The following is a 110,254-nucleotide window of genomic DNA, read 5'->3' as shown; positions in this document are numbered from 1 at the left end:
AGTTTCCGAAACCGCCGTTTCCGAAACGGTGGTTTCGGAAATGTATATTCAATTAAATTTATGTACAAATCTACATTACTTTCAAAAATATGCAGTAACTTTGTACATCTAAAAATATGGCAAATATATTCCTAAAAACCTTAAAAACGAACTCGCTGACCTCAACGACCAAGGTCGTGAACTGATGGATAGCATTATGTCGAACCTCAAAAAAACTTGGAATATGACACCCGAACGTACCCCACATGACCTCCTTTCGGAAATACGTGCGTCACTATCCGAAGCTCGCACATCAATAGCCCGCACTGTCAATACTACTTTGGTCAATACATATTGGCAGGTAGGTAAATATATAGTCGAATATGAACAGCGTGGCGAAGCTCGCGCCGAATATGCAAAAGGCTTGATTGACTTTCTCGCCAAGCACCTCACCAAAGAGTTCGGTGGTGGCTTTACTGCCACTAACCTCAAATATATGCGTTTGTTTTACAAGCGTTTCCTAATTCGTCACTCACTGCGTGACGAATTGACATGGACACACTACCGCACCCTGCTCAAAGTGCAGAACGACGATGCGCTCGCTTACTACATAAGCGAATGTGCCTCCGAGAATTGGAGTGTGCGACAGCTTTAACGCCAAATCCACACGCTTCATTATGAACGCCTTCTCGCAAGCCGCGACAAAGCTGCGGTGAAACAAGAAGCCAATACTCCTAAGGAGGGTGAGATGTTCAACCCACGCGAAATCATCCGCGACCCATATATTCTGGAATTTCTTGGTATAGCGCAGGGCGAACATTTCCTCGAAAGCAATTTGGAGCAACAGCTTATTTCCAAATTGCAGAAGTTTCTTTTAGAACTTGGTCGCGGTTTTACTTTCGTGGCGCGACAAAAGCGAATCACCGTTGACGATGAGCACTATTATATTGATTTGGTGTTTTATAACATCCTCTCGCGCTGCTATGTGCTTATTGACCTCAAAACCGGGCGGCTCACCCACCAAGACCTCGGACAGATGCAGATGTATGTCAACTATTATACACGCACTCAGATGAACCCCGGAGACAATCCTCCTGTTGGCATAGTTTTGTGCGCCGAGAAATCCGACATGCTCGTTCGTTTCACATTGCCGGAGGGCGAAAATCAAATCTTCGCAGCAAAATATATGACATATATGCCCACCTCTGATGAACTTAAACAACTATTGCTATGAAATTAACAAATACAACATTTGGAGATGTGGCTTTGGTTATACAGACAGGTACCTTTCTGCTTTCAACTCCATTAATATGCGAACCTATCGCGAATACAAAATGAAACATTCTCTGTAGAAGGGTTTGTTATTCGCCATCCGAAACCAGACCGTCTCAAAGCGAAACACCCGACTAAAAGAACAGCTTAACTTCAGCAACTAACAAAAAATAGTTTCCGAAACCGCCGTTTCCGAAACGGTGGTTTCGGAAATGTATATTCAATTAAATTTATGTACAAATCTACATTACTTTCAAAAATATGCAGTAACTTTGTACATCTAAAAATATGGCAAATATACTTCTAATAATCTGAATAGCAATTACATTAAATGACTATATGGATGTAATATCTTTAAGAGAATCATCTCCTGAGTATCCAGAATCTGCGATAACCTATTTTCAAGAGAAGTGGGCAACGGAAGAATCAAAAAACTAATGGAATTTAAGAATTTAGTAAACACAGATTTTGATACGCTCTTTCAATGCTTTGAAAAGGCGTTTGCCGATTATGACATCCATTTTGAGAAAGAAGAGGTGCGCTCCATGCTCAAACGACGTGGATACAATCCACACCTATCCTTTACCGCTTTCGATAACAATGAAATGGTAGCATTCACGTTGAATGGAATCGGGACCTTCAACGGGATTCCCTCCGCATACGATACAGGCACCGGGACTGTAAAAGAATATCGAGGACAACGTATCGTCGGAAAAATTTTTACAGAATCAATCCAATTTCTTAAAGAAGCCGGCATCCATCAATATTTGTTGGAAGTGCTGCAAAACAACCATAAAGCGATCTCTGCATATCGGCGGATGAATTTTGAAGTAACCCGCGAACTTAACTGTTTCAGACAAAAGATTGAACATATTGACAACGCAATAGTAAACAATGACTGCATCATAAGGCAAGTCAATACAGATTCCATCAGAAATGCCCGGCACTACTGCGACTTTAATCCCTCATGGCAAAACAGCATAGAGTCCATTGAAAGAGGAATATCTGAGTTGACGTGTCTTGGCACCTTCCTTGACGGCAATATGGTCGGCTATTGTGTGTTTGATACTCATACCGGAGATCTGAGTCAAATAGCGGTGCAAAGCGAATACAGACGGAAAGGCATAGCCTCACGATTATTGCAGGAAACTATTGCAAATATGAAAACCGATTTCATCAAAGTTTTAAACATCATCTCCACCGACACAACCATGCCAGCCTTCCTCAAAAGCAAGAACATCACTATGGCAAACAATCAATTTGAAATGACATTGACACTCTGACCATAACAAGGGCCGCGTCGTTTGACACAGCCCTTGTAATAAAACTTATCTCTCCATGCCGAAATTTCTCCTTGCTATGCAAGGTTTTCCTGTTGCTCGGCTTTCTTTTTCTCAAGGAACTCGTTAATGCCGCAAAGGTGTTCTCGTACACGTCCACCACCAAATTCGTAGACCTTAGACACAAGACCGTCAAGAAAGTCTCGGTCATGGCTGACTACTATGAGCGTGCCGTCGAAATCCCGGAGTGCCTGTTTAAGGATATCCTTAGTCTTGAGGTCAAGATGGTTAGTGGGCTCGTCAAGTATCAGCAGGTTGATTGGCTCCAGCAAAAGTTTTATCATACACAAGCGCACACGCTCACCACCGGATAGCACCTTAACTTTCTTCTGATTCTCCTCGCCACCGAACATGAATGCACCAAGCAGGTCGCGAATCTTGAGTCGCACATCGCCTACTGCAATATCATCGATGGTTTGGAAAACAGTGAGGTTTTCGTCAAGCAACGAAGCACTGTTTTGTGCAAAATAGCCGATTTTAACGTTATGTCCGAGGGTGAGATTGCCATGGTGGGTTATCTCTTTCATAATAGCCTTGACCATCGTTGACTTACCCTCTCCGTTGCGACCGGCAAAAGCCACCTTGTCACCACGCTCAATAGTAAAAGAGGCGTTGGAAAACACTGTCTCACCATCGTAGCTCTTGCCTACTCCATCAGCAATTACAGGATAATTGCCACTACGGGGACAGGGTGGGAATTTTAGTCTTAGAGCAGATGTATCCTCCTCATCAACCTCGACAATCTCAAGTTTTTCAAGCCACTTTACCTTGCTCTGCACCTGGAAGGTCTTTGAGTAAGTGCCTTTGAAACGTTCGATAAATTCACGAGCCTCGGCTATCTGTTTTTGCTGGTCGTCATACTGCTTCTGCTGTTGCTGGCGGCGTTCCTTACGAAGCTCAAGATAATGACTGTAAGTGGCCTTGTAATCATAAATCCGTCCAAGCGTCACCTCGATGGTGCGCGTCGTGATATTGTCAATAAAACGGCGGTCATGACTGATTACCACCACCGCCATGGGGCTATTGATGATAAAATTCTCAAGCCAGCCGATTGATTCGATATCGAGGTGATTGGTAGGCTCATCAAGCAGCAGGACATCCGGCTTACGGAGCAGCAATTTTGAAAGTTCGATACGCATACGCCAACCGCTGGAAAAATCCGAAGTAGGACGGTTGAAATCAGATCGCTCAAAGCCAAGACCAAGCAGCGCTTTTTCCACATCCTCCTCAAAGTGGGTCATGTCGATGGAGTAGAATTTTTCGCTCATGGTCGCAACCTTCTCAATCAAAGCCATATATTCATCGCTCTCATAGTCGGTACGAGTTGCCAGTTCATTATTCAAAGCATTTATCTCTGACTCCATCTCAGAGAGATGAGAAAAGGCTTGAGATGCCTCCTCGAAGACCGTGCGACCATCCTCAGTCATCATGTGCTGAGGCAGATAACAGATGGTACAATCCTTTGGCACCGACACCGATCCACGGGTAGCACCCTGCACCCCTGCAAGAATTTTAAGCAGAGTACTCTTGCCGGCACCATTCTTCCCCATAAGAGCAATGCGGTCCTTGGGATTAATAACAAAAGAAACGTCTTTAAAGAGAGTCGTTCCTCCAAATTCAACAGTCAATCCATCAACTGACACCATATTATTTCGTAATTTTTGATGTAAAGTTACAAATAAAAAATGAAATCCAGAAACGAATAATGCCAAGCCTCAAAGTCATTCACTTTTCAAGGAAGGTCAGTGTGTCTTGGGGCGCATATCTGTTCACTCGGATTTATTTGTTGGACGCTTCGAGAGAGAGTTTTCTGAAACGCTTTAATAGCGGTTCCATATCGAGCGAAGTGATGGAGGCATACGAGACGTGGCACCAGAATCGCGGCAATGCCCCCATGTACCCTGATGGAATATGAAGCACAAGCCGAAGAAACTTAAGCCTACTACAAAGTACAAGAAGGATTACAAACGGTTCAGGAACAATCCAAAGAAAGTTGAGAAACTGTTTGAGATTCTGAAGATAGGTGTCCGTATTTATCGTTAATTTGGCTCGCAGAGTGAATCCAAATATACGAACCGTCTAAGAACAGCTTAGGCTGTAACTGTTGTTTTGCAACAAGTTACAGCCTAAGTATATTATGTAGTCAGACTATCGCTTAGTCCTCTATTGCAGCCTGGGCGGCGGCTACGCGGGCGATGGGCACGCGGAAGGGTGAGCAGCTGACGTAGTTCATGCCGAGTTTGGCGCAGAACTTCACGCTTGAGGGCTCGCCACCGTGCTCGCCGCAGATACCTACCTTGAGGTCGGGATTTGTGGAGCGGCCTTTCTCTACACCCATCTTCACGAGCTGACCTACACCCTCCTGGTCAAGCACCTCGAACGGATCGACTTTCACGATGCCATTCTCTTTGTAGAACTTGAGGAATTTGGGTGCGTCGTCACGTGAGTAACCGAAGGTCATCTGAGTGAGGTCGTTTGTACCGAATGAGAAGAAATCGGCTACCTCGGCGATCTTGTTGGCGGTGAGGGCTGCACGCGGAACCTCGATCATTGTGCCTACCTTGTAGTGGATCGATTCACCTCTCTCTTCAAATACCTTTGCAGCTGTAGTGTTGATCACGTCTGCCTGGTTCTGAAGCTCTTTGAGAACGCCTACAAGCGGAACCATGATTTCCGGCTCTACCTTGATGCCACGTGCCTTGCAGTTGAGGGCTGCCTCAAGGATAGCACGGGTCTGCATCTCGGTGATCTCGGGATAAGTGATGCCAAGACGGCAGCCACGGTGACCGAGCATCGGGTTGAACTCCTCAAGAGCATCAACTTTTGCCTTCACCTCCTCAAGGGAGATGCCCATCTCGTTGGCAAGTTCCTTCTGAGTTGCAGTCTGATGAGGTACGAACTCATGCAACGGGGGATCGAGAAGACGGATGGTCACTCCGTAGCCGTCCATTGCCTCGAAGATACCCTCGAAGTCGCCACGCTGCATCGGGAGAAGTTTTGCAAGAGCTGCACGACGTCCTTCAACGTCGGAAGCAAGGATCATCTCGCGTACTGCCTTGATACGGTCGCCTTCGAAGAACATGTGCTCTGTGCGGCAGAGACCGATACCCTGAGCACCGAAGTGACGTGCCTGTTTTGCATCACGCGGAGAATCGGCGTTGGTACGAACGAGAGTCTTTGTATATTTTGCTGCAAGGTTCATGATTGCGCCGAAATCGCCGTCAAGTTCGGGATCGCGGGTCGGCACCTGACCATCGTAAACCTCACCTGTAGAGCCGTTGAGAGAGATCCAGTCGCCTTCATTGTAGACTTTGCCATTCATCTCTACGGTCTTAGCCTTGTAGTCAACTTTGATTTCACCTGCACCGGATACGCAGCATTTACCCATACCACGGGCTACCACAGCAGCGTGGCTGGTCATACCGCCGCGCATTGTGAGGATGCCCTGAGCCACTGCCATACCACGAAGGTCTTCGGGAGATGTCTCGATACGGACAAGCACCACTTTCTTCTTCTTCTCAGCCCATGCCTCAGCATCATCTGCCTGGAATACAATCTGTCCGGCAGCTGCACCCGGAGATGCGGGAAGACCCTTAGCCATTACTTTGGCCTTCTTGATGTCTGACTTGTCGAATACGGGGTGAAGCAGCTCGTCGAGTTTCTGGGGCTCCATACGGAGAAGAGCCTCTTTCTCGTCGATCATGCCCTCGCGGAGAAGCTCCATTGCGATACGTACCATAGCAGCACCTGTGCGCTTGCCGTTACGGGTCTGGAGCATCCAGAGCTTGCCATCCTGGATAGTGAACTCCATATCCTGCATATCCTTGTAGTAGCCTTCGAGCTTGTTGGCGATTGCGATAAGCTCGGCAGCACATACAGGCATTGACTCTTCGAGAGAGGGATATTTTGAAGCACGTTCCTCTTCGCTGATCCCCTGGAGAGCAGCCCAACGACGAGAACCCTCGACTGTGATCTGCTGCGGAGTGCGCACGCCGGCAACCACGTCCTCGCCCTGAGCGTTGATGAGGTACTCACCGTTGAAGATGTTCTCACCGGTAGCGGCATCACGGCTGAAAGCAACGCCTGTAGCGGAGTTGTCGCCCATGTTGCCATATACCATCGCCTGAACGTTAACAGCTGTGCCCCACTCCTCCGGAATCTGGTTCATACGGCGGTAAAGGATAGCACGCTCGTTCATCCAGCTGTCAAACACGGCGCAGATACCTCCCCAGAGCTGTTCCCAAGCTGATTCGGGGAAATCCTTGCCTGTATAATCTTTTACGGCAGCCTTGAAACGAACTACGAGTTCCTTAAGGTCTTCCACCTCGAGCTCGTTGTCGAATTTCACGCCCTTCTCCTCTTTCACCTTATCCATGATAGCCTCGAAAGGATCGATGTCAGTCTTGCTCTTCGGTTTCATGCCGAGCACCACGTCGCCATACATCTGCACGAAACGACGGTAGCTATCCCAAGCGAAACGCGGGTTGCCGCTCTTCTCAGCCATAGTGGCAACAGTTGCGTCGTTCATACCGAGGTTGAGGACAGTGTCCATCATACCGGGCATGGAAGCACGCGCACCTGAACGTACAGATACGAGCAGCGGATTGGAAGAATCATCAAATTTCTTACCGGTAAGAGTCTCCACGTGAGCGATAGCCTCCTCCACTTCGTTCTTGATGTCGGCTACAACTTTATCGCGGCCATATTGAGTGTACTCAGTGCAGACGTCGGTCGTGATGGTGAATCCCGGAGGTACGGGCATTCCCAAAAGGTTCATTTCCGCAAGGTTTGCGCCCTTGCCGCCAAGGAGATTTCTCATCCCGGCATTACCTTCGGCCTTACCATCGCCGAACGTATAAATAGCTTTTGCCATAATTATTATATATTAATACAGATATTTTATTTATTAAACTTCAGCGGGTTAACGGCTCGTAAACCCTATCGTCTAAAGTGTCTGTTTTTGGGTTTTTCTACTTAGATTTTCAAAGTATATCATTTTCGATGTGCAAATTTATAAAATCTTTGGGAAATTCACTAATTTTGCATCATTAAATAGTGTCAAAAATGGCAAGAAAAAGAAAAGAACTACCCGAATTGCATGGAGTGGAGGTTTCCGGCGTGGCTGCCGAGGGCAAGGCGATAGCCCGCGTGAAGCTCCGTGAGACGGATGAGACGCCCATCGTAGTGTTTATCCCATACGCCGCTCCGGGCGATATCGTGGATCTGAAGATCGACAAGAAGAAACACAGTTATGCAGAGGCTCACATCACCCGCATTGTGGAGCCATCCCCTATCCGCATGGCTCCACGTTGCCCTTCGTTCGGCACGTGCGGAGGATGCAAATGGCAGCATATCCCTTATCAGGAGCAGCTCAGGCATAAGCATCGCATTGTGGCGGATGCCCTTGAGAGGATTGCAAAAGTGGATCTGCCGGAGATCCGCCCTACCCTCGGCTCTGACAACATCTGGGGCTACCGGAATAAGATGGAATACACATTCTCCAACAAAAAATGGCGTTCATGGGAGGATATAAGATCCGGGAAGGAGTTCGCCGACAGCAGCAACGCCCTTGGATTCCATATCCCCGGAGCCTTCGACAAGGTGCTGCATATCGACAACTGCCATCTACAGGATACCAAGGGGGATGAGATACGCAATTTCATATATGACTTCGCCGAGAGCCACGGCTACTCCTTTTATAATATAAAGGAGAACCACGGACTCCTCCGCACGCTCATGCTCCGTATCGCCTCCACCGGGGAGATAATGGTGTGCCTGACGTTCGGAGAGGACGACCGCGAACGTATCGCCGAGATTCTGACCGCTATAAAGGAGAGATTCCCGGAGATCACGTCACTGCTCTACGTGGTCAACAGGAAACTCAATGATTCGATAGCTGATCAGGAGGTGATAGCATTCAGCGGTCCGGAATATATAGAGGAGGAGATGGAGGGACTCAGATTCCGTATAAATGCGAAATCCTTCTATCAGACCAATTCGCTCCAGGCCTACGAGCTTTATAAAGTGGCGAGGGAGTTCGCCGGACTTGACCCGAAGGGGAATAATGACGGGAAGAAACCCTTGGTCTACGACCTTTATACCGGCACCGGCACAATCGCCAATTTCGTGGCGCGCCAGGCAAGCCGGGTCATCGGTATTGAATACGTGGAGGAGGCGATCGAGGATGCCAAATTGAATGCCTCGGTCAATGGTCTTGACAATACCCTCTTCTATGCAGGCGACATGAAGGATATACTCACGGATGAGTTTGTACGCCGTCATGGGGTTCCTGACGTCATGATTGTAGACCCACCGCGTGCAGGTATGCATGAGGATGTGGTGAAGGTTATCCTCAACGCCTCCACTGCCGTCATAGTCTACGTGAGCTGTAATCCCGCCACGCAGGCACGCGATCTTGCGTTACTTGATGCGAGATATAAGGTCACGGCAGTGCAGCCTGTCGATATGTTCCCCCACACTCATCATGTGGAGAATGTGGTGCGTCTCGAACTTAGGCAACCGGAGGAATCATCCTCTGCCGATAATGACTCAGCTGATATAAATAACTGTATAAACAACGAATGATGACCCCATTACAGACCTTACAGTCACGCCACTCCGTGAGGGCCTTCCGAGAGGAGGCTCTCTCGGATACTCACGTCAAGAAGCTGAAGGCGTGCATTACGATGATCAACACCCATCAACAGGGGCTGAAATTCCAGTTGATCACCAATGATCCCGACCCATTGGCAGGCTTCAGCAAGAGTTATGGAGTCTTCACCAACCCCCGAAACTACATGGCAGCTGTAGTAGATACCGCCACTCCCGACGTGCTCGAAAGGGCGGGCTATTATGCGGAACAGGTGGTGATAAAGTCCTGTGAGCTGGGCGTGGGGAGCTGTTTCGTCGGTGGCACCTATAATGAAAGCAAGGTGAAGGTACAGCTACGCGCCGGAGAGAAGGTGCTGTTTCTTGTGCTTCTCGGTTATCCGGCAGAGAAGACAAAATTCATGGCGAAGATAATGGCGAAGATGGTTCATCTGAAGAGAATGGACGCGGAGCAATTCTTCGAGCCCTCCGGAGATCTTACTGAGGCGATTGGCAAATTCCCGTTTCTGACCGTCGGGCTTGAGGCAGTGGCATGTGCCCCCTCCGCACTCAACAAGCGACCCACCCGCATATTCCTGCGCCATGACAGCGCCGGCGACGCGCTCTGCGCCCGCGTGGACGATTCCAACCCCAAGAACCTCATCGACCTCGGCATCGCCAAATACAATTTCAACTATGCCACCTCCACTGAATGTGAATGGGGCAACGGCGCGCCGCTCACAGGAGGCTACACGCTACTCTGACCGCTACCCCCTTATTCATTTAGAATCCGGCATCTCCAAAAATAAATTCACCACTCTATTAAAACTAAAAATATGAATAAGACCATATACCTTGCAGGAGGATGCTTCTGGGGAACCGCCCACCTGTTTTCTTTAGTGCCGGGCGTAGTCTCTGCTACCGCCGGTTACGCCAACTCCATTGTGGAGAATCCGTCATATAAACTTGTATGCACAGGCATCACCAATGCTGCTGAGACCGTCATGGTGGTATACAATGATCAAAAAGTGTCGCTCTCCTCTTTACTGTCGCTATATTTCAGAAGTATTGATCCTCTGAGCATCAACAGACAGGGAGGGGATATAGGCACGCAATACCGCACCGGAATATACTATACCGACTCAGCAGACTCTGCGGTAATAGAATCCCAAATAGCCGCCCTACAGACCCATTATGACAAACCGATTGCTGTGGAACATTCACCACTTATCAATTTCTATCCTGCCGAAGAGTATCATCAGGACTATCTGTATAAGAATCCTGACGGATATTGCCATGTCGATCCCATTCTATTCCGCGAAGCCAGGGAAATTGGGAAACCATAGGATTATCCCAACCCCACCCTCACGACCGGCTTCAAAAAAACGGTTGTGAATTTTGTGATTTTAGATTTTAGTTGTAACTTTGCGCCACGTTCTGGTGCGCACAATGCGTGAAAAGGGAATCCGGTGAAAATCCGGAACAGACCCGCTACTGTAATTCCTACCACAACTCCCGGCATAATGCCACTGTCGCTGTCAACGATGGGAAGGCGCCGGGAAGTCAGGATAAGTCAGGAGACCTGCCAGGACAACATATAGTTTTGTAGTTTTCGGGTTATATCACCACAAAACGTCAATGCGCTTTTACTTTTTCCATGTCATCCCCGGCATAGAGGAGTGCTTTTACGGTCTGCTGCGTGATAATGCCTACAAATCTTTCAGTCAATGAGCAAGCAGACTACCGGAATGAAATCTCTTTTATTCCTATCCACAATTCTCGTCAGCCAACTGCCGGCACTGGCGCAATCCACTGTCCATGGCAATGACTCCATTAAAGATCGACAATCTGTTGATCTCAATGAGGTGAAAGTCTTTGGAAAATCTGCTGCCCGAAAACTTGAAGAGGGGGTGTTTGCAGTAAATGCCCTGGAAATAGCCCCCGACATAAACAGGATGGTCACCATCAACGATCTTGTCAATCGCACAGCCGGAGTGAAAGTGCGCCGTGAAGGGGGAGTCGGCTCTGACTTTGACCTGACCATAAACGGCATGTCGGGCAATTCCATACGCTATTTTATTGACGGAGTGCCCCTGGAGTCAAAAGGTTCCGGGGTATCGCTGGAAAATATCCCCCTGAATATAGTCGAACGTGTGGAGCTTTATAAAGGCGTGGTCCCCTCTCACCTTGGTGCCGACGCATTGGGTGGAGCCGTCAACATCATAACCAAGAAAAAACGTCAGAATTTCCTGGATGCATCCTATGGCATCGGATCTTTTCATACGCATACCGCCGATCTGACAGGACAATGGTTCATACCCCGCACTGCAATTGCACTACGCCCCACAGTAGGGGTCAACTACTCCAAAAACGACTACAAGATGAAAGGGGTGGAGATATGGGACGAGGATGAAGAACGGTACATACTCACTGACCGCCGGCGTTTCCACGACGACTATCTCTCCATATTCGGACAACTTGAAGCGGGCGTAAATAATGTCGGATGGGCCGACATGTTCTTCTTAGGGGTATCCTACAACGCTGTCGACAAAGAGATCCAGACAGGAGCCATGCAGAACAAAGTGTATGGTAAGGCGGAACGTCATTCCCACTCACTGGCTTTCTCTGCCATATACTCAAAACGATGGGGTGATATCGCCTCCCGAATCAACATATCCCACACCCTTGATCATAGCGAGACTGTCGACACGGCATACCGCAAATATTCCTGGGACGGTTCATGGCTCCCATCGTCAGGCAACGAGATGACAAACCATGCGCGGACAATAAGGGTATATAATCGCCCCTTGACCATGATCAATGCCGGAATTGACTATGAACTCAATGAGCATAACTCCTTTGCATTCAACTATATGTTCAACAGAAGGGGAAATGATAGGCATGACAAGGTTGACAAGTTGTTTGAACCCACAAATGATGTTGTGACAAAACACATATTGTCGCTCACATATTCACAGTCCTTCTTTGACCAAAAGTGGCAGACATCCTACTTTGTGAAAGACTATATCAACACGCTCCACATAAGACAGACCAATGATTTCACAATCACAGGTTCGGATAAGATAGACACCAACGCAACCAAGAACTATATGGGAGCCGGCATCGGGAGCCGATATGCCTTGTGCGAACCCTTTGCTGTGAAGGCTTCATACGAACATAGTGTCAGGCTCCCTCTCTCCAGGGAACTTCTTGGAAACGGAACCACTGTCTACGCCAACCTCGCGCTGAAACCAGAACAAAGCAACAACTATAATGCAGGCATCTTCGGGTCATGTTTTTTTGGAGATGCCAATCATCTTACCTACGAGGCGAATGGCTTCATACGTCACGTACAGAACTTCATACGTGCCACTGTCTCCGAGCGTGAAGGGATGATGCAATACGTCAACGAGCCTGCAATACATATCAAAGGATTCGATTTCGACGTGTCATATTTCTGGGAAGACCGTCTGAAGATTTCCATAAACGGGAGCTGGAACGATGCCCGCGACCTTAAGAAATATAAGACCGACGGCAATCCTTCCGCCACCTACAAGAACCGCGTTCCCAACCGCCCCTGGATGTTTGGGAATATGGAAACCACCTACTCATTCCACAACATTATATCCAAAACTGACCAACTGAATGTCGGAGTCGCTCACCAATACATCCATTGGTACTTCCTGAATTGGGAAGCATTCGGAGCCATCTCCACTAAAGCCCGTATCCCAACACAGAATATCACCGACCTCTCATTATCTTACTCCTGGCAAGCAGACCGATTCAACATCTCGCTGGAATGTAATAATCTGTTTGACCGCCTTGCGTATGACAACTATATGCTTCCGAAACCGGGACGCAGTTTTGCTGCAAAATTCCGTATTTTCCTAAAATGAACTTCAATCTCTCCTCAGCCTCTTCTCCAAATGTTACCGAAGTGGGAGCAGAAAGTACATTGATTATTCACCAACCAATAAATATCAATCACTTATGAAGAAATTCAAATTCAGTATCCTTCAGCTGTTTGCACTTTTCATGTGCATCCTGCCGACAGCATGTTCAGACGATGACAAACCCGAAATCCCAGATGACCCAACAATCATCCAGGACTATCACTTCGATCTCTGGGTTGCTCTTGACCGTCATGGGGGAATGGGAAGGGATGTACAGACTCTAGTGCGCAGCCTCAACTCGCTTGATGCCGACCAACCGGAAATCACTTTCAAGGGTGTGGGCACAGAGGTCAATTCAATCCTCTCCTTGGAAACTATCCTGAAGGGTGGGTATTACTATCAGGTGCCCGTTTCCGGCGACCGTTTCGCAAAATACACCATCACCGACAATAAGATTGAGGTGGTAAAGGAGCGTCGATTTAAGGACAACACCTACGATACACGCAAATACACCCATGCATGGATCTCTGACAACACTCTCATCATCATGGCAGCCAACGGCGACGCAAACAAGATTATCTGGACAAAACTGAATTCCGACGATATGTCAATCATCTCGGAAGGCACTCTCGATGTGAAAATGCCGGAAGGTGGCGAAATCTACACCACTTCCGGAATACTCACCTACCGTCAGTCAGACAATAAGCTATTCTATTTCTATTATGCTAAGACGGGTGGGAAACGCGGAAAACGTGTCACGCCTATGATGACTGCCGTCATAGACCCGGCTACAATGGCAGTCGAAAGCGACACACCTTGCTTCCTTGACTGCGAGATGGTGGGCACTGCCTACGGCGAACTCCTTCAGACCACCACCTTCATTGACGGCAACAACAATCTATATATCGCATGCGTGACCGATGATGCCGACGGCAATGAGATAAGCCACCTCCTCAAGATTCCGGCAGGCTCAACCTCATTTGATAAGAATTATGATGGGTTCACAGCAGGTGGGAAACTTGTCTCCATTCTTTATATTGGAGACAATAAGGCACTTGCATACGCACGCGACGACAAAGCGGGAACCGGCATAGATTCGTTCAGCCATTACTATACAGTCATCGACGTAGTGACGAAAACGAGCACCCCAATCACATACAACGGTGCCGCCCTACCCTACAGCAGCGGACGATTCTCCTCGCGTATGGCATACGTCAACCACAAGGCATATATCGGAGTAGATGCAGAGAATCAGAAACCTCAAATCTATATCTATGATGTCAAGACAAACTCGACATCGCTCGGAGCAACAATGGCGTCAGGTTATTATTTCGAGCAGATCCGTGTAGTGGAAAACGTGAAATAATACAGAATACCTACATTTTATTTAATCCAGACCGGTCGTCGGTAACAGATGAACACGACGACCGGTCCTAAAAACCGACGACATGAGACGAACAATTACTTTTCTTCTGATATTCGTAGCCTTCATTGTTATGAAGGCACAGGATTTAAAAGATATGCCCAAAGATAAGACAGCTATACTTATGGTGCATTTCGGCACTACATTCGACGATACGCGTGCTGCCACTATTGATGCCATAAATACAATGGTAAAGGACACGTTTCCGGGAGTGAAAGTTACAGAAGCCTACACCTCACGCATAATAATAAAGAGGCTCTCCAAACGAGGCATGCACAAATCAACACCGACGGAAGCCCTCTTACGTCTGGCAGCCGACGGATACACTCACGTCGTGGTGCAACCGACAAACATTATTTGTGGCATAGAGGTGGAGACTCTCCGTAAGGAGGCATCTCTCATGACCCCATTCTTCTCCGATATTCGGGTAGGGAATCCTTTACTATACTCTGTTGATGACTGTGAGAATGTGGTCAAGATTCTCTCTGCACGCTACGCCAAATATATCGGCAAGAACAACGCTGTCGTGCTGATCGGACATGGCACTTCAACTCCCGCCACTTCCATATACTCTCAGATGGACTATATGTTTACGTCAGGTGGGGCACCATCCTTCCATGTCGCGACAGTAGAGGGTTATCCGACGTATATGACGACTCTCCAACGTCTGAAGAACGGACGCGTGAAAAATGTCACACTCATCCCTTTCATGTTTGTCGCCGGAGACCATGCACGTAATGATATCGATGGAGAATGGAAAGAGATGCTCGGTAAGGATGGATTCAACGTCTCTTCCGTAATTGAAGGTCTCGGAGAGATTCCTGAAATACAAAACATATACATTGACCATATCCGTCAGGCAATCGAGACTCCCGTCACCGATATCTCTGCACAAAAAGCATCCTATCTGAAAGAGAATTTATAACCAACAAGAAAACTATGTCACGTATCAAGAAGACTGTATTGACATGCATCGGAATTGCTATGGCACTCATAGCGATCCTTATGGTCTGGCATTCCCTACTGAGACCCACCAAAATATTGGTGGTCAATCCTCTTCCTGCTCAAAAGGCGGAGATTATACTGAACAACGACAGCCGTCTGATTTCCGTGACATGCACGACAATGGAAGAAGCCCGCGATTTCAGCAAATATGATGCCGTCCTCATGTACGGTCGCGGGCTTTATCTTGACTCCATACAGATGGCTGACCTTGAGAAGGCGGCACACAATGGAGTGCCTGTATTCACCAACTCACTACGTAACTTCAATTTTGTCGTAAACCACAATCTCGATTCCATACAGTCTGCCACATTGCAGACTTATTTCGCAAACCCATGCCGACCCAACTACCGCAATCTTCTCCGATACGTGCGTCATCTTTCAACTCCACGCCGACTCGGAGACCAAGACTATGATCTTCCCGTAAATATACCATCCGAATTATTCTATCATCTCGAGCCGGGGAAATATTTCAAGGATGCTCACGCCCTGACGCAATATCTCAAGGACAAAGGTCTATATCACCAAGATGGGCGCGACGTGGCTTTCATCTCAGGAGTGAGCTTTCCGGTGGAAAGCAACCGTGCCCACGTCGATACAATCGTCACGCGCCTCACACAATCCGGATATAATGTCTATCCCATCACAGCTACCGGAGAGAAACGCAGCGCAATGATAAAGGAGGTTAACCCTGATGCCATTGTCTATTTCCCGATGGGGCGCCTCGGCAATGACTCTCTTTTGAATTGGGTCTATGCCCACAAGATACCTCTTTTCATGCCTTTCCCTCTTACCCAGACACAGTCGGAATGGCTAGATATCAGAAAACCGTTGGAAGGGGGTACTCTCAATGCCAGAATCGTCGTGCCTGAAATCGACGGAGGGATGTCGCCTTTATGCATTGCGACACAAGATCCGGATCCAGAAGGATACATCCTCTTCACTCCTCAGCGGGAACGTGTGGATGCTTTCATGGATCAGTTCAACAGATTCATGCGACTACAAGTGATTCCAGACAAAGAGAAAAGGATTGCCATAGTCTATTTCAAGTCGCCAGGGAAAGATGCACTCCTTGCCTCGGGTATGGAGGTAGTGCCTTCTCTCTATAATTTTCTGTCGCGTCTGTCAGCAGAGGGATATGACGTCAGCGGACTACCCTCCTCAATGGAAGAATTCGGGAAGATGCTGAATGAACAGGGGAGCGTGATGGGATCCTATGCTCCTGCCGCTCAGAAACGATTCATTGAAGAATGTAACCCCATCCGTATAGATAAAAGACTCTATGAAAAATGGGCAGAGACAACACTAAGTCCTGAAAAATACGCCGAGGTAGAAATGCGTTATGGCAAGGCTCCGGGAAATCTTCTCGCGAGTGGCGACACTATATGCATGGCAGCCCTCCGATTCGGCAACATACTCCTCTTCCCTCAGCCCCGTCCCGCACTCGGCGATGATGATTTCAAACTCGTGCATGGTGCTGACGTAGCACCTCCTCATTCCTACATAGCTCCCTACCTCTATATGCAGAATGAATTCGATGCCGATGCCATAATCCATTTCGGTACTCACGGCAACCTGGAATTCACACCCGGTAAAAACGCTGCCCTCTCAAAATCCGACTGGGCAGACGTCTTGATCGGCGGCCGACCGCATTTCTATTTCTATACCACTGGAAACATAGGAGAGGCTATCATTGCCAAAAGAAGATCCCATGCCGTGATTGTTACCCATCTTACACCACCCTTCACAAAAAGCGGGCTACGGCAAAAATATGCATCCCTTCTGATGAAAATACATGAGGCTATCTCGAATTCCTCCGCCAATTCCCAAGACTTAAAGAGGGAAATCATCGCGCAAGGGTTCCACAAGGATCTCGGACTTGATTCCATCCCGGAAGGGAGATATACCACCCTTGAATTGCAAAAAATCGATGCCTTCCTGGAGGAACTTGCAAATGAAAAAATCACAGGGGCATACTACGTAATGGGAGTACCCTACTCCGGTGACGATATGACGGAAAGTATTCTCGCAATAACCGCCGACAAACTCGCATATTCCCGTGCCAAGAATGATTTCCACGCCGGGAAAATATCTCAAAAATCGCTTCAGGACTTCGCATTAATCGCCCACAATTATCATCCAGGAGCATCCCGTGACATCAAATCGGCATTATCAGGCAACCCGGCTCCTGCCGATGCTGCAGAAGCCTTGCGTATACGCCAACTTCTCACAGAATCGGCAGGAGCCGAGATCGACGCAATGGTAGGGGCCCTGAACGGCATTCCGCTGTGCCCGGCACCAGGCGGAGATCCTGTAATAAACACCAACGTGCTCCCTATGGGACGCAACATGTTCAGCATTAATGCAGAAGTCACTCCCGGAGAAAAAGCATGGAACGACGGTGTGGTTCTCGCAGAACACACTCTCGATAGTTATCTCAAAAAACATGGTGAATATCCTCGGAAAATAAGTTTTACATTCTGGGCGGGAGAATTCATCTCCTCGCAGGGTGCGACCGTAGCACAGGCATTAAGAATGCTCGGTGTGGAGCCCGTGCGCGACGGGCAAGGGCGCGTGATAGACCTGAAGCTCACCTCTTCCGAAGAATTGGGCCGCCCGAGAATCAACATTCTTGTGCAGGTGTCGGGACAGCTGCGCGACATAGCGTCATCGCGCCTGAAAATGCTCACCGATGCAGTCACTCTTGCCGCCTCGGCAAAGGATGACAAATATCCAAACTTCGTGGCAGAAGGCACTATCGAGCAGGAAAAAGCCCTTTTGGATAAGGGGGAGTCGCCAAAAAGAGCACGTGAGCTTTCAACAATGAGAGTGTTCGGTCCGGTCAACTCCGGATATAGCACCGGGATGCTTCATTTTACTGAAAATTCCGGAGAATGGGATGACCGCGAGCAACTGGTAGATGGTTTTCTCAACAACATGTGCGCCATATATGGCGACGACAGCAATTGGGGCACAATGAATAAAGACCTGTTTAAGTCTGCCGTTGCCGGCACAGACGTCATCGTACAGCCACGCCAGAGCAACACGTGGGGTCCCATATCTCTCGACCATGTTTATGAATTCACCGGAGCATTGTCGCTGGCGGCAAAATCTTTGGGGGGCAAAGAGCCGGACGCTGTCATGGCAGACTATCGCAATCCTTGGGTACCTCGTATGCAAGACACAAAAGAGGCAGTCGCCGTCGAGACACGCGCCACTATCCTAAACCCCGAATATATCAAGAACCGTATGAAAGGAGGGGCGACTACGGCACAGATGTTTGGAGAGATATTTCGAAACATCTTCGGATGGAGTGCCACGCGTCCTTCTGTGCTTGCCGATGATATCTATGACCGTCTTTACGATATATACGTGGCAGACAAGGATGGGATCGGGATTGAGGAATATTTCAACCGTGTGAATCCGGCTGCCCTGCAGGAAATGACAGCCACGATGCTTGAAAGCGCACGTAAAGGATTCTGGAAAGCCGACGACAAACGCATCTCTGCCGTCGCCGAAATGCATGCCCGTATTACCCGGCGGCACGGCGCACCATGCACGGAATTCGTCTGTGCAAACAGGAAACTTCAGGAGTATACCGCCTCACACCTCTCTGCCAAGGACGCTGACAAATTCCTCGGAGAGATCGGGAAAGCCACAGCAGCCCAATCAGGATCCCAAATTCTGAAAAAAGATGAGAGGAACCTCATGCAGAAAATCTCACCTGACAAAACAGGTCTCTATGTGATAATTGCCTTAGCACTGTGTATTTGTGCATACGGGTGCGTCGTAATATTCCGGAGAAGAGCCAATCATAAAACCGGTGGCAGAAAGGAGAACCGATGACAGTGATATTGATGATATTTTGCATAGCGTCTATTGCGGGATGCATAGTGAATATTTCACTCATGCCCGTGAAAATGCGTGTGGCATTATGTCTGCTATGGGGAATAGGCGCCGGCATCATCGCAATGATAATGTTCGGACTCCCCCGTCAGGAGATATGGACAGCGAAATGGATTGTATATGCCGTTATCTTGGCATCGGTAGACGTGATTTTCTTTCTCCGCCACATCTTTTCTGACAGACATCTTCCCCGGATTGCAGGTCTATACCCCGGCTTCTCAATCCTATATCCCATGATAGTCTTGGATTGCATCTGCACACGCTCTTTTCCGGGAGCCGACTTCGCGACTATCTCAATACTTACCGGGATTGCTGTCGTTCTGCTCCTTGCCGGCAGTGTTGCCATCTGTCGCCATCTCAATGCCGGATTCGGCACACTATACGGCATCACTATCGTTCTGACAATCACAAGTATAATTTTATATGGTATGACATGAAACCTATCTCAGATATACTGTTTATAATTTCCAACGGATTACTGATTCCGGTAATCCTTTCCCTATTGTTTCTGCTGTCGCTCTCATTGATCAGAGCGATCGGATTCTATCATCTCTTTCGTGAGCATCGTCGCATTTCCGACGCATTGAAGACAGTGGTGGGCAACTACTCACTTGACAGTTTGAAAGAGACGCTGGATAGTCTCAACGATCTCGAAGATTCGCCGGAAATCAGATGTCTGCGCTTGTTAGTCAGTCATAGTGCGGATGCTGATTATTGCGAACATGCTTTGGGAGACTATCAGATAGAGATAGAGCGGAAACTCTCGAAAAGCCGACTCTTAGTGAAATTCGGACCAATGCTCGGACTCATGGGGACCCTCATACCGATGGGACCCGCTCTCGTAGGACTCTCTGCCGGCGACATATCATCAATGGCATACAACATGCAAGTGGCATTTGCCACGACCGTCATCGGCATGCTCATTGCAGCTATCGGTCTCCTGCAGCTTCAGTCAGACAAACGCTTCTTTGCCCGCTCTTTCAACGACATTGGGTTCATTCTTCGTAAAATTATCGGAATATGAAACAGAATCCAATTCTTCACAACTCCAACGATGAGGATGATAATCCCCTCGGAATGCTTACGAATCTATTCGATATAGCGATGGTCTTTGCCGTGGCTCTTATGGTGGCGCTCACCACGCATTTCAGCATGAGTGAGATTTTCTCTGATGATGACTTCACCATTGTCAAGAACCCCGGGACTGACAACATGGAAATCATAACCAGAGAGGGGGAGAAAATAAATCGTTACACCCCTTCCGACACAGAGTCGCCCACATCAGGCAACCGAGGGAAACGTGTCGGGACAGCTTATCAACTTGAGAACGGAGAAATAATATACATACCTGAATAACAGACACCCATATAAATATGAAAAAAGCCATCCATATCCTCTGCCTCGCAGCTGCCGTGATGCTGACAGCATGCGGAGCTCGCAATGCCGCCGGAGCCAATGATGCGGAAGCATCATCGGCAACTGACTCAATCGCAACCGTTATTCCTAAATATGCACAGGGTTTCCACGTGAAAAATAGCGGGGATATCACTCTCCTCGACATCAATGACCCTGAGAACCGAGAGGCGGAAAAATTCCATTTCGCGCTCACCGATAAGGATTTCATCGGAGAGATACCGCAAGGATATAAGCGCATCAATATCCCGATAGAGTCAGCTATATGCATGACATCTCTCCAACTGTCAAATTTCCTGAAACTTGATATTCCGGAAAAGGTCGTAGGTATTACAAGCACGCGCCATCTGCATAATGAGAAAATGAACCGTCAGATAAAGGAGGGCACTACCCACAAGATAGGGATCGAGGGAAATTTCGACAATGAGGTCATAATCGCCATAGATCCTGACGTCATTTTCGTCTCCCCTTTCAAACGTGGCGGATATGATGCCATACGCAACGTCGATATCCCGCTCCTCCCCCATCTCGGCTACAAGGAGCTGTCGCCACTCGGACAAGCGGAATGGATAAAGGTGGTGGGACTCCTTACGGGAAACACGGCAAAAGCAAATGAGATATTTTCGGATATCGAGCGCCGCTATCTCGCGCTGAAAGCAATGGTTGACACTGTCGGGGTGCGCCCCACTGTGTTCAGCGGGGAGATGCGCGGTGGCAACTGGTATGCCGTCGGTGGGAAAAGTTTCCTCGCCCAGCTATTCCGTGATGCCGGCGGCGACTATTTTCTGAAAGACAATACCGAATCCGGCGGTATCACCCTTGACTACGAGACGGTGTATGCAAATGCTTCCGAGGCAGACTATTGGAGAATTGTCAACAGTTTTGATGGAGATTTCTCCTACGATGCACTAAAAAAGATCGACAACCGTTATACTGATTTCAAGGCATGGAAAAATAAAGGGGTCATTTACTGCAACATGAATGAGGTGCCATTCTACGAGCGGATGCCCGTAGAGCCGGAAGTTGTGCTCGCTGACTTCATCCATGTGTTTCATCCTGACATCCTGCCTGACCATCAACCTGCATATTATCATCTGCTTAAGAAATGAACCACACTCGCACAGGACTCATAATGACCCTCCTGGGGGTATCTATTCTGCTTTTCTTTTTCCTTAACCTTCTCCTCGGTTCGGTGAAGATTCCAGCAGATGCCATCTACAATATCCTGACAGGAAGTGAAGATGAGTCTCCGATATGGACCAACATAATAATGAAGTCAAGGCTCCCGCAATCGTTCACCGCTGCCATGGCGGGTGCAGGTCTGGGAGTAAGCGGACTACTGATGCAGACTGTATTCCGGAATCCACTTGCCGGTCCCTCTGTGCTCGGAATAAGCTCCGGAGCAAGTCTCGGTGTGGCTTTTGTAGTGCTCCTTTCCGGCAGCATAGGGGGTGTGACATTAAGCAAGCTCGGAGTAATAGGAGAGGTCACCATCACCCTTTCCGCCATATTTGGAGCCCTACTTATAATGGCACTCATCGCCTTCGTTGCCGGAAAAGTAAGGGGGAATGTGACCCTTCTGATAATGGGCGTCATGATCGGATACGTCGCAAACGCAATAATTGGCGTGCTGAAGTTTTTCAGTGCCGAGGAAGACATAAGGGCTTACGTGATTTGGGGGCTCGGAAGTTTCTCGCGTGTTTCAGGTGGGCAGACAAATGTATTCATCTTTCTGATGAGTGTGCTTCTCCCTATCTCCTTCCTACTTATCAAGACCCTCAACCTTCTCCTGCTCGGCGACTCTTATGCCCGCAATCTCGGGCTCGATATTAAGAGAGCACGTATGCTCGTCATAGCAAGTTCCGGAATATTGGTGGCTGTCGTGACTGCATATTGCGGACCAGTTATATTTCTGGGACTCGCTGTCCCTCACATCTGTCGAGGTCTATTCCATAGATCTAACCACGCAGTGATTCTGCCGGCATCCATGCTGGCGGGGGCATCTCTGGCTCTCCTCTGCAACCTCATCGCCAGATTACCCGGATTTGAGGGTGCGCTTCCGGTAAACTCCGTGACAGTTCTTATCGGCGCGCCTGTCGTCATGTGGGTGCTTTTCAACAAAAGAAGAAATGAAGTATGAAAAAAAACAATGAGACAATAAAAATTTCAGGACTTGAGACCGGATACATCTCTAAAAAGGGCAACACCGTCATCACACGTGATATCGACGCATCCCTTGAATCGGGTGAGCTGACGTGTCTTCTGGGTCCTAACGGTGCAGGCAAATCAACTCTCCTGAAGACATTGACAGCTTTCATCCCCCCTATTCAAGGGGATATCTTCATAGAGGGGAAATCCCTAAAGGATTATTCCGCTCCGGAATTGGCAAAAGTGATCGGGGTTGTACTCACTGAGAAACTGAGCATCAGCAATATGACTGTGGAAGAACTGATATCTATGGGCAGAAGTCCCTACACGGGTTTCTGGGGAAAGATGTCAGAATATGATAAAATGGCGGTTGAGGAATCAATCAACCTTGTCAATATCAATAATCTGCGAGGCAGGATGGTGCAGACACTGAGCGACGGCGAACGCCAGAAGGTGATGATCGCCAAAGCATTGGCACAAGAGACTCCTGTCATTTTCCTTGATGAGCCAACAGCCTTTCTTGACTATCCGAGCAAAGTGGAGATCCTGCAGCTCCTAAAGAGGCTTGCCATCGAGAAAGACAAGACAGTCTTTCTATCAACCCACGATATGGAGCTTGCCCTGCAGATAGCCGACAAAGTATGGCTCATCGACAAGCCGCATGGTGTCACTATCGGCACCCCGGAAGACCTTGCCCTGAACGGGGAAATGAACCGCTATTTCCATAGCGACGGTGTGGTGTTCGACATTGACAACGGACTTTTCAAAATATCTCAAGAAATGCACGGATCAGTCAGCCTGACAGGAGAAGGACAGCATCTCAACATGGTAAGGAAAGCCCTTACCCGACGGGGCATATCCACCGCCGAAAAGGATTCCTCGGTCTTTGTTGAGGCTACCCCTCGATGTCTGTCTGTCAACGGAAGAGACGTGAAGTCAATCGCCGAGCTACTTGATGAGATAGATTCAATAATAGACAACGACAACAATTCATAAACTCAGAGGAATGAGATAATGAGACCAAAGATCACAATCATCGGGATAGGACCCGGAAACGTTGGCGATATGACGGGACGCGCCATGACTGCCCTCCGTGAGGCAGAAATCATTGTGGGCTACAAATACTACATCCCTTTCATTTCCGGAATCGTCTGCGAAAAGGCAGAGATTATTCAGAACGGCATGCGTCAGGAAGAGGCGCGGATTGAGAAGGCGTTTGAGATTGCTGCAGAAGGGCGTGATGTATGCGTCATAAGCTCAGGCGACTGCGGAATATATGGTATGGCTCCCCTTGTATTTGAAATGATACGCCGAGAAGATGCCGACATTGAGGTGGAAGTGATTCCGGGAATAAGCGCATTCCAGAAAGCCGCCTCTCTCCTCGGTGCTCCGATGGGTCACGATTTTTGCGTCATCTCACTCAGCGATCTGATGACTCCTTGGCAAGTCATCGAGCAACGAATAAAAGCTGCTGCCGATGCTGATTTTGTCACCGCTGTCTATAATCCCAAAAGCAACGGCCGCTACTGGGAACTGCACAGGCTCAAAGAACTGTTTCTGAGCGTCAGGCATCCTGCCACTCCCGTTGGTTATGTGCGTCAGGCAGGTCGTGCCGGAGAAACTGTGAAAGTGACCAATCTTGCGGAGTTTGATCCTGAGGATGTGGATATGTTCACCGTGGTCATCATCGGGAACTCAAATTCATTTGAATGGAACCGACATATCGTCACCCCACGGGGATACTACACCGGCAAGACCGGTGAAAAAGAGAAACTCGGACAATCCATCATGATAGAGAGCTTCCGCACCATTGAAAAGGAGCTTTCCAATCCGGATATCCCACTCAACTTGAAATGGCCATTGCTCCATGCCATCCACACGACCGCCGATTTCGATATGGAGAATATAATAAAAGTGGATGAGGATGCCGTGGAAAGGATCTACAAGAGGTTGACTGAAGGGGGAGTGAAGACAATCGTAACCGACGTGACTATGGCTGCTTCCGGAATCAGGAAGGGTGCTCTCGCTCGTCTCGGTCTTAACGTGAAATGTTATCTCAACGAGCCGCAAGTAGCGGAGCTGGCGACATCTAAAGGCTTGACGCGCACTCAGGCAGCCATACGCCTCGCCGTGAAAGAGGATCCTGATGCCCTCTATGTATTCGGTAATGCACCCACTGCCCTCATGGAACTTTGTTCCCTGATAAGACGTGGTGAGGCACATCCGGCAGGAATCATAGCTGCCCCTGTAGGATTCGTCCATGTCTGTGAAAGCAAACACATGGTAAAGCCTTTCACCGACATACCTAAGATTATCGTGGAGGGGAGAAAAGGGGGAAGCAACCTTGCCGCCACTCTTGTCAATTCCATCCTGTGCTGGCCCGATGCCGGGATGCTAAAACCCGGAAGAGATGTCTGAGACGCGTTTTATAATCATCGGTATATCCGATAGCCGTATGCAGACATTCTCTCCGGAAATAATGCAGGCTATCAAGGCTGCGAAAGTATTTTCCGGAGGGAAACGTCATCATGATATTGTCGCGCCCATGCTCCCCCCCGGCTCGTTATGGATTGATGTGACAGTGCCGCTTGCTTCCGTTTTCGATAAATATACCGACCATGATGAGATAGTGGTGTTTGCATCAGGTGACCCTCTATTCTTTGGATTTGCCGCTACACTGCAGCGTGCATTTCCCGACACCGAGATAACAGTCTATCCTTCATTCAATTCATTGCAGACACTCTCCCACCGGCTCCTCCTCCCTTACGCGGAGATGAAAAATGTGTCGCTGACGGGGCGTCCGTGGAAGAATCTTGATGTTGCCCTTATCACTGGCTACCCTCTGATTGGGATACTTACCGATCGGTCCAAGACTCCTGCCGAGATTGCCCGGCATCTTCTCCGATATGGCTATGACAACTATTCGATCAGCGTAGGGGAATGTCTCGGGAATGACACTGAACGGATACGCATCATGTCTCTTGAAGAGACGGCGCAAGAGGGTTTTGCATTCCCCAACTGCGTAATCCTGAAGATGACTCATCCTCGCAAACGCTATTTCGGGCTACCGGAAAATCTATTCCGGCATCTTGAGGGTAGAAATAACATGATCACAAAAATGCCGGTCAGGCTATTATCCCTCTCTATGCTTGATCTTTCCGAGAGGAGAGTGATGTGGGACGTAGGGTTCTGCACCGGTTCCGTATCTATTGAAGCGAAACTAAGATTTCCGCAATTAGATATCATTTCATTTGAACGTCGCGCAGAATCCAAAGCAATTTTTGAAGAGAATTGCAGGATCTTCGGCACTCCCGGAATCGAGGCAGTCATAGCCGACTTCCTTGACTGCGAACTATCCACATTCCCCGCTCCGGATGCCGTCTTCATCGGCGGCCACGGAGGAAGGCTCCCTGAAATGATGAGACGTATTTTCGGGAATCTCACGGCGGATGGCATCGTGGTGTTCAACTCTGTTAGTGACGAAAGTCGGTGTGACTTCCTATCCTCTGTCGAAAGCTGCGGAGGTAAGATTCAGGAAGAGCATCTCCTTTGCTACGATGCCCATAATCCGGTAAAGATAATCAAAGCCTCCAAATGATTTAAAACATCTCCTTGAAATATCTATGAAAAGAATTATATATCTGAATGACAGCGGACGCACTGTGGCAGACCGTATTCTCTCCGTTTCATCCGATTTTGAGGCGGTCTCCTACAAGGATTTTGATATGGCGCGCTTTCAAGAATGCGAATCGATTGTCTTCATCGGAGCTCTGGGGGTATGTGTGCGGTCGATAGCACCATATATCTCCGACAAATATTCCGATCCTGCGGTAGTCTGTATCGATAGCCTGGGGCACAACGTGATTTCCGTATTGTCAGGACATGTCGGCGGCGCCAACGCTTTATGCCTGCAACTTGCCCGTGCGCTCGGAGCAAACCCTGTAGTCACCACCCAGAGCGACATGGCGCGGATATGGCAACTCGACACTCTCGCCCCCCGTTTCGGGTGGATAGCAGACGCGAGCCATGAGGAGATGAACAGGGCGATTGCCACTCTCGTGAATGGCAGACCTGTGGGTCTTCTGTTAGACGTCAGAGATGAAGGCACCCGATGGCTTGAATCTACTCTCCCTCCCAACGTCAGGATCATTTGCGATTGCAATGAGATGCCGGAGGCGGAATTGATTATCTCCGTCTCCCCTTTCATTCACAACTGCCACACACCGCTCCTATCATTCCGCCCCAAGGTGCTGAATCTCGGCTTCGGGTGCCGACGCGACTGCAATCCCGACGGGATCTACAACCACATCGCCGAATCTATGATCAGATTTGGTGTCAGCCCGTTGTCAGTGAAATCTGTAGCAACAATCCCACTGAAGAAAGACGAGAGGGCTGTTGCTCACCTCGTCAACGCTTTCGGATTAAATGAATGTGATGTATACACCGCCGACGACCTTAAAGGAATCGATGTGCCGAATCCTTCTGAAAAAGTATCAGAGGTCACAGGCATCCCCGGAGTTGCCGAAAGCTGCGCTTTAAAAAGTGCTGACGGGGGGCGACTGATCATTGAGAAACAGAAATGCAAACTCAATGATGGCTCCGACTTCACTTTCGCAGTGGCAATAGATGCCGATGCCGAACGGGAAGGTCATATTGAGATTGTGGGTGCCGGTCCGGGAGATCCGGAGCTGATATCGGTGCGGGGGAAACGTTTCCTTCAGCAAGCCGACCTCATACTGTATGCCGGAAGCCTTGTGCCTGTGGAGCTGACCCACTATGCAAAACCGGGATGCACAGTGAGGAGTTCTGCGCCTATGAATCTTGCAGAGCAATTTGCCCTCATGAAAGAGTTCTACGACCGAGGTGCGCTCGTGGTGCGCCTGCATACCGGCGACCCGTGCATCTATGGAGCGATACAGGAACAGATGGCATTCTTCGACCGCCACGGCATGTCATACCACATAACGCCCGGAATATCATCTTTTCAGGCGGCGGCCGCCGCGCTCCGCTCTCAATTCACCATACCGGAGAAAGTGCAGACAATAATCCTGACTCGAGGAGAGGGACACACGCCGATGCCAGAGCGAGAACAGCTTCACAAACTCGCACAGTCACGGAGCACAATGTGCATCTATCTCAGCGCGGCTATTGTAGACGACGTGCAGAGGGAACTCCTTATGGCATATCCTCCGGAGACCCCTGTCGCAGCATGCTATAAACTCACGTGGAAAGAGGAGCGCATATATCGTGGCGTGCTTGCTGATCTCGCACGCATCGTCCATGATAACCGGCTCTCACTCACCACTCTTCTCGTCGTTGGCGATGCAATAGACAACAGAAAGGGTCTTTCTCGTCTTTATGACCACAATTTCAAACATCTTTTCAGAAAATGATTCTTGTATTCGGAGGCACCACGGAAGGACGTATAGCTGTCAGCACCCTCGATGAAGGGGAAGGGGGATATTTCTACTCCACATTATCCGACGCGCAGGAAATAGAATGTGCCCACGGGACCCGGATCTCAGGATCCATGTCGGCTGACTCCATGCTCTCTTTCTGCAAGCAACATGGCATACGGATTATTGTGGATGCCGCCCACCCTTTCGCGACACGTCTGCATGACACGGTAGCCGTGACAGCTGACCGTCTCGCCATTCCTGTGATCAGGCTGGAACGTCTGCCTGCCGATTGCGAATCAGATCATATTATCCCCTGCTCCGATTTCAATGATGCTATCGGGAAGATGCGTCATGACGGCGTGACCCGTCTGTTAGCTCTCACCGGGGTAAACACTATCTCCCCCCTGAAGCCTTTCTGGGAAAAGAGAGAGACGTTTTTCCGAATCCTTGATCGCGAGGATTCCGTGAAAAAGGCACTCGACGCAGGATTTCCCACATCCCGCCTCATATATTACAGACCTGACGACACGCCACGCCTTATATCCGAGCTACATCCCAATGCCATAATCACGAAGGAGAGCGGCGCATCAGGAGGATTCGCCGAGAAAGTTCAGGCAGCCATTCAGCACAACATACTGATCTACGTGGTCCGACGTCCCCCCCTCCCGAAATCATTCATAACAGTTGAGGGTACTCACGGACTGCGGCGTGCCATAGAAAGACTGTTGCCTCAATTCTATCCTCTCCACACCGGGTTCACTACCGGCAGCTGCGCCACTGCTGCTGCAAAGGCAGCTCTCATCGCTCTGCTGACGGGAGAAAAGAGAACGGAGATCACCTTCAGGATTCCGGAGGGTGAAAGGATGGCGATGTCGGTGAAGTCTGTAGAGACCCGAGATGAGGATGCGACGGCAACTGTCATCAAAGACGCGGGAGATGATCCCGACGTCACCGACAAAAGTGAAATATCGGCACGCGTGGCTTTTGCCCGGCATGAAGGAATCCGGTTCTCTGGGGGTGAAGGGATCGGCATCGTGACGTTGCCCGGACTTGGGTTGGAAGTGGGAGAGGCTGCCATAAATCCGGTGCCCCGACGCATGATAACAGAGGAACTCACCGCACTCTATGCCGGAGGATTAGACGTGACCATCTCCCTGAAAGGGGGTGCGGAACTTGCCGCCCGCACGTTCAATCCCCGTGTCGGGATATCCGGAGGGGTCTCCATCATCGGCACAAGCGGCATTGTGCGTCCCTTTTCTCACGAGGCATTCGTGGAATCGTTATGCCGCGAGATGAATGTGGCTATTGCTATGGGATGCCGACCGATCGTGGTCAATTCCGGTGCAAAGAGCGAGAAGTTTTTGAAAAAACTATTTCCGGCGCTCCCTCCGCAAGGATTCATACATTATGGGAATGCCATCGGAGAGATCATGACCATATCCCGCGATCTTGGGGTGGAGTCGCTCGTCATCGGAATCCTGATAGGGAAAGCTGTAAAACTTGCAGAAGGTCATATTGACACCCACAGCCACAAAACGACCTTCAACCGTGATTTCCTTCTCAATGTCGCAAGGGAATGCGGTTGCTCGCAAGAGGCATCAGTTGCTATATCGGGGATGAATATCGCCAGAGAACTGTGGTCTATCCTGTCGCCAAGCGATGCCGAAATGTTTTTTCAAGAGATTCTTCGGAGATGCCATGAGCAATGTGCGCGTATTTATCCGGGAAATCTTGAATCCATTCTTCTCTCCGATGACGGAAGCATATTTTATTCCTCTCGCTCATATTTATCTCGAGAATCAAATAAATCTACAAAATGAAACCATCATTTCTGATAGCCTCCGCCTCGTCCGGCAGTGGAAAAACCACATTCTCACTCGGAATCATGCGTGCGCTGCGCAGGAGAGGATTAAGCGTGCAACCTTTCAAATGCGGACCGGATTATATTGACACCCAATTCCAGACTCTCGCCGCCTCACGTGAGTCGGTCAACCTTGATCTATTCATGTCATCTCCGGAGCACGCAGGCGGTCTCTTCAGCCATTTTTCCGACAATGCGGGTGCCAATGTCATCGAAGGAGCGATGGGGATGTTTGATGGCTTCAACGGATGGGAAGGAAGCGCAGCCAGAATTGCCATAACAATCGGTCTGCCTGTCATTCTCGTTGTCGATGCCTCGTCAACAGCATATTCTGTGGCTGCTACAATCTACGGATTCACTCATTTCAAGAAGGATATTAAAGTGGTGGGAGTGGTATTCAACCGGGTTGCTTCAGAAAGCCACTTCTCTTTCTTGAAAAAGGCATGTGCCGATGTCAACGTCTCATGTTTCGGATACATGAAAAAGAGCTCCGATCTGATCATACCATCCCGTCATCTTGGATTGACACTGACATCGCAGGATGAAATGGAACGTTTCATTGATATGGCGGCGGATGAAGTAGAACGCCACGTGGATATTGATGCAATACTTCACGCCACCTCCACACAGCCGAAGAGATGCAGTCTTGACATCCCACGTCTGACCGCCACCAAGGTGGCGGTGGCAGCAGATGAGGCGTTTAATTTCATCTATAAGGCAAATATTATCGCCTTAGGAGGTGACGTGAGATATTTCTCACCCATCAACGACATCCGATTGCCAGACGCTGATCTTCTCTATCTTCCGGGTGGATACCCGGAGCTTTATGCGGATAAACTTGCTGCCAACACCTCAATGAGAGCTTCAGTAAGGGATTTTGTCGAATCGGGAAGGAAGGTGATCGCAGAATGCGGAGGATTCATTTATCTCACGGAAGAGATCGACGGAAACCCTATGTGCGGAGTATTCCCTCTGAAAACCACCATGAGGGAGTCGCGTCTGAAACTCGGATACCGTGAAGTTGATTTCGGGAATATGGTTCTACGTGGGCATGAGTTTCATTACTCCCGGGTCGAACCATCCGGCAGCAGACCCGTGACAACCACCGCTTTCCCTCAGAAAAATGCTAAAGGGATACCAGTGGAATCCCTTACATACCGATACAAGAATGCAATAGCCGGATATACCCATCTTTATTGGGCAGAACACGGCATTAGTGATATTTTTAAGTCATAAATTAAGAGATGCATTATGAGAATATATACTCGAACCGGCGACAATGGATTCACCTCCATACACGGCAGAATAAGGGTGCCTAAGACCGATATACGCATAGAGGCTAATGGCACTCTTGATGAGCTTAACGTAGTTGTGGGGACTATCCGCACATATCTGTCTGAGACGCATCCGTTTCAGTCGCTGCTGTATGGCATACAGGTCAATCTTATGTCGGTAATGAGCCTTGTCGCCACCAAAAGCGAGATGCGCGGTGACAATCCCAATCAACTTGACGATATTGTCACTCCTATCGAGAGGGCAATCGATTCGATAAGCGCCGAATGCACCCCATCCGACTCCTTCATTCTCCCCGGAGGCACACCAATGGCTTGCATGATGCATCAGGCAAGGGTGCTTGCCCGCAAGGCTGAACGAAGACTTTGGAGGCTGAATGAATGCGATGCAGTGGACCACACGATCCTGCAATACGTCAACCGTCTCTCCGACCTTTTCTTCCTAATGGCACGTCATGAACTACAATTCGGCAACGTGAAGGAGGAGGTGTGGCGAAGATTCGGGTACAAGACCAAACTAAAATCCAAATAAATAAATAAATCCATGTAGACAAAATTGATATGACCACGAATACGGTGATCTCTCGGAAGAGAGAGGGAACCCGGTGAGATTCCGGGACAGTACCCGCTACTGTAACGCTTACACAAAACGCGAGGGAAATATGCCACTGTGCCCATGCATGGGAAGGCCCCCCGACGGAGCCAAGTCAGGAGACCGACCGTATTCTGCATTAATATTATTTCCGGGATAGTCTTATCCCATTCTTAAGAAAGGATAAAAGACTTATTGAAGTTTATATTAATAAAATCATGATTACCTATTTTATTAGAACGACAGTCGCCATCACAGTGATGAGTGCTGTCTCGGCAATCGGTTCTGCAGCGTATGCAGACAACTTCGTCAAGGTTGAACCTGACGACAACGACAGCATCGTGACCCTGCTTGATTTCCACGTGGTAGGGCACAAGATCAAACAGACCAAGATGCTCCCCTTTGATGTTGATGAGAAGCATCTGCCAATCAACATGGCAAAAGTGGACAGAAAAATGCTTGAGAACCGCGACATAAACGATATCTCAAGCGCGACCCGTTTTCTGCCATCAGTAAAAAACCGCACGACGTATGGCGGCTTTCAGGAATTCTACATCCGAGGATTCTCAAGCCAGCTCGTCGCTACAGACGGTATCGCCGATCAGAGATCGTTCATCACGTCAATGCCTATGCATGACCTCTCCAATGTGGAAAGAATAGAGCTGCTGAGAGGTCCAGCCTCTGCGCTCTACGGGCAATCTATTGTCGGAGGCGTAATCAACATCTCTCGCATGCAACCTACTCATGAGACTCATTTCAGAACAAAACTAAGCGTAGACTCATGGCATTCCTACTCAGCTTTCGCCGGGATGTCGGGTAAACTCATTGGTCCGTTCAATTACTATGCATCTGTCAACGTAGGCAACAGCGATGGTTGGCGCGACAATTTCGAACGCCGCTTCACGGCATACGCCACAATATCCGGATGGTTCACCGACAAAGACTATCTTCAGCTCATATACGATTTCTCTAACGACAAATACGGCACTGACACCGGTCTGCCACCGTTGATGAGTCATGATATTCTCAACGCGTCCGACGGCTCTCTGTATCTGCCGGCGTTCTCCAGCCTTCCCGACCTTCCCCGTAAAGCAAGATACAACAACAATTCCGACTATCTTCGCAACAGAACCCAGGATGTAGAACTCCGCTATGAGCATATCTTCAATGAAGCTTTCAAACTCAGAGACATCGCGATGTTCCGTTTTGACAACATCGATTATCTCTCAACCGAAGAGCTGTCTTACGTGACGAGTGAGGAGCCTGTCTATCCGTATTACTACGAAAACAAGGGTAAGAAGGTGTATATCAATCTTGATGAACTGACCAACAGTTATCCTCTTGCTTTCAACCATAAGGCTTATTCATATCACAACCAGCTTGAGCTCTCCGGTAAATTCAACATTGGAAAAGTGAAAAACAACTATGTGGCAGGATGGTCAGTCAACTATCTTCACCGTCCCTCTTTCGGAGGATCGAAATTCTTTGGACCGGGAAAATCATACACGTTCCCTACCTACGATCCCTATTCCGGCGGATCATACTGGGCGCAGAGCGGACGCGTAAGCATATCCGATCGTATGTCGCAAGGTGTGTACATATCAGACGTAGTTGATGTTTGCCGTCAATTCAAGTTCATGCTTGCCGGAAGATACGACTACTACAAATATCGTTCCACAACCGTACAGCTGAAAGATGGAGATCGTAATTATGAAAAACCAGCTTCGGATGCCTATAAATCAATTGTCAACAATGCCCTCTCCTACAGGGTTGGTGCCGTCTATGAGCCAACTGAGGCTCTATCTCTGTTTGCTTCAATGGGATCCTTTTTCAAACCCAACAACACCGTCTACACAGACAATTACATCTATCTTGACAAAAACGGTCAACGCTATCATCCCGAAGATGGTGGCGAGGTGTTTGCCCCTGAAAAGGGATGGCAATTTGAAATCGGGATAAAATACGATTGGAAAGGTCTGACGCTCAACGGATCATACTTCTATATCCATAAGGATAATGTGGTTACATCACTCGGGAATGTTGAGGAAGACGGTGTGACGAAGCAGGTGCGCGGACAGGTCGGCAGAATGCACTCCCAAGGCTTCGACATTGATCTTTCGTATGCCATAGGCGATTTCCTCTTAGGAGCCGGATATGCATATACCGACCCTCGCGTAGGGAAGATTGCCAAGAACTCATACGTAGAGGTCAATGCCGACAGAGGAAACAGATACACTTATATTCCCAAAAACCAGTTCTTCGTTACCGGAGACTATGAAACTTCCTCTGGAGCGTTAAAACGTTTTGGAGCCTCTGTATCGCTCACTTATCAAGACCGTGTCTACACCAACCTGACAAACAATATATCTCTTGATCCATATCTCTTGTGCGACTTGTCGCTAAGATATAAACTCAAGAATGGAGTGGGATTCATGGCAACTGTCAATAACTTGTTCAACCGTCATTACAACGTATCCAATCTGGGCACACAGATGATACCCGGACAGGATATCAATTACAAACTCAGCGTGACTTATTCGTTCTGACAAACAGAGGGGATGCCTTAAAAAGCATCCCCTCTACTACATAATCTTATCACTGATTTTTCCTATGAAGAAAGTTTTCTCATTCATGTATAAATGCCATAAATGGTTTGGATTACCATTGGCATTGATGTTCTTGATGTGGTATTGCTCAGGCATAGTCATGATGTATCATTCTTTTCCTCGGATCTCTCCTTCTGAAATCCCTGTTGAAAAGACTGACAGCGCAATTCTCTCAACTCTTTGGTTTAATCTCCCCGACACGCTGCGCTCCTGCCGGATAACACATTCCGCCAGACACATGCTCATCCACGCCAACGGAGAGACTTACGGGGCATTCTCCCCTACCCGCATGGATCTTGACCGGATAGCTGCATCATTCGGAACAAAAATTGAAAAAATCGACACTCTCCACGATGTGGACAAATGGACTCCTTTCAATCAACTAATGACAAAGCTGCCATTCTACAGGATAATCGGCGACGACAGTTCCTACATCTACGTCTCATCAAAAACGGGAGAGATAGTTCAACAATGCACCCTCTCTGAAAGACGATGGGCATGGGTCGGGGCTCTTCCTCACTACGTCTACATCACTCCTATACGTAGAGATGCAAAACTATGGAGAACCATCGTAATCTGGATGTCGGGGCTTTCAACTGTTTCTGTGATCTTTGGCATCATAATTGCCATACGCTTCCTCTTAAAAAAGCATAAATGGCATCTTTTCAAAAAGAGATCATGGCAGTGGCATTATTCTTGGGGACTTGTTTTCGGATTATTTATGCTTGCCTTCATATTCAGCGGCATGATGTCGCTCGCACAGATTCCGGATTGGATCATGAAGTCAAAGGAACTTGCCAATTCTCCTGTGATGTCTGTCGCCAAATCCCGGATAGACCTCTCGACGATTCCACAATCATTCGGAAGCGCGTCATTGATGACAGACCCCCAATTGATGTGGAGCGTCACATCAGGAAAGAAAACCTCCACCATCGCAGCGTCAGCAAGTCCAATTGATTTTTCACCCGCATTCATGACCCCCATCATTGAGCATCAGACAGGAGAGAAAGTAATATCCGTCAGAAAGATTGAGGAAGATTTCTTCTATCATCGGGGAGGGATCCCAGGATGGCGTGCCCGGACAGATCATTTCTCCGTATATTGGAACGAGAAAGGCTATTTCCGAATCCTTGACAGAAAGGCTAAGGCTCACTACGTATGCTATCGCTTCCTGCACACTATGAAAATACCCGGTCTTTATCAGATAAAATGGCTACACAGCATCTACATGTGGGTTATTCTCTTGGGAGGGCTAATGATTGTGGGAACAGGGACCTGGCTCTCTTTGAAAGCATTGAAGAATCTTTAGAGGTCTAAATTACAACGAAAGCGACATCAGACAACCCCATACCTGAAGTTTCACCATCCTATAGGATTATCGTGAAGCGGGTGTGGGGCTTTGTCGTGAGGGTCAGAGTGCCGTCGAGGCGCGTGATGATGCGTCGGGAGAGGCTTAGGCCTATACCGCTACCCGTGGGTTTGGTCGTGAAGAAGGGGGTGAAGATCTGGGAGGCTATGTGTTCGGGCACGGGGGTGCCGTCGTTGGTGAGCTTTATCTCAATGGATTCATCTTCCCTGATCTCTGCCTCTACTGTCACTATCCCTGCGCCTGCCTCTATTGCATTCTTCAGTATATTGAGAATCACCTGTCCGAGCAAGTCGCTGTCGGTATATGCCATGGCATCCGGTGGGAAGATGGTCAGTCTCACGTCTACTTCGCCGACATTCGGCAACCCCCTTACCAGAGACACTATCCTTTCCAAGAATGGCTTGACATAGAATACCCTCATCTGCGGTTCGGGGAGTATAGTGAATTGACGGAAGTTCTTCACAAACGACATCAGCGAACGGCTACTTGAGCATATCACCTCCATCTGGTGGCTTATCTCCTCTCTGTCAGACTCTTCGGTAAGCCTTTCATCCGAAATTCCGGCACTCAGCGATTCCGCTATCGAGCATACGGGGGTGAGTGAGTTCATTATCTCATGCGTGAGCACACGGATCAGTTTTTCAAGCGACTCCACCTCCGCCAATTGCAGGTCTCTCCGCATGTCGCTCAACGTAAGCACCTCAATATCATCATTGCCGAGACGGGCGTTTGATCTCTTCATGACAATATCGGGCAATTCTGCCGGCAACTGACGTATATCCTTCAGCACCGGCACGGAGAGCATCTTCAAGGCGGCGTTGTTGACATACATCACATGCCCGTCGCTGTTAGCCACTATGATCCCTACCTCAACCCTATTGATCACGTTATTAAGGAATCGCTCCCTCTGACGTGCCTCCTCGCTCAATTTCTCGATATGGCTGACAAGACTGTTGAGCATGACGTTGATATTGCGCTGATATTCCGGCACCCCTCTCAACGGGAATTTATAGGAGAAATCCCCGTTCATGGCTGCCGAGATAAGGTATTCCACATTCCTCCGCATACGATATATGCCGCTGACCACCCTCTCCCCACAGAACAATGCGCACAGAAAGCATCCGATCCCCCACCACGTCTCCGAGGAGGAATACAATATGCACGCCGCGACAGTCGACAATATAGACAGACCCGACCACAACAAGGGGGAATGCCATGTGTCATGCAATATATCGGTTATCTTCTTCCGCGCCATCTCCTCATAGGGCTTACAGACCGTATTTCTTTATCTTATTGTATAGCGTCTGGCGCGTGATTCCAAGTTGTCGCGCCACCTCCGCAAGATTACCGTTGTGCTGATGTATCGATGCCACTATCGTGCGTCGCTCGATATCCTCGAGGGTGCCGCCCGCTGCAGCTAATGCCGACGCAGGCTCATCAAACAACTCAAAATCCTCGGCTCTTAGCATGTCGCCGTCGCACATGATCAGAGCCTTCTCCACAACGTGCTCAAGCTGGCGTATGTTGCCCGGCCATTGGCGCGATTTCAACCTACGCATGGCATCGTCGGAGACCATCGGCACATCCTTACCGTAGACCTTGGCATATTTATGCAGAAAGAGATCCACAAATTCCGGGATATCATCGCTTCGGTCTCGCAATGAGGGGAGTTCGATGTGGATGGTATTTATGCGATAATACAGATCCTGACGGAACTTCCCCTCCGCCACCATCTGCGGAAGATCGCGGTTTGTGGCGCATATCAGTCGGATGTCGATCGGACGCGGCGTGTTGCTACCCACCCTGACCACCATACGCTGCTGCAACGCGGTCAGTAGTTTCGCCTGAAGATGATATGGTATATTCCCTATCTCATCGAGAAACAGGGTGCCGCCATGGGCTGTCTCAAACTTGCCTGCGCGGTCGGCACGCGCATCCGTGAAGGCACCCTTCACGTGCCCATACAGTTCGCTCTCAAACAGCGACTCCACCACCGCCCCCATGTCGACCGTCTCAATCGGACCCCGGCAACGGAGGGATAATCTGTGAATCTCCCTTGCCAGGAGATCCTTACCGGTACCGTTCTCCCCGGTTATCAGTATATTGGCGTCAGTAGCCGCCACCCTATCCACAATCTTACGGAGCGAAACCATAGACTCCGATGATCCCCATAGCATGTGGGAAGCAGCCTTACTTCCCGGCATACCCTTATCACCGAATGCCCTTTTCAGCACCTCCATCAGCACGCTGTTCTCAAATGGCTTGACCACGAAATCCACCGCCCCGAGTTTCATCCCCTCCACAGCCAATTTCACATCGGCGTATGCCGTGAACAGCACCACAGAGGTCTGGGGGCTTAGCCTCCGTATCTCCTGAAGCCAGAACAGGCCCTCATTGCCTGTATTTACCACAGCACGGAAGTTCATATCGAGAAGCACCACCTGCGGCTTATGCTTCCTCAGTAGCATGGGGATAGAATCGGGCGTGGACGAGGTGACAACCTCATCCACGCTTTTTCTCATCAGAAGCCTTACCGCCTCCAATATATCCTGATTGTCGTCTACTACAAGTAGTGTCTTCATTTCCATCGCTTTTTAAGTAACCGATCATATTAAAACGATACTAAGTTACTTTTGCAAAGTTATAACTTTTCCAAGCAATATGCAACACCACTCCAATCAGAGATCCATATTATCCACGATCTTACCGTCGAAGAGATTGATGACACGGTTTGTATATGCCGCATCGTGGCGAGAGTGAGTCACCATCACTATCGTGGTGCCCTCGCGGTTAAGTTCCGTCAGCAGATCCATCACTTCCTGACCGTTCTTTGAATCGAGATTACCCGTAGGCTCGTCGGCAAGTATCAGTTCGGGACGCGCTATGACGGCACGTGCTATGGCGGCACGCTGCTGCTGACCGCCCGACAACTGCTGTGGGAAATGCTTCGCACGGTGGGAGATACCCATGCGCTCAAGCACCTCTTTCACCCTTGTCTTCCTCTCCGAAGCACTCACATTGAGATAGCGCAGCGGTAATTCCACGTTCTCCTCCACCGTGAGTTCATCTATAAGATTGAAATTCTGGAAGACAAAACCGATCTTACCCTTACGCAGTCCGGTGCGCTGCTTCTCTTTAAGGGAGCTTACGTCGGTTCCGTCAAGGATATATTTCCCATCCGACGGATTATCGAGCAATCCGAGGATATTGAGCAACGTGGATTTGCCACATCCCGAAGGACCCATGATGGCAACGAACTCACCTTTGTTAACATCGAGCGACACCCCTCTGAGTGCGAATGTCTCCACCTCTTCCGTGCGGAATGACTTACTTACATTCTCTATCTTTATCATAATTGTTTTTGGTTTTTATTGATTAATTCTGATATAATGCCTTTATCGGATTCTCTGATGCTGCCTTGCGGCTCTGGAAATAGACGCTTATGACGCTTATGACCATGCACGCCAAGCCCGACACAAGGTATATCCACCAGTAGACCGATATCCGGTAGCTGAAACCGGAGAGCCAGTCGTTCATTATCAGATATATGATGGGTATGGCTATCACGAAGGCAATCACCACATACATCAGAAACGACAGCACCAGTTTGCGAAGCATCTCACTCGTCTCGCATCCGAACACCTTCTTCACCGCAATCTCCCGACGTCGTTGCTGCACGAAGTAGGTGCTCATCGCCACGAGTCCGAGGAGGGAGATGATCACTGCGATTCCGGCAAATATCGCCACAATCTTGGCAAGATTGCTCTGAGAGCGGAAACGCTCCTCTATCTGCTGGGTGAGATACGGCATGGTGTCTTCATTATCCCATTCATATATCTCCTTGAAAATCTTATTGACCTCTTCGTATGTGGTCATCTGATCCCCCTTCACTTTTATCAGGAATCCCCACGGATAGAAATTATCCACATCCGTGATACTTATCCGGAGGGGATGCTGGTCGTCAAGAATCGTGCGGATATGGAAATCCTTGATTATACCGGCTATCGGCTCCACATTCTCATAATATTGGTATGACTCCGCATCCTCCTTAAGCCCGAGTTCATTTATCGCCTGACGGTTGAGATACGTCTTCACAGGATCTGTAGTCTTATTGTCGCGCTCAAGACCAAGCCCGAATATTTTCATGAAATTCTCATCCGCTATAAACGACTGGAAGGAGATCGTGCGGTCATTCCACGACATGGTGTTGTTGTTGCCACCCTGAAGAGGATGACCGCATGACGCGCTCACCATCTCGACTCCGGGAAGCTGCTCCACTCTCTGCATGAATACCTTCGTCTTATCCTTTATCCCTCCATTCTCAATATACATTATACCCTCTGTATTATATCCCAACGGAGCATTGATAAGATGGTTTATCTGAAGATACATCGTAACAGCCACAGCTATCATTGTGATGGTCACCATGTTCTGCACCACGATAAACACCTTGCTGAAGACCATCTTCGTCTGGCGCCGGAACGTGCCGCGAACCACGTCGATCGGCTTTGACGAGGATATGAGCAACGACGGCACTATACCTGCCAACACTCCCATCAGCAGGATTATACAGATGAGAATTGCCATCGTCACAGGCGTCACACAATAGTGGATATCAATCTTACGGTCAAGCAGGTTTTCGGCATACGGCCATGCCAGCCATGCCAGAGCCGCCCCTATCAGGAACGATACGAAGCAAAGCAGGGTGCTCTCCCCCATCAGCTTCATCATGATTCCGGCGCGACTGTCGCCCAACAGACGGCGCGTTGCCATCTCCTTAGCCCGGTAGCCCGAAAGAGCCACCGTGAGATTGATATAATTCATCAGCGCGAAAAGGAGGATCGCAAGACCTGTGGCAAACAGAATCTTGACAAGCTTCACATCGCCGCGTCCCAATGCTCCCGTACTGCTTGCATATCCGGAGAAATAATGATCCTTAAAAGGGATGAGCTTCATACGACATTCCACGCCAGGCATCTTGAGTATCCAATAGAATTCCTTCGCAAAATCATTATATCGCTGCTCATTCTCGGAAAGGTCAGTGCCATCCTTGGCAAGAAGCACTATTTCCGCACCCGTGGCATTGTTCATCTCGTCGGCATACACTGAGTAGTTCCAATACTTAGTCATCTCAAACGGTATCAGCGCATCGACCGGCTTATCATCCGGAGAGAAGATTGAGGTGTTCTCCATCGGTGCCATTATACCCGACACGATCAGAGGATCCTCTTGACTGTTATATATGATAGTCTTCCCTATCGGATCCTCATCTTTCCATATACGGCGGGCATAATCCTCCGTGACGACGATGGAATTAGGATTTGCCAGCACTTTCTTTCTGTCGCCGCGGATAAGCTGGAAATCAAACATATCGTAGAAGGTGGAATCAACGAATACCACGTTGGTCGGCACATTCTCGCCATCCACGGTCTTAAGCCAACGGTGATTGGTAGCTAATGCCGTGCCGTTCTCTATCTCCGGGAACTGATCCATCAATTTGCGGATCATTCGCCAATGCGAACCGGTAGTGGTAGAACCTTCCATGTCTAATCCGATGACGTACATCCTGTCGATCTTGCTGTGCTGACTGTCAAGATGCGTCTCCTGCCAGGTATAGGCTCCTATCAATATGATGAACATGACACTGAGTGCCAGTCCCAGCACATCGATGAGCGTATATGCCTTGTTTTTTCTTAGAAATTTGAAATAAGATCTCATTGTATATAGTTGATAGTTGATAGTTGATGGTTGATGGTTGATGTGATTTTGGCGGACAGTCCCCTCGCCCATGGGCTCGGGCACTCAACTCCAGCCAACACATTTTTTGCTCCCCCTTTAGGGAGCTGGGGGGCTGAGCTGAATCGGATCCTCAATTTATTTTTAGCTTCTTGGAGTCGCCGTACGCCTCATAGCCATTGACTATTACTCTCTCTCCCGGCTCAAGACCCTCGAGCACTTCGTAATACTGCGGATTCTGACGCCCAAGACGGATGTTGCGGCGATAGGCATTCTTGCCGTCCTTGTCTACCACGAATATCCATTTCCCTCCCGTGGTGGAATAGAACGTACCTTTCGGAATGAGCACGGCATCTGTCGATTGTCCCAACTGTAGATTCATGTAGTAGGTCTGTCCGCTGCGTATATTGTCGGGATGGGCATCAGTGAATAGGAACTCCACCCGGAATTTACCTTCGCGCACCTCCGGATATACCTTTCTTACGCGCATGTCGTAGCGTTGTCCGCCACGTTCGAAGGTGGCGTCAAGTCCGGCACGCACCCTGTCGATGTAATGCTCATCTATCTGCGCCTCCACCTTATAATCGCTGAGGTCATTGATCTGACCGATCTTCTGACCTGCCGTGATATTCTGACCAAGCTCAACGTCAAGCAGACCCAACTCACCGTCAATATCGCTCACTATGTTGAGATGCTCCTTGCGTTCGCGTATAAGCACCACGTTGCGCTGCATGTTGGCAAGATTCTCCTCCATCTGATCCACCTGCGACAGACGGAAAATGCTGTCCTTGTCAAGACGCTGGTTGACGAGCGACTGACGGCGCACGGCAAGCTCATAATCCTCCTTGCTCTGAAGATAATCCTCGCGTGGAGTCAGCTTCTCATCATAGAGACGCTTCTGCTGCTCATGGGCACGACGCTTGCGCGTCACCTCCAGATCAAGCTGCGCCTGCTCATTGCGGTTGTTAAGGCGATCCTGCTCCATACTTATCTGCGTGTTGCGCAGAATGTTCTGTTTCTCCGCAAGCTCTGCCTCAGCATTTAGGATCTGAAGGTCGAGATTGCTGTTGCTGAGACGCACGATAACGTCACCCTTCTTTACTCTCGTGCCCTCCTCTGCCACTATCTCACGGACGATGCCACCCTCCTCCGGACTTATCTGCACCGTGCGTATCGGAAGCACCCTGCCATCCACGCGCACAAAATCGTCAAACTGCCCTTTCTTGACATCGGCTATGTTGAGACCTACCTTATCCACCTTATAGGTAGACGCCATATCGCTCGTGGCTATCCACACGAAGGCTCCCAACACTGCAGCAGCAATACTGCCGTAGACCCAATATCTCGGTTTTATTCCACGCAATCCCTTCTTTTTCTCTATCTTTACATCCATAGACAGTTTCCCTTATAATAATCTACCAATTTATTTTTCAATATATAAAGCATCTGCTTCTGCAGTAGCGACAGACGCGAGGAGAAGTAGGTGTTGGCGGAGAGCTGACGGTCGATTAGCGTGATCAACCCCTCCTCATATTTCCGGCTGTTCAGCTCGTATGCCTCGCGATCTGCCTCCACCTTAGTATTAAGCGACATAACCTCCATTGCATATCCGTCGCGATCAGTCACGGCAGAGATCACATCGTCGTGCAGTTTGCGAAGCTGCTCGTCGCGACGCGACACAGCCTTATTCTTCGCATATCGCGCACGTCTGACCGACGAGATTCTTCCCAAATTTGAGAATAGCGGTATTGAGATTGTAGCCGACACGTATTCACCCCTGTTGTTGCGGAACTGCTCCCCGAAGTTTGGGGCGGCGGAACCGCCGGTGATTGTCTTGTAATATGAGGTTGAGATGCCTGCGTTGATTCCGATAGTCGGGAATAGCAAACCCTTCGACGCCTTATATGCATACTCGCTCGCCTTCACGCCCAACTCTGCCTCACGTGCCACAGGATTCGACATCAACGACATCGTGTAGACCACCTCCGCATCATCACCACCTGCCAAGGCATTGATATCGGATATTGCCACACTATCAAGCTCAAGCTGCTCCTCATACGGGAGATTCATGTGGGAACGCAGTTTGAGCATAGCCTGCGTATAGAGATTCTGCTGATTCACTAAGTTGTATTCATCTCCGGCAACCGTGGCCTTAGCCTCCGCCACATCGGGGAGACCCTTTATCCCCAACTCCTCCTGGCGTTGGGTCAGCGTCAGCACCCCCTTGCTCTGAGCAAGTTTATCCTCGGCTATTTTCACCGACCCTCTGTAATAAACCGCATCCACGTATGCCATCATCGTGGCTATCGCACGGTCATCACGCTGCATATCCACAGAACTTGAACTGCGCTTACGCTCCACCCTCGCCTGTTTATAGCGGTTGAAGGTCTGTCCGCCGTCAAACAGGGTCAGCGAGGCATACACGCCATAACCATTGTTGAAGGTGGTCACGTTGTTATAGGTATTGGTTTCCGGATCAATATTTCGACCCCAGTTGAACTGTCCGCCCACTTGTGCCGACACTGACGGGAAAAAAGCTGCCAACGCCTCATCCTTATCCGCCGAGGCAGATGCCAGATCCCAGCGCGCCTGTTCAACATCGGCAGAATGCTCAGCGGCATACGCCATACACTCCTCCATTGTCCATGGATTCCGACCTGACGCCGAAGCAGCTGCCAATGCGATTGATAATGCTATTACAAATTTTTTCATAATTTTTAATCATTCTACACCTAACAATATCCAAACCGCGTGCCAAAAACATAAACATAACCATATCAATAGATTACAAACCTCACCTCGCATACTATGTCAAAAAATCATACACACACAGGTAAAAATAATTTACAGGATAGTCCCCGGAATCGACCCATCGCCGGATAAGCCACTATCACCCTAAGAGGAAGATCTTAATTCCCCGGATTTGCGCATTAATCTATATTTTATTATATTTGCACATATTTTAACACTGACCAATAAATTTTCACTAAGCCATTTAAACTTAATCGAATTTTTATTGACTGAAGTTTCGCAAGCTGCACTTCAGTGGTTTATAGTTTATAGTTTAAGGTTTAAGATTCACGAAAATCCACGAATCTTTTCATTATACAAAATTTAATGATCATAAACCATAAACATTAAACCATTTAAGTGAAGCAAGTTGGAAAACTTGCGAAAATTAAATTATTGATTTATATCTTAATTAATTCAGAACATTTATCTAAAACACTGACCTTATGAGACATTTATTTTTGACTCTATGCTTGTGCATACTCTCACTGGCAGACATAGCTGCCCAGGAGATTGTCAGCGGCACCATCGTCGACAATAAGAACGAGCCATTGCCTGGTGCCCGTATTGAGATAGTAGGGCGTTCCGAGACAGCCTACTCCGATATCGACGGCACATTCCGTATTGAAGTGCCCGAGAAGATAAAGAAAATCAGGGTGATATATGTAGGATATAAGCCTATTGAGCGGAAATACAAGCCCGGTATGATCGTGAAACTTGGAAACGGATGGGCAGGAAATCCAAGCGGATTCAGAGGCTTCTTCGAACTGAACGGTGGTTTCGGATTCGGCGGCAACGTCAACATACATGCCGGAAATATGAGTGTAGAAGATCTACGCACCTTCCTTAATGCTGGTATTTTATTCTCGTTCGGATACCAGATAAACCGGAATTTTTATACCGGTCTCGGTTTAGGATTTATGGCTCAGATGGCAAAATACAAGGAAAGAGTCTATAATCCCTCTTCCAATAGCAATTACTCAAACTATGTACAAACATATTCTGATTACCTATACGAATCGCTCCCCCTCTTTCTTGATTTAAGATATGACCTTGACATTGCAGCCAAGACCACTCCATACATCGGTCTGAAAATAGGATATCAATTTCTATTTGGAGGTTGTGAGGGAGAAGATTACTTCATGTCAGTATACGATTCAAATAACGAATTGGAACTATACACAGACGATGTAGGTGCGTTTCTCTTCCAGCCATCAATAGGATTCCGTACATCATTAGGGAAAAAAGCCGGTATTAACTTCGGCTTATCATACAATATAAGACAACCAAAAAAATTATATGGGATATATCATTACAATCAGTTAGGTCAGGACGGATCCATAATTAACAATGATGAACGCATGGATTTCGGTAAGTCTTATTCCGGCGTGCTGATGTTTAATATCTCATTTGATTATTAATTATTGAAATTCTATAATTATGAAATTATCTTATATCAACATATTATTCCTCTCAATCTTTATTCTGTCAGGATGCTCTGAAGATAAGACATTCATATTTCCGGGCCACAGAACCGATAACGTAAATTTCACGGTCTCCAATAAAAATATCGAGAATGGCGAGGCAATATCTGTCTTTACCAATCTTGTATATGAAAAGGTATTTAATAACAACTCTAAGACTGTTGAATTTGAATATTATCACCCTGATTATGATTCATCTTACGAATCTATTGAAACTTTCAGCCAACCCCAATATTACACCAACGCCATATTGGCTGGAGGAAATAATACCCTCACTTTCACGTTCTATCCTAATTCTCCAGAGGAAGAGAGTGCGGAATTCATAATGCCTGACGGCAAGATATACACCGCCACTCGACAGAATCCTTCTTTCGAATGGACACTTAATTTGAATGTGATGCAGAATCTCATTGATAATGGACATCAAAGCAACGATGAATTATTAGTAACTGCAAAAAGTTCATACACAAAGAATGGGGAGCTTTTCGAGAATATCGGTTATATATTCATTGATGTGCTATCTGATTTTATTTATTATCCATCCCTTGATAAATGGTATCTGCATAGCTGGACTTCCGGTATGCCCATGCAGCTACAGCCAACAGTCAATTTCGAAGTGGTGAATACATCCGTAGGCGATATTGATAATGCCTCGTCTGCAAACCTCAATGAGATAATATATAGGGATCCCATGGTGACAATACCTATAACGTATTATCTGATGCCATCTACAGGTGATAATTCTCCCTATCGCAAGGATATAGATCTCAGATACCAATTTGCCTTGTGGACAGGCGGTGATAACAGCATCAAAGTGACATATCATCCGGCTTGCGACGAGGAGAAAGATAACGTCGTGTTCATACTCCCCACCGGTGAAAGATTCACCCCAACAAGCAATGATCTCTCTTTCACCATCAATATCAATAAAGAACTTATCAGCAATATTGATATGGAAGCCACCGACATGCTCATGGTTAAGGCTGAGAGCAACTATATTAAAGATGGTATCCAATTTAATGCCACTGGATATATCCTCTTAGATATTGACACGGAGTTATGGTTGAACAATAACGACGGCAAGTGGTATTTCTCCGACTGGACAAAATAAAATCAATCGTCCGGAATTTATTCATATTAAAATTGCCAACTTAATTTTATGCAAATATGACAATGAACAAGATATTAATTACAATACTGCTGGCGGTATCCTCATTCTCTCTGAAAGCCCAGGATTTCATGGACGGATTCCATACTTTTATCGACCTGTACGCCGGATTTCCATCGGGCAGTTTTTCAGGCGAGTATTCTGATGATTCTGGTTATTATGCCAAGAATATAAAACCGACGTTCAGTTTCGGCATGAACATCACCGAAGGTTATCAGGTGCTTCCAAACTTATTCGCCGGCATAGGATTCGGAGCCTACGCACCCGTCATTTATCACAAAGATGGTTATAACGGTCCGGATTATCAATATGCATATACTGAGCATAATATAAATTCCATCTATTTCCCATTCTATGCTGACGTGAGATGGACCCTAAAACCGGAGGCTACCATAACCCCGTATGCCGACATCAAGATAGGATATCAGGCGGGCATAGATTTTGAAGATTCTGAATTATTGTGGGAAGGCACGAAAAATTATGAGAAAGCACATATCAACGGTGTCTACTTCGTGCCGTCGATAGGCGTCAGATTCGGACGTGCAGCAGGTTTCAACCTGGGCATTGCCTACAACACTTCCATGCGAGCCAAGATTATAGAGACTTACTCCAACGGACAAGAACCCAAGACTATAGAAAAGAAGAATTTTGGAGTATTCATGCTGACCATCGGTGCTGATTTCTAAGACTCCATCACACCCCCTATAAGAAACCGACCTCGCTACAATGCCTTTACAGCATTGCCGCGAGGTCGGTTCTTTTTGCGATTATTACCTTCGGCTTAATCCCGATGGCACATTCGTCAGACTGCCACGACGGGTGCCGGCTCCTCCAGTGTCTCTCCTCTGCCGACAAAACTCTTGGTCTGCCATTTGCGGCGGTGCCAACGGCGTATCAGGATGACGCCACGAAGATTCTCGTCCATACAGAAGGCAAGCCATATTCCTATGATGCCGAAGCCTAAATGAATACCAAGGACATACGCCATACCTACGGCTACCGACCACTGTACGATCACTCCGACTATGACGGGGAACACGGCATCTCCCGCCGCACGCAACGTGCCGCACGCAAAGATATTAGTGACCCTCCCGAACTCAAGGAAACAGTCGATTATGAATATCCACATGCCGGCACGCACTATCTCCTGATTGTCGGTAAGCGCACCTAATATCAGGGTGCTGCAAGATGCCAACACCACGGCAAGTGAGAGGGTTATACGCATCGACCACTTGTAGAAATAATTGCCTAAGGCATACGCCACCCTATGTTTCCCGGCTCCGACAAGATGCCCCACAAGTATGTCGCCACCCTGCGTCACGGAGCAGCAGAACAGTATCGCAAACATGAGGATGTTCCAGCAATATGTGCGCGTGGCAAGGGCTTCGGTGCCGAGCTGGTTTATGAACAGCGTGATCACAATCTGCGACATACAGTAAGACAATTCCTCACTCATGGCAGGGATGCCTATATGCACAAGATTCTTAAGCTCCCGCCAAGGAAACGGACGGAAATATTCCAATGGGAAACGTGGGATATGCTTGTTGAAATGGAAATATGTGAGGGCAAGCAAACCGACTGTGCGGCATATCGCAGTGCTTATGGCTGCACCCTCCACACCAAGTGCCGGACATCCGAACCGTCCGAAAATCAGCACGTAGTTGCCAAAGATGTTAAGCACGTTGACCAAAGCCGTGACTATCATCGGATACATCACCTTATCGACGCTTCTTAGAGAGGCGGAGAAGGTGAATGCCAATGCCTGCACGAATGACAGCGAACCCGTGATCTGAAGATATATCAATGCATCTGCCATAAGATCCTCGTTGAGATCCATCGCCGTAAGTATCGACGGAGCATAGAAATAGAGCAACGAGCTGACTGCCGCACCCATCACGAAATTCAGCATCAATGCGATACCAACTACCTGCACGAGCCGTTTACGCAAACCCGCTCCGAAATATTGCGAGCATAGTATACCTGCCCCCATCGACATAAACTGGTAGACAAGAAACACAAGGGAGATGATCTGATTGTCGAATCCCACAGCCGCAACCGCATTATCGGAATGACGGCTAAGCATGATAGTGTCGGTGGCTCCGAGCATCATCACCAACGCAAGTTCCACAAAGATAGGTATAACCAACCTGCGCAACTGCTTTTTCAAATTCATCATATCTAAAAACCGCTTCTTTGCCCGGACCATTTCCGGACAGTATTACTAAATTATCTTGAAAACGAGCGCAAAATTACATAAAATCGCAATTCCGGCAAAATTTTTGCGCAGATTACGAAAGCCACAAAAAATAAATCAGCTATTTTTTATATTTTATTAATTTTTTTATTCTTTTGCTTGCAAATTACAAAACATTTCAATAAATTTGCAATCATCACTAAAATAGGTTCATAATTATTGATATCGGCATCTTCCGTTGCCATCCCTTTAGTTTACACACCTGTTTTTTTGCGCTTGAGATGATCCGGCAGAACTATCTGACCGATCCGTATAGTATTAACCCTAATATCAAAATTATGACAAGTCCATGTAAAATCTCATTCTTGTCGGTCATGTCGATCATAGGATTGGCAGCTTGTTCTAATGAGAAATTATCCGACATTCCCAATGAACCTAATGAAACCCAATCTTCTGAAATCCGGTTTCATCTTAACACCAACGACTTCACACGAGCCGACAATCACGATTCCGATATAAAGACTCTGCATCTCGCCTTCTATAAATCCGGAGCGACGACTCCCTCCCTTATTACCGTAAAGAAAGCGACTCTTTCGGGTGAACCCGGCAATTACACCGTCAAGGCAGAGTTCTCCCCCATCGATATGCCGGATATGGTGGTGGCGTATGCAAATATTGATGATCTTACTCTTATTGAAACGGGTCTCTTCACTACCACTACCGACAAAGTCATTCTTGACGACGGCTATCCTATCATGTCGTCTGCAACATACTTCACCAATACGGAATCTAACGAAATTGCCTACTTCTCCAAACTCACGCCAGACAACATTTCCGGCAAAGACCCTGTAAATATATATCTTGATCGCCTGGCTGCAAAAGTGCAGGTCAAAAAGGCTTCCGAAATCGGACTGACCGATGTTAAAGCCATTGACAAAGATAACAACAACATCACCCTTTCCATTAATGCCGACGATATGAAGTGGGGAATACTCGCCACTGACAAATCAACATATCTCCTTAAAAAAGTGGAGAATAAATCGTATGAAGACTATGCCAAGCTACTTTCCCTATGGAAAACCCCCGACAAGTGGAATGATACGGAGAAACATACTTTCCATTGGGCAAATTCCGTGAATCACGGCACTTCATTCAATTCTGAGAATATATCCTCTTTGGCAGTCAAGGATATAACGACAGGATTAGGGGTAGATCCAATATATACACATGAGACTACCCGTTCGGGAGAGGAGACGGCAAAGGTGAACGCACGACCATCAATTGTGATTTCCGCTCAATATTACAAATCCGACAATACTCCGGCTAATACTTTCTTCCGCTACCGAAGCGGCGGTAAGGACCGTATCTATACTGATGCCGCTGACTTCATCGCAGAAGTGGAGAAAGCGCAACGTTGCATCTATACTAAGGAAGAAGGCTCCGAGAATCCTACGCTCGCCAATCCGGGATCGCTGACATCCATGCTGACACTCTCGCATCCATCTGCTGACATAACATCCACAGATGGCACGGAATTTCCTGCACAATATCTTTCACCTCAGATAAATACTGAATCCTTCTCCAACTATTGTGATGCGTCAGGCAAGTCGTATGAGAATGCCGCCGATATCAACAAGGCTCTCTTCGCCCAATTCAATGTTATTGAAGAATATAACGCCGGCAAATGCGTGTTCATAATACCGATTGAGCACATCAACGGTGAGAATCCGCTTTACGGACTCGTGCGTAACCATTCTTATACACTGACTCTAAAGTCGATTGCCGGATTCGGACGTGGTGTCGCCAAGGAAGACTCACCGATTTCCGATATGGTGGTGCCCGGATTATCCGACTCTTACACTATCAATGCCTCCCTTCAAGTAAACGATTGGACAGAAATAACGCAAGAGATCGACATTTCTAACCAATAACTCATCCACTATACTTACAATGTCGCGGGCTTCGGTATTCTTGTGCCGGAGCCCATTTTATTGTATATTATATTTTTTGTAACTTTGCAGTCGGATAAAAAATATGTATATGTCATCAACAACCCTATCTTTGCCGACGAAAGAGCGTGTAATCTCTTTCATCTGGCAACATCTCTTATTGCTTATCTCTCTTAATTTCATGACTCTTGGAGTCGCATTGTGTATCAAATCTGATCTCGGAAGCAGCGTAATCTCCTCGTTGCCCTTATCCTGCTCGATGGCAGGACAACAAGGTATGGCTCCGGCTCTGACTGTAGGAGGCTATACCATCATCATGAATTTTATCCTTGTGTTTCTACAGATTCTCGTGCTCCGACGCCGCTTCAATCCGCTTCAGCTATTCCAACTTGTAATCGGCTTTGTATTCGGCTGGCTCATCGACATGAATATGATGCTTACCTCCGGCATACAATGCGACACACTGCTTGAAAAAGCCATTACCCAATTCGCAGGATGCGCAGTTATGGGTGCAGGCATTGCATTTGAGGTGAAATGCGGCTCTGTCACTATGCCGGGAGAAGGATTCCCCGTCGCACTCAGCAGAATCACCGGAATACCTTTCCCAAAGATGAAGATTGTGGTCGACACATCCCTTGTGATTCTCGCCGTGGCAAGCAGCTTCCTATTCTTCAGCAAATGGGAATGGAACATCATAGGACCCGGCACGCTCTTCGCCATGTTCTTTGTCGGCTGGGAAATCAAACTTATCAATCCCCACATTCAATGGTTTGACCGCCTGCTCCACTACCGACCCGGATTCCGACGCTACATCGTAGGTCTCGCCCGCTTCATCTACAAAAAGTAAATACAACCTCTACTTTGAAATAGGGTCTTAGACAACTTCAATGGTTTGAGGATATATCAGAAATAGGAGGAAAATATGACAAGGAGCTTGACCGAACAGTTCAACATAATAAAGAAGTTTATAAAGTGCCATGCTGGCGAGGGCGACCATGTCCAGGCACGTCAAGCGGCAGAAACGATAACACCGGCGGCAGAGCAAGGCGATGGAACGGCTCAATTTCTTCTCGGACGATATTTTTCATGGGGCTATCATAGCGACTGCGACAACCGGAAAGCGATTTATTGGTATGAGAAAGCCGCGAATGACGGCAATCCCGAAGCGGCTGAACAAATAATGAATATCTATCGCAACGATTGTCCCGATGAAACGGATACCGATGAGCGAAAGACATTGATACTGAAATGGCACAAGCGTTGGTTTGACATTTTTGCAGCAAAAGCAGATAACGGTTCGGCAAATGCGGCAAAAGCATTGATGAATCTGTATGTTGAAGACTGTTTGGAGGATATAAATCCCCAAGAGGGTGTCAAAACAGCCCGCAAGTGGTATGACCGTTGGATTGAACTTTTGAGCGCAAAAGCCAGTAAAGGCGATGTTGCAGACAAGATGCTTTTGGCGGATATTCTGCTGTATGGCGACGATGTGCCTGAGGAACTTTTGGATTGCTTTACAAATGAGGACGACGAGCATGGTTTATTAAAAGCCATACAGCTTTACAAGGAGATTGCAGACGGGGCGAATAACGAAGCTCTCAAAGCAGAAGCTTGTTACAAGATGGGGCGTGCATATCATGATTTAGGCGAAGAGAAAAAGGCTCTCGCCTGTTTCAAAAAAGCCGTGAAACTGAATTATCACGAAGCGTATGCCAAAGTCGGCGATGCTTATCTTTATGGCAACGGCGTGGAACAAGACGATGTGCAAGCCCGCAAATGGTATCGGAAAGGGGCGGAGCTGGGTGAAATAACGGCAATGCTTGGATTGGCTGATTGCTACAAGAATGGCATCGGCGGCAAGCAAGATTATGACAAAGCCATGATTGAATATCTGCATCTTGCCGAACGCACCGGCAACCGATGGAAACATCAGGCAGTCGGAATCGGAACAGCCTTGTACGAACTCGGCAATATGTATCTCAATGGGCTTGGCGTTGAAGTTGATTTACGAAAGGCATACGACTACTTCAAACGAGCTGTATCCCATTATAACCGTGCCGCAGAAAACGCTCTAAACAACAAAAAGTTCCGCGATTTCAAATAACCGACTGAAGCAACAGCGTGACGAGATACTGCAAAGGCTGCGCAACTGCGGATTCAAAAAGAAGATACTGCTTGTATTGCACCGCAGATTTTCCGAGTTTTATGAAAATTACGGATTTTCGGCATCCATATCTTCCAATCCATTCAAGAATGTAAATATTGAATACTATGAACGCCTTCCTGACAATATTCAAAAAGACCAAATATAAGCCGGAGGATTTCAAGCCGGAGGATATTCTTGGCTTCAAGGAATTCATCATGAACGAATACAAGTATGTTGACAAGTATGTTGACAAGTATGTTGACAAGTATCCTCACATCTACAAAAATCTTGATAGACGTAGGGTTGACAAGGAGCTGAATGTGGTGGAAAACGAGGTCAACGTAACAGAGAAATAAACTTTTTCATGTAAAATCACGTTGATATTTTGTAGAGTACGGAAATTTCTGTATCTTTGCATCAGAAAAAGCAACGCCCTACTTTCTTGTAGGGAACAGGCCGCTTACGAGCGGCTTTTTTTATTTAACAACATGGAACAGACCAAACGAGTGACATTCTACATAGATGGCTTCAATTTCTATTTCGGTCTCAAGCGCACTAAACGTATTGATCCGGCATGGAAGCGGTTCTATTGGATTGATATGGTGAAGCTGTGCGAGAGTTTTCTTGGCACCGGGCAGGTGCTTGAAAAAGTCATTTATTTCACGGCATCCCCTCTCAGTCCTCAGAAAAATAGCCGTCAAAGTGCTTTTCTTAATGCCAATAAACTGATAAACGGAAACAGGTTTGAAGTTGTCCGGGACAAGTATCTTGAAAAGCATATTATCTGCCCATACTGCAAAGGAGATATTTAACGCCCCGAAGAAAAGAAAACGGATGTCAACATTTCAATCCGAATGATTGAGGATTGTGTTTTGGGAGCGACTGACATTGTTTCCCTCGTCAGCGCAGACAGTGACCTTGTTCCGCCTCTTGAACTGATATAACGAAGATTCCCACAAATAAGCATAAAGGTTTATTTCCCACCGTCCAATTTCAGCAATGATCTCAAGGACAATGTGATTCACCATCGTAGTAAGCCTGTACTGATGTTGAAAAATATGCGGCGTTTCCAATCTGCGATAATGCCTGACATTGTGTCAAAGGATGGGAAAAGTTATTCCGTTCCCGACAAATGGAAACTATGAGGATGATTTAGAATGAAATTAGATTCACTTTCGGAATTAGAAATTCTACAAGGTAGCCATAATCAATTGAACAGAACAATCAAACAAGCTGCTCTGTTTCATCGTAAACACCTGCATTTCTGCATTTTGTAGAACCAAAATGTAGTTGAACTCTCAATCTTAGAAGCGATACAACGTTTTGCAATTGGCTGATATTTTGGCATCTGCCTGACACTCATCTCAAAAATAAATATTAACTTTGCAAGCGGATAGGCGAAAGTCTATCCACAATATTTTGGAAAATAAGAAGGAATATGGAAATAAAATTCTGTCAGAGTTGCGGTATGCCGCTGACTGACGACAACAAAGGCACAAATGTCGATGGCTCTCTGAGCGAGGATTACTGCATGTATTGCTACAAGGACGGGAAGTTCTTGCAGGATATCACTATGGAACAGATGATTGACCACTGTGCCCAATTCACGGATGAAATTAACAAGCAGTCGGGGCAGAATCTGACCATAGAACAGGCTAAAGAGATGATGCGGCAGTTCTTCCCGCATCTGAAGCGTTGGAGACAGTAATCAAGTATAATAATGGCCTGCTCAACCGAGTATATTGATTACATTTGTCGCCTTCTTTCCCCACTTGGTGAGGTCAGGAGTCGCAAGATGATGGGCGATTATGTAATCTATGTAAATGAAAAGTGTGTGATTACAGCTTGCGATAATATGGCTTTTGTCAAGAAACTGCCATGTGTCGAAGCATTGATGAAAGATGCCGAGACTGGCATGCCTTATCCGGGAGCAAAGGAAGCGTACATACTTGATATATCCAACCAATCGCTCGCATTGAAAGTCATATCTATTTTGTGGGATAATCTGCCGTTCCCAAAGAGCAAAACAAAAAAATAATCAGTATTATGTTTATAGCAATTCTTACTTACAAGAAACCTCTTAGCGAGGTTGACAAACACCTTCAGGCACACCGAGAGTATCTGGCAGAGAATTATGCCGCAGGACGTTTCATTGCGTCCGGACCTCAGACGCCGCGCGTCGGTGGCGTGATTGTGATGAAAGCCGCCAATCGTGAAGATGTCGATGTTTTGATTGCTCAAGATCCATTCCACATCAACGGAATTGCCGATTATCAGGTCGTGGAGTTTACGCCGACAATGTTCTGTGACGATAGTCTGAAATCATTGCTATGATTGAGACTGAAAGACTTGTGCTGCGACATTGGCGAGTAAAAGATGCTTCGGCTCTCTATAAATATGCTTCGGACAATCGGGTAAGTGAATTGGCATTGTGGCCGACACATACTTCAGTCAAGATGAGCCATGAGGTGATTGAAAAAGTATTTATGCCCAATCCATATTGCCTTGCAATCGTCCTGAGAATGATGTCAGCTTTGGCTGTTCAGTCCGCGTGGCTCTGCAAGCTGACGGAACAGTCCAATCGGAGTGTATCGGCTTGTTCTCAGGGTTACTGCTGAAATAGTCCTTCGGGGTGCGGTGGTAACCGCAACTCTGCTCCCGGTCGCATCTGCCGACATTATCGGGAAATGTTATCTCACCCTCGATGTCGATATACCAAGAGAAGCATCGTTTGCGGTGGCAGGACGGGCAAGTGTGGCGCGTGGCAACCCCTTTATACGGTTGCAGAATAAATGTAAGAATCGGCAGATATATCTTCCAATCCTAACATAAATATAATTTTTGGTGCCGGGGATTTTTTGCACATAAATTTGCGCTAAAAAAGAGACAGTCGCCGCTTTCACGGAAACCGTCTCTAATGTATAGGGATATTTATGATTCTGTTGAATTGGATTATCAGCAATTGCCGCCGCCGTCTATCGGAAGGATCTTGCCGTCGGCATCATAGTGGAGCTCACATACCTTCAGACTGCGAAGCCATGACTTACCTCCTGACGGCACACTGTCATGGTGGAACAGGTACCATTTACCCTCGTATTCGATGATGCTGTGGTGAGTGGTCCAGCCTACTACCGGAGTGAGTATCTCTCCCTGATATACGAATGGTCCGTAAGGATTGTCGCCTACGGCATAGCAGAGAAGATGGCTGTCGCCCGTAGAGTATGAGAAATAATACTTCCCATTATATTTATGCACCCATGATGCCTCAAAGAATCTGTGGGGATCATTAGCCTTCAACGGATTGCCCTCCTCATCTACCACCTGTATCGGACGCGGCTCCTCCGCATACTGAAGCATATCCTTGCTCAGACGCACGCAACGGCTCGGCAACGAAGGCGCATCCCCCTCCGGAAGCTCCGGAAACTCGAGTGCCTTGTTATCCTTATATCTCTGAAGCTGTCCGCCCCAAAGACCACCGAAATAGAGATAATAATCCTCCCCATCCTTAAGCACGCATATATCAATAGAGTAGCTTCCTCTGATTGGATCCGGCTGCGCCACAAACGGACCCTCCGGACGGTCAGCCACAGCCACACCTATACGGAATATGTCGTTCTTATCCTTCAGCGGGAAATAGAGATAGTACTTACCATCCTTCTCAACGCAATCGCAATCCCATAGCTGGCGGCCTGCCCACGGTATATCGGCTATATCAAGAGCCTTGCCATGATCTGTCACTTTCCCTGTCATCGGGTCACCATCAATTGAGAGCACGTGCATATCCTTCATCACGTACTGGTCGCCGTTGTCATTCTCCACGTTCGCACACTCCCAATCGTGCGACGGATATATATAGATCTTACCGTCAAATACGTGCACACTCGGATCTGCCATATAATCCTCCGGGAAGAGATATCTTTTTTCTGGATTCTGTAGTTTCATATCAACAGTTGTTAAAATTATCAGATTGATGAAGATTCACCATTTATCATGTTCTGCATGAACGGTTTCAGATTATACTCGCGGTCAAACGGAAGAGGATAATCCGTGCGTCCGTGCATCGGGAAATCATTCTTCCACGACATACCATCCTGCGTGCCCCAGAACGTGATGCGGGTTATAACATCGGAATGCTTCCTGTAGAGATTCATCACGCTGTCCATACGTGCATTCCAATGTGCCGACACCTCCGCCGGAAGTCCGTCGGGATAAGGATTCCGCATCGCGTTAAACGCAACGCTATCTGAAATATTCGCGCCCATCTGCACCGTAGGGAGTGCCGACATATCCAATTCCGTCATCATGACATTTACACCTGTATTGGCAAACTCCACGATCGACTTCTCATAATCCTCCATATTGGGATAATCCATACCGATATGGCTCTGCATACCTATGCCATCGATACGCAATCCGCGAGCCTTCAAATCCTTTATCAGTTTAACGTAGGCATCACGTTTTCCCGGAACCGACATAGAAAAATCATTCAGATAAAGTTCGGCATCAGGATCCGCCTCATGAGCATATTGGAATGCCAGCGGGATAAACTCCTCTCCTATTATCTCATAGAACGGCGACTTACGATATGAACCATCGTCAAGTATAGCCTCATTGACCACGTCCCAACCATGAATCTTACCCTTATAGCGGGTCATGACCGTGGTGATATGGTCTTTCATGCGCTGTTTAAGCACGTCGGCACTCACATTATTACCCAGACTGTCTTTCGCAAACCAGGGGGCAAGCTGGGAATGCCAGAGGAGAGTATGTCCGATTATCTCCATTCCTCGGTCGGTGCCATATTTCACAAAAGCATCGGCATCATCCCAGAAATAAACGTTCTCCTCCGGATGAATCTTCTCACACTTCATGCAATTTTCCGCTACAATGGAATTATAATGCAGCGTCACGATGGAATCAGCCTTCGGATCAGCACCATTCACATGCGATACCGGAATTGCCGCACCTATCGTGAAATCATTCTTGAAATAATCTTTCATCGTCGCCACTGGGGTCTCTTTTTTTGCCTGGCATGATGAAAGTGCTAAGGCTATAACTGCCGGGATTAAATAAGTAGTTCGCATAATCATAAAATTATTTATCATGATGACGGGCCTCGATTTCCATATTGATCTTATCTATCACATCATCCGTCAATTCATATCTTGAAATTATGAATATCGCCAAAGCAAGCAATATTGCAGGTATGACAGCCACGAGCCAAAGTATACCCTGCTGTGCGAGTGCCGTCTGCTCTGATGCCTGATTATCGAAACCTACAAACGCCAGCACCAATCCCGGGACAACGCCGCCAAGTGCCATGCCTGCCTTATAGAAGATGCCAGTCAATGCGTTGACGATACCGGAGATGCGGCGTCCGTGGGTATATTCCCCGAAGGAGATTACCTCCGGCACGAGTGCCCACATATATCCGGTCGCCACTATCACGCCCGTAGATTTGATAAACTGCGCAACGTATACAAGCCACATCTGATCCTTAAGGCTATCCACCATCGAGATGACGTAGAGCATTGCCATTCCGACGAGTGCCACAATAAGGAAGATATAGAACATGCCCCTCTTCCCTACCATGCGCTTTATTGCCGGAATCATCGGCATGAAGATGAATGCCGGTATGGAACCGAGTCCCATGAAGATGGAGAGTTCGCCTGCCGAGCCATGAAGGTTGTAGTTGATATAGTAAGCTCCGGCGGCATTTGCCACTGCCATCATCGCGAATGCCGTGATGAAGAAGAAAGCAAGTATGCGCAAGGGGCGGTTGTGTACAAACTCCATCCAGAGGTCAGATACCTTCACATTCTCCGTCTCCTTCTTATCCATCACGACCCGCTCGCGGCTCTGCGAGAAGCAGAAGAAGAGAAGCAGAAGACCCACGATGCCATAGATGCCCATCGTGTAGAGCCAGGATGTGTCGTTCATTGAAAGGTCGCTGCTCTCCGACGGGTCAAAAATCTTGAGCACGATGGGGATACCCATACCTACTGCAAGACCGCCTACGTTTGCCATAAACATTCTGACGGAGGTCAGTTTTGTTATCTCATTCGTGTCGCGTGTGAGCGATGCGTTGAGCGCACCGTAGGGTACGTTGACAAGCGTGTAGCACATCGACAGACCCACATACGTCACATAAGCGTAAAGAAGCGAGCCGGAGAAGCCGTTCCAGAAGCAAAGGATAGCAAAGATTGTCAATGGTATGCCACCCAAGATAAGATACGAGCGGTATTTGCCCAGCTTGGGGTCATGCTTGTCGACGAAAGTGCCTACCAAGGGATCCCAGATCACGTCGATGATCCTGACCACGAGAAACATCACGGCAGCCACTGCCGGATCAAGCCCATAGACGTTGGTATAGAAGAAGAGAAGATACATGCTGATGGTCTGATAGATCAGATTCTGGGCAAGATCGCCCGAACCGAAACCTATGCATTGCAGCATCGAAAGTTTATAGAAGCCATTGGCTTCCCTTGCCGTTCCGGCATTTTGAGTCGAGTTCATTGCTATTAGGGTTAATTATTGTTTCGGAGCTATTACGAATCCACCGTTGGCGGGAATAGTTATTTTCACTTTTCCTTTCTTATCAGGCTTGCAGTCCGTCTTTGATCCTACAAGATCCTTATTGTCGGAATAAAGGGAGAGTGACGCGCCTCTCATCTCCTCCGGAAGTTCCACGGTCAGTTTCACCGGTGTCTTGTCGGCACTCACGCCGGCATAATACCAATCATTGCCATGACGGCGTGCCAGCACCACATACTTGCCGGGATAACCATCTATGAAACGCACATCATCCCACGTTGTCGGCACGTTCTTCATGAAATCTATCGCCCATGACGGTGCATCAGTAAGATTATTGGGTGCGAGAGCGAAATGCTGCACCGGACTCTGGAAGAGAACAGCTGTGGCAAGGGCAAACACATCAGACGTCATACGCTTTGACCCTTTAGCCTCATTATTGCTTGAATAATACTTGTTGAGCGCACTCCCTCCGAAGTCCATGCTCCCCACCGTATTCCTGACGTAGGGGTGGATGCTGGCATTCTGAGCCTCTGCATCGCACATCCCCTGAGAGAAATGAAGATTCTCACTTGCCAAAACCGCCTCCGACGCCGCAAAATTGGGATACATGCGCTCCCATCCTCTCGGCAGGGTGCAGCCATGGAAGATGACGAGTATGCCATAGTCGTTGGCATCGGAAAGTATGTCATGATAGAGGCGCATCGTCTCCTGCTTGTCGCCGCCGAAGAAATCCACCTTTATACCCCTGACGCCATTCTCCTGCATCCATTTCATAGCCTTGCGTCGCTTCACGATATCGCTCATGATTCCGCGCGGTCCCTGGGGAGCATCATTCCACGAACCGTTGGAGTTATACCACAGGTAGAGCGCAACGCCCTTTGATTTGGCATACTGCGCAAGCCTCTCTATACCCTCATATCCTATCTGGGTATCCCAAAGGGCATCCACAAGCACTGTCTCATACCCCATGTCGGCTGCAAAATCAACGTAACGTTTCTGCTCATCGAAATTGCAGCTCGGATCCATCTTGATGATCCAGCTCCACACCCCCTTGCCATACTTATACGGACGGGATGCCTCATAAAGCGGCTCCACAACATCGAAGGGCACCGTGGTCTCCACTATCGGAGCCAACGTCTCGCCTACAGTCACCGTGCGCCATGGGGTATAACCCGGAAGTGCTATCGCAGCACCCGTTGAGCCGAAACCGTTCTGTTCACCGGGCTGTGCGTAGGCTATCTGATATTCCCCGCCATCTTTACCCGTGAGATGCGACGCTACATAATCACCCGCTATACCGGTCTCGGATATGAGGGTCCATCCATTGTCGCCATTGCGGAAAAGACATGGGAAGGAATACCCGTTGCCCCAGCCATTCTTGCCCATCGTGTCGTCAAGGGTATAATTGGTCTCATAACTTGGTGCTGTACGTGCGAATCCACCCATCGGACCACTCTGCGGACACAGGAACGTGGTCGTGCCCTCCGGCATATCAAAACCGGTGGACTCCTCCTCCACCACGCAGCAGAGTGTCTCTTTCTGCGGCAACAATCTGTAGCGGAAAGCCACATTGTTGTCGCTCACCTCAAACTCAACGTCAAACACCGGCTGACCATCCTTCCCTACCTTGAAAGACTGGGCATTCGCCTTATAGTCGACCTTGCTTCTCTTGATATTGGGCAATGAATACGACTCATCCACTGATTCCTTCACCGTGGTCCCCAATATTGAGAGACCTGAACGATAGTCGCCTATATTGGTGAGCATCCCCAATGGTGAGGGCATGATGAAATCCTTTCCGTCAAGTTTTACTGAATATTTCAAGGCTCCCCCCGCATCGGCGATACACACCTGTGTGCGTCCGTCAGGGCTTGCCAACAAATACTCTGAAGCATTCGCCACCCCTGCGAAGGAGAGAAGCGACATACATATTACGCTACTAAAAATCGTTTTCATGTCAAGTGTTTAATTTTGATTCCAAACTCAAATCTCAGGTTTAACAAGCATTTTCTTCCCTCCGGATATATATATACCCGGCGACAGAATTGTGTCGGATTCTATACTCTCCGCCACCTTTCTCCCGGAAAGATCATATACCGCCTCATCCATGAGCACATCCGATGCAATGGCATCGATGCCCGAATCATACGGATTCTCGTTGGTGGCATACACCTGTTTCACGTGAATCGGATTGTTGCCATACCCCCAGAATCCCACGCGGTAGATCTCCGACGTATTGAGCGGGACTATGCCGCTTGAAAGATTCTTCATCATGCCGGCAAGTTCTCCTACGAGGAGCGTCCCACCGTTGAATTTATAGGCATACGGTATCTCCCAATAGCTGGCCGTATCAAACACCTTGAACTCAACACCGTCGCGATCCTGCTCTCCAAGTTCAGCCACGATATATTTGTAGCCTGAAAGATCAATCGGAAGAGTATATTCCCAACCGCCGAATCCATACTGACCACATTTAAATTCACCGGTCTCTATATTAAACGTGCCCTTCTCCCAAATATTTGGATTAAATGAGTCTAAAGCAAACACGAAGTCGCCCTCCGAAGGTTCAGGCTTAGGCACGTAGGGTATCTCCTCAGAATATGCCACGTCGGGATTCATGATACCCATCGTCGCAAGCATCTCCACGGCATAACGGCATCCGAGCACACGATAGCCATGCGCCGTGAAATGCAGACCGTCACCCTTCTGCGGAAGATTGCCGGCTGAGACCACATGAGCTGTCGGCAACGTCTTGGGGAGACGGTTGATTATGGTGTTCATACCGCCGCACACGCCACCCTGTTCCGTCGTGACCACCTCTCCGGCAAGAAGCGGAACGGAACCCGACTCCATGCCTAAATCTGACAACAGGTCGTCATATATCTTCTTTACCTTGACACACCACTGCTGGTCGCCCGTGTTTGATTCTCCCTGATGCAGGAGCACACCCTTTATCACGCCTGCCTCCTGTGCCTTTCGAGCACACTGAAGAAGACGCTGATAGGGAGCATTGTCATAATTCAGCATGAAGGATTTAAACCAATCCGCCTCGTTGGCAAGCGTGGAGGCATCGAAATCTTTGTCAAGATGCTCTATCTTGCATCCTCCGATTGCCACACACACCACTCCAACTCTCACTTCCTCAGGCAGATTGTCTACCATTGTCCTGCCGAAATAGTCCATCGGGGTCAGTCCTGTATTCTGGCGTACCAACGGGGGGGTCGCCGTATACCATTCCCCCTGCTTACGTCCGCTGTCGGTGAAATCTACCGCCGCCATCATCCGGAAACGTTCCGGCACGTCCTTTCTGTCAATCGGCTCAATCGAGGCATTACCCTCCATATTTGACTGACCAAGACAAATATATATATGGAAATTCGGATCGTTTGCCGACATGCCGAGGCAGCTGCCGGCAAGCAGGATAGACGTCATCACTTTCTTTATCAGATTCATAAATTCCGGGTTTAATAATTTCTATCAAATCTTAATCTTCTTGCCACCCACAATGTAAATGCCGGGGAGTAGTCCGTCTGTGGCATCCTCAACACCGACACGGCTCTTCAGCTTTCGCCCATGCAGGTCATAGACGTCTACCGCCGAAGATCTCTCCTCCGACAGGATGTCAACTCCACTGTCGCCGTCAGGATCATTCGTGACATAGACGCGTTTCAGCCGGAAGGGTTCGTTGCCCAACGACCAGAAACCTACTATATACACGTGAGACGCGTCAAGACGTCTCCCCTCATTCGACACCATCTCCTTCAGATTGACGACAACCTTCGTATCGCCTCCGAAATCAGCCATGGCAGGATCAGTCCAATAACTGTCCTTGTCAAACACACGGAACGATACCCCTCTTGAACTCGGGGCTGCAAGTTCAGCAACGATATAGTCATATCCGGAAAGATCTATGCCCGAGGGATATTGCCACCCGGCAAATCCGTAAGTGCCGGTGGTGACTTCTGACGTTGACTCATTGAAATTGCCCTTCTCCCATATCGACGGATTAAAATAGCCCGATACCAACGGGAAGGGGGTGCATACGAAATGGATGTTGCGTGTGCCGCTATCCTTACCGTAGGCATAGCTTAGGGTGCAATCGGTCTCTCCGATACCATTGGCGTGGAAATATCCGTCGCGCCATTCCACCACCGCTTCATCATCTATGCTCACCTCCACATTGCCGCTTATGTTCAGTTCGTATCCTGCGCCATTATTGCCGATCATGACAGCTGCACACCGGCGTCCGGGCAACATAATCATGCTATCCCCTACCGCGCTATCCTTGCGTGGCGACATGTAGAGATCTATATCCTTCACCTCCGGCAACTCATCACCGGCATACTCCTTAAACCAATGATAGACGGGCCACGGGCACGCGTCCGGATCAGTAAGGAAGGTATAGGCTCCCTCGGTGCCCGGTTCATCCTTAAATTCTGCCAGCAGTTCAGGTCCGGTGAATATCATCCAGCTGACGTTGCCTGTATTATCGGCAAGCAGCTTGAAATTAGCACCAAATCCTTCACCGAGCATACGTCCGGTTATACTCTTGCCCCATGAAGCATTATATACGGAAGGTGCCCAGTCCATCTCTGTCACCATGATCGGAGCGATTGCCGCAGCCGGCTCTATCTGCTTCGCCCAGCCCTCGGCAAACGTGGTGAACCCGCCGCCGTAGCTTCCGCCAAGCTCATGACTCGGCTCTATGGCATCGCTGCCATACCAGCCCGGATAGACATGGACGGCATATCCGATATTTTCACCCTTTATAGGATATTTCGCAAAACCCGCATACTGCGACTGATAACCCGTGCCCGGAACCCAAAGGATATTATTACATCCGTTGTTGCGCATCAGATCCACAATCTCCTGAAAGAATTGCGTCAGGCTTTCGTTGCAGGCATCAGTGCCGGCTCCATAATTGCCATCGGTCCCTTTTATCTGCACAGGCTCGTTGGCAAGCTCAAACATGATGTGAGGGTTGGATGTAAGCTTATTCAATATTGACACGTAGCCCCACACCCTCTTCAGGTATTTATGATAGTCGCCCCCCACCTCGATTTGCTCAGGGCAGACACCCGGCGGACGCATCACCACGTAAAGACCCTTCGAGATGGCATACTCAGCCATCGGAATAAACACCTTATCCAGATAAGTCTTAAACCGGTTGAAATCAAACGCAGAGATATCATTCTCACCAGTAGTTGCCACTCCGGGCGTATTCGACCAATAAGGATCCATGTGAAGGCGGAGATAATTCACCTTCCAACCAGCCTTCATTATCTTGTCGATCTTCTCCTTGTTGTATTTCAGGCACGCCTCTACGTTATAGTTGCTCCACTTTGAACCCTGTTCGTTAAACCAGGGGCTATACGTCTGTCCGAATCCGTGGAGATTCACCTTATTGCCTGCCTCATCCACGAGGTAACGCCCCTCCACGTGAAGTTCCGGCATATCCATACCCTCCCATGCAAACATCGGGAAGGAGGCCAGAAACATTGCGAGAATAAATATGTATTTGATCCGAGTCATAATGGTAAAGATTTTTTATTCAAAACGCCACCAATCAAGATTGAACAGTTCCGGGCCTTTTCTCCCTTTGAAGAGGAGATAGAGGTCGTGCACACCGGGCACCTCCGACTTGCATGAGGTCTTAAACGTCTGCCAAGTTTCCCAGCCCCCTGTGCCAGTAACGGGCAATTCAGCCACTACCGGACCGCCGATACTATCCATCCTCACCTCTATTGAGCCACCCCTCAATCCGCTTGCAGCTCTCGCCTCAAACGTCTTGGGTCCGCCGCTCATGAAATTCACGTTTGCCACCTTTATAAAGTCGCCGTCATGAATGTCGGTCACGTAGACCCCTGTCTGCGCATTCTGTTTGGTCTTCAACCCATTAGACCAAGCCATTGTCTCACCCTCCACTCTATCGTATGGATTGAGCGTATCCACAGCCTTCGCGCCCTCCTCAGTCGGCATTATGGTGGGGAATGTGCCGTCGGCGTTATATTCAAACGGCTCAACGGCTATACTGCGGGCAAACCCTCCCCCTTTCGGGAGTTTTCCCGTATGGTAGAAAAAATATGGCTGACCCTTGAACTCTGCCACGCCGCAATGGTTGGTGAAAGAACCGGTGTCGCAAAGCGGCATGATCTCTCCCATATATTTCCAAGGACCTGTCGGGCTGTCGCTCATGGAATAAGCGATATGCTCGGGCACCCCACCGGCGGCATACAGAAGATAATACTTGCCGTTTCTCTTGTAGAACCACGGTCCCTCCGTATAGTTATCCTTATATTTCTTATCCTTCTCCCTCAACTTTGGAGAGGGGGCACCGAAACCCTCCACGGTCTGCTCCACTACGTTGACATCACCCGAATACGACACCATGTCGTCATTCAGCTTCACATAGAATATCTCAGGATTACCCCAATAGAGATAAGCCTGTCCGTCGTCATCGATATAAACAGTCGGATCGATATATGCCCAATCGCCATCCACAAGAGGCTTGCCGATAGCATCCTTGAACGGACCCGTCGGGGAATCTCCCACAGCCACGCCGATTGCCATCGCGCCGGTCAGCTTCGAATGGAGCGGCACATAGAAATAAAACTTCCCGTTACGCTCCACACACTGCGGTGCCCACGCACGGTCATCGCCCCAGCTGAAATCCTCTATCGCAAGCGGTGAACCATGATCTGTCCAGTTGACCATATCCTTTGTGGAATACACTCTCCACTCCTGCATCCAAAAGAAATCTGCACCATCCTCGTCATGTCCGGTATAGACATAAAGAGTGCCGTCGTGCACCATAGGTGCCGGATCGGTTGTAAAACACGTCTGTACAAACGGGTTATCTGCCGAAGCACTTAGGATGCACGACAGCATCCCGACTGAAATTATAATCGATTTTCTCATTCCAAATTATTGTTTTTTAGGTCGGGAATCAGAATTATGAGTTATGAAGCATTATCTTCACTCATAACTCCGGCTCCCAACCTATTTATTTGATTCATTTAAAGATAAGCGGAAGGAATTGGTTGAGGCAACGGCGCCATGTCAGCCATTCATGATGGGTGCCTTCCGATTCATAATATTTATGGTTTATGCCGGCTTTCGTCAGCGCATCGCTGATCTTGTCGCTACCGAAGCCCTCTTCCGAACCCATACCGAAGAAGAGAGTCTTCACCTTCGAATTGAAACCGGGAGCATCATTAAACACTCCGTTGTAGGCATTCTCCAGACCGTCCGCAAGGAAAAACAGCGCGCCACTGAACGAGCCGATATGTGCGAACTTGTCGAGATTATGCATCGTGATCTCCAGAGTCTCATGTCCGCCCCACGACAAGCCTGCCATAGCACGGTTATCCCTGTCGGTCTTGACTCTGAACGTGTTCTCGATATATGGGATCAGGTCGTTGAGCATGACCTGAGTGAATGTAGCCCCGAATTGGTCACGCGTCTCGCCGGGACGGCTTCCGAAGATATAGCCGCAGTTGCCGTAGTCCATGACCACAACCATCGGCACGCATTTACCCTCGGCAATCTGATTGTCAAGAATGTTTGCCATCATACCCTGTGTGTGCCATCCGCGCTCATCCTCACCCATGCCATGCTGGAGATAGAGCACCGGATATTTCGCATCGGGATTCTTTTCATATTCCGCCGGAGTGTAGACGAAGCATCTGCGCTCCCCACCTTCAGTGGCGGAATAATATTTACATTCGCGCACCTGTCCGTGCGCCACATCCTTATTGAATGTGTAATAAGCTGCGGTCTGCGCATCCTCCGGTATCTCTATACCCGATGCCTGACGTCCGCAACCGAAAAATGTCTCTGATGCCGGATCATTTACCTGTACTCCGTCTACAAGCAGGAAATAATAGTGGAATCCTTTGACAAGCGGATCAGTTGTTGCCATCCAGTTGCCTTCGGCATCCTTCGACATGTCATATTTTTTCCCACATATATCTACCTTTACATCCTTTGCCTCCGGTGCATGAAGTTTGAACGTGGCGCGGGAGTTTGCATCCACACATGGATAAACAGCCTCCGGTATGTTGGTGGATGCAGGTGTACCCTCTGCAGGATTAATTGCGTAGGAAGCCAATACTGAGAGAGAGAAGAGACATGTGAAAAGAGTCTTTTTCATGATGAGAAAAATAAAAATACATGAATTATAAGTAAAGTTTAAAGGTAGGTAAGATAATATAAGGGAATATTGAGGTAATTTGGAGAGAGTTTAGAGAGGAGAAACGACGGATGTCATCCCGTCCCTTCTCCCCTGATTATTTGATTTGGGATTATTTCACTGCAATCTTCTTGCCGTTTACGATATAGATTCCGGCAGGAAGGTCATACACCTCTGCCTTGTTGTCTGTATCAAGCACCTTGATGCCCTGGAGATTGAATACTACAGTGCGTCCGTTCTCAACGGGAGCGACAGCCTCAACGCCGGAGCTCTTCTCTGTGTAGATAGTAAGATTTGTCAGATAGAAAGTGCCTACATATTTGCCGAGATTGGCAAGCCAACGCATCGGAGGATTGGAAACGCCATTCTCTCCTGCGTCAAACGGCTCTCCGTAGATAATGACATGCTTCCAATCTGCGGTGATATCAAAGTTTGTCAAATTTCCGCAACCTGCATAATTCTCCTTTGCCTGAAATGCAGAAGTTATACCCTCTGCCGGAGTCCCTTTGATATCAAATCCGATATAGTAGGTAGTGCCCGGCTCAAAATCATAGTCAATTGCCATCTGCACATTCCAATCATACTCGGTAGCCTCCTCATTAGTGAATTTAAGGCACGGTTTTCCGTCCTCGTCCACATTCTCGAATTTGGAGCTTCCGCCCCAGCCACCGAAGGTCTGTCCGTTGCCGGTGTAATACTCAGCGATCACATTTCCCGTTGTCGGAAGATCTGCGGCGTTTGCCTGCAACGCTACCGCTGCAATTGTCAGGAAAGAAAGTAAAGTTTTTTTCATAAAATAAAAATTTATTGGATTTTAAGTGAAAGGGCGGAGGATCCGACTCCTCCGCCCCTGTAATTACCATTTACTTACCGGAGAGTCCATCTGCGAAACCGCCATATTCGGGTTTGCGCTGATAGTTCAGATTCCATAGTCCGATTGGCTCACCGCCACGCCAGCCTGATTCTGCCGGACTGTCAGTAATTGCCCAGTTGCAGATGCCATACTGCTGGCTGAGAGGAATAATCTCGAAATACTTCTGAATTATAAACTTATAATAGTCAGCCATAAGTTTATGCTGCTCGAATGTCACATCCTCCGTCTTGATGGTCTGGTTATCAGCATCGGAAATACCCATGTCAAGCTCCGTGATACGGATAAGTTTACCTGAATCCTTGAGGATATTGAGCATGTTGACCACTGCCTCCTCGTTTCTCTTCTGTGTCTCGGGGTTGAGACTGTAAGTTACGTGCATCTGAGAACCGATACCGTCAATCTTAGTGATGCCGTCTGCCTCCCACTTGGCGATCCAATTCACAAGGCTCTTGCATTTGTCATTGTTGTTATTGGCTGCCTCGAGATTGTAGTCATTGATGAAGAGTTTCAGATCAGACGGATTTGCGCCCTCCTGTGCGGCATAGTGCTCGCGAGCATATTTCACTACATTGCGCACATAATTCTCACCGAGATAATCTTGCCAGTAGAAACTGTTTGGATCGGCATTGTCGACACCGTTCTTCAATGGAATATCGCCCCAAGTGTCCTGAAGAGCTTCGTTGACCACATCCCAAGCCGTGACATAACCACCGGTGGCATCCATCATACCCTTGATCCATCGGCTGAGTTCTGCATCAAGCACCTCTGCCTTCTCCTCCGGACTCAACGGCAGCTTATTCATTTTTTCAACTCTGCATACCGTCACTGAACGAACGTCGAGAGTCGCCATTGCCGTCTGTGGCTTGAGAATCATATCATAATTACCACCGGTTATTCCTGAGAATTTAAGTTTGTAGGTGTTTTGTCCGGCTACTACAGGCACAGTCGCCGTAACATTCTGAGCATCGCCGCCCCAGCCATTCTGCATGGTCAGCTGCACGCCCGAAGCATCCTCGGATGCCGTCATATCAAGATATACCACATAGTCTCCCTCAGTCAACGGGTTGTCGCCACCGGGGAATATGAAGAACTGCGACCAATCGCCGGTAGGAACGAAGTGAATGCATCCGTCGATTACCGGAGGTTCGCAACCCATGGCATGGAATGGGAAGGGTCCATCTGTATAGGTCTGCTTGTTTACTTCTGTCTCAACCTCCATGGCGGGTGCCTCGGAATGGCTCAGTTTTATCCATTCGATCTCAAGCTTACCGTCATAAGTGCCGGGCTGGAAAACCACAAAACTGCTCTCTGTAGTCACCCCATCGATATCTACGGAACATTCATCCCATTCATCGGTGAACGACATCTTCTTCTCCATTGTGGCTCCCCAGTTACCAAACTGAACATTAAGATCACCCGGTTTACTGCCGCGTATCTTTGCAGTGATGGTATAGCTACGTCCGGGAACGGTCGGAATTTGATCCATCACGAAGAACTGATACCATTCTCCGGGATATTCCGGCACTGTCAGGATACCGCCTACAATCTGAGGCTCATAGCCCATAACATAGAACGGGAATTTGGCATCATTGCTGAAATCCTTCTTTGCATCCTCTATAAGAATCTTTTCATTCGGATCCACATCAAGCTCCCTGTCGGCGATCAGGCTGTTGAGCCATTTCACGTTCTGTTGTGCGTGCCAGCAGAGAGTGTGTCCGTAGATCTGCATACCGGCTCCTTTGGCTGCCTCCACAAATGCCTCGACTGTGCTGAAATCCATATCACCGTTGTCATTCACCACCGATGCATATTTCATGGCATTGCCTGCCGTGATCTGATCATAATTGGAGTTGGCAAGACGATATACGACTCCCTTGTTGATATAATCGCTCGCTGCGATTGCACCGCCCAGCAGAAAGCCGGGGTGTGCCGCGCGATCGATATATTCCTTCAGCGGTGAGTAGGCATTAAGATACTCATACTCTGCGATCGACTGTGGCTTCTCCACCTGAATGTAGTCAAGAGTGGTGTCGGCACATGCTGTCAGCATAAGTCCGCAGAATCCCGCTGCCGCTATTTTATAATATTGTCTCATTTCTTAATTCATGGTTGGTTAATGGTCTCCGGCGCAACTTCCGGCTGCGCCGGAGACTCAGGTCATTATTTCAATACAAATGAGAATTCCTCAAGAGTGTTCTCACGCGCACGCAGACACATCACCTCGTTGGTCTCTACAGTGTAGCTTGCGGTCTCTCCGGTCTGCTCATTCACCACGTAGTTGATGGTGTACGTGTAGTTGAGTTCCAGGCGGTCGCGATCCTCATCGGCAAACGCTTTCTTCTCGCCGAGACGCTCCCACTTGCCTGAGCCGGATGCGGTGCAGTCCGGAGTATCTGTTGCCACAGAGCAGTTGCCACTCTCATCGATAGTGAGGATAAGGTCGCAGCTGATGTTCTTCTCCGAGCCGTTGCCTTCGGCATCGATTGTCGGCACTGAGAAAGTGTGGGTGTAGACCGACTGGGTGAGACTCCTTGTCTTGAGATAGCGCACAGATGCTTTCTCCCAATATTCAGCATTACGGTCAGACGTGGTGGTAGAGCCTTTATGAGTGGTCTTGTCTGTGCCCTTGCTCAGCCAGCTGCCGTCATACTGATTCTTATATTTCACTGCATAAAGCACGTAATCCTGGGGAATCACCGACCAGTCGTCGCTTCGCAGACGGTTGGGATCGACAACGCCATCCTTCACCTTACCGCAGAGAATGGAATCGGCAGAATTTGTCAAGACCACAGGGATTACATAAGTGACGTCGATCGACTTCGGATCTGCGAAGAAGGCATCAGTAAGATCAAATCTTGCTCCGCCAAGCACGTTCCCCTTCTTGATCACCATACGGTCGGTGGCAACCGTGTAGTATGACTCCGGCATAGCCTCCACCTTACGTCCGTCGGAGAAATAAAGGTTGTCGCAAAGCGAATTGTCAATCTTGAAATTCACCGCATGATCAGCCCTGTTCTCATTCACGCCGCCGAGAACAGCCTTGATCTCGAATGCGTGTTCATTGTCAAGTGTATTGTCGGCATATCTCTCATCGCCGAGAGTGATTGTACGCACCGGGCTTTGGCGAGCGAAATAGATTGTCTGATAGTCGTAGTCAGGGAAATCCACATCGCCGTTCTTACATCCTGTGAGCGCAACGCCCAATGCCATTATATAGAAAATCGATTTTTTCATGTCGTATTATTATTTAATTACCATCCGGCATTCTGCTGGAGATTGCTGAATTTCAAGGTCTCGGAATAAGGCACCGGACCATAGATCATATAATCCTTATAGTTGCGGGTCTCGACGTCAAACGTGTCATACTCGCCGTTGACAAGGCGGATGCCCTTTGCCGTGGTGTTGAGATCAGCCTTCCATCTGCGCAGGTCGTAGAAGCGGAAGCCCTCGAAGCATAGCTCTATGCGGCGTTCGTTGCGGATAAGCTCGCGCATCGCCTCCTTGTTCCCCTTGCAGCTCTCAAGATAGGGATCGCCGTTCTCCAGTCCGATGCCGGCACGCTGGCGGATCTTCTTGATGATGTCGTAGGCAGAGAAGCTGTTGGAGCCGGTGCCTGTCGGACCCCATACCTCATTGGCTGCCTCGGCATAGTTGAGGAAGAACTCCGTATAGCGCAGGCGAGCCGTATAATGGTTCTTGTCTACGATGTTGCTCGGATTGCAGTTCACGTCCATGCGGAGATGCTTCTTCATATAGTAGCCCGTGCGGGTGGAAGTCGATGTCATGTCAAGACCGTCGTTTGTCTCCTTGCCGAGAGTATTGATTTCCTTATTGTCGATACCAGCCTTAGCACCGTTGTAAAGCACATACATCCCAAGACGCGGGTCACGTCCGGCGTATGGATTCTGGGGGTCATATCCGGAGTTGGCTGCATCCGTGATAGGATAGCCGTTTTCCATCGGGAAGGCATCCACAAGATTCTGGGTAGGATTCATTCTGCCGCTGCCGTAGAGTGTCGGAGGGAAGTTGGTGGTCTCCAGGTCGTGGCTGTTACCCTTCGTGGTACGCCAGAGCACTTCATCCGGACATGCACCGTCGACGAGATCATCCATCGCGGGATCGCAATACCAGTTGCCACCTGTCGGGGCCAATTCACGAAGGTTGCCATTGTAGGATATCACCTTGGCGGCGGCATTAGCTGCCTCTTCCCATGTCACGCCCGATGCGCTGAACGCCGGGCTGGCTGCCATAAGGGTAGCCTTTGAAAGATATGCCTCTATGATACGTCCGCTGACACGGCCCATGAAGCCCGCTCCAAACACACGCATGATGCTGCCCTGGCTCACGCCCGGATATTTCTGTGCCACCTCTGAATAATATTCCTCACCATATTCCGTGGGAAGATACTTCATGGCAATCTCGAAATCCTTCTTCATGGCGTCGATACACTCTGCAAACGTGTTGCGTGGCACGTTGAACTCGCTTGAGGCATCCTCCGCAACCTCCACGATGGGTATTCCGAGGAGAGCACCGGCATTATCCACTCCGGAGTGTGCCTGAAGGAGATAATACATCAGCATGCCACGAAGAGCATGTGCCTCCCCGAGGAAGCGGTCATGAAAAAGCTTGTTGACCTCCTCATCTGCCGCCCATGTCACTCTCTCGATGTTGGCAAGGAAGATATTGCAATATTGGATAGCGATGCGGCAGCTTTCCCAACGGTTGACCGGATTGTTGGAAGATGTCCAGTTGCCCGCTGCTATACGGCGCCAGGAATTGCTTGCATCGTTGCTGACAGCGTCGTCTGTTGCCGGATCATTATATGGTATGCCGGTCGGCAGGTAGATATAGATGCCTCCGATAAGGTTCTCAGCATACGATGAGTTGAGTTCCAGATAATCGAGCGGCAGGTTATTCTCCGGAGCAGGCTCAAACACGTCGTCGCATGATGCGAGCGACCCGGCGACGAGCACTGCTGCAAGAGCTGTTTTGATTATATTTTTCATGTTGTTTGCTTTCATTAGAAATTGACGTTAACACCGAGATTATACGAACGGCACTGTGGTGATCCGCCTACTGAAGTCTCTCTGTAAGCACGATTCTTGCCGATGAGAAGGAGTGAATTGCCGTTGACATAAAGCTGAAGACCCTTCACAAACTTCTGGTCGAACCATTTTGCCGGGAAATCATACGTCAGCTGCACCTGATCAAGTGAGAAGCAGTCTGTATCGTATGTCCAGAAATCGGAAGTCACGAAGTTAAGCTCATCATTGTTCTCTGAAGTAAGACGTGGATACGTGGCTGTCTTAGCTGTCTCCGGAGTCCAACGTCCGCGAACGATCGGAGTATACTTACGGTCGCCATACACCCATGCTGCATCATTATTGATAAGACCGGTGCCGCCGGCATTGCCCGAACCTGCAACAAAGAGAGTGAACCCTTTGTATTTGACGGTGAAATTCAGACCGTAGGTCCACGGAGCACGCCATTTGCCGATCTCCACCTGATCCTTATAGTCGATGATGCCATCCTCGTTGATATCCTGATACTTGAGATCGCCGGGCTTGGTATTGTTGTTGATCACCGCGCTGCTTGCAATCTCCTCCTCGCTCTCGAAGAAACCGAGACAACGGTAGCCTCTCATAGAATTGGCATTCGCGCCCTCCTGTTTCAGCCAATCGTATTCCACGGTCTCACTGATGCGGAGGTTCTTCGTAGTGGCATACATCACGTTGGCTCCAAGGCTGAACTCTACAGGACCGAAATCCTTCTTGAACTGCAGACCGAGATCAAAACCTGTGACACGGCGCTTATTGTAGTTGATCCATGGAATGAATGAACTGTTGGGCCAATAGGTAGCCATATAGTTAGGATAGAGATTCGTAGCCTGGATGGGGAGTCCGTCAATATCGATATTGAAGAAGTTGCCGTTCAATTTCACCATATCATTAAGGAATCCGGCGTTCAACCCGAGATTGAACTCCTTGCGCTTAACGAAGGTGAGATTGGGATTGGCACCCTGACGCGACTGGAATGACTGGATTGTGTTATGACCGTCGTTCCAACCCCACCAGTCGCCCTCTGCGGTGTACTTGTTATCCCAGAGGTAGTAGCTGTTGTCAGCTTTCTGATTATCATTTTCTCCGGTAGTACTGAGGATGTCGATGTCCTGAAGAATCTGACCGTAGGTGGCATTGATGCGAAGGTCGCTGATCACCTCGTTATCCTTGAGGAACTCCTCATTGCTCAGACGCCAGCCGATGCTGCCGACCGGTGAGAAACCGTTGCGGTGTCCCGGTGCAAACTTTGATGAATGGTTGATCGCGCCGTTGAACTCAGCATAATATTTGCCGGCATAGTTATAGGCTGCTCTCAGGGCAAGACTCGCATTGGTGTCGCGGTGATAGCGTCCCGTGTAGCTGCGCTTGTAGCCATGAGCCACGAGCATACCCTCCACGTTGTGAACGTCTTCAAATGTACGCTTGTAGTCAAACTGACCGGAGAACATAAGGGTCTGACGTTCTGACGATCCGCTGACATTCTGTGTGCCGGAATTGAGATCATCGCCATATTTCACGAGATGGTCAATCACGTCCTTGCCGTTGTAGCTTGTCCAATATGCCTGATATACCGCATATTTCGGATCGATTGAGGTGGCATAGTAAGTATTGTAGTCCACTGCGCCACGTCCTGTGAAGGAAAGACCCTCTGTGATCTTGCTCATGTCGATCTTGATGCCGGCATCAAACTGGAGCTGACGGGTGGTTGCCTTTGTGTAGCCTCCGGCATAGAGTGCTGCAAACGGGTTGGTCTGCTGCTCCTGTGTGCCGCCGATCAGATATTTGCCGTCAATCAGATAGCGGGAGTTATTGGCAAGAATCCAGCTGTTCTCATCGCTCTCCTCTATTGCGTCGATAGGGATCAACGGAACGAGGGGGTTGGCACCAGGCACTGTCGGACGCATCGTGGATGCACTCCCCCAGAAGCCGGAATGGTCATAACGGTTGTCGTAGAATGTCGCGCTCGTATTGACCCAACCGGAAACCCAATCGTTGAGGAAGAGGTCGATGTTACCACGCACGTTAAGACGTGTCGTGCCGTTATTCTTACCCTCACCCACTTTCAGAAGGTCGTCGGCATGATAGATACCGACAAGGGCATAGAACTTGGCAAACTCACCACCGCCGACAAACTCTGCCTGTCCCTCATATTTCATCGACTGCTTCTTCAGATAATCATCCGAATAGAAGTTGATGTCGGGATAACGGAATGGATTGCGTCCGGAAGCATAGTTATAGATATCCTCGTCGGTGAAGGCAAGTTCCCTACCGTCGTTGGCACGTGCCTCGTTGTAGAGGGTCATGTATTCAGCCGCGCTGAGATATTTCTGATAACGCTTGGGCACGCTCATGGAGATGTTGCCACGCACGTTGACCTTGAGACCATTCACGTTGCCGCGCTTGGTCGTGATAAGGATCACGCCTTTTGAAGCCTGGCTACCATAGAGCACCACTGCCTGCGCGCCCTTCAGGAACGAGATTGACTCTATCTCCTGAGGAATCACGTTGTTGGCATCACGGGGAACACCATCGATAAGCACGAGAGCACCGCCCTGGTTCCAAAGTTCGCCGTCATAGCCGGTCACGAGTGCCTGCATATTCTCAAGGCTATAGGTGGTGTAGCTCTTCTTCTCCAGATCTGCCACATTCACCGTAGAGACTCCGCCAAGCACATCGGATTCGTCAGCCGTGCGGAACACGAGCTGCACCTTCCTTTTCAAAGAGTCGTTCTCCTGTGCTGTCTCCGCTTCAAGTGCCAGAGCATCAGGCGCCAGACAGAAGGCAGCGGCGGCTGCCACAGGATATATGATTTTATTTGATTTCTTCATTATTGATTTCTTTTAAGGTTATGATCACCATCCGGGATTCTGTCCGAATTCCACATACATGGAAGTGTCGTCTATCTTCAGGGGAAGCCAATAGTGTTTCTCCGTGAAATTACGGGTCAGGATAACCTCCTCATGGAAACCGATCACCTCGTTCTCACTCGGATCCTTGATATTGACACCCTTAGAAGAGTCTGCCTCAATACCTGTCAGGTCGCCTACACGTGTGAACTCCTGTGAAGTCTTGATGGTGTAGGGATATTTGTCGATCAGGAGCCAACGGCGCAAGTCGTTGAAGCGATGAGCCTCAAATGCAAGCTCCACGGCACGCTCACGGCGCAACTCACTCATGAATGAGTCAAGATTTCCTGTGAACTTGGCATTGACATGCTCAACTCCCGCACGGTCGCGAATCACGTTGACAGCATCAAGGGCGGAAAGAGAGCAGTTGGACGATTTGCCTGCCGGCGCACCGGTGGCGTTGCAAGCTGCCTCGGCATACATCAGATAGATATCGGCGAGACGCATGTAAGGGATAAGCATGTGGTTGTTGGCACCCCAGTTGCCGGCTCCCTGATTGTCCCACTGGTTGAAGTCGTCGCGGACAAACTTATAGTTGAGATATCCTGTGCGGCTTCCCTCACTCGGGCTGCGGAGTGCTCCTCCGGTGTAGAGAGGCGCGTAACGCACGGGATCTGCCTGCTTGTTGCCTCCGAGTTCAAGTTTACAGCCGTCGAAACGGATGTCGTGGTAGAAACGCGGGTCACGTCCCTTCCAGGGGTGCTGCTTGTCGAAACCGGAATAGGGATCGTCAAGAGGCAGACCGTTTGCCATGCCGTAGTAGTTGACGTAGTTGGCGGTCGGCTGGTAGCATGTGCCGGCGGTGGTGATCTTCTTGCTGCCATAGTCGTTGGTCTGTCCCCAGTTCGAACGGTTCCAGTCGGGCGACGGGTTACGGTAGATAGCCTCTGTAGAGCCGGGCATCAAACCACCCTTGGCGTGGGTGAGGAACAGTTCCTTATAATCCTTGAAGTCTACAAGAGCGTACTGTGTCTGTCCCGATTCAACGAGAGAGAGCAACTCGCCGAATGCCTCGGCTGCGCGTTTACAGAAATCGGCATTGTAGCTTCTGCCATTGTCGGAAGCATAGTTCATCAGTGGACTTCCTGCCCAAAGAAGATTCTTACCGAGATAGCCGAGAGCCATTATCTTATTGATGCGAAGGTCGTTGTTACCGCGTGTCGGAGCTCCTGTGGAGGTTGTGTCCCAGTTGATCGGGAGAAGGTCGGCGGCTGCCCTCAGGTCTTCCGCTACCTTATCAGCACATTCCTGATATTTCAGTCGCGGAAGTGTGAGCTTGCCGCTGCCGAGCACCTCATCGATATAAGGGAGACCACCGAAATACTGCATCAGCTGGAAATGGAAGAATCCACGGAAGAAGAGAAGCTGACCCTTAATCATATCCTTCTGCTCTTTGGTAGCCTCTGTCAGAAGGTCGAGGTTAGCAAGTCCGAGGTTTGCCTTGCGGATGCCATACCAGCTACCTTTCCAAAGGGTGGGATGCCACGACACGTCGGCATATCTGCCGGTGTCAAAATTGTTGATATCCATGAAGCCGCACGCCCAGCCGTCATGCTGTGCCTGCCAGCCCCAGAAATCACCGTTGTCTACCTTCGCTCCCATCATATAGGTCTCGTTGATGCCGATAATCTCGTCATCACCCCAGTTGAAGGAGTTGTTCCAGTAGCAGGTCGTGAAGTTTGGCACGCAGAAATACAGTTCCTCCACGAATCCCTGGAAATTCTTGAAGTTCTTGAATGCCTCCTCAGCCGAAAGCTCACTCTCGGGTGCCTTGTCGAGATAGTCGGTGCATCCGGTCAGCGGCACACATGCGATACCGGCGACAAGAAGAGGAAATATATATTTTTTTAATTTTTTCATGCTTAATTTTTCTTGATCGTGTAGATTAGATGTCAAATCTGATACCAAGGTTGAAACGACGCACTGTAGGATAAGCACCCTGAGATGCATTGCCTGTGCCGGCGAAGTTTGACTCACGGTCATCAGGCATTCTCGACCACTGCCAGAGGTTGTTGCCGTTGAGGAACACCTTCAGATTGCTCAGTCCGAGACGCTTGATCCAACCATCTGTCCATGTATAGGCGATCTCCATGTTCTTCAGACGCACGTAGGAACCGTCGTAGTGGTTGAAACGGTTGTCCCAACCATTATAGTAGTTAGGAGTGGAGTTCCATACCGGGAGAGGACGGTTCGGGTCGTTATCGCCGACACTCCAGAAATCAACTCCTGAATACAGTGTGTTGAGATTGCCACGGAATGAATCGAATGTCACGGTGCGCTGCACGTTGGTCACACCATAGAACTGCACGTAGAAGCTCCATCCTTTCCAATCAAGACCGATTGTGGCGTTGTAGGTGTTTTGCGGAGTGCCGCTGTAGCCATAAGGTGTGGAGTCAGAGCTGTCAATCACGCCGTCGCCGTTGTAGTCCACCATGATGGGCTGACCGGGAAGTTTCTGATTGTCGTTGGTGTTATGCTTAGTCATTGCGATGACGTCATCCCATGTCTGTGCATAGCCGGCATCATAGATGATGTGGTCCTGACCGATCTGGAAACCTGTGCTCTTACGATAAGCCTCTTTCAATTCCGGGTCATCATACTCAAGAATCTTGTTCTGAGAGTGGGTCATATTCAAGTTTGCCCAGAGATGCATATCATTGGCGAAGGTATGATTGAAACGGAGTTCCAACTCAAAACCGCTGCTCTGCACCTTACCAAGGTTGGCAGTCGGCGCACTACCACCGAAGTATGAGGGGATTGCTCGGCTTGAACCTGCAACGAGGATGTCGCGGCGACGCTCCTTGAAGAATTCAAGAGTACCGTTGAACATGCCGTGGTAAACAGTGAAGTCGATACCGAGATTCTGCTTCAACGCCTTCTCCCAATGGATATCAGGGTTGCCTATAGATGCCTCCTTATACCATGTGTAGGGTGATTTCTGACCATTGACGGTAGAGAATTGCTGCTGATTGTCTACGATAGCCCACTGGGTTGCATATATCCAACGTTCCCACACGTTGTCATCGCCGACCTCACCGATTGAGTAACGGATCTTGAAGTTGTCAAGCCACGGGCGGCTCCACTCCATGAATTTCTCCTCGCTGAGACGCCAGCCGACAGCTGCAGAGTTGAAGAAATCGAAACGGTGCTTACGGTCGAATTTCTCTGAACCGTTGTATGCGCCGTTATATTCGAAGAAATAGCGGTCAGCATAATTATAGGTGGCACGGAATGCCCAGTCCTCACGATAGTGGGGGAACTCCGAACCTGTGGCACGTTCATTACGGTTGAATACGCCCATAGCGGTCACGTCATGCTCACCGAACTCGCGTCCCCAGAAGAGCTGTGCCTGATAGAAGAGATTTCGCTGGGTCTCCCAGTCGCGAACCGCGCCTGATTTGGAGCTCCATTTCATATCCTCGTTGAAGTCAAGACCGTTTGTGCCGGTGGTCTGTGCCCATGTCACTTCGCCGGTCTCCGGATCAATCCATTTGGTCTGTGCAGTATACCAGTTCTCGTTGATGCCTCGCTCTGCCTCCACCATCACGTTGTCCCATGAAATGGTCGCGCTTGCGCGAAGACCCGGGGTGATGAATGCAAGATCCTGGTCAAGTGTAAAGTCGGTATTGATGCGGGTAGTTGTAACGTACTCGATACCACCTGTCGCGATACCCTGCAAGCCGTTGGGTGCTCCCTGTGAGTTGGAGGGATAATAACCCCACGTGCCGTCGGAATAGATAGGAAGATATGCATCCGGTGGAGCACTATAGGCGGATTGCCAGAGCTGGGTAGTTGCCCAATCGCTGTCGCCCTTACCCCACGGTCCCTTTCTTTCTCCGTGTGATCCGGAAAGGTTGACCTTGAACGTGGTTGAGCGGGTGATCTGGAAGTCAAGGTTCGAACGGATATTGATTCGGTTGAAGCCGAAGCCGCCGTTATAGCCACGACCTACGTCTACTGTCTTGTAAAGGTCGCCCTCATGAAGGAAGTCGATGGCTGCATAATACTTAACGAATTTTGTACCACCACGAACGTTGATGTTGGGGTTGTACGCCATTGCCGTTTTCTTAAACATCTCGCTCTGCCAGTCAACGTTGGGATAACGCTCTGCCTCCTCAAGATTAGCGGGGTTGGCATACTTGTTGATGATTGACTGCGGCGTCATCTTCTCCCAAGAATCCGGGCTGAGACCAAGCTCACGCTCAATGATCTTATTTCTCATATAGAGAGCTTCAGGCGAACCTGCCACGCCGGGAAGTTTTGAAACCACCTTCATTGCGGCATTCACAGAGACGCCGATTTGTGCACGACCCTCCTGACCACGTTTCGTGGTGATAAGGATTACGCCGTTCGCACCCTTCACACCGTAGACCGCTGTAGCTGATGCGTCTTTGAGCACCGACACTGTCTCAACGGAGCTGATGTCGACCGAAGTCATCGGACGCTCAACACCATCCACGAGGACAAGCGGATCAGAACCGTTCCATGAGGTCTGTCCGCGGATCACAATCTTTGGATCCTCCGCGCCCGGCATACCGGTAGACGACATTGTGGTGACGCCCGGCAGATTACCGGTCAACGCTGCACCGACGCTCGACACACCGCCGGCACGGGCAAGGGTGGCTCCCGAAGTCTGGGCGATTGCACCGACAACAGAGGCTTTCTTCTGCTGTCCGTAGCCTACCACCACAAGCTCTTCAAGTGCCTCATCGCTACTCTTCATAACGATATTGACCACTTCTCTTGAATTGACCTTCTCCGAAGTCTGGTTCATGCCGACATACGTGAATGTCAACACGTCTTTCTTCGGGTTAGGCACCTCAATCTTGTACACACCGTCAATGTCTGTGACGGTTCCTCCGGCTACACCTTCCACCCTAACGGTAACGCCGATCAGGGGTTCCCCCGTGTCGTCGGTCACCGTGCCGGTCACTGTGAAGGCAAGTGCGGATGCAGAACACAATCCGACCATTGCCAGGACCAGTGTCAGGGTCCGGAGCAGATCTTTGATCTTTTTCATGCTGTAGGTAAATTAAATTATTATTTAAGGTCTATGACTCGCAATATAGTATAGATATAGGCATAGTTTTAAGGCCATATTGCCCCTATCCTTTCCAATCCTCAATCCACGTCAGAAGCATACATCCCGACAACGGTGCCCGTGAAGCCACCGGCATCTGCCGTGGAAGTGTAGCCGGCGTCTACTTTGTCAGCAAGGAGGTTCCAGGTGGCGCCACCATCGGTGGAATAATGGAACGCATAGTTTGCTCCATCCCCCTCCACCTTAAGATTCACAGTAGGCAATTCCGCATCAATGGCAGTCTCTGCTATAGTGGATACTCCGGTGTCGGAAATCTTCCTGACCTCAAGTTTATGACCATCATCCTTCTTTGTTCTCGCGAGGAGATACTGATGAGTCTCATCTTTCAGGATAAGGAGTCCGGCACACTGGCTATCCTTCTCCGGAACGAAAGTCATCTTCGTGTCTGCCGTAAACTTGTGGTGGTTCAGACGGCGGCATACGTAAGGAAGAACTGCCTTCTCGCTTGATTTGACATCACCGCATTTTATGGTCAGGTAACCCGGATTGCTCTTCAATGAGTAATAATCCTCTGCCGGACCGCGGAGTGTCATCCATTCGTGGTTAAGAACAGAATCTTCAAACTCATCATGACGTTCGTAATTACCGAATGTCACCTTCTCTCCTCTCTTTGCTCCAGGTTTGTTGACCACCAGCGGAACCTCCTTACCATTCTCCAGGAAGACAGGCCAGCCATCCTCTGTCCATTCCACCGGGAGAAGGAATGTCTCGCGTCCGAGATTCTCCTTGCCGTTCTCGGTGGGGCGGCAAGCAAGGAACACTCCCCACCAGTCACCATCTTTAGTCTGGATAAGGTCAGCGTGACCAGCGCAAGTGACCGGGTTCTTGCGTCCCTTGTCAAGAGTGCGCTGAGTGAGGATAGGGTTACCGCTGTATGCCACGTATGGACCAAACGGTGTCTTACCTCTATATATCACCTCACTGTGCCAATCGCCTGTGCCACCCTCGGCAGTCATGAGATAATATTCTCCGTTCACCTTATATATATGGGGTCCCTCACACCAGATCGGTTTCTCCTCCGGACGACAACCCTTATTGACTACAATCTTACGTTCACCGACGCATTTGTCAGTGGCAGGATCAAACTCCACCACTCTCACAGTGCGGTGTCCGGGATATTCCGCTTTTCCATCGGGAGCATCATCATTATTGACGATATATCCCTTGCCATCCTCGTCGAAGAAGAATGCCGGATCTATGCCCTGCACTTCGGGAAGCATGATCGGATCGCTCCATTCGCCAAACGGATCCTGCGTCTTGACGAAGAAATTGCCATCACCTACGTTCGTCGTTATCATATAATATGTCTTGTTCGACGGATTGTAGGAGATAGCCGGAGCAAAGATGCCGCCGCTCACATGCTGCTTCTCCATATTGCGGAGCTGCGACGGACGGCTAAGTATATGACCCACCTGCTCCCAGTTGACAAGATCCCTGCTATGGAACAGGGGCACCCCCGGATAGTAGGTGAACGAGGACGTTGCCAGGAAATAGTCACCCTCCCCGTTGGTGCATATCGATGGGTCGGAATACCAGCCGGCAAGTACAGGATTATAGAAAGAGCTCTCATCCGGCAACGGGGTAGCTTTGTAAATATCATCATCCCCCTTATAAGAGAAGGAATCAAAAATCGCTACCGAGCTTTGTGGCTCAATCCCACCTGTTGACGATGTGCAGCTACCGAACGTCGGGAGCAGCAAAGCAGTCATGGCTATTAGAGTCAGTTTCTGTTTCATGTGATTAGTTTTAAATTCGATTGCAAAATTACCACATCCGCACGATTAACACTTTTTCACATCTATTTATTTCTTTACAATTCGTAACATGCACTTTCAAATTTGTATCAAATGCTTTATTATTTGTATAATTTCATAATTTCTCAATTTACCTCACAGTTTAAATAAATACATAATTCATTAACTTATAATATTTTATATGATTTTATAACAAAATATACGTTTCTTGCGAAAAACAACTCCGGCAATACTCCCATATCGGTATTATCCGAGTCTATACAAGATTGGCAATGGAAGAAACAAACAGTGAAGGTGGAGAAACGCGATGGAAAACGTGTAAAAAAAAGAGTTCCGCAGATAGTCTCTACGGAACTCATACCTAAAACATCCAACCAATTTTTACCTTAGAATCTCATTAGATTAAACTCATGTAATGAAAATAATTTACCCAAACAACCTATATACTACTTAATATTTATTCATCAATAAAACCTATCATGTACTCTTCAAAATCCTATATCCGGAAGCTTCACGCCTCTGATCCACCATCCGGTGACGTACAGGAGATATAATCTTCCGATATTGCAAAATTATAAATATTCCTGCAAACGGATTTTACTATTTGTATCAATAATATTTGAATACGTAATATTGATTTTAATATTTGAATCAGAATCTTGCATAATTGTTTATTTTAGGGAATTGGTGCTGAGAATCTTCTCCGCCACCCGCGTGCCGGGCGTCTTCTTATCCCTTGGATGAATGTCGTTCCACTCCCCTATATCGCCGTTTTTGATCCACCATGTCCTATCTGTCTCATCTGCCGCCGCACGCTGTGCGTCACGCATCTCCTGCCAGCTCTTCCTACCGTATTTGTCGTCGGGATGTAGGAAATCGGCAAGTTCCACGATATAGAATGGCATCTCCGCATCGGAATATGCGTTACGCCAATCCTTTATCAAGCTTTTCATAAGCGATTTGTATTCACCTCGAATATCCACGTCTGATTCACCCTGATACCATACCACTCCACGGAACGGAATGTTCAGGAAAGGATGTATAAGACCATTATACAGCACGGAGGGGGTCTGGAAAAAGTCGGTCACAGAGGGTGTAGGCGGCATCTCTGTGCCGCGACGATGCTTCCATTCCCCTTCCAACGATACTTCCGAACCATCATTGAATATGATCTTATGCGGTTTATCTGTAACGAAATGTGGCGTGCCGCCGTTACTCACCACCCGCACGCACACAAGATTATCCCCTGACGTCAGCACACCTTCCGGGATCTGATATATGCGTGGCGGATATTGATAGGCAGTGAAGCCCACAAACTTGCCGTTGACCCATACGGAATCTGCATCAACTATACATCCGAGACGCAATTCTGCACGTTCTCCCGATTTTTCTGCCGGGACAGTCACTTTCTTTCGCAACCAATGTGAGCCGTTGACAGCCTTACCATCTTTCGTGCCCCACTCCTTTCCCAACAATTCCACCGTATTCCATTCGGTATCATCAAGTTGAGTTGAATTCCATTTCTCCCCCTTATAACCGGGATCATCGGCATTCATTATGGCATACCAAAGATTTTGTGCGCGACGCTCCCCTGCTCCAAGCTGCTCACGGTATTTATTATCGGCTGAAATCTGAAGACGGTGCTTCCTCTCGGGATAATCCTCGAGAGCATCATCGCTCAACCATGCCTCTATACGCGAACCACCCCAACTGGAATTGACAATACCCACAGGCACGTGACCATTCTTCTCATAAAGCTCCTTACCCATGAAATAGACCAAAGCTCCAAACTTCTCGCTCTCTCCGGGGATTGCTTTCTTCCATATAGCAGCCGAAACATCCTCTTTTTCAGTATCAAAGCTATATTCCTTGGGGGTCTTAAACTCCCTGACGTTTGGATTTTTGTAAGCGGCGACCTCCTCGCGGAAAAAATCGAGAACCCTGTTGACGGGAAGCTCCATGTTGCTCTGTCCGGAACACAGATAGACGTCGCCTATCAATACGTCGTTGATACTCTTGTCGTTGACAGTCATGACATACGGTCCGCCCGCCTTCATAGGCGGCAATGTCACACTCCAAGTGCTGTCGGGAGCCGCCACTGTCTCCTGTTTCTTACCTGACAACGACACCTTCACCCTCTCCCCGGGATCTGCCTTGCCCCATATCTTCAACGGCACGCCGCGTTGCAACACTACTCCGTCTGACAGTACCGACGGCATACGCACGTCGGCATATACATCACCCCAGGCGAGTGCCACCAATGCAGCACCCGCGATTCCAATCTTAAATCTCATATTGTATATTAATTTATCCCGGCTCAACCAAGGAAGCCGGGAAGGGTTAACTATTTATTCTCTGTGCGCGATTCTCCGCCTCAGTTGGCTCCTCCCAATTTCCCTATGGGCATACTTCCCATATCCTCCGGCTGCGGTATCTCTCCCTTTGCCGACTTCATCTTATACTCTGTTGGCGTATAGCCCGTATAATTCTTGAATGCCGTGGAGAAATGAGAGGGAGAGGTGAAGCCCAAGGTGTAGGCAAGCTGCGTAACACCTGCCTCTCCCTTCTGAAGTACCTCACAGGCACGCCTCAGACGCAACGTGCGGATAAAATCGCTCGGGGTCATCCCTATGAGGTCTTTCATCTTGCGGTGGAGATGAGCGCGACTGATCCCAACCTCCTGAGAAAGAAGTTCAACGTTAAGCTTCGGATTATCGATATAGGTGTTGACAACCTTCATTATTCTCTCCAGAATCTGGTCATCACCATTCTTCATCTCCGGAATGTCGTCATTACCTACCTTATCCTGAATGCCGGAGAACTTGCCTTTCATTCTCAGACGATTGTCAATCAGATTGTCAATCATCATCTCCAACTCCTCCAGATTGAAAGGTTTGCCGAGATAGCCGTCGGCACCCCGATCCCAACCTGCCATACGGTCAGCTACGTCGTTCTTGGTGCTAAGGAGTATCACGGGGATATGATGAGTCTCGGAATTGCTTTTCAATCTACGCAATAACGTCAACCCATCCATGCCGGGCATAGCCACATCACTGATGATCAATTCCGGAGGATTATCTATAATCTCCTGTAATGCCAACTCTCCATCCGCCACACCGGTCACGAGATACCTGTCGCCGAGATACCTGCAAAGATAATCGCGAAGTTCCTGATCATCATCCACCACCATTATATTGCGCATGATGGATATATTCTTAGGTTTCTGCTGGTTGTCTGGCACCTTATCTGACATCGGGAGGATATGGCGCGAGATAAACGACCAGTCCTTATCCTTGATATCAGCAGATTCCTCGTCATCCTCTATTATGAAATCGTCATCACCGTAGCACGTCTCGTCAATAGGCAGACGCACGGAGAAGACGCTCCCCTTGCAGCCATCCTCGCGGTTCTTTCCGGATATGACTCCATGATGCAGCTCTACAAGACGTCGGCACAGGTCAAGACCGATCCCGAATCCCCCATGAGAGGACTTACCCTCCTCTCTACCCTGATAGAAACGCTCAAATATGCGGGCTGCTGTCTTAGTGTCGAGTCCGATGCCGGTGTCAGTGACACTGATCTCAATTGACTCCCCTATCACCTCATCCACCACCATATTGACATCCACAGAGATGGATCCCCCCGAGGGCGTATATTTTATGGCATTGGAGATAAGATTAACAAGCACCTTGTCAAGTTTGTCGCGGTCAATCCACATCTGTGGTACGTCGCCATGCTCCATATATGTCATGTCTATATTCTTCTCCGCCGCCTGCGGTTTAAACATCTCGACAAGCTCCTTGACGAAGTTGTCCACATCGGTAAGACGGCAAGAGAGATGCATCTTCCCTTTCTCCAGTTTCCGGATGTCAAGCAACTGGTTGACAAGACTCAATATGCGGTTGGCATTACGGTGCATAGTATGGAGCTTACCTTTGACATCATCATCAAAAGGCTTAGTCATCAGAGATTCAAGTGGACTGAGTATCAGCGTAATCGGTGAGCGTATGTCGTGCGACACGTCCATGAAGAAACGTATCTTGGCATCATTCTCCTGCTCCTCACGCTTATGCTTCAATATCATCAGTATCAGCACCACAAATACCACTGCGATCATGAGATACAGGATCTTAGCGGTGGTCGACAGATACCACGGGGAGGAGATTCTGACCTTTATGGATATAGGTTCCGACATGGTGTCGTTCTCCACCCCCTGCATCTCAAGCGTGTATTCTCCGGGATCAAGATAAGGCAAATAGATGACACTCTCTCCGGGTCGCGTGCTGCTCCATTCCTTCGACTGACCGAGCAGACGCCAGCGATACGAGATGTTTGAACCGTCGCGGAAGTCCTTGGTAGAAAGCTGAAACATCATGGAATTGTTGCTATATGGAAGGCTCAATACCTCCGGCATCACCGGATTGCCCTCTATCACATTCTTATCCCCTATCTTGGAAGCACCGGTAAGCTTATTTCCATTAAGATAGATAGCCGATACCCTTATCCCCGGTATGTCGAAATCATAAAGCTCGCCTCCGGGTGTGAAGGTGGTGATGCCGAGATTGCTGCCGAGATACATGATGTTGTTATCAGGGGAATACACCATGTGTCCGAAAGTGGTCTCCATCATACCCCTCCCTCCACGGAAAGAGATGATTGTGTCGGTATCCGCCTTCTTGTAGGATATACCACGCATCGACCCAAACCATTTCACCCCGTTGGCATCCTCCGACATGCTGCGTATCTCATTCTCTATCAATCCATCATGATGAGAATATTTCCGAAGGAATCCTTTTGTCGGATGATAATGAATGAGTCCTTGACTCGTGGCTACATACACAGACCCATTCTCCCCGGTGGTGATAGCTGACGACACTCCCGACATGAAAGGCAACTGATCTACCTTTATCAGGGAATCTGCCTCAAGATCGTAGCATGACAATCCGCTGTATAACCCAATCCATATCTTGTTGTCGGGGGTACGGTGGAAGGTGTTGATATAATAGTTAAGAAGCTTCTCCCCCTGCGAATCGCACTCAAGCCAGGTGGTGTGGCCTGTATTTCTGTCGTAACGCATCACGCCTATACCATGGGCTGCAATAAACAACTCCCCGGCACGTCCGTGCTCTATGACTATCTTGGGATAATTTCCCGGAATATCTATCAATTTCCGCAGATTGCCCGACGGCAGAGACAACTCCCATATACCATCATCGGCAACACCCACAAGCATCTTGCCATCGCCATCGGGAAGCAGGAAACTGGCGGTGTGCATATCGGGCATCTTTGTCTGCATCAACACCTTGCCCCCTGGGGAGAACATGACAATTCGACCTTTATCGATGCTGACCACCACATTCCCATTCCATACCGACATGGCGTTGATACCACCCTTGTAGTTGGGGAAGCTATCTGAAATACGCCTGTAAAAGAAGGGCTGCTTACGGGCAGGAACCATGACTATGCCGAAATAATTGCAGCCAAGCCATAGATTACCCTCTTTGGAGGAATAGACTGCCCCGACCGACAAATCCCCTATATTAAGGAAAGGGGAATAGATGTCGTCACATTGTTCAACGCGGGAACTGCCGGGAGATACACGCCATATACCCCGTCCCCAAGTAGCAGCATACACCACACCATCGCTACCAGGCGACAGGCTCTTGATGTTGATCCTCGAGTCTGAATCCAGACATGACACCTCATTGGAGTTCACATTATATCTATAAACTTGGCAAACATCGCTCACGAGGATATTCCCATCCCTCTCCACAGCCATGGAATTAATATAGCCTGACGAGATCTGAACCGTTTTTACTGATCCGTTCTTTGAAATCACCGACAGCACTCCCTTATGCGACCCGGCATACATGCGTCCGTCGGGAGAGGCGCACAGATAATTGTAGTTTTTCTCCTCCGGCATATTATGCATGTATCTGATCGCTTTCGGCTCCCCATCCTCATCTCCAATCACGAATATGCCCACTCCGGAGACTATGAATGACACAGTGCCGTCAGCCTGTTCTGCCATTGAGATGATGTAGCCATTGAAATCTAACGATGGAAGTTTGATAAGCCGGAATGAGTCGGTGTAATGATCATAGAGATTAAGTCCGTTGGCAGTCGCCACCCATAATCTTCCCGATGAATCACTCAAGAGATCAAGGATACGGTTATCGCTGATTGAATTTTCCGATGTTGGATCAGGGGTATATATGTCGTAGTTGTTGCCGTCAAAACGCAACAACCCACTGTCTGTGCCTATCCAGAGAAATCCATCCTTATCTCTACTGAATGAGGTGTAGTCGCTTGCTACAGAACCGGGAGAGGAATAAAGCCATCCTGTGCGGCGCTCCGGAACGGAATCCGAACTTATCGCATCGGCGGCAAAAATAAATGTAGAAATTATCAGAAATAAAATTTGAATTAATTTCATGGTTCGGTTTTTTATCTCTGCAAATTTAATAATTATTCTCTTTTTGTTAGCAAGAAATACCTCATATAAACCGCCAATATTACAAATACGAAAGCAAATGTTACAAATTTGAAAGACTCCCGCCCCTCTTTTCAGGCATTATAGCCCCTGATTCATTATCGTCATCATCGTCTTTATCGTCATTGATGTCATTATTGACATTATTGACAAATTGACAATATTGACAATAATGACATCAATGACTCTGATCGCGTCTCAGCGTTGTCTCAGCGTTTCTTTATCAGTCTGACGTGGAAGATGCCGCCGGCTGTCGCCCCGGCATCGCTGACAAATTTCACCCGCACGCTCTCTTTCCCATTCAGCAGTCCTGCCGGAATCGAATATTCCTCCTCCACAAATTCATCCTTCTGCCATTTGCCGGACGTATTCTCTGATGCAATGAGTGTATCGTCGACATAGATGCCGAATTTACGGTTGCCCGTCTCGTTACCCCAATATCTCAGGCGCAGCATAAGGTCGGAAAGTCCATCCGTCTTCATCTTATATGAGAAGGATCCGCCGTTGGAGGCATCGCGCCAAGGCTCCCCGTTGAAATTACCGGATGTAGATGATTTGTTCTCCATGAAATGATCCGCCTCAGGCTGCTGTTCGCCGGTGTTGACTGCATCTACCGTTATACGGTCGAGCGCAAGACGGTTCTCCTCATCGCGGCGTGCCTTATCCTTATAATTGGCATACTCCTTATCGGTCATCGAAAGCCAATACATCATGTAGCGTGAATCATGGATATTATAGAATGGCTCGAGCGTGAGATTCGAATATTTCCCGTCAAACAGCCCGGGCACCGAAAATTTCAGATTCTCGCCGCTTACCGGTTTCATGCCGTTGAGCTTCTTCAGAATCTCAGAACGCTTCCCTATCAGCAACGGAGTGTCGAACACCGACACAAGCGGACCATGCGCGATATGCGCCCAACGATGATCATCTGCTATGAGTCCCGTAAGCGGTGCATCTGTATCAAGACGCGCACCCATCACGATAGGACCACGAAGGATGCTCACATAGCTGGGAAGATGATTCAATTCCTCAATTGTGACCTTCATCGGCATCTCTATATCTATGCGGTCGTTGTCAGCCCACTCCCTATCTATACTTATATAGGATGATGGCATGGATTTAGTTTTGATCGGCTTACCGTTGACCTTTACCGTCATCTTCTCGCACCATCCCGGATGACGGAGCTGCAGCGAGAAGCGTTGCGTACTATCCGTGCTAACCGTAAAAGTAGAATTGCCCGACACCGGGAAATCGGTGGACTGCGTCAGCTTCACACCTTTCTCCCTCCAGTTGAGTTCCGAAGGCATGAAAAGATTCACCCAAAGTGAGTCGTTATTATGGGTATATATGAACTGCCCATACTTTCCGGGATTCTCCATACCGGTGCCGACGCAGCACCACATTGCAGCGTTAGGCTTCGAATAGACACGGTAATGTCCGGGACGTGCCGAGGTGAAGTAGACGTAGCCGCCATGCTCAGGATGAACAGTCGAGAGGATATGGTTGAACAATGCACGCTCGTAGAAATCGGCATACTTTGCCTCAGGCGACATACGGAATAACCCCTCTGTCAGTTTGAGCATATTATTGGTATTGCAGCTTTCCGGTCCCTCACGGTCATCGACATAGCTTTTCGCGTCAGATGCCGATGCGAAATGTTCGCGACGGCTGTTACCACCTATCGACAATGAACGATGGTTGACCACTCGGTCCCAGAAAAATTCCGATGCCTTCTCATAATCCCCGTCATCTGCCAGTTCAGCCACACGCTGGAATCCAACGACTTTCGGCACCTGCGTATTGGCATGACGGTTGTCGAGATTATCCACTCCGGCAAGCATACCATCGTAAAGCTGATGATGAGTGAACTTACGCGCCGCATCGAGATACTTCTTGTCGCCTGTCATGGCGTATGCATCGGCAAACACCTCGTTCATGCCTCCGAACTCATTATTAAGCATCTCCTCCATCTTATTGGGAGGCAACGCAGCGATAATGTCGAGCCCCCAGTCGCACATCGAGAGGAAGAGATTCCGTCCCACCTTTGAGCCGGTGTAGACCCAGGCGTCGCGAAGTCCGGCATACATCTTATGGACGTTATACCAAGGCACCCACCATTCCCATATCTTGCCGACGTTGCCCTTACGGATCTCCTCCCAGAGCACTTCTCCGCCGGGAACCCCACCGACATAACCGTCGCCGCGTGCCACAGCACACTTCGCCAGTTCGCCGAGCATATAATCCATACGGTTCTTTATCTCCTCGTTACCGGTAGCGGCATAATGTATCGCCAGAGCCGAAAGGTAATGTCCGCCGACATGACCGTCGAGACCATCCCAGTTGGGGAAACTCTCCCCTTTCGGCTCCAGACCTGCAGCCTTCAGATATGGAGCAAGCAGACGGTCGACGTCATATTGAAGGAGCACTTCAGTATTCAGATCCAACGCACGCTTGAAAGGACTGTCGAGGAGTTGCACATCCCCAAGGTCAAATTCGTTGTCATAAAGACGTGACTGCGCCGACACAAAGCCAAGCGGCATACCAGCCAACAACAATGAAATCAAAGTTTTTTTCATGTGGGTCAATTTCTATGTAGGTTAAATTCTATAAAGATTAAATTCCATGAAGATAAAATTCTATGAAGATTACGTTATCAGAAAATCTCGATTCTACCTTATTTATAGGATTGATTCAAATATGAGCCATTCCCCATAAGTAACCATCCACAAAGTTAACCATTTTAGCGCAAATACACCTAATCCATCACTTATCACCACGTATCATACTCTTTTCAATTCGTAACATTTCCAATTGTAACCAAAATAAATGTTTCTTCCGATTGATTATATTCACTTACATGCAATATAATGAAGTTGTCTAAACTTATTCCTAAAGGTTAAAATACCATACTTTTTGTGAATTCCATCAGTCTTTTCAATTGAAGTTGTCTAAACTTCAATATTGACAAAATATCACGGTCGTGCAAAAACGTTTTTTAACATTCATTATTTTTATGTAACTTTGCAGTCGCTAATCTAACATAATCATTTCAACTGAATATGGCAATCAAGAACAATATTATGATTGTGCGCCAACGTCTCCTTAAGGAGCTGGTTCAGCTTTGGCGCGACAATTCATTAATAGAAAACATCGACAGACTACCTATCAAGTTGACTCCTAAAAGGTCGAAACATCCGGGAAGATGCTGCATCCATAAGGAACGCGCCGTGTGGCGTTACAAGACCCTTCCGCTTCTCGGTCTCGACATGAGCGATGAGACTGATGAACTCACGCCTCTGTCATCTTATGTCAAGATGGCTCTCGGACGCAACGATCAGTCGAAACCGAAAGACAACATAATGTGCGTGATTGATGAGGCGTGCTCTTCCTGCGTACAGACCAATTATGAAGTGACAAGCCTTTGCCGTGGTTGCGTGGCACGAAGCTGCATGCACAATTGCCCCAAAAACGCAATACGCACTGACGCGGAGACCGGCAAGGCTACAATTGACCACGACAAATGCATCAGCTGCGGTATATGCCACGACAGCTGCCCTTATCATGCAATCGTCTATATCCCCGTGCCTTGCGAAGAGGCATGTCCCGTTAAAGCCATATCCAAAGATGAATACGGCATCGAGCATATCGACGAGTCGAAATGTATATTCTGCGGAAAATGCCTCAACGCTTGCCCCTTCGGTGCGATATTCGAGATCTCACAGGCTTTCGATGTGCTGAAAGCCATAAGGAATAATGAGAAAGTGGTGGCTATAGTAGCCCCCGCGGTGCTCAGTCAGTTTGACGCCACAAAAGAGCAGGTGTATGGAGCATTCCTCCAGATCGGATTCAATGACGTAATCGAAGTGGCACAGGGAGCAATGACCACCGTGTCAACCGAGGGTCACGAACTTCTGGAGAAGCTCGACGAAGGACAGGCGTTCATGACCACATCATGCTGTCCGTCATACATCGAGTTGGTCAACAAGCATATCCCTGCCATGAAGCCTTACGTATCCTCTACAGGATCTCCGATGTATTATGCCGCACGAATCGCAAAGGAGAAGCATCCGGATGCTAAAATCGTATTTGTCGGTCCCTGCGTCGCAAAACGCAGTGAGGCTCGACGGGATGACCACGTCGACTACGTAATGACCTTTGAAGAGATTGCATCAATATTCGAAGGGTATGAGATTGACTTCGCTCAGGTGAAACCATACGAAATGGAATTCACTGCCGTAAAGGAGGCTCATGGGTTTGCCGAAGCCGGAGGCGTGGCGGGAGCTGTCGTCTCTTATCTGAAACTTGATACCGATCGCTTGAATGAGATCAACCCGATAAAGGTCACAAACATCAATAAGAAGAATCTCGCGCTCCTCGCCGCTTACGCAAAGACGGGTAAGGCTCCCGGAAAATTCATAGAGGTGATGGCATGCGAGAACGGATGTATCACTGGTCCGGGTTCATCCACCACAAACCGTGAAGGGAAAGTGAGATTCACCAAAGGTCTGGCGAAGGAAGACCTGCATTACTGACCAGATGATGACCACGGAAGAATCCCGCATCATAACAAGTCTTGAAGAGGCACGGCATCTATCCCACGCGGAATATGCCGTGCTTCTCTCACATTCCCTATCCGATGACGCGGCGGAAAACCTGCGTAGCGTCGCCCGCAAAATCACGGATAATATATTCGGAAGGGAGGTAAGGGTGAGAGGTCTAATCGAAATCACCAACGTATGCCGCAACAATTGCCTTTATTGCGGACTGAGAAAAGGGAATACCGATATACGTAGATACTCACTTTCCGACGAGACTATTCTGGCTACCTGCCGGGAGGGTCATGATGTCGGATTCCGCACATTCGTGCTTCAAGGTGGCGAGAATCCGGCTTTCACCCGAACCCGCATGGCCACGCTTGTCGCTGCCATACATTCGGAATTTCCCGATGCGGCAATCACCCTCTCTCTCGGAGAATGGGATGACGATGCTCTGCGCGATTTCAAGGAGGCGGGTGCATCAAGATACCTGTTGCGGCATGAGACGTATGACCCTCTTCATTACTCACGTCTTCACCCTACGGAGATGAGTCGCGATAACCGTATCCGCTGTCTCCGAACACTCAAACGGTTGGGCTATCAGACCGGCACAGGCATAATGGTGGGGTCACCTTTCCAATCGCTTGGAAACATTGCCGACGACCTCGCTTTCATGCACTCCCTTCAGCCGGAAATGATCGGAATCGGTCCGTTCATACCTCATAAAGACACCCCGTTTGCCAGTTTTGCTCATGGCAGCGTGGAGATGACATTACGGCTCATCTCAATATTGCGGATAATGTTCCCTCACGCAAATATCCCCGCCACCACCGCCCTTGCATCAATCGACCCTGACGGGCGCAACAAGGGTCTTATGGCAGGTGCCAACGTGGTGATGCCAAACCTATCCCCTCTCTCTTGCAGAAAAGAATACGCCATATACGACAACAAAGCATTTTCCGGTGCCGAATCCGCAGAGGGTCTTGCGATCCTCGCCGATGAGATAAAGAGAATCGGGCTGGAAATAACAACTGAAAAAGGAGATTTTTCTTATGTATGACATAAAATCAAATATTGCCACTGACTTTATTGACCATAACGAAATTTTAGAGTCAATCGCTGAGGCGCGTGAGAAAGCCGCCGACAGGGAGTATGTGGAATCGCTGATCGAAAGGAGCAAGGACTGCAAGGGTCTATCCCATCGTGAGGCTGCCACGCTTCTGGAATGTGACGACCCGGAGCTGACGCAACGCATTTTCGACACAGCTCGCGAAATCAAGCAGCGTTTCTATGGCAACCGCATAGTGATGTTTGCTCCGCTATATCTCTCCAACTATTGCGTCAACGGATGCGTATATTGCCCCTATCATCTGAAAAACAAGACTATCCCCCGACGCAAGCTGACGCAAAAGGAGATTCATGACGAGGTGGTGGCTCTTCAGGACATGGGGCACAAGCGTATTGCCCTCGAAGCCGGTGAGGATCCGCGCAACAATCCGCTTGAATACATCCTTGAATCTATCAAGACTATATATTCCACCAAGCACCGCAACGGTGAGATTCGCCGCGTCAACGTGAATATCGCCGCCACGACTGTAGAGAACTACCGACGGCTGCATGATGCAAAAATCGGCACCTACATACTCTTTCAGGAGACTTATCACAAGGAGAATTATGAACGGCTACATCCTACGGGTCCGAAAAGCGACTACGCTTGGCACACTGAGGCAATGGACCGCGCAATGCTCGGCGGTATTGATGATGTCGGGCTTGGAGTGCTTTACGGTCTGAACACCTACAGATATGATTTCATAGGTCTGCTGATGCACGCAGAGCATCTGGAGGCACGCTTCGGCGTAGGTCCGCACACTATCAGCGTGCCAAGGATATGCCCTGCCGACGATATATCGAAAGAGGATTTCCCGGATGCCATTTCCGACGACCTTTTCTGCCGTATCGTGGCTGTATTGCGACTCGCAGTGCCCTACACCGGACTGATTGTCTCCACCCGTGAATCTCCCGATGTAAGAGCGAAGGTGATTGACCTCGGTATCTCGCAGCTAAGTGGCGGGTCAAAGACTTCCGTAGGCGGATATGCCGATGATTCCGCCGAATCGGAAGAGTCGGCTCAATTCGACATCTCCGACCGCCGCACGCTTGATGAGGTGGTGGAATGGCTTCTCGACACCGGACACATCCCCAGCTTCTGCACTGCCTGCTATCGGGAGGGACGCACCGGCGACCGCTTCATGTCGCTCGTGAAATCCGGAAATATCGCCAACTGCTGTGCCCCTAACGCGCTTATGACTCTGAAAGAGTATATGGAGGATTATGCCTCTCCGGCTGTCAGGGAGAAGGGGGAAAGGATGATACGCCAAGAGATCACGAAGATACCGAATCCCCGCGTGAAAGAGGTGGTGAGCGAGAACCTGCGCTATATCTCCGAAGGGAAACGTGATTTCCGGTTCTGATTCCGGTTCATCCGGATAATTTGAACAGTAGTACTTTAATTCAGAAATGACATGAACACTACACCCTCTGCCAACAGGATACACATAATCGTGCTCGGCGCATGCAACAGCGGCAAGTCGTCAGTAATCAACATGCTGGCGGCACAGAATGTGTCGCTCGTATCCGACCATGCGGGCACCACAACCGACCCCGTGCGCAAGGCTATGGAGATTCCGGGGATAGGTCCGGTGGTATTCATCGACACTGCCGGATTTGACGACAACAGCCCTCTTGGAGAAGAGAGAGTCCGACTGACCGAAAAAACTCTCGATGATGCCGACATAGCCCTGCTTCTGACAGGCGAGAACAGCGACTATGAGGCAGATTGGCTGGAAAGGCTTAAATCCCGTAATATTCCGGTAGTGAAGGCAGTCAACAAGATTGACACCGATCGCCGTGTGCCTGACGGACATATCGGGGTGTCTGCCATTGACTCTATCGGAAAGACAGAACTTCTTGATGCACTCTCTCGTGCTCTCCCTACAGATTTCGGAGAACCGGATCTGCTGCGTGGACTGGTGAAGCGAGGCGACATCGTGCTCCTCGTGATGCCACAAGACAAAGAAGCACCTAAGGGTAGACTGATTCTCCCTCAGGTGCAGACTATTCGTGCTCTTCTTGACAAGGGATGCAATGCCTTGTGCACCACCCCCGATGAGATGCCGGACGCTCTCGACCGACTAAAATCCTCACCCGACCTTATAATAACCGATTCGCAGGTGTTCGGCAAGGTGAAAGATATGACTCCCGACGACTGCCGACTCACATCCTTCTCGGTGCTTATGGCAGCATTCAAGGGTGACATCGACTATTTTATCGAGAGTGCCGCCACAATAGGCAGCCTGAAAGCGGGCGACAAGGTGCTGATAGCCGAGGCTTGCACCCATGCACCACTCTCTGAAGATATCGGACGCGTAAAGATTCCGGCATTGCTGAAGAAGAGATATGGCAACGTGACGCTTGATTTCGTCGCCGGGAAAGATTTCCCGGAAGACCTGAGCGCATACCGGCTGGTGATCCACTGCGGAGGCTGCATGTTCAACAGGCGGCTCGTGCTGAACCGGGTGGAGAGCTGCCGCCGCCAGAAAATAGCCATGACCAACTACGGCATCACAATCGCCTACCTCACCGGCATCCTCGACAAGATCGTCTATTGAAGCTCGATATTGTCAATTTGTCATTATTGTCATTATTGTCATTATTGTCATTAATGACCTTAACGACCTTAATGCCCGCCTCTATTATAAGATCGATTCTACGGAGGCTGTCTCCATATCCTGAGAGGCTGCCTCAGCCTCCTCCTCTTCCTCTATCTCCTCTGCATTTAGGATCTTCTTGAATTGCCCCAACAGATTGAAACGCAAGGTAAGATTCCCGGAGATGCCCACGTCATAGCCGGCATTACGCTTGCATATACGCACGATCTTCGCATCAGAATAGTTCTTGCTTACATAGCGGCTGATAGCCTTCGGCACGAGATCAGCAGGCAGGCTCCTCTTCCCACAGTCTACAGAAGTCCATTTCCCCTTATTGGTAAACTCTATTTTAGTCCCATTAGTGAGACGCACGTCATAATCCGTCTTCTTCAGCAGATGACGGTCTACCTTGATCATGCTCACCTTTGCCTTTGGGAAATGCTCGTCGAGCATCTCGCGGGCCTCTTCAGGAAGTTTGTCACGACTGATGGTGTAGGAATCAATAAAAGCATTTGCCGACATTACGGTCATCAAAAGCGCGACAAGAGTAAGAAATACCTTATTCATTTATCTTTTTTTAAAATTAAAAATTGCGTAAACATGAGTTGACGTGTTGAATACGTCTTCCTCATGTTAACGCAATTTTCATGCCGTTTGGCTATCCTTTATGATTAATTACGGATAGTTTGCATTCATTAATTATTTAAGGTTTAAGGTTTATGGTTTATGATCATTAAATTTTGTATAATGAAAAGATTCGTGGATTTTCGTGAATCTTAAACCTTAAACTATAAACTTTAAACTTTAAACCACTGAAGTGCAGCTTGCGAAACTTCAGTTAATTATCTCTGCGGGATATCTACCTCCTGCTTCCTTCCCTCAATCAGATAATCACGGAAATGATCCACCAGTCGCCAGTAGAAATATTCATCCATGTGTCCGAATGAATGACGCTGAGTGGGGAGAACAAGCAGTTCGAAACGCTTGTTGGCATTGATCAACGCATTTGCCACACGGATGGTATTGCCCGGATGCACATTGTTGTCGATGTCGCCGGTGACGAGCATCAGATGCCCCTTCAGACGTGATGCAAGATCCGGATTGGTGGCAATCTGATAAACGAATGTCGTGTCGCCCTTCTCAGTCACTTTCTCCTTCACGCCGTGGTGGGTCTCACTCCACCAGCGGTTGTAGATACGGTTATCGTGGTTGCCGGCTGCCGACACGGCTGCCTTGAAGAAATCAGGATACTGGAGTATCGCAGCTGTCGACATGAAGCCGCCACCGGAATGTCCGTGGATACCCACCTTGTTGACGTCGATATATTTATGACGTGCGGCAAGCTGCTCGATGGCTGTCTTCTGGTCGGCAAGTCCGTAATCACGCAGATTGCCGTAGCCATAGTTGTGATACCATTTCGAACGGTTGGGATGACCGCCACGGTTGCCCACAGTTATCACCACGAATCCTGCCTGAGCAAGACGGTCGGTACGCACGCTCATGCGGGTGAACGGATAATTGGTTGCCTCCACCTGAGGTCCGGGATATACATAGTCTATTATAGGATAGCTCTTCTCCGGATCAAAATCAAACGGCTTATACATGACACCATAGAGATCAGTAACGCCGTCTGATGCCTTAACCTTGAATGTCTCAGGGAACTTATATCCGTTGGCAAACAACTGGGAGAAGTCGGAACGCTCCAATGAAAGTATCTTGTTGCCCGACGTGTCGTAGAGCCACGTCTCCGGCACGGTGTCAACACGTGAGAAATTATCCACAAAATATTTTCCGGCATCATCCACCACCGGAGCATGGAAATAATCCCCTTTGTCGAGAAGCCTCACTCCGCCACCGTCAAGACCTACGGAATAGAGATGCTGATAATATGGATTCTCATCCTTGTCGCGTCCCATCGCGGTGAAATACACCTTACGCGACACGGGATCCACGTTAAGGATATTGTGCACGTGCCACGGACCCTCTGTAAGCCGGCGTTTCATATTCCCCTTGCCGTCGTAGAGATAGAGATGCGCCCAGCCGTCGCGTTCGCTCCATTGTATCACTTCGTCAGGCTTATCCCCTACAAGTGCGAGAGGACGCACCTCCTGATACGTATTCATACGCTCCTCGATCACTGGCACGATGGAATCCTGACCAATCGTATAGCTGCATATATCTATGCGGTGAAGGTCACGACTGCTGCGCGTCACGTAGAACGTCTTGTCGTCGCCGAGCCAGATATTGGGCACGTCATGCATCGAACGCTGCTTATGCTGGCGGGGACGATAACCCACAGACAGCGTCTGATTCTTGAAACGGTTAGTCTTTATCTCTTTACGTGAGTTATCGGAAAGGTCAAAGAGATACAGGTGTTCCTCTGGAGCCTCGCTCTCACCCGGCATCTGATATTTGTATGTCTCCAGCGTGGGACGCGGGGATGCTAAGGAATTTATGACCCATAGCTCCTTCACGGGGCGTTCGTCAGTCACGTTTGCCACGAAATAACGTGAGTCAGGAGAGAAAAGCACGTATGTGCCCTTACGTTTCCCGTTGGCAAGTGTGTCAGTGTTGAGATAGCTGTAGCCCTGACCATAGCCGAAATCTTTCTCACCATCTGTCGTTATCTGTATTTCTGTTATGGTGCTGTCATTCTCGTTCTTCTTCAGTTTCTCATAATCCTCACGGCTCATCCGATAGAGATTGAAGTCCTTGGCATAGACCACCGTCTTGCCGTCGGGAGATACAGAAGCCCAATGAAGTTCCTTTGTCTCCTTCTCCTTCCCCTCAAGATGAGTAAGCTTCCCGTTGCGTGAATCGTATGAGAAATAGAATGTCTCCTTCTCCCCGTTCTCCGGTTTCTTCTCTTTCCCGTCGGCATCCTTCTTGGGCTTTGCGTCTTGAGATGACTTAACGTCGAAAGTGAAGGTGTATCCGTCGGGCTGCACCTCAAGATTCGCGATAGGCAACGCAGCCGCATTCATCGGGTCTTTCACGATAGTCGTCAGTTCGGAAGCCATCTTGTCATTATCGAAAAGCAATGTCTTCGAACGCCGCACAGGATCCACGATATACCATTTTGTACCGTCCGAAGTCTTGTAGGAATACCAGAACTTCTCACCTGACTGGAACCAATGCGGGTCAACGGTAGTTGAAAAAAGCATGTTCCAAAGTTTCCCGCCGGAGAAACGTTGCGCCAATTCAAGCGGATTCGTCTCCGATTTGACAGGCTCCGCAGGTTCGGCACATATTCCGTAGAGAGTGACCGTAGCCGTCGCAAGGAATGTAAATAGCTGTCTCATAATATTTAGATTAATTATCTATTACCCACACCCAAAGGTGTAAGTTAGGTTTCAATGAATGACACTCCGAAAAATGAGGAAAGCAACGCAAGTGTTTTCAATGTGAAATTATGTTGACCACTAAGCCATTTTGTAACTTCACAAGGGCGTTTACCAATAGCCTTGGCAAACTCAACCTTTGACAATCCTCGTTTCGTCATAAGGTCATATATGCGATTAGAAACCGCCATCTGCATCTCCACTTCCTTATGAATCTCAGGAGGAATAGAGGCTACAATCCGATTGTATTCTTCAAATGCCGTTTTCATATATCAAAATATTTTTAACTGCAAATATACGAAAAAGTTTTTCACATCTGAATAAAGAACCGAAAAAAATAAAAACAAAATGTGCAAACATATTGCACAAAACCGATTTAACTCTCGTATAATTCCTTGCTACGACATGCATACCCGGCAAAAAAATCATCAAAATTATCCATCTTTTGAATTCAGAAGCCAATTTTATCATAACAACATTATTATCAACCCATTATTTATGATTATATTTGCAGATTTCAATTGCAATCTCAACTCTTATTCAAAAATATTTCAGATTCATGGTTAGGTTTTTCTGAAATCAAGTGTCTTATCTGTGTATGACAACAAAAAATGACATAGAACAGCTTTTCAAAAGGCATTATCCGGATATGTATCGGTTGGCAATGATGATTATTCGCGATAAGGAGACGGCAAGAGACATAGTGCACGATGTCTTCGAATCTCTCCTTAATAGCGACATGAAATCCGCCACAATTGCATATCTGCTGAAAGCCGTAAGAAACCGATGCATTAATCATGTGCGCACCCTCTCAACCAGAGAAAGGATAAGAGAACTTTATGCTCTTTCTGAATCTGAAATCGCAGATGAGGATTGGCCGGATGATGAAGTTATAGCCGTCATCAGATCGACGGTGGATTCCGACATGTCTGAATCTTGCAGGAGAGTTGTAAAACTTAGATTCACATACGGGAAAAGCTATAAGGAAATTGCCGACACTCTTGGTATAAGTGAAGTCGCTGTCTATAAGAATTTACGTCATGCAATAGATATCTTACGCAAAAAATTTTCTCAAAATGGATAAAATAGACCATCTGCTTGATGCAATTGAGCATCCTGAGAATTATTCCGACTCGGAAATAGAAACCTTATTGCAAGATCCGGAAACGAGGGAAGTTTATCGCATTCTTGATAAAACCAAAACGAGTCTACAATCCCAATCATCTCCCGATGTGGACGCTGAATGGGAGACCTTCAGACGTCGTCATCATACCAAACGATTCCGCATTTCCAACTTATTCTCACGCAATATTGCTGTTGGCTTAGCAGTAGGCATCATGTCACTTGCTGCCGTTGCCGCCGTGATCAGCATAAGCATAAATCATACCCCGAACCACAATATGGTGACAGAAAATGAAAATACCGATCCAGCAAATGAAGCCACCGTATACGCCGACTCTACCTACATCGAAATACCAACTGCGTCAAATCCTGAAATAATTGTCTTCAATAATGAGCCACTTGAAATAATCCTCAACAGGATTGCAGATTATTACGGATATAAGATCTTATTTTCAGAAAATGCGACAAAGTCGCTGCGTCTATATTTCCGCTGGAATCAGGCTTTATCGCCTGAAGAAGTAGTGGAAAGTCTTAACAACTTCAACCAAATCCACCTTTCAATAAATGATAAAACTATCAATATCGACTGACGAAATGGCTCGAACAATCATATCCATCTTAGCCTTGACTGTAATCATCATGGCTAATGCCAAGACATTCTCCTACCGATTCAAGTCCACGCCCCTACCAATCGCAATACAACGCATCATGGAGAATAATCCTGAGCTTGATATAAATTTCATCTATGACGAGCTTGAGAACTACACCACAAGCGCGACTGTGAATGCCGACAACGCTTATAGCGCACTCCGACAGACAATCGGATTGAACCCGGTAAGTGTCATAAAATCGAAAAACACCTATTATGTCGAAGCCCGCCAACACGGTAAGTATACCTACACGGGAAAAGCCATCGGCACTGACAATGAACCCGTGGTTGCCGCTACTGTGATGCTTCTCGCCCCAAAGGACTCCACTGTCGTCACGTATGGCATAACTGATGAATACGGTCGGTTTTCAATCCCGTGCGACCTACAAAAGGTAGTCGCCAAATTCTCCTGTCTCGGACACACGACCATTTATCACAGATGCAATACGTTTAATATAGGGACGATTATACTCCCCGAACATGCGGTGGCATTAGGCGAAATAAAGGTAGCCGGCGACAATGCTCGTCTTTATGCAGATCGTTCGACATATATCCCGACACAACGACAGAAAAATGCCTCGCAGTCCGGATCCGATCTGCTTGACCACATGGCAATTCCTCAACTCGGGTTGATTTCTGATGGCAATATCACCACTAACGCAGGGAAACCGGTGGCTGTATTCATCAACTATCTTCCTGCCTCCGGAAGCGATCTGCAAGCCATGAGAATAAGTGATGTGAAGAAAGTGGAATTCTATGAAAATCCCTCTGATCCTCGACTTCAAGGAAATCAGTATGTTGTCAACTATATCGTACAGGAATACGAATACGGCGGCTATCTGAAAACATTCGGACATGCTAACTTCATAAGTAATCCGATGGGTGAATTGCTCGCAAACCTCCGTCTGCAGCGGAAAAGGATGACTTACGACATAATGGGATCTACCTATCATTACAATCGTGGTCATATCGGATCAGAACTAACAGAGACTTACCGTCTGCCGCAAGATAATGGAGATGTTAAGGAATTTACACGATATTCCACCACTTCATCCTCAAAGGATAAGCATGACTGGTATTTTGCCACACTGAGGGCGACTTATAATTCTGACAATATCCAGGCATCATCACAGGTTAAGGGAAGAATCGACCGGCAACCTACCTTGAAAAGGGATGGATGCGTAATATACACTCCTCAGGATTATCCCAATTCATCATACTCATCATTATTCAGCTCTAATTCACAATACCTTGCGTATGAAGGATATTATTTCTTCATCTTGCCCCGACGAAATTCTCTGACTTTTACCCCTTCATATAGCTATTCACATACACAGGAAAACACGGAATATGAAGAGACCGGATATTCCCGTATATTAAATGGGGCAAAGGATAATACCAGCAAAGTAGCCGCTACATTAAAATATTCCCACGATTTTGGAAGAGGCGGCAATCTGCTACTGAATGCAAAGGGTTCATACGAATATAACCGTACCAGATACTCCGGATCTGCAACTGCCCTCGACCGGGCGAAATCATCACGTATAGAGTTAGAGGCAGCCTACAATATCACTGTCGGCAATTTCTATGGTGCAACATCATTCGGGTGGGACTGGGATAGATTGCAATTCAATGATTTCATCGACAAGCCGTCAACCCCGAAAGCAAATATATCCTTACGGTATGCTCCAAATAGGCATAATTCGTTCAGTCTTTCTGCGAGTTATGAATCATGGTTGCCATCACCGAGTTTCAAAAGCGACAAGATCATTGAGGCATCTTATCTCATGCGCTACACAGGCAATCCGAATCTGATACCGGCAAAAAGTTACGATTTTGATTTTACCTACACATGGGTACCCGACAATAATTTCAATTTGAGTGCATTCGCATGGGCATGGTTTGTCGGTGACAGGTATGTGTATGATTATGAAGCGACATCCACCGGCATACTACGAACCATAAAACAACCTATGGGGAGTTTCATACAAGGCACGTATGGCATAAATGGGTCGGCAAGGTTTCTTGATCGCTCACTCGTATTGTCAGGCAGAATCGGACATTTATTCAATCATAACGGTATGCCTTACAACGTAAATCATTCTCATATCAACTGGTATGCACGAGCAAGATATTACATTGGGAATTGGAATTTCACTCTCACGTATTCCTCTGATAATGGGAGTGCCGACGGATGCATGAATGGATTATGGGCATACGGTAAAAGTGATTGGTATATTACGGTAGGATGGTCAGACTCTCATTGGAATATACGTGGCGACTTATTCAATTTTACCCGATGGAACTGGCGTAACAGTCATCTCATCATGCATAGTAAATATTACGACACTGATGAGATCCGGCTGAATGGCAATAACCGTGCCTTTATCCAATTGTCGGCGACCTACACATTCGGCTTCGGCAAAAAAATCAAAAATGACGATGAACCGTCAGTAACCGGATCAGCTTCATCCGGTATTCTGAAATGACCGTCCAACAACCCATCAATTTATCAGCATTTCGCCGGGAATGCAAGCCTCCGGATTGCGCGATACCATTATTCTATGCCCTCAATAGCTTACTCGCTACCGAATCCCAATCTCATCTAAGCTCAACGGTTAAGCCCATAGCCGAGACCATACGGTAGAATGTAGATATTGAGGGTATGGTTAATCCTCGCTCAACTCTTGACACATAACTTTTATCAGCTCCTATTTTCTCGGCAAGTTCCGATTGAGTAAGACCTGCACTCTTGCGAGCATCCAGAAGAATTTGGGCATTATATTCTTCCCAAGCCTGATTCTCCGCTTCTTTTCGGCTCTCCGTCCCGGGAGCTCCGAATGTGCGATTAAGTTCCTCACTTACATTATATGTCTGCATTTTTCTCATCATAATATTCTTTCTTTAATCTTTTTGCTTTATTTATCTCACTCCGAGGAGTCTTCTGGGTCTTCTTTCTGAATGCATTAAATAATATTACCAATTTCTCTCCATCATAAATGAAGAAAATACGAAACTCATTATTACCATACGTAACACGAAATTCGTATATATCATCTTCAATGTACTTAATAAAATGAGAAGGAATCCTTTCCGTATCAGAAAATAGCAACAAGGCTCGGCGAATTTTCATCTGCTCCTTATCATTTAATTTAGACATGAAGTCGCAATAATAATCCTTATATGCTATTATTTCTCTTATCATGACTGTAAAATTACGAAAAGTTGTTTAATTATACAACGGTTAAAAACGAGAAATGTTGTATTATCATTTAAAACGTCTCACAATGAAGTTGTCTAAACTTATTTCAAAGATGGGAAAATTTCAGAAATTTTAGGGAATTTTGAAGTCTTTGAATGTGTGATGGGGTTCCATCATAATTGAAAAGACTGATGAAATTCACAAAAAGGATGGTACTTAAAATATCAATTGAAATCCAGTTCAAATATCACCTGTTTCGCCGTTTCGACTGAAACGACTGAAACAGGTGAAACAAAGTGAAACATCTATCATCAATCAGAGGAGTGTAAACTATTAGATTCAGTCGTCTTCACTCTCAAATAATCCGGTGGTTGAGTCAAACAATTCTTTGAGGGCTCTTGGCAAACGTTTGCCAAGAATCAAGCATCCGATTATGATTCCAATCCCTGACTTTATCAGAATGGAATGGTTCGGACCTATAAATGAAGTAATAGCTGCCACTATGCCGAGAAATGCGCTATATTTAATCAATTTTAATAGTGCTCGTAAATATCTTTCCATGTTATTTCTATTTGTCATTAATTATTTTTCGATGCAATACAATGGTCTGCAAATGATGAGTACCGGAGGGTTGAAGTGACCCTCAAAAATGGAGTTTATATTCTCATCTCTGATCAATCCCATGAGAAATTAAAGTCACACTCATAAAGTTTATTTATAATTTCAGAAATATGTTCTACCGTAAGTTTCCCATTCTGTATCTGCTGTCTATTAAGCAATAGATATAAACGTTCATTTCCATCATGCAAATGAGCAAACGCCTTGGTACCAAAATAATTATTTACCAATGTACGATAAAACCGAAAACGCCTATTACCCGGTTTTTCTTTTTTAATTGGATCTATATCCGAAGCTGCGACAAAGCCAAATGAAATGGTATTATCTTTCAGATAATATCGTCTCATAAGTTCAAAACAAGAATAGACAATCCTCCTTGGTTCATTATCATTAGTCATTATAGAGTATCTGTTTTCACTTAATCTAACACCTCTATAATAGAACTTTACAGCAATTAGATTATCACTGAAATGCTCCATCTCAATATAATAGATCTTATTGCTCTTTGTTGATTTAAACCTCCATATATCAGTAATACGAAGTGTGGATAAATCTTTACTTCGCATTACAAATGATGCCGGATAATGTTCGTATTGCTCAATCACGGAATGACTGGAGAATAACCGGATATGACATATTTTTCTCTCTCACTCGGAGAAATCACCTGCAACTGAATCTTATTTTGAGGATTTCTATTTGACAACAATCGAGCTTGTAATTCCATGTTCCAAAGGGCATCTTCGTATGTATCAATACGACTGTCGTCGGCAGCAAACAGCATCTTGAAATTTATCTTTAAGTTTGATCTTGTATTCTCCTTATCAAAAATAAGCCCGTTATCTGAAACCACCTTCGTCCATACAGAATCATTCTGATGAGTCAAATCCGACAATTCATCAGTAGTAAGAGCTCCATAGTCAGAAATTAATTTATCTATTTCAGTAATCTCATATTCACTGAAACTGCTCATTATACCTGATGCAACTTTATTTGCATCACAAACAGAATTGACAACACACTTATCGTCTAAAGAACGATGAGACGCAACAAATTCGCCAAAAGCTCCATTCTTTATATCATAGACTTCCGGAGCCACCGGACCTTTCGCCCATGCATAGTAATCAAACCACGTTAATGGAAAACCTCTACCCTTCATAAAATGCTCATCTATTAGATATACTATTTTCAATAGTTTACGAAGATGAACATTAGGAATCCTACCGGCTATATAAGCCAGCAATATTCCATTCTTTTCCCTATTAACAGATATCCCTATACTCATTGTTTCAATAAATTATCTGCAAATATATATCCTTTATCTTAAACATGCAACATAAATAATCAAAAGATGTTTCAAGGCAAGTTCAATTGGAATCCCCTACCCTCAAATTATTTGTATCGACATATAACATATAGATTTTAAAGATTCAAAAGATTTTTTGATAATATAATCTTTAAAATCTTTTGAATCTATATGTTAATGTATTTACTTAGATATGAGGTTTTATATGGTGTGCTCGTGCTCCGCACGATTCATACATACAATCACATCTTCATGTCGCCATCTTTCTTCCAATATATCAGCCATTTTATGTATTGTTTTAATAATTCCGGTTGTAAATTTCAAAAATAATGCCCCACCTATGCCAAAAACAGGGATAGGTTATCGGTATCTTACAAATATTCTGCCGTATCAGCCTAATCTAATCGGATTCCAATCAGGATAATTTTGAATAAAATTTCGTAACTTTGCATATCTTATAGTAAAAGACAAGAAGGACACAAGAAGGACACAAGAAGGACACAAGTAGAAGACAAGTAGAAGACAAGAAGGAGACAAGAAGGAGACAAGAAGAAGACAAGAAGAAGACAGGTTCTGCTTATAATATCAGCCCAAATATCATAAAGTTAATCAAAGTTATTGGTGAAAACTGGTTCTCCATGAATGAACTACTTGATAGTTTTGGTTTCAAATCAAGAACTACATTCTTGAAAAATTATATAGCCCCTTCATTAGAAGCCGGAATAGTTACGCTGGAAGATCACAACAATCCAACATCACGCAATCAACGATATGGTTTGACCGTAAAAGGGAAAGTCATATTCTACGAAATATAACTCCAAATGCCTATGCCGAGAATTTCCAATCCCCGCTTCATGGAATGGCTTTGCGCCCCACATCACCATATTTTTTGATTTCCAAACATTTCCCTGACCTTATCAACTGTCATATTGGCAATCACTGCAATTTGATCAATCGGCAAACCGACTTTCATCATATTGACAATCATCTCAGTTTTCTCTTCCTCTCGACCTGTCTTTATCCCTTTCTCTATTCCTTTCTCTATTCCTTTGGCTTCGGCGTATGAAAGTTGACCTACAATATCTCGGTAGGCCTTCAGATCAGCATCATAATCCATCTTATCTTCATCACTCAGATTCGCGTATGATGCCACCGACGACAGTCGGCGGAAAAGTCTATCCTTTTGTGTGAATGGCATTGTCTCCATAGTACTCATGTTGTTAAATATGTAAAACCACTGATCTATCTTCTCACTACATTCCTCCGGTTTATCCTTACCGAATAACGGAAGCTGTATGAATATGTAACGTTGCT

General features: G+C 47.9%; 83 protein-coding genes, 1 pseudogene and 2 riboswitches. Of the genes and pseudogenes, 46 read left to right on the top strand and 38 right to left on the bottom strand.

The genetic code is table 11. From position 1 onward, the window contains the following. Window positions 1-223 precede the first annotated feature (223 nt). From E5331_RS20720 to E5331_RS11290, 3 genes are all read left to right on the top strand, one after another. The gene (locus E5331_RS20720; RefSeq protein ID WP_275441185.1) at window positions 224-634 is read left to right on the top strand and encodes a DUF1016 N-terminal domain-containing protein; all 411 of its coding nucleotides are present in this window, start codon (window positions 224-226) and stop codon (window positions 632-634) included. Window positions 635-691: 57 nt separating this feature from the next. Beyond that, window positions 692-1,213, top strand: a complete 522-nt coding sequence (locus tag E5331_RS20715; protein WP_275441184.1) for a PDDEXK nuclease domain-containing protein — start codon at window positions 692-694, stop codon at window positions 1,211-1,213. A 475-nt stretch (window positions 1,214-1,688) separates the two neighbouring features. Then, a complete protein-coding gene (locus E5331_RS11290; protein ID WP_123481047.1) occupies window positions 1,689-2,534 on the top strand; it encodes a GNAT family N-acetyltransferase in 846 nt (281 codons plus the stop codon). A gap of 74 nt (window positions 2,535-2,608) precedes the next feature. On the opposite strand, the gene E5331_RS11285 is transcribed toward E5331_RS11290, so the two are convergent. Then, window positions 2,609-4,237, bottom strand: coding sequence for an ABC-F family ATP-binding cassette domain-containing protein (locus tag E5331_RS11285; protein ID WP_123481048.1), 1,629 nt, complete (start codon window positions 4,235-4,237; stop codon window positions 2,609-2,611). Window positions 4,238-4,502: 265 nt separating this feature from the next. Between E5331_RS11285 and E5331_RS20710 the strand changes: the two genes are divergently transcribed. Further along, on the top strand, window positions 4,503-4,634 hold the full coding sequence (locus E5331_RS20710) for a hypothetical protein (RefSeq protein ID WP_275441183.1): 132 nt from the start codon (window positions 4,503-4,505) through the stop codon (window positions 4,632-4,634). A 112-nt stretch (window positions 4,635-4,746) separates the two neighbouring features. Here E5331_RS20710 and ppdK read toward each other — a convergent pair whose 3' ends face one another. Further along, window positions 4,747-7,464 (bottom strand): pyruvate, phosphate dikinase, encoded by a 2,718-nt coding sequence (gene ppdK, locus E5331_RS11280; RefSeq protein ID WP_420813778.1) that lies wholly within the window; start codon window positions 7,462-7,464, stop codon window positions 4,747-4,749. A gap of 191 nt (window positions 7,465-7,655) precedes the next feature. Between ppdK and rlmD the strand changes: the two genes are divergently transcribed. The 21 genes from rlmD (at window position 7,656) to E5331_RS11175 (ending at window position 36,023) form a co-directional block, all read left to right on the top strand. Further along, window positions 7,656-9,176 carry a 23S rRNA (uracil(1939)-C(5))-methyltransferase RlmD gene (gene rlmD, locus E5331_RS11275; protein WP_135984872.1) on the top strand — a complete coding sequence of 507 codons (1,521 nt, stop codon included), beginning with the start codon at window positions 7,656-7,658 and terminating at the stop codon, window positions 9,174-9,176. Further along, complete coding sequence (locus E5331_RS11270; protein ID WP_123481102.1) at window positions 9,173-9,943, top strand: nitroreductase family protein; 771 nt, start codon at window positions 9,173-9,175, stop codon at window positions 9,941-9,943. The genes rlmD and E5331_RS11270 overlap by 4 nt, the downstream gene beginning before the upstream one ends. A gap of 72 nt (window positions 9,944-10,015) precedes the next feature. After that, on the top strand, window positions 10,016-10,525 hold the full coding sequence (msrA, locus tag E5331_RS11265; protein ID WP_123481103.1) for a peptide-methionine (S)-S-oxide reductase MsrA: 510 nt from the start codon (window positions 10,016-10,018) through the stop codon (window positions 10,523-10,525). Between the two features lie 75 nt (window positions 10,526-10,600). Continuing rightward, window positions 10,601-10,783: riboswitch (cobalamin riboswitch) on the top strand. 123 nt (window positions 10,784-10,906) lie between these two features. Then, entirely contained in the window at window positions 10,907-13,075 is a 2,169-nt protein-coding gene (locus E5331_RS11260; protein ID WP_123481104.1) for a TonB-dependent receptor domain-containing protein, read from the top strand. Window positions 13,076-13,169: 94 nt separating this feature from the next. Continuing rightward, on the top strand, window positions 13,170-14,438 hold the full coding sequence (locus tag E5331_RS11255) for a hypothetical protein (RefSeq protein WP_123481105.1): 1,269 nt from the start codon (window positions 13,170-13,172) through the stop codon (window positions 14,436-14,438). 82 nt (window positions 14,439-14,520) lie between these two features. Further along, window positions 14,521-15,420, top strand: coding sequence for a sirohydrochlorin cobaltochelatase (locus tag E5331_RS11250; RefSeq protein WP_123481106.1), 900 nt, complete (start codon window positions 14,521-14,523; stop codon window positions 15,418-15,420). 14 nt (window positions 15,421-15,434) lie between these two features. Next, the gene (locus E5331_RS11245) at window positions 15,435-19,343 is read left to right on the top strand and encodes a cobaltochelatase subunit CobN (protein ID WP_275441182.1); all 3,909 of its coding nucleotides are present in this window, start codon (window positions 15,435-15,437) and stop codon (window positions 19,341-19,343) included. Beyond that, a complete protein-coding gene (locus E5331_RS11240; RefSeq protein ID WP_123481107.1) occupies window positions 19,340-19,840 on the top strand; it encodes a hypothetical protein in 501 nt (166 codons plus the stop codon). The genes E5331_RS11245 and E5331_RS11240 overlap by 4 nt, the downstream gene beginning before the upstream one ends. After that, window positions 19,837-20,427: a MotA/TolQ/ExbB proton channel family protein gene (locus tag E5331_RS11235; protein WP_123481108.1), complete on the top strand. Its 591-nt coding sequence runs from the start codon at window positions 19,837-19,839 to the stop codon at window positions 20,425-20,427. Before E5331_RS11240 ends, E5331_RS11235 begins: the two co-directional genes overlap by 4 nt. Beyond that, a complete protein-coding gene (locus tag E5331_RS11230; protein ID WP_123481109.1) occupies window positions 20,424-20,759 on the top strand; it encodes a DUF2149 domain-containing protein in 336 nt (111 codons plus the stop codon). The genes E5331_RS11235 and E5331_RS11230 overlap by 4 nt, the downstream gene beginning before the upstream one ends. A gap of 17 nt (window positions 20,760-20,776) precedes the next feature. Further along, window positions 20,777-21,925: an ABC transporter substrate-binding protein gene (locus E5331_RS11225; protein ID WP_135984870.1), complete on the top strand. Its 1,149-nt coding sequence runs from the start codon at window positions 20,777-20,779 to the stop codon at window positions 21,923-21,925. Continuing rightward, complete coding sequence (locus E5331_RS11220; RefSeq protein WP_168355215.1) at window positions 21,922-22,956, top strand: iron ABC transporter permease; 1,035 nt, start codon at window positions 21,922-21,924, stop codon at window positions 22,954-22,956. The genes E5331_RS11225 and E5331_RS11220 overlap by 4 nt, the downstream gene beginning before the upstream one ends. Next, entirely contained in the window at window positions 22,953-23,960 is a 1,008-nt protein-coding gene (locus E5331_RS11215) for an ABC transporter ATP-binding protein (RefSeq protein ID WP_123481111.1), read from the top strand. The genes E5331_RS11220 and E5331_RS11215 overlap by 4 nt, the downstream gene beginning before the upstream one ends. A gap of 15 nt (window positions 23,961-23,975) precedes the next feature. Next, complete coding sequence (gene cobJ, locus E5331_RS11210; RefSeq protein ID WP_135984868.1) at window positions 23,976-25,382, top strand: precorrin-3B C(17)-methyltransferase; 1,407 nt, start codon at window positions 23,976-23,978, stop codon at window positions 25,380-25,382. After that, window positions 25,375-26,562, top strand: a complete 1,188-nt coding sequence (cbiE, locus tag E5331_RS11205; protein WP_123481113.1) for a precorrin-6y C5,15-methyltransferase (decarboxylating) subunit CbiE — start codon at window positions 25,375-25,377, stop codon at window positions 26,560-26,562. The genes cobJ and cbiE overlap by 8 nt, the downstream gene beginning before the upstream one ends. A 25-nt stretch (window positions 26,563-26,587) precedes the next feature. Beyond that, window positions 26,588-28,357, top strand: coding sequence for a precorrin-4 C(11)-methyltransferase (gene cobM / locus E5331_RS11200; protein ID WP_123481114.1), 1,770 nt, complete (start codon window positions 26,588-26,590; stop codon window positions 28,355-28,357). After that, on the top strand, window positions 28,354-30,183 hold the full coding sequence (gene cbiD, locus E5331_RS11195; RefSeq protein ID WP_123481115.1) for a cobalt-precorrin-5B (C(1))-methyltransferase CbiD: 1,830 nt from the start codon (window positions 28,354-28,356) through the stop codon (window positions 30,181-30,183). The genes cobM and cbiD overlap by 4 nt, the downstream gene beginning before the upstream one ends. Next, window positions 30,180-31,460 (top strand): cobyrinic acid a,c-diamide synthase CobB, encoded by a 1,281-nt coding sequence (locus E5331_RS11190; RefSeq protein ID WP_123481116.1) that lies wholly within the window; start codon window positions 30,180-30,182, stop codon window positions 31,458-31,460. The genes cbiD and E5331_RS11190 overlap by 4 nt, the downstream gene beginning before the upstream one ends. A 15-nt stretch (window positions 31,461-31,475) precedes the next feature. Then, window positions 31,476-32,048 carry a cob(I)yrinic acid a,c-diamide adenosyltransferase gene (locus tag E5331_RS11185; RefSeq protein WP_420813777.1) on the top strand — a complete coding sequence of 191 codons (573 nt, stop codon included), beginning with the start codon at window positions 31,476-31,478 and terminating at the stop codon, window positions 32,046-32,048. Between the two features lie 25 nt (window positions 32,049-32,073). Then, a riboswitch (cobalamin riboswitch) is annotated at window positions 32,074-32,254 on the top strand. Window positions 32,255-32,326: 72 nt separating this feature from the next. Then, on the top strand, window positions 32,327-34,654 hold the full coding sequence (locus tag E5331_RS11180) for a TonB-dependent siderophore receptor (protein WP_135984866.1): 2,328 nt from the start codon (window positions 32,327-32,329) through the stop codon (window positions 34,652-34,654). Window positions 34,655-34,718: 64 nt separating this feature from the next. Further along, on the top strand, window positions 34,719-36,023 hold the full coding sequence (locus E5331_RS11175; protein ID WP_135984864.1) for a PepSY domain-containing protein: 1,305 nt from the start codon (window positions 34,719-34,721) through the stop codon (window positions 36,021-36,023). A gap of 58 nt (window positions 36,024-36,081) precedes the next feature. On the opposite strand, the gene E5331_RS11170 is transcribed toward E5331_RS11175, so the two are convergent. After that, window positions 36,082-37,137 carry a sensor histidine kinase gene (locus E5331_RS11170; RefSeq protein WP_168355214.1) on the bottom strand — a complete coding sequence of 352 codons (1,056 nt, stop codon included), beginning with the start codon at window positions 37,135-37,137 and terminating at the stop codon, window positions 36,082-36,084. Here E5331_RS11170 and E5331_RS20385 point away from each other — a divergent pair. Further along, window positions 37,112-37,348, top strand: coding sequence for a hypothetical protein (locus E5331_RS20385; RefSeq protein WP_168355213.1), 237 nt, complete (start codon window positions 37,112-37,114; stop codon window positions 37,346-37,348). The two genes, E5331_RS11170 and E5331_RS20385, sit on opposite strands and share 26 nt — an antisense overlap. Window positions 37,349-37,351: 3 nt before the next feature. Here the strand turns inward: E5331_RS20385 and E5331_RS11165 are convergent, their stop codons facing one another. The 5 genes from E5331_RS11165 to E5331_RS11145 form a co-directional block, all read right to left on the bottom strand. Continuing rightward, a complete protein-coding gene (locus E5331_RS11165) occupies window positions 37,352-38,665 on the bottom strand; it encodes a sigma-54-dependent transcriptional regulator (RefSeq protein ID WP_275441181.1) in 1,314 nt (437 codons plus the stop codon). Window positions 38,666-38,761: 96 nt separating this feature from the next. Next, window positions 38,762-39,436, bottom strand: coding sequence for an ABC transporter ATP-binding protein (locus E5331_RS11160; RefSeq protein ID WP_123481122.1), 675 nt, complete (start codon window positions 39,434-39,436; stop codon window positions 38,762-38,764). Window positions 39,437-39,458: 22 nt separating this feature from the next. Further along, window positions 39,459-41,801 (bottom strand): ABC transporter permease, encoded by a 2,343-nt coding sequence (locus tag E5331_RS11155; protein WP_168355212.1) that lies wholly within the window; start codon window positions 41,799-41,801, stop codon window positions 39,459-39,461. A 151-nt stretch (window positions 41,802-41,952) separates the two neighbouring features. Further along, a complete protein-coding gene (locus E5331_RS11150; RefSeq protein ID WP_123481124.1) occupies window positions 41,953-43,212 on the bottom strand; it encodes an efflux RND transporter periplasmic adaptor subunit in 1,260 nt (419 codons plus the stop codon). Beyond that, the gene (locus E5331_RS11145) at window positions 43,203-44,531 is read right to left on the bottom strand and encodes a TolC family protein (RefSeq protein ID WP_123481125.1); all 1,329 of its coding nucleotides are present in this window, start codon (window positions 44,529-44,531) and stop codon (window positions 43,203-43,205) included. Before E5331_RS11145 ends, E5331_RS11150 begins: the two co-directional genes overlap by 10 nt. A 524-nt stretch (window positions 44,532-45,055) precedes the next feature. Here E5331_RS11145 and E5331_RS11140 point away from each other — a divergent pair. The 3 genes from E5331_RS11140 (at window position 45,056) to E5331_RS11130 (ending at window position 47,947) form a co-directional block, all read left to right on the top strand. Beyond that, complete coding sequence (locus E5331_RS11140) at window positions 45,056-46,030, top strand: carboxypeptidase-like regulatory domain-containing protein (protein WP_123481126.1); 975 nt, start codon at window positions 45,056-45,058, stop codon at window positions 46,028-46,030. 19 nt (window positions 46,031-46,049) lie between these two features. Further along, window positions 46,050-47,204, top strand: coding sequence for a hypothetical protein (locus E5331_RS11135; RefSeq protein ID WP_123481127.1), 1,155 nt, complete (start codon window positions 46,050-46,052; stop codon window positions 47,202-47,204). A gap of 62 nt (window positions 47,205-47,266) precedes the next feature. Beyond that, on the top strand, window positions 47,267-47,947 hold the full coding sequence (locus E5331_RS11130; protein ID WP_135984860.1) for a hypothetical protein: 681 nt from the start codon (window positions 47,267-47,269) through the stop codon (window positions 47,945-47,947). A gap of 116 nt (window positions 47,948-48,063) precedes the next feature. On the opposite strand, the gene E5331_RS11125 is transcribed toward E5331_RS11130, so the two are convergent. Further along, window positions 48,064-49,437 (bottom strand): MATE family efflux transporter, encoded by a 1,374-nt coding sequence (locus E5331_RS11125; RefSeq protein ID WP_123481129.1) that lies wholly within the window; start codon window positions 49,435-49,437, stop codon window positions 48,064-48,066. A 356-nt stretch (window positions 49,438-49,793) separates the two neighbouring features. Between E5331_RS11125 and E5331_RS11120 the strand changes: the two genes are divergently transcribed. The 9 genes from E5331_RS11120 (at window position 49,794) to E5331_RS11075 (ending at window position 56,168) form a co-directional block, all read left to right on the top strand. Then, a complete protein-coding gene (locus E5331_RS11120) occupies window positions 49,794-51,386 on the top strand; it encodes a fimbria major subunit (protein WP_168355211.1) in 1,593 nt (530 codons plus the stop codon). A gap of 109 nt (window positions 51,387-51,495) precedes the next feature. Then, window positions 51,496-52,251 carry a YczE/YyaS/YitT family protein gene (locus E5331_RS11115; RefSeq protein ID WP_123481209.1) on the top strand — a complete coding sequence of 252 codons (756 nt, stop codon included), beginning with the start codon at window positions 51,496-51,498 and terminating at the stop codon, window positions 52,249-52,251. Window positions 52,252-52,326: 75 nt separating this feature from the next. Continuing rightward, the gene (locus tag E5331_RS11110) at window positions 52,327-53,508 is read left to right on the top strand and encodes an SEL1-like repeat protein (RefSeq protein ID WP_135984858.1); all 1,182 of its coding nucleotides are present in this window, start codon (window positions 52,327-52,329) and stop codon (window positions 53,506-53,508) included. Between the two features lie 167 nt (window positions 53,509-53,675). Then, window positions 53,676-53,906, top strand: coding sequence for a hypothetical protein (locus E5331_RS11105; protein ID WP_123481132.1), 231 nt, complete (start codon window positions 53,676-53,678; stop codon window positions 53,904-53,906). Window positions 53,907-54,038: 132 nt separating this feature from the next. Further along, entirely contained in the window at window positions 54,039-54,362 is a 324-nt protein-coding gene (locus E5331_RS11100; RefSeq protein ID WP_123481133.1) for a PIN domain-containing protein, read from the top strand. A gap of 626 nt (window positions 54,363-54,988) precedes the next feature. Then, a complete protein-coding gene (locus E5331_RS11090; protein WP_123481135.1) occupies window positions 54,989-55,258 on the top strand; it encodes a zinc ribbon domain-containing protein in 270 nt (89 codons plus the stop codon). Between the two features lie 12 nt (window positions 55,259-55,270). After that, the gene (locus E5331_RS11085) at window positions 55,271-55,588 is read left to right on the top strand and encodes a transcriptional regulator (RefSeq protein ID WP_123481136.1); all 318 of its coding nucleotides are present in this window, start codon (window positions 55,271-55,273) and stop codon (window positions 55,586-55,588) included. Between the two features lie 8 nt (window positions 55,589-55,596). Then, the gene (locus E5331_RS11080; protein ID WP_123481137.1) at window positions 55,597-55,884 is read left to right on the top strand and encodes a YciI family protein; all 288 of its coding nucleotides are present in this window, start codon (window positions 55,597-55,599) and stop codon (window positions 55,882-55,884) included. Next, window positions 55,881-56,168, top strand: coding sequence for a GNAT family N-acetyltransferase (locus tag E5331_RS11075; protein WP_123481138.1), 288 nt, complete (start codon window positions 55,881-55,883; stop codon window positions 56,166-56,168). Before E5331_RS11080 ends, E5331_RS11075 begins: the two co-directional genes overlap by 4 nt. Here E5331_RS11075 and E5331_RS11070 read toward each other — a convergent pair. The 20 genes and pseudogenes from E5331_RS11070 to E5331_RS10975 form a co-directional block, all read right to left on the bottom strand. Next, window positions 56,146-56,358 (bottom strand): annotated as a pseudogene (locus E5331_RS11070) (PG0870-related protein); the annotation flags it as partial. The gene E5331_RS11075 and the pseudogene E5331_RS11070 sit on opposite strands and share 23 nt — an antisense overlap. A 147-nt stretch (window positions 56,359-56,505) precedes the next feature. Then, window positions 56,506-57,492 carry a glycoside hydrolase family 43 protein gene (locus E5331_RS11065; RefSeq protein WP_123481139.1) on the bottom strand — a complete coding sequence of 329 codons (987 nt, stop codon included), beginning with the start codon at window positions 57,490-57,492 and terminating at the stop codon, window positions 56,506-56,508. Between the two features lie 20 nt (window positions 57,493-57,512). Next, window positions 57,513-58,640 (bottom strand): endo-1,4-beta-xylanase, encoded by a 1,128-nt coding sequence (locus E5331_RS11060; RefSeq protein WP_123481210.1) that lies wholly within the window; start codon window positions 58,638-58,640, stop codon window positions 57,513-57,515. Window positions 58,641-58,644: 4 nt separating this feature from the next. After that, a complete protein-coding gene (locus E5331_RS11055; RefSeq protein WP_123481140.1) occupies window positions 58,645-60,066 on the bottom strand; it encodes an MFS transporter in 1,422 nt (473 codons plus the stop codon). Between the two features lie 15 nt (window positions 60,067-60,081). Then, window positions 60,082-62,040 carry a glycoside hydrolase family 97 protein gene (locus E5331_RS11050; RefSeq protein WP_123481141.1) on the bottom strand — a complete coding sequence of 653 codons (1,959 nt, stop codon included), beginning with the start codon at window positions 62,038-62,040 and terminating at the stop codon, window positions 60,082-60,084. Window positions 62,041-62,067: 27 nt separating this feature from the next. Next, window positions 62,068-63,537: a sialate O-acetylesterase gene (locus tag E5331_RS11045; RefSeq protein ID WP_123481142.1), complete on the bottom strand. Its 1,470-nt coding sequence runs from the start codon at window positions 63,535-63,537 to the stop codon at window positions 62,068-62,070. Between the two features lie 24 nt (window positions 63,538-63,561). Next, entirely contained in the window at window positions 63,562-65,616 is a 2,055-nt protein-coding gene (locus E5331_RS11040; protein WP_135984856.1) for a cellulase family glycosylhydrolase, read from the bottom strand. 15 nt (window positions 65,617-65,631) lie between these two features. Continuing rightward, window positions 65,632-67,002, bottom strand: a complete 1,371-nt coding sequence (locus tag E5331_RS11035) for a glycoside hydrolase family 43 protein (RefSeq protein WP_135984854.1) — start codon at window positions 67,000-67,002, stop codon at window positions 65,632-65,634. 94 nt (window positions 67,003-67,096) lie between these two features. Beyond that, window positions 67,097-68,236 carry an alpha/beta hydrolase-fold protein gene (locus E5331_RS11030; RefSeq protein WP_123481145.1) on the bottom strand — a complete coding sequence of 380 codons (1,140 nt, stop codon included), beginning with the start codon at window positions 68,234-68,236 and terminating at the stop codon, window positions 67,097-67,099. A gap of 151 nt (window positions 68,237-68,387) precedes the next feature. Next, window positions 68,388-69,068, bottom strand: coding sequence for a hypothetical protein (locus E5331_RS11025; RefSeq protein ID WP_136013255.1), 681 nt, complete (start codon window positions 69,066-69,068; stop codon window positions 68,388-68,390). A gap of 70 nt (window positions 69,069-69,138) precedes the next feature. After that, the gene (locus tag E5331_RS11020; RefSeq protein WP_135984850.1) at window positions 69,139-71,244 is read right to left on the bottom strand and encodes an endo-1,4-beta-xylanase; all 2,106 of its coding nucleotides are present in this window, start codon (window positions 71,242-71,244) and stop codon (window positions 69,139-69,141) included. Between the two features lie 65 nt (window positions 71,245-71,309). Next, entirely contained in the window at window positions 71,310-72,383 is a 1,074-nt protein-coding gene (locus E5331_RS11015) for a DUF5627 domain-containing protein (RefSeq protein WP_123481148.1), read from the bottom strand. 17 nt (window positions 72,384-72,400) lie between these two features. Next, window positions 72,401-74,155, bottom strand: a complete 1,755-nt coding sequence (locus E5331_RS11010; RefSeq protein WP_169477621.1) for a RagB/SusD family nutrient uptake outer membrane protein — start codon at window positions 74,153-74,155, stop codon at window positions 72,401-72,403. Between the two features lie 14 nt (window positions 74,156-74,169). Further along, entirely contained in the window at window positions 74,170-77,037 is a 2,868-nt protein-coding gene (locus E5331_RS11005) for a SusC/RagA family TonB-linked outer membrane protein (protein WP_135984846.1), read from the bottom strand. A gap of 24 nt (window positions 77,038-77,061) precedes the next feature. Then, window positions 77,062-78,975: a RagB/SusD family nutrient uptake outer membrane protein gene (locus E5331_RS11000; RefSeq protein ID WP_135984844.1), complete on the bottom strand. Its 1,914-nt coding sequence runs from the start codon at window positions 78,973-78,975 to the stop codon at window positions 77,062-77,064. Between the two features lie 25 nt (window positions 78,976-79,000). Continuing rightward, window positions 79,001-82,135, bottom strand: a complete 3,135-nt coding sequence (locus E5331_RS10995) for a SusC/RagA family TonB-linked outer membrane protein (RefSeq protein WP_123481152.1) — start codon at window positions 82,133-82,135, stop codon at window positions 79,001-79,003. Between the two features lie 101 nt (window positions 82,136-82,236). After that, window positions 82,237-83,952: a glycoside hydrolase family 43 protein gene (locus tag E5331_RS10990; RefSeq protein ID WP_123481153.1), complete on the bottom strand. Its 1,716-nt coding sequence runs from the start codon at window positions 83,950-83,952 to the stop codon at window positions 82,237-82,239. 689 nt (window positions 83,953-84,641) lie between these two features. After that, window positions 84,642-86,264 carry a sialate O-acetylesterase gene (locus tag E5331_RS10985; RefSeq protein ID WP_275441180.1) on the bottom strand — a complete coding sequence of 541 codons (1,623 nt, stop codon included), beginning with the start codon at window positions 86,262-86,264 and terminating at the stop codon, window positions 84,642-84,644. 80 nt (window positions 86,265-86,344) lie between these two features. Further along, window positions 86,345-90,406, bottom strand: a complete 4,062-nt coding sequence (locus E5331_RS10980) for a hybrid sensor histidine kinase/response regulator transcription factor (protein WP_135984842.1) — start codon at window positions 90,404-90,406, stop codon at window positions 86,345-86,347. 266 nt (window positions 90,407-90,672) lie between these two features. Next, the gene (locus E5331_RS10975; protein ID WP_135984840.1) at window positions 90,673-93,039 is read right to left on the bottom strand and encodes a glycoside hydrolase family 127 protein; all 2,367 of its coding nucleotides are present in this window, start codon (window positions 93,037-93,039) and stop codon (window positions 90,673-90,675) included. A 483-nt stretch (window positions 93,040-93,522) separates the two neighbouring features. On the opposite strand from E5331_RS10975, the gene E5331_RS10970 reads away from it, so the two are divergent. From E5331_RS10970 to hydF, 4 genes are read left to right on the top strand one after another with little or no spacing between them, the layout of a single operon-like run. Further along, window positions 93,523-94,995 carry a monomeric [FeFe] hydrogenase gene (locus E5331_RS10970; RefSeq protein WP_123481156.1) on the top strand — a complete coding sequence of 491 codons (1,473 nt, stop codon included), beginning with the start codon at window positions 93,523-93,525 and terminating at the stop codon, window positions 94,993-94,995. 4 nt (window positions 94,996-94,999) lie between these two features. Continuing rightward, on the top strand, window positions 95,000-96,058 hold the full coding sequence (gene hydE, locus E5331_RS10965; protein ID WP_275441179.1) for a [FeFe] hydrogenase H-cluster radical SAM maturase HydE: 1,059 nt from the start codon (window positions 95,000-95,002) through the stop codon (window positions 96,056-96,058). Beyond that, the gene (hydG, locus tag E5331_RS10960) at window positions 96,051-97,469 is read left to right on the top strand and encodes a [FeFe] hydrogenase H-cluster radical SAM maturase HydG (protein WP_123481157.1); all 1,419 of its coding nucleotides are present in this window, start codon (window positions 96,051-96,053) and stop codon (window positions 97,467-97,469) included. Before hydE ends, hydG begins: the two co-directional genes overlap by 8 nt. A gap of 51 nt (window positions 97,470-97,520) precedes the next feature. Beyond that, window positions 97,521-98,666: a [FeFe] hydrogenase H-cluster maturation GTPase HydF gene (hydF, locus tag E5331_RS10955; protein ID WP_135984838.1), complete on the top strand. Its 1,146-nt coding sequence runs from the start codon at window positions 97,521-97,523 to the stop codon at window positions 98,664-98,666. Between the two features lie 84 nt (window positions 98,667-98,750). Here hydF and E5331_RS10950 read toward each other — a convergent pair whose 3' ends face one another. The 3 genes from E5331_RS10950 to E5331_RS10940 all read right to left on the bottom strand — a co-directional run bounded on the left by E5331_RS10950 (window position 98,751) and on the right by E5331_RS10940 (window position 102,315). Then, on the bottom strand, window positions 98,751-99,272 hold the full coding sequence (locus E5331_RS10950) for a PepSY-like domain-containing protein (protein ID WP_123481159.1): 522 nt from the start codon (window positions 99,270-99,272) through the stop codon (window positions 98,751-98,753). A gap of 275 nt (window positions 99,273-99,547) precedes the next feature. After that, entirely contained in the window at window positions 99,548-102,007 is a 2,460-nt protein-coding gene (locus E5331_RS10945; protein ID WP_135984836.1) for a S9 family peptidase, read from the bottom strand. A 44-nt stretch (window positions 102,008-102,051) separates the two neighbouring features. Continuing rightward, window positions 102,052-102,315 (bottom strand): helix-turn-helix transcriptional regulator, encoded by a 264-nt coding sequence (locus E5331_RS10940; RefSeq protein WP_123481161.1) that lies wholly within the window; start codon window positions 102,313-102,315, stop codon window positions 102,052-102,054. A 329-nt stretch (window positions 102,316-102,644) separates the two neighbouring features. On the opposite strand from E5331_RS10940, the gene E5331_RS10935 reads away from it, so the two are divergent. The 3 genes from E5331_RS10935 to E5331_RS10925 are packed head-to-tail and all read left to right on the top strand — an operon-like array spanning window position 102,645 to window position 106,306. Further along, a complete protein-coding gene (locus E5331_RS10935; RefSeq protein ID WP_123481163.1) occupies window positions 102,645-103,130 on the top strand; it encodes a sigma-70 family RNA polymerase sigma factor in 486 nt (161 codons plus the stop codon). Then, window positions 103,123-103,758, top strand: coding sequence for a FecR domain-containing protein (locus E5331_RS10930; RefSeq protein WP_123481164.1), 636 nt, complete (start codon window positions 103,123-103,125; stop codon window positions 103,756-103,758). The genes E5331_RS10935 and E5331_RS10930 overlap by 8 nt, the downstream gene beginning before the upstream one ends. Further along, a complete protein-coding gene (locus tag E5331_RS10925) occupies window positions 103,733-106,306 on the top strand; it encodes a TonB-dependent receptor (protein ID WP_135984834.1) in 2,574 nt (857 codons plus the stop codon). Before E5331_RS10930 ends, E5331_RS10925 begins: the two co-directional genes overlap by 26 nt. 112 nt (window positions 106,307-106,418) lie before the next feature. Here E5331_RS10925 and E5331_RS10920 read toward each other — a convergent pair whose 3' ends face one another. The 5 genes from E5331_RS10920 to E5331_RS10900 all read right to left on the bottom strand — a co-directional run bounded on the left by E5331_RS10920 (window position 106,419) and on the right by E5331_RS10900 (window position 108,919). Continuing rightward, window positions 106,419-106,697, bottom strand: a complete 279-nt coding sequence (locus tag E5331_RS10920) for a helix-turn-helix domain-containing protein (RefSeq protein WP_275441178.1) — start codon at window positions 106,695-106,697, stop codon at window positions 106,419-106,421. Next, complete coding sequence (locus E5331_RS10915) at window positions 106,684-107,022, bottom strand: type II toxin-antitoxin system RelE/ParE family toxin (RefSeq protein ID WP_123481167.1); 339 nt, start codon at window positions 107,020-107,022, stop codon at window positions 106,684-106,686. Before E5331_RS10915 ends, E5331_RS10920 begins: the two co-directional genes overlap by 14 nt. Window positions 107,023-107,358: 336 nt before the next feature. Continuing rightward, window positions 107,359-107,580: a hypothetical protein gene (locus E5331_RS10910; protein WP_135984832.1), complete on the bottom strand. Its 222-nt coding sequence runs from the start codon at window positions 107,578-107,580 to the stop codon at window positions 107,359-107,361. Between the two features lie 113 nt (window positions 107,581-107,693). Further along, the gene (locus E5331_RS10905) at window positions 107,694-108,035 is read right to left on the bottom strand and encodes a hypothetical protein (RefSeq protein ID WP_135984830.1); all 342 of its coding nucleotides are present in this window, start codon (window positions 108,033-108,035) and stop codon (window positions 107,694-107,696) included. 203 nt (window positions 108,036-108,238) lie between these two features. After that, window positions 108,239-108,919, bottom strand: coding sequence for a Panacea domain-containing protein (locus E5331_RS10900; protein ID WP_135984828.1), 681 nt, complete (start codon window positions 108,917-108,919; stop codon window positions 108,239-108,241). 605 nt (window positions 108,920-109,524) lie between these two features. On the opposite strand from E5331_RS10900, the gene E5331_RS20975 reads away from it, so the two are divergent. After that, window positions 109,525-109,755 carry a Fic family protein gene (locus E5331_RS20975; protein WP_420813779.1) on the top strand — a complete coding sequence of 77 codons (231 nt, stop codon included), beginning with the start codon at window positions 109,525-109,527 and terminating at the stop codon, window positions 109,753-109,755. A 62-nt stretch (window positions 109,756-109,817) separates the two neighbouring features. On the opposite strand, the gene E5331_RS10895 is transcribed toward E5331_RS20975, so the two are convergent. Then, on the bottom strand, window positions 109,818-110,254 hold a 437-nt coding region (locus E5331_RS10895), incomplete at its 5' end, for a PD-(D/E)XK nuclease family transposase (RefSeq protein WP_275441177.1).

Source organism: Lepagella muris, from assembly GCF_004793975.1.
Classification (GTDB): domain Bacteria; phylum Bacteroidota; class Bacteroidia; order Bacteroidales; family Muribaculaceae; genus Lepagella; species Lepagella muris.
Note: the sequence above shows the minus strand (reverse complement) of the source record. Positions and strands in the feature narration are given on the sequence as shown.

Coding starts and splice junctions, on each gene's coding strand:
- E5331_RS20720 (WP_275441185.1), top strand. CDS start 224: ATGACACCCGAACGTACCCCACATGACCTCCTTTCGGAAATACGTGCG.
- E5331_RS11290 (WP_123481047.1), top strand. CDS start 1,689: ATGGAATTTAAGAATTTAGTAAACACAGATTTTGATACGCTCTTTCAA.
- E5331_RS11285 (WP_123481048.1), bottom strand. CDS start 4,237: ATGGTGTCAGTTGATGGATTGACTGTTGAATTTGGAGGAACGACTCTC.
- E5331_RS20710 (WP_275441183.1), top strand. CDS start 4,503: ATGAAGCACAAGCCGAAGAAACTTAAGCCTACTACAAAGTACAAGAAG.
- ppdK (WP_420813778.1), bottom strand. CDS start 7,464: ATGGCAAAAGCTATTTATACGTTCGGCGATGGTAAGGCCGAAGGTAAT.
- rlmD (WP_135984872.1), top strand. CDS start 7,656: ATGGCAAGAAAAAGAAAAGAACTACCCGAATTGCATGGAGTGGAGGTT.
- E5331_RS11270 (WP_123481102.1), top strand. CDS start 9,173: ATGATGACCCCATTACAGACCTTACAGTCACGCCACTCCGTGAGGGCC.
- msrA (WP_123481103.1), top strand. CDS start 10,016: ATGAATAAGACCATATACCTTGCAGGAGGATGCTTCTGGGGAACCGCC.
- E5331_RS11260 (WP_123481104.1), top strand. CDS start 10,907: ATGAGCAAGCAGACTACCGGAATGAAATCTCTTTTATTCCTATCCACA.
- E5331_RS11255 (WP_123481105.1), top strand. CDS start 13,170: ATGAAGAAATTCAAATTCAGTATCCTTCAGCTGTTTGCACTTTTCATG.
- E5331_RS11250 (WP_123481106.1), top strand. CDS start 14,521: ATGAGACGAACAATTACTTTTCTTCTGATATTCGTAGCCTTCATTGTT.
- E5331_RS11245 (WP_275441182.1), top strand. CDS start 15,435: ATGTCACGTATCAAGAAGACTGTATTGACATGCATCGGAATTGCTATG.
- E5331_RS11240 (WP_123481107.1), top strand. CDS start 19,340: ATGACAGTGATATTGATGATATTTTGCATAGCGTCTATTGCGGGATGC.
- E5331_RS11235 (WP_123481108.1), top strand. CDS start 19,837: ATGAAACCTATCTCAGATATACTGTTTATAATTTCCAACGGATTACTG.
- E5331_RS11230 (WP_123481109.1), top strand. CDS start 20,424: ATGAAACAGAATCCAATTCTTCACAACTCCAACGATGAGGATGATAAT.
- E5331_RS11225 (WP_135984870.1), top strand. CDS start 20,777: ATGAAAAAAGCCATCCATATCCTCTGCCTCGCAGCTGCCGTGATGCTG.
- E5331_RS11220 (WP_168355215.1), top strand. CDS start 21,922: ATGAACCACACTCGCACAGGACTCATAATGACCCTCCTGGGGGTATCT.
- E5331_RS11215 (WP_123481111.1), top strand. CDS start 22,953: ATGAAAAAAAACAATGAGACAATAAAAATTTCAGGACTTGAGACCGGA.
- cbiE (WP_123481113.1), top strand. CDS start 25,375: ATGTCTGAGACGCGTTTTATAATCATCGGTATATCCGATAGCCGTATG.
- cobM (WP_123481114.1), top strand. CDS start 26,588: ATGAAAAGAATTATATATCTGAATGACAGCGGACGCACTGTGGCAGAC.
- cbiD (WP_123481115.1), top strand. CDS start 28,354: ATGATTCTTGTATTCGGAGGCACCACGGAAGGACGTATAGCTGTCAGC.
- E5331_RS11190 (WP_123481116.1), top strand. CDS start 30,180: ATGAAACCATCATTTCTGATAGCCTCCGCCTCGTCCGGCAGTGGAAAA.
- E5331_RS11185 (WP_420813777.1), top strand. CDS start 31,476: ATGAGAATATATACTCGAACCGGCGACAATGGATTCACCTCCATACAC.
- E5331_RS11180 (WP_135984866.1), top strand. CDS start 32,327: ATGATTACCTATTTTATTAGAACGACAGTCGCCATCACAGTGATGAGT.
- E5331_RS11175 (WP_135984864.1), top strand. CDS start 34,719: ATGAAGAAAGTTTTCTCATTCATGTATAAATGCCATAAATGGTTTGGA.
- E5331_RS20385 (WP_168355213.1), top strand. CDS start 37,112: ATGGCTGCCGAGATAAGGTATTCCACATTCCTCCGCATACGATATATG.
- E5331_RS11165 (WP_275441181.1), bottom strand. CDS start 38,665: ATGAAGACACTACTTGTAGTAGACGACAATCAGGATATATTGGAGGCG.
- E5331_RS11160 (WP_123481122.1), bottom strand. CDS start 39,436: ATGATAAAGATAGAGAATGTAAGTAAGTCATTCCGCACGGAAGAGGTG.
- E5331_RS11155 (WP_168355212.1), bottom strand. CDS start 41,801: ATGAGATCTTATTTCAAATTTCTAAGAAAAAACAAGGCATATACGCTC.
- E5331_RS11150 (WP_123481124.1), bottom strand. CDS start 43,212: ATGGATGTAAAGATAGAGAAAAAGAAGGGATTGCGTGGAATAAAACCG.
- E5331_RS11145 (WP_123481125.1), bottom strand. CDS start 44,531: ATGAAAAAATTTGTAATAGCATTATCAATCGCATTGGCAGCTGCTTCG.
- E5331_RS11140 (WP_123481126.1), top strand. CDS start 45,056: ATGAGACATTTATTTTTGACTCTATGCTTGTGCATACTCTCACTGGCA.
- E5331_RS11135 (WP_123481127.1), top strand. CDS start 46,050: ATGAAATTATCTTATATCAACATATTATTCCTCTCAATCTTTATTCTG.
- E5331_RS11130 (WP_135984860.1), top strand. CDS start 47,267: ATGAACAAGATATTAATTACAATACTGCTGGCGGTATCCTCATTCTCT.
- E5331_RS11125 (WP_123481129.1), bottom strand. CDS start 49,437: ATGATGAATTTGAAAAAGCAGTTGCGCAGGTTGGTTATACCTATCTTT.
- E5331_RS11120 (WP_168355211.1), top strand. CDS start 49,794: ATGACAAGTCCATGTAAAATCTCATTCTTGTCGGTCATGTCGATCATA.
- E5331_RS11115 (WP_123481209.1), top strand. CDS start 51,496: ATGTCATCAACAACCCTATCTTTGCCGACGAAAGAGCGTGTAATCTCT.
- E5331_RS11110 (WP_135984858.1), top strand. CDS start 52,327: ATGACAAGGAGCTTGACCGAACAGTTCAACATAATAAAGAAGTTTATA.
- E5331_RS11105 (WP_123481132.1), top strand. CDS start 53,676: ATGAACGCCTTCCTGACAATATTCAAAAAGACCAAATATAAGCCGGAG.
- E5331_RS11100 (WP_123481133.1), top strand. CDS start 54,039: ATGGAACAGACCAAACGAGTGACATTCTACATAGATGGCTTCAATTTC.
- E5331_RS11090 (WP_123481135.1), top strand. CDS start 54,989: ATGGAAATAAAATTCTGTCAGAGTTGCGGTATGCCGCTGACTGACGAC.
- E5331_RS11085 (WP_123481136.1), top strand. CDS start 55,271: ATGGCCTGCTCAACCGAGTATATTGATTACATTTGTCGCCTTCTTTCC.
- E5331_RS11080 (WP_123481137.1), top strand. CDS start 55,597: ATGTTTATAGCAATTCTTACTTACAAGAAACCTCTTAGCGAGGTTGAC.
- E5331_RS11075 (WP_123481138.1), top strand. CDS start 55,881: ATGATTGAGACTGAAAGACTTGTGCTGCGACATTGGCGAGTAAAAGAT.
- E5331_RS11065 (WP_123481139.1), bottom strand. CDS start 57,492: ATGAAACTACAGAATCCAGAAAAAAGATATCTCTTCCCGGAGGATTAT.
- E5331_RS11060 (WP_123481210.1), bottom strand. CDS start 58,640: ATGATTATGCGAACTACTTATTTAATCCCGGCAGTTATAGCCTTAGCA.
- E5331_RS11055 (WP_123481140.1), bottom strand. CDS start 60,066: ATGAACTCGACTCAAAATGCCGGAACGGCAAGGGAAGCCAATGGCTTC.
- E5331_RS11050 (WP_123481141.1), bottom strand. CDS start 62,040: ATGAAAACGATTTTTAGTAGCGTAATATGTATGTCGCTTCTCTCCTTC.
- E5331_RS11045 (WP_123481142.1), bottom strand. CDS start 63,537: ATGAATCTGATAAAGAAAGTGATGACGTCTATCCTGCTTGCCGGCAGC.
- E5331_RS11040 (WP_135984856.1), bottom strand. CDS start 65,616: ATGACTCGGATCAAATACATATTTATTCTCGCAATGTTTCTGGCCTCC.
- E5331_RS11035 (WP_135984854.1), bottom strand. CDS start 67,002: ATGAGAAAATCGATTATAATTTCAGTCGGGATGCTGTCGTGCATCCTA.
- E5331_RS11030 (WP_123481145.1), bottom strand. CDS start 68,236: ATGAAAAAGACTCTTTTCACATGTCTCTTCTCTCTCTCAGTATTGGCT.
- E5331_RS11025 (WP_136013255.1), bottom strand. CDS start 69,068: ATGAAAAAAACTTTACTTTCTTTCCTGACAATTGCAGCGGTAGCGTTG.
- E5331_RS11020 (WP_135984850.1), bottom strand. CDS start 71,244: ATGAGACAATATTATAAAATAGCGGCAGCGGGATTCTGCGGACTTATG.
- E5331_RS11015 (WP_123481148.1), bottom strand. CDS start 72,383: ATGAAAAAATCGATTTTCTATATAATGGCATTGGGCGTTGCGCTCACA.
- E5331_RS11010 (WP_169477621.1), bottom strand. CDS start 74,155: ATGAAAAATATAATCAAAACAGCTCTTGCAGCAGTGCTCGTCGCCGGG.
- E5331_RS11005 (WP_135984846.1), bottom strand. CDS start 77,037: ATGAAGAAATCAAATAAAATCATATATCCTGTGGCAGCCGCCGCTGCC.
- E5331_RS11000 (WP_135984844.1), bottom strand. CDS start 78,975: ATGAAAAAATTAAAAAAATATATATTTCCTCTTCTTGTCGCCGGTATC.
- E5331_RS10995 (WP_123481152.1), bottom strand. CDS start 82,135: ATGAAAAAGATCAAAGATCTGCTCCGGACCCTGACACTGGTCCTGGCA.
- E5331_RS10990 (WP_123481153.1), bottom strand. CDS start 83,952: ATGAAACAGAAACTGACTCTAATAGCCATGACTGCTTTGCTGCTCCCG.
- E5331_RS10985 (WP_275441180.1), bottom strand. CDS start 86,264: ATGAGATTTAAGATTGGAATCGCGGGTGCTGCATTGGTGGCACTCGCC.
- E5331_RS10980 (WP_135984842.1), bottom strand. CDS start 90,406: ATGAAATTAATTCAAATTTTATTTCTGATAATTTCTACATTTATTTTT.
- E5331_RS10975 (WP_135984840.1), bottom strand. CDS start 93,039: ATGAAAAAAACTTTGATTTCATTGTTGTTGGCTGGTATGCCGCTTGGC.
- E5331_RS10970 (WP_123481156.1), top strand. CDS start 93,523: ATGGCAATCAAGAACAATATTATGATTGTGCGCCAACGTCTCCTTAAG.
- hydE (WP_275441179.1), top strand. CDS start 95,000: ATGATGACCACGGAAGAATCCCGCATCATAACAAGTCTTGAAGAGGCA.
- hydG (WP_123481157.1), top strand. CDS start 96,051: ATGTATGACATAAAATCAAATATTGCCACTGACTTTATTGACCATAAC.
- hydF (WP_135984838.1), top strand. CDS start 97,521: ATGAACACTACACCCTCTGCCAACAGGATACACATAATCGTGCTCGGC.
- E5331_RS10950 (WP_123481159.1), bottom strand. CDS start 99,272: ATGAATAAGGTATTTCTTACTCTTGTCGCGCTTTTGATGACCGTAATG.
- E5331_RS10945 (WP_135984836.1), bottom strand. CDS start 102,007: ATGAGACAGCTATTTACATTCCTTGCGACGGCTACGGTCACTCTCTAC.
- E5331_RS10940 (WP_123481161.1), bottom strand. CDS start 102,315: ATGAAAACGGCATTTGAAGAATACAATCGGATTGTAGCCTCTATTCCT.
- E5331_RS10935 (WP_123481163.1), top strand. CDS start 102,645: ATGACAACAAAAAATGACATAGAACAGCTTTTCAAAAGGCATTATCCG.
- E5331_RS10930 (WP_123481164.1), top strand. CDS start 103,123: ATGGATAAAATAGACCATCTGCTTGATGCAATTGAGCATCCTGAGAAT.
- E5331_RS10925 (WP_135984834.1), top strand. CDS start 103,733: ATGATAAAACTATCAATATCGACTGACGAAATGGCTCGAACAATCATA.
- E5331_RS10920 (WP_275441178.1), bottom strand. CDS start 106,697: ATGCAGACATATAATGTAAGTGAGGAACTTAATCGCACATTCGGAGCT.
- E5331_RS10915 (WP_123481167.1), bottom strand. CDS start 107,022: ATGATAAGAGAAATAATAGCATATAAGGATTATTATTGCGACTTCATG.
- E5331_RS10910 (WP_135984832.1), bottom strand. CDS start 107,580: ATGGAAAGATATTTACGAGCACTATTAAAATTGATTAAATATAGCGCA.
- E5331_RS10905 (WP_135984830.1), bottom strand. CDS start 108,035: ATGACTAATGATAATGAACCAAGGAGGATTGTCTATTCTTGTTTTGAA.
- E5331_RS10900 (WP_135984828.1), bottom strand. CDS start 108,919: ATGAGTATAGGGATATCTGTTAATAGGGAAAAGAATGGAATATTGCTG.